A 112,423-nucleotide genomic window follows, 5' to 3' on the forward strand; every position below is an offset into this window, starting at 1 on the left:
GGGTCCGACGGGCGCGCCACGGTGACCCTGCCGGGGACGACCGCGGCGGGCACCCACCAGCTGCGCGCCTCCTTCGTCCCTGCCACGACGACGCAGTCCGGCTCGGACTCGGCGGTCGTCGGCGTGACCGTCGACAAGGCCTCCTCGTCCAGCGCCTTGACCCGCGGGACGACGGCGATCACCAAGAACAAGGCGGCGACGGTCACGGTCACCGTGTCGGCCCCCGGCGTCCCCCGCCCCACCGGCACCGTGACCGTGACCTCGGGCGGCAGGACCGTCGGCACCGCCACCGTCTCGGCCGACGGAGCAGGACGCGTCACCGTGCCGGTGGGGACCTTCACCCGCGGGGGCACGTACGTCCTGTCCGCGTCGTACGCCGGGTCGGGCAACGTGTCCGCCAGCGTCTCGAAGCGGATGATCGTCGTCCTGCGCTGACGCGCGCGGCGCCGAGTCCTCGGCGCCGGGTCCGCGACCCGGGCGCCGGAGCGTCAGGAGGCGCGGGTCGCGACCACAGAGGGGCGGTGCGTCACGGCCCGGGACCGTGACGCACCGCCCGGCCCGACAGGAAGAGCTGTCGGGCGGCCGGGCCTTCTCAGGAGCCCGGCGGCCTGCCGGCGGCTACCGCGGAGTCAGCGTGATCGAGTCGAGCTCGGCGAATCCGGTGCCCCCGGCGAAGTTCGGAGAACCCTTCGCCAGACGGATCACGTTGACCCCGGCCTTGAGCGTGACGGGTGCGGCCGCCGAGGTGGCGAACCGCCCCCAGCCACCCGTCGGTGCGTACGACACCGTCGAGAACGCACCACCGTTGAAGGCGAGGCCCTGCGTCGACGTCGCTGCGCCTCCGTTCGCGTAGCGGGTCGTCAACGAGTAGCTGCCGGCCGTCGGCACCTCGACCACGAAATCGACGAACGAGTTCGACCGGCCGTCACCCAGACCGTCGATGCGACCCACGTAGCCGGAGTTGGACGCCGAGGACGACGACAGGATCGACGCGTTGACCACCGTCGCGTTCTCGGCCTCGTAGGTCTGCTGGTAGCTCGTGGCCGGGCCCGAGGCGGGCGTGACGACCACCTGGTAGGCGCCGAGGTAGTCCTGGTTCGGGATGGGGACGGTGACGGCCCCGTTCACGACGCCGACGGTGGTACTCGACAGCTGGGTCGGTGCAGCGACGTTCGCCATGCGTCCCGAGCGCGGCGTGTAGTTCACCGTCACCCTGACCTGCGACCCGAGACCGGCCAGTCCCTTGACCTGTACGGCGTTGTCACCGAACGTCCCGCCGAACGCGACGTTGACGATCCCGCGGGTCGAGTCGTACGAGGCGAACCCGTCGAGATCGCCCGAGGGCGTCACGTCGACCATGGAGCCTGCCATCTCGCCGTACCACTTGTAGAGCCAGTACGACCCGGTCGGAGCGTTGTTCCACACGAGTCCCCCGACGGTCCCGGATTCGTACCAGTACGCGCGTTCGGCGTCCTTGATGCCGGTGCGCTCGAACTGCGCGATGAAGTGGGCCGCGACGCTGGGGGTGTCGACCTGGTTCGGCGAACCGTATTCGTTGATCGAGATCGGACGCGGGCTGATGCCGAGGTCACGCTCGATCGATCGGTAGTCGGCCACGTGCTCGTCGACGTCGGCCCACCCGCCGTCGTCCAGTTCGTGCCAGACGACGACGTCAGGCAGGGTGCCGTCGGCCTTCGCCCTGGCCATGAACTCGCGCATGCGGTCGGGGTAGTAGCGGCTGTAGCTCGGACCCACGATCGGCGTCACCGTGTCCTGCAGCTTCACCTGGCGGTAGGTCCGGGTCCACCCGTCGAGGAACGGGCCCGCCTTCGCGGTGTCCCAGGTGCCGTCGGGCTCGTTCCACAGCTCCCAGCCGTTGATGTTCGTCGTGCCCGCCGCGGCGACCCGGGCCCCGACCATCGTGTCGATCTTCTGCGTCCAGTCCTGCCAGCTGATCCAGCGGTACGGGAAGTCCGGGTAGACGTCGGGCATGCGGGCGTACGACTGTGCACCGTCGCGGGTGAACGCGTTCGCCGTCTTCAGCACGTCGCCGGTCGGCACGGTGGCACCGTTGCCGAGCTGCTGCACGCCGGGAGCGGGCTGCGTGTGCTGCTTCAGCCGCAACGGCGTCAGCAGACCAGGGGCCGGCGTCGTGTCGGACGCCACGGCGTACAGCCCCCCGGCTCCGACGTGGGTGACGGGCCTGATGCTCGTCGAGGCGTCGACGACGAGCGTGTTGCCCGCCGCTTCTGCGGGTGCCGCCGGTGCGACGAGCGCCGCGAGGACCGCCGTCGCCGCCAGCAGTCCCGTCGTGATCTTCGTTCGGTTCACAGAGAAGCTCCTTTGCTTTCTTCGAGGGATGGAACCGGGTCGCACCGCCCTCACGGGCGGGACGTCAGGAGGCGCGGGTCAGCCCTCGACCCGGGCGACGGGCAGCCAGACCCTCATGGTCGACGGCCCGCGGTTCGCCCAGGTGGCGTAGGGCACGAGGGCGACCGCGCCGAGCGGGCCGGTCGCGTCGCCGGGCTCGCCGTACGGCCAGTCGGCGGTGGCCGCGGCCAGACGTGACACCTCGACCGTGGCACCCCGCTCGGTGGTCACCGGTTCGACCGAGGTGTCGACGACCACGTCGTTGACGTCGCCGTCGGGCAGGTCGGTCGACTCGAGCGCCAGCACGAGCGGGCCGCGCTGAACGGCGACCTGGCCGCGCACCGCGTCGATCCGAGGGTCGGGCAGGCTCCACCGGGCCTGCATCGGCAGGTCGACCGTGACGACGTCGCCCGCCGCGAACCGGCCCCGGACGGTCGTCGAGCGTCCGTCCCGCACGGACGGTGCCTGGCCGGGCGCCTCGATGCGTGCCGAGCCCGCCCACGAGGGAATGCGCAGGTCGAGGTCGACCTCGCGTCGCGTGTCGTCGCGCCAGGTGATGCGGACCGCGCCGTCGTAGGGGTAGCCGCTGCGCACCGACAGGGCGATCGGCGTGCCGTCGGAAAGGGCGGTGTCGACGTCGTACTCGCCGTACTGGTGCACCTGCAGCCCGGCCGGCGTCTTGGTCGCGAAGGTCGACTCGACGCTCGCGAGCGTGCGGGCGACGTTCGTCGGGCAGCACGAGACCTCGAACCAGGGCGCCCGGAGGCTCGACAGGGCGCGGGCGTTCAGCTCGTCCTCGTCGGGGGCGACGCCGTCGGTGCGCTGGTGCAACGTGTTCGTGTAGAAGAAGGCACGCCCGTCCTCGCGGGGCGAGGCCATCACGTTGTTGAACAGCGTGCGTTCGATCAGGTCCGCGTAGCGCGGGTCGCCGTCCTGCAGCAGCAGGCGCCACGACAGCATGTTCGAGGCGATGCCGGCGCAGGTCTCCGAGTAGGCGCGATCCGGCGGAAGCTCGAAGTCGGCACCGTACGCCTCGTCCTGGTGGTGCGAGCCCATCCCGCCGGTGACGTACGTGCGGCGCGCGACGGTCGCCTCCCACTGCCGCCGGACGGCGTCGGCGAGTTCGTCGTCGCCGGTCTCGACGGCCACGTCGAGGGCACCGGCCGCCAGGTACAACGCCCGCACCGCGTGCCCGCGCAGCACCTCGGCCTCCCGCACCGGCACGTCGTCCTGGAAGTACTCCTGGCCGTACTCGATCGGCGCCAGCAGGCCGTGGCCGCGGCGCTCGACGAAGAGGCGCGCGAGCTCGACGTAGCGGGGCTCGTCGAGGGCGCGGCCGAACTCGACGAGCGCGACCTCGATCTCGGGGTGCCCGCAGACCGCCACCCGCCCGTCGGGCCCGAACTCGACCCAGAGGTGGTCGGCCAGGCGGCGGGCGACGTCGACCAGGGCGCTCTCGATGCCGGTCCTCTCGGCCGCGACGGCCGCCTGGACGAGGTGGCCGAAGCTGTAGAGCTCGTGGCCCCATTCGAGGTTCGAGTAGCGGGCGGGCTGCCAGGGACGACCGAAGCTGGTGTGCAGGTAGCCGTCGTCGTCCTGCGCCGAGGCGACCCGGTACACCAGCTGGTCGTAGCGCGACGAGAGGTCGGCGTCGTGCGATCGGCCGAGCTCCCACGCCATGCCCTCGAGCAGCTTGTAGACCTCGCTGTCGACGAACTCGATGCCGGCGTGCACCCAGCCGGCCTGATGGGACGCGGCCCGGTCGAAGTTGCCCGTCCAGCCGATGCGCTCCATCCAGTCCTCGCAGTGGCGCAGCACGACGTCGGCGTTCAGGCGTTGCTTCTCGGCCCAGTACCCGCCGGTCAGGCGGATCTCGGACGAGTCGAGCGGGGTCAGGGTCGACCGGCCGGGCCGGACCGGGCCCGAGAACGGTGCGGTCGAGGTGTGGATGGTGGTCACGGGCGTGCTCCTCGCGGGATGTGTGGTGGTCATGTCGGTTCGGTCCTGTCGGCCAGGCGCTGTCGGCTCGGGGAGGCCGGCTCAGTCCTTGACGGCACCGGCGGTGACGCCGGCGGCGACGTACCGCTGGGCGACGACGAGCAGGACGGTGGCGGGGATCGACGCGACCACGGCGGTCGCCATGATCGAGTTCCACTCCTGGTTGTTGTTGCCGATGTAGCGGTAGATGCCGAGGGTGATGGTCTGGGCCGAGCCGCCGCTGTTGAGCGTCGACGAGAAGACGAAGTCCGACCAGGCCCACAAGAACGCGAACAGCCCGACGGTGACGGCCGAGTTGCGGCTGACCGGAAGCACCACCGAGACGAAGGTCCGCCACGAGCCGGCCCCGTCGAGCTTCGCGGCGCTCAGCAACTCGTCGGGGATGCCGCTCATGAACGCGGTGAAGATCAGCACGCCGAACGGCACCGCGAGCGTCGAGTCGGCGATCACGAGACCCCACCACTCGTTGAGGATGCCGAGGTTGAGGTAGATCGCGTAGAAGCCCATCGCCATGATGACCTGGGGGATCATCTGCGCGACCAGCAGGACGAAGCTGAGCGCGCCTCCCCCCTTGGGCCGCAGCTTGGCGAGCGAGTACGCGGCCGGTGCCGACAGGGCGACCGTCACGACGACGGTGCCGAGCCCGACCAGCAGGCTCGTGCCGAGGTAGGGCAGCTGCTCGGACACGACGGCCGCGTAGCCGTCGAGCGTCGGATTCGTCGGGAACCACGACGGCGGGCTCTGCCGCATCTGCGCCGTCGGCGTCAGCGAGACGTTGATCATCCAGTAGATGGGGAACAACATGATCGCCGTGAAGACGACGCCGAGGACGGTCGTGGCCAGGCTGCGCCGGCCGGCCCGCCGCGAGGAGGCGCGGCGCACGTCCGATCGCGGGGCGGGGGTCCGGGTGATGACGCTCATGACCGACTCTGCTTCCTCTGCACGCGCAGGTAGACGAATCCGCAGATCAGGGCCATCACGATCAGCAGGTTGCCGACGGCGGCCGCGGGGCCGAAGGTCGGGAGGGTCGAGCCGAAGCCCAACTGGTACGACCAGATGGCGAAGGTGGTCGAGGCGTCGCCCGGGCCGCCCCGGGTCATGATCCAGATGATGTCGAAGACCTTCAGCGTGTAGACGAGGCCGAGCAGGATGGTGATGGCCGACACCGGGCGCAGCAGCGGGAACGTGATGCGCCAGAACTTCTGCCAGGCGTTCGCGCCGTCGAGCGCCGCCGCTTCGTAGAGGTCACCCGAGATGTTCTGCAGGCCGCTGTAGAGGATGACCAGGTTGAACGGGATGCCGATCCAGATGTTGGCGACGATCACGCTCGTCAACGCCCACTGCGAAGAGGTGAGCCAGTTGACCTGGCTGCCGCCGAAGGTCTCGATGACCGAGTTGACGACGCCGCTCTCGCTGTTGAGCATCCAGGACCAGGTCGACGCGCTGACGATCAGCGGCAGCAGCCACGGCACGAGGAACAACGCGCGCAACGTCGACGACAGCGGGAACCTCTGGAAGAAGAAGACCGCGAGTGCCATGCCGATCGAGAACTGGAACGCGATCGAGACGCCCGTGAACAGCAGCGTGTTGACGAGGGCGGGGCCGAACGTCGGGCTGGCGAAGACGTCGGTGAAGTTCTCGAGCCCGATGAACGGTGCCGTGCCGTCGATGAACGACCGCACGGTGTAGTCGCGGACCGACAGGTCGACGTTGCGGATCAACGGGTAGGCGTAGAAGACCGCCAGGTAGAGGACGACCGGGGCGATGAAGGCCCAGGCGGTCAGCTGGCCCGCGTCGGGGCGACGGCGACGCCTCGGGCGGCCGGGGCCGGCGGGCGGGACGTGCGTCCCGCCCGACCGTCCGTCGGGCACGGCCTCACGACGTTCGAGGATGTCGGTGCTCATGGTCGCTCGTCCCGGGCGGTCACTTCGTGGCCGACTCGGCGGCCTGCTGGGCCTCGTCGAGGGCGTCCTGGGCCGACGACGACCCGCTGAGGCTGTTCTGGACGGCCTTCCAGAGCTGCTCCGAGATCTTCGGGTACTCGGTGCCGAGGTCGTCGCTCGTGCGCCCCTTGGCATCGCCGACGGCGGTGACCCACGGTTCGAGGTCGGGGTCGGCCTGCACCTGCTGCTCCTGCGCGTCCTTCGTCGGCGCGACGTACGACAGGGTCGTGTCGGTGGCCACGAGGTTGTCGGTGCTCGTCAGGCACGCCCGGATCTTCTCGCTGACGTCGTACCGGGCGTCGTCGCTCTGGACGGGGACCGTCAGGAACTCACCGCCCGTGGGGGCCGGTGCCGCGCCTCCGTCCTTCGCGGGGATCGAGATGATGCCGTAGTCGATGCCCGAGTCCTTGACGCCGGCCAGTTGCCAGGTGCCGTTCTCGCCGAAGGCGTACTCCCCCGTGAGGAACTCCTGCCAGCTCGTGGTCTGCGTGTTGCCGATGACCGAGTTCGGGGCGTAGCCGTCCTCGACCCACCCGGTCCAGAGGTCGAGCGCCGACACGGCGTCGTCGGACGAGAGGTCGGTCAGCTCGGCACCGGACCCCCAGTACCAGGGCAAGAACTGGAAGCTTCCTTCTTCGGTGCCGATGGCCGAGAAGGTGATGCCCTTCCCGCCGGAGGCCGAGACCTTCTCGAGGGCCGAGGTCAGGGTGTCCCAGTCGGTGATCGACGCGGGGTCGACGCCCGCCGCGTCGAGGACGGTCTTGTTGTAGTACAGCGCCAGGGTGTTGGCGCCGATGGGCACCCCGTACGTCGCACCGTCGATCTGTCCGGCCGCGAGGATGTTCTGCTCGATGTCCGAGGTGTCGGCACCGGTCTCGTCGGTGTCGGTCAGCAGGCCCGCCTCGGCCAGCGTCGAGACGACGGGGTTGTCGACGAGCAGCAGGTCGGGCGAGTTGCCCTGCTGGCCGGCGAGGAGGGCCTTGCTCGTCAGGTCGGAGGTGTCGTAGCCGGTGCGTTCGACGGTGACGCCGGCCTCGGTGCCACAGGCCTGCACCAGCTTCGCCCAGTCGGACGAGTCGTCGAACTGCGGGTACGGGTCCCAGAAGGTGTACGTCCCCGACGCGGCCGAGCTGCTGCCGCCGGACGAGCCACCGGCACACCCGGTCAGGGCGAGCGACACGGCGGCCAGACCCACGACGGCGACGGCCGTCTTCTTGCTGCGGATGAACGAGATCACAGGAATTCCTCTCTGAATGCTGCGGGTTCCTCGTTCGGAGAGCGCCGCGCGGTGCAGGGGGATGCCGGTGCGCGACCGTCTCGTCGTCGAGAAGTTGTAACCGAAACCGGTTTCGGGTTGAAAGCTACATTTGGCACAGTTGCTTGTCAACACGTTCGTGAACTATTTTCGCTACATGGGTACGAGCAGCGGTGGTCGAGGGACGGGGGCGCCCGTCACGCTCGCGGATGTGGCCCGGGCCGCCGGCGTCTCGGTGGCGACCGCGTCGAAGGCCCTCAACGGGCGGGCCCAGGTGCGCGAGAGCACGCGCGTCAAGGTGCGAGAGGCCGCCGCCGCCCTCTCGTTCACCCCGAACTTCTTCGCCCAGGCCCTCAACTCCCAGCGCACCGGCACGATCGGCATGGTCACGAGCGACCTCGACAACCGTTTCGTCCTGCCCGTGCTGCTCGGCGCCGAGGACGCCTTCGGCTCGGGGTCGCTCTCGGTGCTGCTGGCCGACGCCCGCGACGACGCCCTGCGCGAGCAGTTGCACCTGCAGAACCTGCTCACCCGACGCGTCGACGGGCTCCTGATCGTGGGCCGCACCACCAACCCCCGCCCCCCGGCTCCCGTCCTCGCCGACGTGCCGGTGGTCTACGTCTACGCGCCGTCGACCGACCCGACCGACGCGTCCTTCACCCCCGACAACGTGCAGGCCGGCCGTCTCGCCGCCGAGCACCTCATCGCCAAGGGTCGGCGGCGCATCGCGCTCGTGAACGGCGAGTCGTCTTACGCCGCCTCACGCGACCGGGCGGCGGGGGTGCTGGCCGCCACGCAGGCCGCCGGGCTCGAGCTCGTCGGCGGTGCCTCGTTGTACGGGCAGTGGGGCGAGGCCTGGGGGCGGGACTGCGCGCGCCTCCTCGTCCGGGGCGACGAGACCGTCGACGCGATCGTCGCGGGCAGCGACCACATCGCCCGCGGCGTGCTCGACGCGCTGCGCGACGAGGGCCGGTCGGTGCCGGGCGACGTCGCCGTCATCGGCTTCGACAACTGGGACGTCCTCGTCCGCGAGTCACGCCCGACGCTGACCAGCGTGGACATGAACCTCGAACAGCTCGGCCGGGCGGCCGCCCAACACCTGGTCGACGCGATCGGGGGCTCGACCTCGGCGGGCGTGACCTACAGAGCCGTGCGCGTGCACGAACGCGAGTCGACCGGCTGACGCGCGGCGCGCCTCCTGCTCTGGCCCTCCGCGCCGGCCCGGTGGCCTCGCTGCCGGCCTGGTGCCGCCCCGGCCTGCAGCGCGACGAAGAACCCGGTTCCGAACGATGCACCCAGAAGCAACGGGGTGCATGGTTCGGAACCGGGTGCGAGGCGGCAGGAGGCGCGGGTCGGCCACCAGCGGAGGTGCGGGCCGGCGACTCACGACGCCCCCGCGCGTGCCTCAGTACTTGGCGGACTGCCCGCCGTCGATCGGCACGACGGCCGCGTTGACGTAGGTGGCGTCGTCCGACAGCAGGAAGGCGACGACCGAGGCGATCTCGTCGGCCTTGCCGTAGCGCTTGGTCGGGTTGATCTGGATGAACTGCTCGGCGGCCTTCTCGGGGTTCTCGGCGTCGATCTGGCGCATCGAGGCCTCGACCATGGGCGTCCAGATGGCGCCGGGGGCGATCGCGTTGACGCGGATGCCGAACTCGCCGTACTCGACGGCCGAGTTGCGGGTCAGGCCGACGACGCCGTGCTTGGCCGCGGCGTAGCCCGACTGGTTGCCGACGCCGCGGATGCCGCCGACGCTCGCGGTGTTGACCACGGCACCGCCGTCGCCCTGCGACCGCATGACGCCGAGCACCTTCTCGAGACCGAGGAACACCCCGCGCAGGTTGATCGAGACGACCTTGTCGAACTCGTCGGCGCCGAACCGCTCGGTGAGGTTCTGCTTGCCCTCGATGCCGGCGTTGTTGAAGAACGCGTCGATGCGCCGGAAGCGCTCGACCGTCGCCGACACGTAGCGCGCGACGTCGTCCTCGCTCGACACGTCGGCGACGACGGTCAGCACCTCGGCCCCGGGGACGGCCTCGAGCACGGCGGCCTGCGAGTCGGCGAGGCCCTTCTCCGAGACGTCGACGAGGGCGAGCTTCGCGCCCTCGCTCGCGACGCGGACGGCGGCGGCCCGGCCGAGGCCCGACCCTCCGCCGGTGATGAGGACGACCTTGTCGGTGAAACGCTCCATGGGACGGGCTCCGGTTCTCTCGTTCGGTGAGGCCCGACACGGCGCCGGGCCAGTCGTCGCGCGACCGTGCGCGACTCGCCGTAAGGCTACACATGTCGCCTTACTGCGCCCTGACCGTGGTCGCCGCCCCGCGCCGCGCCTCCCCACGACGCGACGAACCCCGTTCACGAAGACGAACCACGAGAAATCGGGGTTCATCTTCGTGAACGGGGTTCGGGGCGCAGGAGGCGCGGGCCCGCGACCCGAGGAGGCGCGGGTCAGCGCCCGGCGCGCGTCCCGATCTCGACGCCCACGATCCGCTCGTCGGCGATCGTCACGGGGTACACGTCGCCCGTCAGCCGCACCATCGCCTCGGCCTCCCGCTCGGCGCACGAGCCGCCGACCCACAGCTCGACGTCCCCGGGCTCGACGACCCGTCGGTGCTGCCGGTCGGTCAGCGCCAGACGGGTGGTGGGGACGCGGAAGACGACCCGCGCCTCCTCACCGGGTCCGAGCGCGACGCGCGCGTAGCCGAGCAGCTGCGCGACGGGCCGGGTGACCGAGCCGACGACGTCGTGGGCGTAGAGCTGCACGAGGTCGGTGCCGGGGCGGTCGCCCGTGTTGGCGACCGTCACCGAGGCGACGAACGAGCCACCCGCCGGCACCTCGGCCGAGTCGACGACCAGGTCGGAGCGTCGCCACGAGGTGTACGACAGCCCGTGCCCGAACGGCAGCACGGGCGTGCTGTCGGCGCTCGTCACCTCGGACGGCCCGCCGAGCACCGGGTGCAGGTACGAGAACGGCTGCGCGCCGGCCGACCGCGGCAACGACACGGGCAGGTGCCCGGACGGCTCGACGCTGCCGGTCAGGACGCCGGCGACGGCGGCCCCGCCCTCCTCCCCCGGGAAGAACGCCTGGACGACGGCGGCGGGCGCCCCCGCACCCGACACCGCCCACCCGATGGCGTACGGCCGGCCCGAGAGCACGACCATGACGGTCGGCGTGCCGGTGGCGACGACGGCCTCGACGAGCTCGCGCTGCACCCCGGGCAGCTCGAGGCTCTCGACGTCGTTGCCCTCGCCGACGGTGCCCCGGCCGAAGAGGCCGGCCCGGTCGCCGACCACGACGACCGCGACGGAGGCGGCGCGGGCGGCCTCGACGGCCGCGTCGATGCGTGACCGGTCGTCGCCCTCGACGTCGCAGCCGGCCTCGACGACCACCTCGGCGGTGGGCAGCTCGATGCGGAGGGAGGCGGCGACGGTCGGCAGGTCGATGCCGAGCGGCACGCCGGGGTGGTGCGCCAGCACGTGGTTGACGAACGAGTAGCAGCCCATGAGGGCCTCGGCGCTGTCGCCGTTCGGGCCGACCACCGCGACCGACGCCGGGCCGGTCCCCGCGACGTCGGCACCACCGGTGGCACCCGCCGCCCCCCGCACGAGCGGGAGCACGCCGTCGTTCGTCAGCACGACGACCGACTCGTCGGCCAGCCGCCGCGCGACGGCCCGGTGCTGGGCCGAGTCGAGGTCGATCGCGGTCGGCGGTGGCGTCTCGAACGTCTCGTCGAGCAGCCCGAGCTCCTCCTTCTCGGCGAGCACGCGGATCACCGCCCGGTCGACCAGCGCCTCGTCCACGTCTCCGGCCCGCACCCGCTCGGCCAGGGGCGCGAGGTAGGCGTCACCGGTGGGCAGCTCGACGTCGATGCCGGCCTCGAGGGCCAGCGCGGCGGCCTCGCCCCGGTCGGCCGCGACGGCGTGCATCACCTGCAGGAACGCCACCGAGAAGTAGTCCGACACGACCACGCCGTCGAACCCCCACCTGCGGCGGAGCACCTCGGTCAGGTACGACGGCGTCCCGGCGACCGGCACCCCGTCGATCTCGGCGTACGAGTTCATCACCGACCGCACCCCGCCGTCGAGCACGGCCATCTCGAAGGGCGGCAGCAGCACGTCCTCGACGAACCGCGGTCCGACCTGCGCCGGTGCGTGGTTGCGCCCCGCGGCCGAGGTCGAGTAGCCGACGAAGTGCTTGAGCGTCGCGTGCACGCCGGCCGCCTGCAGCCCCTTCACGTAGGCGGTGCCGATCGTGCCGACGACGTAGGGGTCCTCGGCGATGCACTCGTCGACCCGACCCCAGCGGGTGTCACGGATGACGTCGAGCACGGGCGCGAGACCCTGGTGCACGCCGAGGTCGCGCATGGACCCGCCGATCAGCCGGGCCATCTCCTCGACCAGCTCGGGGTCGAACGACGCGCCCCAGGCGAGCGGCGTCGGGAACGTCGCGGCCTGCCAGGCGGCGAGGCCGGTCAGGCACTCCTCGTGCACCAGCGCGGGGATGCCCAATCGGGTCTCGTCCCGCAGGCGGCGCTGTTCGCGCCACAACCAGGAGGCGCGCTCGACGGGGTCCACCGGCCGCGTCCCGTAGACCCGAGTCAGGTGCCCGAGCCCGTGTCGGGTCGCCTCGACGTAGTCGCCCGACGTCGCCATCTCGCCCTGCATCGGGGCGACGTTCTCGGCCCCCTGGTCGACCCACCAACCGACCAGCTGGGCGAGCTTCTCGTCGAGGGTCATCTCGGCCAGCAGCGACGCCACCCGGTCGGAGGCGCGGGGTTCGCCGACCGTGAGTGCCTGCGGTCGGTGAGCGGTGTCGGTCATGTCGGCTCGCGCCTCCTGGTCTGTGACGGTGTCGGTGGCGGTCATCCCTTGACCGCCCCGGTGAGCCCGCCGACGATGCGGCGTTCGAAGAGGCTGAAGAAGATCAACGCGGGCAGCATCGAGAGCGCCGTGAAGGCGAGCACCCGTGCCGTGTCGACCGAGTACTGCGACGAGAACGCCTGCACGCCGAGCGGCAGGGTGAACGTCGACGGGTCGTTGAGGATGAACAGCGGCAGCAGGTACGAGTTCCAGGCACCGATGAAGGCGAGGATGCCCACCGTGATCACGCCGGGCAACGACAGCCGGACGACCATCCGGAAGAAGAAGCCGAGGCGGCTGCAGCCGTCGATGAACGCGGCCTCCTCGATCTCGTCGGGGATCGCGCGGAGGAACGGCACGAGGATGATGATCGTCGTCGGCAGGGCGAAGGCGATCTGCGGCAGGATGACGCCGGCCAGCGAGTTCGTCAGGCCCAGGTCGCGGATCACGAGGTACAGCGGCGTGATCGCGACGGTCATCGGGAACATCAGGCCCGCCGCGAAGAGCGCGTAGAGCACCCCGCGACCGGCGAACCGGTACCGCGCCAGGACGTAGCTGGCGGCCAGGCCGAGCGCCACCGTGCCGATCGTGGTCGCCCCGGCCGAGATCAGCGAGTTGCCGACCTGTCGCCAGAACGTGCCGCCGGTCAGGACGTCGAGGTAGTTGCCGACCTGCCACGGGCTCGGGAACCCGGACGGGTCGGTCGTGATCTGCGCGTTGGTGCGGAACCCGCCGATCACGATGAACGCGACGGGCGCGAGCATCGCCACGATGACGACCACCGCGACCACGTACGCGACGCCGCGTCCGGGGTCCGCGATGCCGCGCCTCCTGCGGGTCGACGGCCGGGGCGCCGCGGGCGCGGGGGTGCCGCCGCGGGGGCGGGCGGGCAGGGTGCTGGCGGTCATCGTTCTTCTCCTGCGGTGGTGGCGGAGGTCGTGACGGCCCCGGCCGTGTCGCGTCGCAGCACGAAGCGCTGGTAGACGAGGGCGACGACGAGCGAGATGAGGAACAGCACGACCGCGACGGCGTTGCCGTAGCCGTAACTGCCCGAGGTGCGGCCGTTGGCCACCATGTAGGTCGCCATGGTCGACGTGCCGGCGGTGGCCGCGATGTACTGACCCCAGATGATGTAGACGAGGTCGAAGAGCTGCAGCGAGCCGATGATCGACAGGAACGCCCAGATGCGCAGCGTCGGTCCGAGCAGCGGCAGCGTGATGCGGCGCTGGATCTGCCACCAGCTCGCGCCGTCGATGGCCGCGGCCTCGCTGAGCTCCTCGGGCACGCCCTGCAGCCCGGCCAGGAAGAGGATGACGGCGAAGCCGACGTACTTCCAGGTGATGATGACGAGCAGGGTCCAGATCGCGATGCTCGGGTCGGCGAGCCAGTCGGTCGCGAACGAGCCGAGGCCGACCTTGGTGAGCAGGTCGTTGACGGCGCCGCTGCCCTGGAGCATGAGGCTCCAGCCCGTGCCGACGACGACCTCGCTGATGACGTAGGGCACGAAGATCAGCACGCGGATGAGCGACTGACCGCGCAGCTTGCGGTTGAGCAGCAGCGCGAGCCCGATGGCCACCGGGCCCTGCAGCACGAGCGAGAGCACGACGATCGTGGCGTTGTGCCGCAACGCGTCGAGGAACGTCGGGTCCTGGAAGATCGTGACGTAGTTGCGGAACCCGACGAAGTCGGTCGGCGGGCCGAAGCCCGACCAGCTGAAGAAGCCGTAGTAGGCGGCCATCACGATCGGGAAGACCACGAACGCCAGGAACACGACGAGGGCGGGACCGACCAGCAGGGCGATCTCGAGGCCGCGGGCGCCACGCCCCTTCCGGGACACGGCCCGGGAGGCCACCGGGGGCGAGGCGAGTGCCTCGCCCCCGGCGGTGGCGTGAGGCCGCGAGGGTGCGGCGGGCCGCACGGAGGGTTCGCGGAGACTCACGATCCGACCTCTACGCCTTCTTGGCGGCGGCGTCGACGGCGTCGACGAACTGCTGCGGCGTGCCGTCACCCGAGAGCAGGTCGACCACGGCGACGTTCATCGCGTTGCCGACGTTCAGGCCGTAGACGGTGTCGAGCCACTGCGAGACGAAGGGGGCGTCGTTGTAGGCGCTGAGCACGTCCTGCAGGTAGGGCTCGGTGACGGCCTCCTGGGCGACCGTGTTGACGGGAGGCGCGTTGAAGGCCTTGTAGTAGGCCGTCTGCACGTCGGGGGTCGCCAGGTAGTTCAGGAAGTCGACGCACGAGTCGGGCGCACCGGCCGAGCACGAGTACCCGTCGACCCCGCCCATGATGGAGCCGGTCTCGCCGTCGCCGCCGTCGACGGCGGGGAAGGGGAACCAGCCCAGGTCGGACAGCGGCTGCTGGTCGGGCGTGAGCGAGGCGATGACGCCGGGGTTCCAGGCACCCATGAGCTCCATGCCCGCCTGGTGGTTGGCGATCAGGCCGGCCGAGCTGCCGGCGCCCTGCTGGGCCGCCGTGGTGAGGAACCCGTCGTTGAACGGCTCGGTGTCGCGGAAGTCGGCGAGGTCCTCGGCCGCCTCGACCCAGCAGTCGTCGCTGAAGTCACGGTCGGTCGCGGCCTTCTCGAGGACGTCCGAGCTGCACGAGCGCAGCGCGAAGAAGAAGTACCAGTGGGCGGCGGGCCAGGCGTCCTTGCCACCGAGGGCGACGGGCGAGACGCCCGAGCCCTTCAGGGCGGTGACGGCCTGGTCGAGCTCGTCCATCGTCTTCGGGGCCTCGGTGATGCCGGCGGCGTCGAAGAGGTCCTGGCTGTACCAGAAGCCACCGGGGAGCACGGCGACGGGCATCGAGTACACCTTGCCGTCGACCGAGCCCGACCCGAAGGTCCCCTCGCTGATGTCCTGCTTCGCGTCGTCCGAGATGACGTCGGTGAGGTCCTTGACCTGTCCGGCCGAGACCATGGCCTGGAGCTTGCCGCCGCCGCGCTGCAGGAACACGTCCGGGGCGTCGCCCGAGTTGAGGGCGGTCTGCAGCTTGCTGTCGAAGTCCTCGTTCTGCACGGTCTGGACGTCGATCTTCACGTCCGGGTTGGCCTTCTCGAAGTCGGCCGCGGTGGCCGTCCAGAAGTCCTGGCCGGGGCCGGTCGTCGAGTTCTGCCACAGGGTGAGCGTGCCGTCGTCCGACCCGCTTCCGCCCCCGGTGCTGCAGCCGGTCAGCAGTCCCGCTCCGATCAGCAGGGCCGCAGACCCGGCCAGGAGCCGTCGAGATGTGGTCATGGTTCCACCTTTTCCTCTTCGTTGAGCGGCCGTGGTCGGCCGAGCGTGCCGTGCTCCGATGCGCGGCATGGCCTCAGTGTCGAAAACGTCGGGGACGGTGTCAAACGTTTTCGAAAACCATTTCCGTCGGGCTAGGCTGCCGACGTGATGACGGCACGGGTGACGATCCACGACGTGGCACGGGCTGCCGGGGTGTCGGTCGCGACGGTGTCCAAGGCGGTCAACGGCCGCTACGGCGTCTCGGCCCAGGCGATCGAGCGCGTGATGGCGGCGGTCGACGAGCTCGGCTACGAGTCGAGCCTGGTGGCCAGCAGCATGCGGGCCCGCCGCACCGGGGTGATCGGCGTGCTCGTGGCCGACTTCGAGCCGTTCAGCTCGGAGGTGCTCAAGGGGGTCGGGGCAGCCGTCCGGTCGCGGGGCGCCGAGTACGACCTGCTGGCCTACAGCGGGGCGCACCGCGGCGAGAACACCGGGTGGGAGCGTCGCTCGCTCAGCCGGTTGAGCGGCACGCTGATCGACGGCGCGATCCTCGTCACGCCCTCGGTGCTGACCACCGCCGCGAGCATCCCCGTGGTGGCCGTCGACCCGCACACCGGGCGCACCGACCTGCCGTCGGTCGAGGGCGACAGCCGGGGCGGGGCGCTGCTCGCCGTCGAGCACCTGCTCGGCCTGGGGCACCGTCGCATCGGCTTCCTGGCCGGACGCCCCGACCTGCGCTCGGCGTCGTTGCGCGAGGCGGGCTACGTGCAGGCGCTCCGGGCGGCCGGCATCACCCGCGACCCGGCGCTGACCCGCAACGGCGACTTCGAGCTGACGGCCTCGCGCCAGGCGGCCCGCTCGCTGCTGACGAGCCCCGACCGGCCGACGGCCGTCTTCGCCGCCAACGACCTCTCGGCCATCGCCCTGCTGCGCACCGCGCTCGACCTCGGCCTGCGGGTGCCCGACGACCTCAGCATCGTCGGGTTCGACGACATCCCCGAGGCCTCCCGCGAGTCACCTCCTCTGACCACCGTGCAGCAGCCGATGCAGCGGCTCGGCAGCGCGGCGGCGGGCATGCTCTTCACGATGCTCGAGGGCGGCGAACCGGCCGCGCCCGAGGTGCAGCTGCCGACGCGGCTCGTGGTGCGCGGGACGACGGGGCCGCCGCGCGGGTGAGCGCGACCTGCTCCTGCTCTTCCACAATCATTCGCGTTCGCGTACGGTTGTGCACACCATGGCCGAACTGAGCGCGTCCGAATACGCGAGACGTCACGACATCTCGACCCGTCGCGCCCAGGCGGCCGCAGCGGCCGGACTGCTCGACGCCCGGTGGGTCGGCGGACGATGGCTGATCGACGACGCCGTTCCGCATCGACGGCAGCCCGGCCGACCGCTCTCGCGCCGGTCGGCCGACGCCCTGGTGGCTCGGCTGACCGGTGACCCCGACTGGGCCGTCGGATTGTCACCCAGCGAGCGGGGCCGGACGCTCGCCCGGGTCGACGAACTGCGGCGGGGCACGGCGCCGTCCGACCGCCTCGCCCTCTGGCTGCGGACCGCCCACCCCACGGCCCGGGGGTTCGAGGCACCGGCGGCCGACCTCCCCGATCTCCGACTGGACACCAGGCTCACCCCCGGGGGCAGCAGCGACGAACGCTCGGGCATGAGCGACGGCGGCAGACTCGAGGCACACGTGTCCGCCGCCGATCTCGACGACGTGGTCCACGAGTACCTGCTCGTCCCGTCCCGCCGGCCGAACGCCGCCCTGAGGGTCCACGACGGCGCCGCACCGCGCCCGCTGCCACTCGGAACCCTCATCGCGGACCTGGCGACGAGTGCCGGACCACGAGAACGGGCCGCCGCCGACAGGTTGATCCGCGAGGGCTCGCGATGATCGTCGCGCCCACGCTCCGAGCCGCCCAGGCCGACGCCTGGCACGCCCTCTTCGAGGTGCACGAGCGCCTGCCGGCCGGCTGGGCCGTCGTCGGCGGCCAGATGGTCCAGTCCCATTGCTGGGAGCGCGGGTCGACGTCGGCCCGCCCCACGAACGACGCCGACACCGTGCTCGACGTGAGGGCACATCCGACGATGCTGCTGCGCTTCACGACGGTCCTGCGCGACTGCGGATTCGTCGCGGACGGCCAGAGCTTCGAGGGCCATCAGCACCGCTGGGTCCGGGGCGAGGCCCAGATCGACGTCCTCATCCCCCGCTTCCTCGGCGAGCGCGCGTCGTCCCGTCGCGGGATCACCGGCGGGACGACCCTGGCCGCACCCGGTGCCCAGGGCGCCGTCGACCGAGCGCGCGTCGTAAAGGTCCGGGTGAACGGCCGCGACGGTGCCGTCCTGCGGCCGACCCTGCAGGGCGCGCTCCTCGCCAAGGCCGCGGCCGTCGAGATCCCGGGAGACGACCACACGCGACACCTCGTCGACATCGCCACCCTCGGGTCGCTCGTCTCCCGCCGGGATCGAGTGGCGACGGACGTCACCGAGACCGAGCGTCGCCGCATCCGTGCCGCCCTCAGCCTCATCGAGCGCGATCCGCTCATCTGCCGGGTCGCGGACGTCGACCCGATCGTCGTGGACCGGCTGCGCCTGGCCTTCGCCTGACGACCCCGCAGACCCCGGTGTCGCCCTTGACACCAGAGTCCGTGCCGAGAGTTCGGGCTCCCGACCGTGCCGACGGTTCGGGCCGCCGACGGCGTGCCGCGACAGGGTCGGTCGGACACGGGGCACCCCAGGAGGCACCCGGGCATGTCTTCGGAGCGGCACGCCTCCCCCGTTTGGGCGACGTCGCGCGAAAACGGGAACGCAGGAGGCGCGGGTCACGCGACCCGCGCCTCCTGCGTCCTCGGGGCCGTCAGGCCCGGCCGATCAGGCCCGACCGCTCAGGCCCAGAGGAACGGCACCACGAACACCAGCAACGTGACGACCGGTCCGATGACCACCATCGAGAGGCCCCATCGGGTCAGGTGGCGGTAGAGGCGCGGACGATCCTCTTCCACGCCCGAGGCGACGATGGTCGCGCCGGTCGTGCCGAACGGGGCGCAGTCGACGAGCGACGCGGAGATCGCCAGGGCGTAGATGAAGCCGGTCATCTCGAGTCCGCCGCCCGGCACGAGCAGGGGGACGGCGAGCGGGATGAGCGCACCCAGGATGCCGATGGTCGACGCGAAGGCCGACACGAGTCCGGCGATCACGCAGATGACGAACGCGGCGAGCAGCGGCGACGAGACCGACCGGGCGACCTCGCCGAGCTGGTCGATGGCACCGAGCCGCGTCAGCACGCCGACGTAGGTGATGATCCCGCCGAGCAGCAGGATGGTGTTCCAGTCGACGCGCGCCAGCGACGCCCGGCCCACGTCGGGCTTCACGAAGGCGAGGAAGACGGCGAGCGTCAGCGCCACGGCACCGAGGTTCAGGTCGACGTCGAGCAGCGTGATCGTGAAGAAGCCGACGATCAGCACGGGGATGCTCACGAGCACGACGACCTGGTAGGCGCCCAGCCGGGTGGCCGTGGCCGGCTCCGTCAGCACGGCCGTGCCGCCCGCACCGCGCCCCGTACCTGCACCTGCACCTGCACCGCGCCCGGCACCGCGCGTGCCGCCGGTCCCGCCGCCTGCCGTCGTGGCCCGGGCCGCGCCCGCCGCCCGGGTCCGGGCGATCAGCTCGCGACCGCCGAACAGGAAGAACGCGACCAGCACGACGAGCGTGTTGACGCCCACCGAGAGGCCGAACATGAGACCCGGGTTGTAGGGGATGCCCGAGGCCCGCGCCACCGTCATGACCGTGATGCCGTTGATGCTGGTCGGGGCGAGGGCACCGCCGACGATGGCCGAGCTCATGACGATGCCCATCATCGTCGAGTGGATCTTGTGCTTGTGCGCCAGGCTCATCGCGATCGGCACGATCGTGAACGCCGCGTGCGACGTGCCGAGGCAGGCGACCAGCGTGCCGATGACGAACATCGCCCACGGGATCAGCGCCACGCGGTCGCCGATCAGCCCGACCGAGCGGTCGACCAGCCAGTCGACCACCCCGGTCTCGCGGGCTATGCCGAACAGGTAGGTGATGCCGAGCAGGATCAACAGGGCGTCGACCGGGAATCCGCCGAGGACGTCGTCCAGGCTCTCGCCCACGACGAGCACGCCGACGAGGAGGGCCGCGACGAGCGCCAGGGCTCCCATGTGCACGTTGCGGATCGCCGAGAGGGCGAAGACGGCCACGAGGACGATCAGCGCGACGAGCTCGACGCTCACGAGGTCGCCGCCGGGGTGGGTTCGGTCGGGTCGGGGGTGTAGGGCATCGTCGTCGATCTCCTGGTTCGGGGTGTCGCGGGTCGGGAGGGGGAAGGGGGAAAGGTCGAGGAGGCGCGGGTCAGCGACCCAGCGCGAGCCCGGCCCGGTAGGCCGCCAGCGCCGCCTCGGGCACGTCGGCGAGGTCGTCCAGTCGCACCAGGTCGCCGGGGGCCACGTCGGCCACGAGCCGCGCGCCGCCGAGCAGGTAGTAGGGCGCGATGCCGTCGTCGTCGGGGTCGACGATGACGGGGGCGACACCGGCGATCTCGTGGTGGTGGCCCTCGACGCGGAAGGCGGTGCCGGCCGACAGGGCCTCGCGGGCACGGGCCGCGAGGACCGTGTGCTGCCGGGGCTCGGGCAGGCGTGACGTCCCGTCGACGGCGGCGACGATGCTCAGCGGGGTCTCGACGCCCATGAAGTGGTACGGCCAGTAGATGCAGGCGTGACGGCCGTCGCGGCTGACGACGTGCCCCTTGCCGCGCAGCGTCTCCCAGGTGACGGGGTCGCCGGTGCGCACGATCACGAACACGCCGCCGGCGAAGCTGGCCTCACCCGGCAGGCGGAGCATCGAGAAGACGTCGACGACGCCGGTACGGCCGAGCAGACCGCCGTCCTCGCGTGCCGTGTAGAGGTCGGCGAGCTCGTCCGGGCGGGCGACGGGGTAGCGCAGGGCCTCCACGTCGGCGCGGGCGCCGGTGTAGAGCGAGACGACGTTCATCTCGCAGGAGTCGGCGGCCGCCGCCCGCTTGAGGCCGGCGACCGCCGCGGCACGCGCCTCGACCGTCGCCAGGGGGTCGTCGCCCAGGTCGAGCAGCGATGCCAGGGAGGGGGCGTGCACGGTCGTGCCGGCCTGGTCGACGACACCCGTGGCCGGGTCGAACGCGAGGTCGTACTCGCCCGACTTGCCGAGGGCCACGACGTCGAAGCCGCACTCGAGCACCCACGCCACGAGACGCAACAGGTTCGCGGGCTGGTCGCCGTCGCCGGGCAGGTACCGCAGACCGGCCGCACGGGCCTTGGCGCTCAGCGCCACGCCGGCGACGGACTCGACCTCCTTGCTGACCATGACGACGTGCACCCCGCGGTCGAGCGCGGTGTCCGCGTAGCCGTGCCCGGCCTCGATGCGACCGGTGGCCTCGACGAGGACGTCGACACCGTCCCAGTCGACGGCCGAGGCGTCGGCGATCACGGCGATCGAGCCGGCCGAGACCGCCTCGGCGGTCGCCGCCGCCGTCGACGGCGTCGCGACGGACGAGGCGGGTACCCCGAGCTCGTGGAGCATGGCCGTCACCCCGTCGACGTCGGGGTCGACGAGCTGCGTGGCCGTCAGGTCGGGCAGGCGGCGCAGCTGGTCGAGCAGCGTGCGGCCGTAGCCACCGTTCGCGCCGGTGAGGAGGACGCGGACCGGAGTCGCGCGAGACGTCGTCGAGTGGAGGATCACCGTTGTTCCCGTTCGTTCAAGAGGCCAGGAGCGGCCCGGGCGAGCATGGCAACTGTAGCGAGACTTATCAAATTGTCAAACATCGCACCAAATAGTCACATAGACTGTCCTCGCCCACCCGCCGAGACCGAGGCGTCGTGAGCCCGCCCGCCACCGAGAGGTCCCGCATGTTGATAGGTGCCGTCGCCGACGACTTCACCGGAGCCACCGATCTCGCCTCGGGCTTCCGCCGCCGCGGCCTCGAGACGGTCGTCATCGTCGACCCCGCCGCCGTCGAGCCGGCGACGTACGCCGGCGTCGACGCGGTCGTGGTGGCCCTGAAGTCCCGCACGGCCCCGGTCGACGAGGCCGTCGCGCGGTCCACCGCCGCCCTGTCCTGGCTGGTCGAGGCGGGTGCCGAGCGGTTCGCCCTGAAGTACTGCTCGACCTTCGACTCGACCGACGAGGGCAACATCGGGCCCGTCCTCGACGCCTTCCGCGACCGGCTCGGGGTCGAGCGCGTGATCGTCGTCCCCGCGTTCCCCGCCAACGGCCGGACCGTCCGAGAGGGTCGCCTGTTCGTCGGCGACGACCTGCTCGAGGACTCGCCGATGCGTCACCACCCGTTGACGCCCATGACGCGCTCGAGGCTGCGCGACCTGCTCGCGCCGCAGACCCGGGCCACCGTCACCGAGGTCCCCCTGCAGGACGTCCGCGCCGGGGCCGACGCCCTCCGTTCGACCCTCGACGACGCGCCGGCCGGCTATCTCGTCGTCGACGCGGTGGACGACGACGACCTCGTGACCATCGGCCGCGCGACGGCACACCACCGCCTCCTCAGCGGCGGTGCGGGCCTCGCCCTCGGCGTCGGTGCCGACGACGCCCCCGCCCCCGCCCTGCCCGCCGAGTTCTCGCACGTGACCGGGCGCCGCCTGGTGGTCTGCGGTTCGGCGTCCGCCGCCACCCGTGGCCAGATCGCCCACGCGGCGGCCACGCACCCCACGCGCAAGGTCGACCTCGAGGCCGCCACGGCCGGCCCCGCGGCCGAGATCGCCGAGTTGACCGCGTGGGTGCGCGGCCTCGACGCCGACGCGGTCCCCGTCGTCTACTCGGTCGGCGACCCGTCCGACGTCGTGGCGGCCACCGACCGCGCCACGTCCGACGCCACCCCCGACGCGGCGGCCCTGGTCGAGACGGTCCTGTCGACCCTGGTGCACGACCTCGTCGCCGACGGCACCGTGGGGCGGGTCGTCGTCGCCGGTGGTGAGACCAGCGGCGCCGTCGTCACGGCGCTCGGGGCACCCGCCCTGGTCATCGGACCACCGCTCGGCCCCGGCGTCTGCTGGAGCGCCGCGACGACGAGCGGCGGCCGACCGGTCGCCCTCGTCCTGAAGAGCGGCAACTTCGGTGCCGCCGACCTGTTCTCGACCGCCTGGGAGGCCCTCTCGTGACCGCCACGACCACGAAGTCCGCAAAGACCGCGGCCGAACGACTCGTCGACGCCGGCCGCGCCCTCGTCGCCGCCGGTCTGAGCCCCGGCAGCTCGGGCAACGTCAGCGTCCGCGACGGTGAGCAGCTGCTGATGACCGGCACGGGCACCATGCTCGGGTCGCTCACGGTCGACGACCTCTCGGTGCTCGCCCTCGACGGCACGGTGCTCGCCGGCCCCAAGCCGTCGAAGGAGGTCGCCCTGCACCTGGCGCTCTACCTCAAGAACCCCGGGCACCGGGCCGTCGTGCACGTCCACTCCCCGTCCGCGGTCGCCCTGTCCTGCCTCGAGCCCTGGTCCGAGCACTGCGCCGTGCCCCCGCTGACGCCGTACTCGCTCATGCGGGTCGGCCAGGTCCCGCTGCTGCCCTTCGTCGCCCCCGGCGACCCGACCATGGGGTCGTTGGTCACCGACAGTCCGCTGCCGTTCCGCGCCGCACTGCTGTCGAACCACGGCAGCGTCGTGAGCGGCGAGGACGTCGACCGGGCCGTCCTCGGTGCCGTCGAGGTCGAGGAGGCCTGCCGGATCGCCCTGCTGACCCAGGGCGCCGACCGCCGCCTCATCCCCGCCGACCAGGTGGCCGCCATCACCGCGGCGTCGGGCATGCCGTGGACGGGTCCCACCGCACTAGGCTGACCGACGCGAGAAAGGCCGACGTGTCCCCCACAGCCCCCCTCATCCCCGAGCAGCGGCGCGAGAGCATCGTCGAGCACCTGCAGCGCGAGCGTGTCCTGAGCTACCGGCAGCTGACCGACCTCCTCGGCGTCAGCCAGATGACGGTCCGACGCGACGTCGCGACCCTCGAGGACGAGGGGCGCGTCACGGCCACGCCCGGCGGTGCCAAGCTCACCCCGCGACTGCTGGTCGAGGCGAGCCGGGACGTCAAGCAGGACGTCGACGTCGCCCAGAAACGGTCCATCGCCCGCGAGGCCGCGGCGCTCGTGCGCGACCACATGACCGTCTACCTCGACGCCGGCACGACCGTGCAGGCCATGCGCGAGCACCTCGACGACCTCACCGGCCTGACGGTCGTCACGAACGACCTCGCGACCGTCCGGTCGTTCTTCGACCACCCCGACGTCGACCTCATCGTCGTCGGGGGCCGGGTCGACAGCGCGAACCAGTCGACGCTGGGGCGGCTGACCCGGTTGACGCTCACCGAGCTGTCGCTCGACCTCGCCTTCATCTCGTCGAGTTCGTGGGACCTCACGCACGGCGTCACCACGCCGGTCGAGGCCAAGGTCGAGGTCAAGCGGGCCGCGCTCGAGGTCGCCGAACGCTCGGTGCTCGTCGCGGACAGTTCGAAGTACGGGCGCTTCGGCAAGTACCGTGCCCTCCGCCTGGCCGAACTCGACACGATCGTGACCGACGACCGCCTGGGCGACGAGGCGACGGCGGCCCTGGTCGACGCCGGTCTGGACCTCGTGGTCGCCGCCCCGGGCGAGCCCGCCTGACGCGAGTTCCCGGGGACGCAGGAGGCGCGGGTCACGCGACCCGCGCCTCCTGCGTCCCCGGCGGCCCGCCGCTCAGCGGGGGATGACCGAGAACAGGAACTTCTTCTTCACCATCACCCAGAGCAGCAGCACCGAGACCACGTGGACGATCGTGCCGACGACCACATCCGAGCGGTCCAGCCCGGGGATCGACGCGACGGCGAGCACGAAGAAGACCTGCCAGATGAACACGTAGAGGCTGGCCTGCCCGAGGGGGACGTAGAACCAGCCGAGGGCCGCCGAGATCGGCTTCCAGAACACCGTGAGGATCGCGTAGACGCAGACGACCACGAGGGCCACGTCGACCAGCCGGCCCCACTGCATGTCGACCCGCTGGTAGCCGGTCGCGTACAGGGTGTCGTAGAGGCCCGTCGGGATCGGCCCCGGGGCGAACCCGTAGGCGTGCCCGGCCCAGATCAGCGCGAGGAACCCGGCGTAGCCGACGACCCCCACGCCGACCAGCACCTTGCCGAGGCGGGTGGTCAGCGCCGTCACGATCCGACGCCGGTACCAGCCGATGACGAGACCGTGGGTGAAGAGCACCTGCCAGGCGAAGAGCGGGAACACCGGCTCGAACTGCGACGGCAGGAGGTGGACGTCGGGGAAGACCACGCCGACGGCGTAGACCGCCCAGCTGACCAGCAACACGGCCCACCAGGCACGCCGCTTGATCGCCCACATCAGGGCGGGGATCGTCAGGCTCAGCACGACGAACAGGCCCATGATGTTGAACGGCCACGGCCCCATCTCGAGCAGCAGCAGCTGACGGACCGCGTACCACGGCGGCGGGTAGTCGAGCAGGCGGTCGACGTTCGGGTAGAGGTCGTAGACCCGCCCCTCCGCCGAGCCGCCGGTCAGGCCCGTCCCGCGGTCGGTGAAGGTCGTGACCGCGTCCGTGTTCAGGAGCGGCACGAAGCTCAGCGCGAAGACGATCAGGATGACCGCGAGGGTCACGACGTACTGCTTGCGCGCCCGGACGAACGCGCCGATCGCGGCCGCCTTCTCGCCGTACTTCTTGATGCCGAGCGGGTAGACCATGCCGAGCACGATGCCGCTGAGGAACACGAACATCTCTGCGCCCGTGATCGCCCCGACGGCCTTCAGCGTGACGAACGAGAACGGCCCCGCGACCTCGATGTGCGTGATGACGACGGCCAGGATGATGAACCCGCGGAAGAGGTCGATGCGCAGGTCGCGACCGGGTGATCCGTCGTCGGGGTAGCGCCAGCGGGGCAGCAGGCGCCCGACGACGCCGCTCACCAGGAAGACCAGGGCGAGCACCACGGCACAGGCCACGATCCAGCCCATCTCGTCGCCGCCGCCGTCGCGGACCTGCACGGTCGCGGCGTCGCCGTCGGTCGAGGTCACGCGGTCGGTGACCGGCCCGAGGTCGATCCGGTCGGACGCCTCGAGGTCGGTGCGCAGCGCCCCGGCGATGCCCGACTCGGCCGTGGCCCGCCAGTCGACGGGTCGGTCGCCCGCCTCGGCCTCGTCCCGCTCGACCTCGAGCCAGGTGACGCCGGAGATCCGGTCGTGGGTCGGCAGGGCGTCCAGCACCTGACGCCACCAGCCCTGCTTGACGTCGAGCTCGGGGGCACCGTCGAACCCGGCGGCGTAGAGGGCGCCCGTGTCGAGCAGCATGGGTCGGTCGCGCCCCTCGGCGAAGCGCTCGTAGAACGTCGACGGCTGAGCCTCGGTGTAGCCCCAGGTCTCGTCGAAGCGTGCCTCGACCTCGCCCGCCGCCGGGGCCTGGTTCTCGACCAACGGCACCGACGTGCCGGCGGCCGTCGAGGCGCTGCCCTTGGCGAAGAAGAACATGGACTGGCCGACCCAGTCGACCGCGTCGTCGCCGGGGTAGTACGGCCCGTACGGGTCGTCGGCCTCGGTGACCCGCCCGTCGTCGTTCGTGTCGAGCAGGTCGACGTCGCTCGAGGGGGTCTCGGTGAGGCGGCCGACGGCGTCCGAGAACGGATAGCCCGCACCGTAGGACGGAGCCCACACCATGCGGGCCTGCGAGTCCCCGGCGTGCACGACGTCGGCGAGGGCCCGGAACGCCCCGACGAACGCCGTGGGCTGCTGCCCCCAGCGCTGCCAGTTGCCGTTCATCTCGGGCGCGAAGCGCACCAGCTGGAGCGTGCCGTACTGCCGGTCGATCTCGGTCAGCAGGTCGTCGGCCCGGCGCGCGTCCGCGGCGTCCAGGTCGGCGAGCCGCCCGGTGGGCTCCAGGCTGACCACGAGCACGGCGCCCTGGGCGGCCGCGGCACGGGCCGACCGGCGCCACTCCTCGACCGCGCCCTGGTCGAGCGGGTAGTCGATGTTGACGCCGTACAGCGACGGCGTCGCGCCGAGTCGACCGGCGTAGCCGTCGGGTCCGTCCGAGCCCCAGTCGAGGTCCGGGCCGAACCACGTGTCCGAGGGTTCAGGAGGCGCGGCGGCGGCCGACGCGGACGTCGCGTCCCCGAGCACCGCCGGCCCCAGCACCAGCGGCACGAACGCCGCGACGGCGAGCAGGGCCGCGCCGATCCGGTGGGCCGCCCGCCGACGTGGCACCGTCGCCGACGGGTGCCTCAGCGTCGGCACACGAGCGTCCACACGTTGCGGCCGTCCTCGTGGCGGTAGTCGAGGCTCTCGAGGCTGAGGAGCGCCAGGGCCAGGCCGCGACCGTCCTCGTCCTCGAGGTCGGCCATCGAGACGGCGCTGAGGTCGATCTCGCTGGGCATGCCGTTGTCGTGGAAGACGGCCGTCAGCCGGTCGTCGGTGGCGGAGAGCTCGAGGGTGAAGCGGCGACCGCGGTCGGCCTCGGACCGGCGCGAGTGCTCGACGACGTTCGCCGCGATCTCGACGATCGCGGTCTCGAACGAGAAGCGCGTCTCGAGCGAGTCGTCGCCGAGCGAGGTCCACCACGCCTCGAAGGCGTTCTGCACCAGGTCGATGCTCTCGGGTTCGACGGCCACGTCGATGACGACGGGGCCGGGACGCTCAGTCATCGAGGGCGGCCGAGACCGAGGCGCGGGGCTTGAGGATGCGGTCGAGGTTCGTGAGGCGCAGCACCATCGAGACCTGCTCGGTGGGGGCCACCAGCCGTAGGTCTCCCCCGGCCTGGCGTGCCGACTTGAGGCACGACACGAGGGCCCCGAGGCCCGACGAGTCCACGAAGGTCGTGCCCGAGAGGTCGACGATGATGAGGCGGTCGCCGGCCGCGAGACGCGCGGCCACCTCGTCGCGGAGTTGTGGTGTCGAGACCACGGTGAGGCGCCCCTGTGGGGAGAGCACGCAGCCGCCTTCGACGGCCTCGACGGTGACGGTCATCATGATTGTTCCTTGTCGTGGGGTGCCGAGGGCCCCGGGTAGAGAACGGCCCGGACGATGATGCTGAAGATCACCAGGTCGAAGAGCACCCAGGCGATGTTGACGAGCGGCGCGAGGCCCTCGGCCTGCCCGGTGGCGTAGCGGACGCCGACCAGGACGAGTGCGGCGACGAGGCAGGCGACGGCCCAGATCTGCGGTCGGACGAGGTCCCACCGGGGGCCGGTGGCCGCCTGCTTCGTCTTGGGCGTCACCGAGAAGCCGAGCGCGCGGCCGCGGTAGACGTTCTGGAACGCCGTGGTGACCGAGGCGATCCAGACCGGGAAGAGCGCCAGCGAGTACTGCTGCCCCCGCCAGGTCGGCCTGCCCGCCGCGACCACCCAGAAGAGCAGCTGGTTGAAGACCAGGAAGGGGATCAGGCGGGCGAAGAAGTCGACGCTGTAGGCCTGCACCGGCACGACGCCGAACGACAGGCAGAGCACGGGCGCCGCGATGTAGACCACGGCGGCGAAGCCCGAGAGGTAGCTCCACATGGTGGAGAAGTACATGAGGCGCTGACCCCACGACAGGCCCTTCTGCACGAGCGGGTTCTCGCGGAAGAACACCTGCATGGTGCCCTGGGCCCAGCGCAGTCGCTGCGTCATCATGGTCGCGAGGTCCTCGGGCGCGAGCCCGATCGCGAGGGTCTCGTCGTGGTAGACCGACCTCCAGCCCAACCCGTGGAGGCGCATCGCCGTGGCCATGTCCTCGGTGACCGAGATCGTGGCCAGGGGCATGATCGCCTGCGCCTCGGAGCCGCGGTCGACGTCGAGCGCCCCGACGAGCAGCGAGATCGACTCGATGGCGGCGAGCGGGGAGGACGACCGCTGCGCGAGCAGGTCGAGGGCCGCCTCGTCGAGGGCGTCGAACGTGTCGGGGCCGAGCGACATGGCGGCGAGCTCGGCGAGGTCGCCCTTCATGGCCGCGAGGTCGGCGTCGGCGAAACGGAAGGCGATCGTGTCGATGCTGCGCTGGAACCGGTAGGTGACGTCGCCGATGGACTCCCCCGCGGCGAACTCGGCGCGGGCCCGCTCGACCACGGTCTCGGCGTCGTCCAACGCCTCGAGCACGCGGGGCTGGCCGACGGCCTCTTCGCGTGCCCGCACCAGCAGCTTGCGCGACGTGCGGACGGCTCGACGCACGGCCGCCTCGACCTCGGTGACGTACCGCGCGACGCCCAGCTGCATCAGCGCCTCCCGACGGAGTACCGCGTTCGACCCGCAGAAGAAGGCGCTGTTCCAGCCGTCCTTGGACTGTTGGATGGGGCCGTAGAACAGCGGCGCCTGACTGCCCAGGGGGTCGGACTCCGGCACGTTCTCGAACCACTGCGGCGTCTGCACGAGAGCGATCCGCTCGTCCTTGAAGTAACCGAGGGTGCGGTCGAGGATCTCGGGCTTCGGCACCTGGTCGGCGTCGAGGATCAGCAGGAACTCGCCCTCGGTCGACAGGAGGGCGTTGTTGAGGTTGCCGGCCTTCGCGTGGCGCGGCCGGTCGGCCCAGTCGTCCGACCGGGTGATGACGCCGATGCCCGCGGCCTCGGCGGCGGCACGGATCTCGGGGCGACCCCCGTCGTCGAGGATCCACGTCGTGTGCGGGTAGTCGATGCGCTGCGCCGCGAGGGCGGTGCGCATGACGAGCTCGACCTCCTCGTTGTACGTGGTGACGAAGACGTCGACCGTGACCCGCGTCTCGAGGCCGTCGGGGTCGGGCGCGGTCGGCGGCTCGCCACGCTCACGCAGCCGCCAGGCCCCGAGGCCGAACAGCAGCGAGTCGATCACGCTGTACGTCTCGGCGAGGATCAGCGGCACCGCGATCCACCACGACGACCAGTTCACCGACGAGGTCCACCGCCAGACGATGTAGTTCAGGCCTGCGAGCGACGCCAGCAGGACCGCCACCCGGATCGTGACGATGCGGCGACCCGGGGTGGTCTGGTCGAGCAGCCGCTGGTCGCGGCGACTCAGGGTGTCGGTCACGCGCGACGGTCCATGACGACGACGGTGACGTCGTCGCGCGAGAGGCGTCGCTCGGTCAGGGCCGCCATCGATCCGAGCAGGCCGAGGCCGGCGGCGCCGTCGGCACCGCCGGTGGCGGGCCGTGTCGCGAGCCGCCCGACCTCGAGGGCCCAGTCGAACTCGTCGTCGAGGACGTCGAGGACGCCGTCGCTCATGACGATCAGCTGGTCGCCGACGCCGAGGCGGGTCGTCTCGGTGACGTGCTGTTGCTGCTCGTCGAGCCCGAGCGGCAGCCCCGTGCCCGCCAGGTGCTGCACGCTGCCGTCGGCCCGGACGATGATCGACAGCCCCGCCCCGGCGTCGACGAACGAGAGTTCGTCCGTGTCGAGGTCGAGGACGGCGTGGAAGTACGTGACGAACGTCCCGGTGCGCTGCAGGTCGGTCCGCACGGCTCGTTCGATGCGGTCGACCGCGAGGCCGAGTTCGGGTCCGGAGGCGACCTGCGGTGAGGCCGCACGACAGGCCGCCCGGACGGAGGACCCGATGATGGCCGCCCCGACGCCTTTGCCCATCACGTCGCCGACGGCCACGTGCACGAACCGGCCGATGAGTCCGTAGTCGTAGTAGTCGCCCCCGACGCTCAGCGAGGGCAGGCAGACGCCCTCGACACGGACGCCCTCGACCTCGAGGGGCTGGGCCGGCAACAGCGCCTGCTGCGTGGACCGGGCGGCCGAGGCGTCGGCGTCGGCGAGGAGCTCGACCTGGGCCCAGGCGGCCAGGTCGCGGAACTCGGCCATCTCGTCGTCCGAGAGCTGCCGGGGCTCGGCGTCCATGAGGCAGAACGACCCCACGACGTTGCCCGATCCGTCGCGCAGCGGGTGACCGGCGTAGAACCGCAGCCCGTTGTCGTTGAAGGCGCCCAGGTGGGCGAACCGCGGGTCGACGCGGGCGTCGTCGGTGGTGACGATCTCGCCCGAGTCGGTCACGAGGCTGCACGGGGTGTCGGTGCGCCCGGACTCGGGGTCGTCGAAGCCCGCCCGGCCGACGAAGAGCGCGCGCTCGTGGTCCATGACGGTGACCGACGACAGCGGCACCCCGAACACGGCCCGGGCGACGCGGGTCACGCGGTCGAGGCGGGCCTCGTGGCCCGACTCGACGATGCCGAGCGTCTCGACCGCTCGCTGCCGACGTTCTTCGCGGACTTCGTCCCTGATCACACGGCTCCCTCTCGCTGGGCGCGCCTGGTGGGAGCGTGCCGTCTCCGAACCCTGCAACGATGCCACAGAGCCCTCGCCACGTCATGCCCACCATTAGGGGGACACCGAGGAGGCGCGGTGCCGGTCGACGCATGACAAACCTTGCCATCGCGCCTAGGATCGGTCCATGGCCACCATGAACGTCTCGCTGCCCGACGGTCTGAAGCACTTCGTCGAGGCCCAGGTCGACGAGCGCGGTTACGGGACGAGCAGCGAGTTCATCCGCGAGCTGATCCGTCGTGAGCAGGCGCGCGCCCGCCTCCGCGAACTCGTGGTGGACGGCATGGCGTCCGGGGCGGGCTCGGACCTCGACGAGCAGTACCTCGACCGCCTCCGTGACCGCGTGCACCGCGCCGGGGCCGACCGCGCGTGAGCCGCCGCGTCGTGACCTCGCGACGCGCCGACCACGACATCGAGTCGGCCGTCGACCACTACCTCGACGAGGGGGCGCACGCAGCCGCGCTCGACTTCGTCGACGCCATCGACGACGCGCGGTCGCTCATCTCGGCGCATCCCACCCTGGGGTCGGCCCGGTTCGCCGTCGAGACCGGGATCGACGGCCTGCGGAGCCTGGCGCTCCGCCGCTTCCCGTTCGTGGTGCTCTACACCGACGACACGGACGCCATGCGGGTCCACCGGGTGCTGCACACCAGCCGAGACCTCCCGGTCGAGTTCTCCGGAGCCTGACGACCGAGGAGGCGCGGTGCCGGTCGACCGACACCGCGCCTCCTCGAGGCCTCGCGTCAGTCGAGGAAGTCGAAGACGAGATCGAGCGATCGGGCGGGATCGATCGGAGCGGTCGACCCTGCCGGGGCCGCGACGATGACGCTCAGGAGCCCGTGGGGCGTCAGCAGGATCGACCCGCCCCCGACGACCGGCGACCCGTCCTGGGCGGTCGCGACGAAGGCGCGCCCGCCGAAGGCGTCGGCCCGTTCGTCCTCGACCTGCTCGAGCGACAGCCCGTCGACGCCGCCCCCTGCGGGGACCTCGGCGTCCATGCCCGCCTGGTCGAGTTCCTGGACCGTGGCGATGAAGCCGACCCGGGACCCGTCGGCCTCGCTGGTCCACGTGCAGTTCGCCTCGTCGGACCCGATGGTCGAGGTCTCCGCCACGAGGGTCCGCCCCGTCACGAGATCGCCGAGGACGGCCCCCGCCGCCTCGCAGTCGGCCGGCAGGGTGAACTCGCCGGTCGGCTGGTCGGCGGCGTCCGCCGTGGCGGTCGCCTGCCCCGGGGACGACGACCGACCGGCGTCACCGGAGTCGGCACCGCCTCCGGTGCAGCCCGCAAGCAGGAAGGTCACGGCGACGGCTCCGACGACGGTCGAGAGTGCGGGCGTGGTGGTGGTGCGCATGGTGGTCCCCCGGTGGTGCGCCGGACCCCTTCCGACGACCGCCTCAGCCTAGACGGGTCGGTCCACCTCGGGGTGGGTCAGCTGCCGGGCCAGAAGCGGGTGACGAGGTCCTGGATGAACGGGATCAGGTCCTGCACCTGGTCGACGCCGGCGATCGCGACGGCCACGAGGGGCCACAGCGACACCACGAGCGTCGAGATCACGGCCGCCACCCCGAGCACCCAGGCCAGGGCACCGTTGCGCACCTTCACGATGAGCAGCAGCACGACCAAGGCGAGGACGTAACCGATGGCGATCGCCGCGACGATCGAGCCGACGGGCACGTCGAGGGCGCCGGCCGTGCCGCCGTCCGCCGCACCGATCAAGGTGAGCACGGGCAGCAGCACGCCGACGACGATCAGCACGCAGAGGACCACCGAGGTCACCAGGGCCGCCCAGACGGCCCGCGGGCGGGGGCGTCGGGTCGTCATCGTGGTGCGCCGCCCGAACATCACTTCTCCGTCGTGGCGACGTCGTCGCCGTCGACGACGACCTGCGCGTCGCTGTCGGAGTCGACCTCGACCGTGACCGTTCCGCCGTCGACCGTCACGGTGACGTCGGCACCGTCGGCGTCGCGGGCGTCGTGGGCGTCGCCCGAGGAGGCGCGGGTGGCGTCGCCGTCCGAGGCCCGGTTCTCGTCCACCGCGTCGGCCACGCCGTCCACGGCGTCGGCGGCCTTCGCGCGGGCGTCGGCGACGACCTCGGACGTCGTGTCCAGTGCGGCGTCGGTGGCGTCGGCGGTCGTCGAGCGGGCGTCGTCGCCACGGTCCGCCGCGGAGTCGAGGGCGTCGGCAGCAGCGTGCCGCGCCTGGTCGGCCACGTCGCGGGCATCGTCGGCGACGTCGTCCGCCTTGGCGGCCGCCTTCTCGCCGACCTCGCCCGCGGTGGCCTTCGCCTGCTCGGCGACCTCGCCGGCCTTGTCGCCCAGCTCGCGGGCCTTGTCGGACAGGTCGCCCGCGGCCGTCCGAGCCTTGTCGGACAGGTCGCCCGCGGCGGTCGCGGCGCGGTCGCGTGCCTCGCCGGCGGCGGCCTTGGTCTTCTCGCCGGCCTCCTTCGCCCGGTCGCCGGCGTCGGACACGGTCTGCTTCGCCTTGTCCGCGGCGGCGTTCACCTTGTCGGCGGCGTCCTCGTCCGAGTCGAACGGGCCGTGCACGTCCGTGACGGTGACGTTGACCGTGACCTCCTCGCCGTCGAGCTGCCCGACGGCGTGCTTGACCTGCGTGCGGACGGTGTCGGCGAGCGTGGTGACGTTCGTCGGGTACTCGGCGACGACGGCGATGTCGACCACGAGTCCCTCGTCGGTGGTGCCGGCGCGGACGCCGGGGACGGAGCCCGTGCCGATCGCCGTGCGCAGGGCGCCGGCGAGCCGCTGGGACGCGGTGCCGAGGGCGTGGACGCCCGAGACGCCGAGGACGGTGACGCCGATCGTGTGCTCGAGGACCTCTTCGGGTGAGGTGGCCCGGGTGGACGCCGCGGCGTCGATGTCGATGGGGGTGACGTGGTGGGTGGACTCGCTCATGAGACCGGCCTTTCATCGTGGAACGTGGGTGGGGCGACGGACGGCCCCCGTCCTCGGGTCGAGGGCGAGGGCCGTCCGTGCGGTGGGGCGAGGGAGGTCAGTCGAGCCGCGTCGCGGACGACATCTGGCTGCGCAGACCGCCGTTGATCTGGATCACGACGGGCGTCTCGGTCCCGAGGACGCCGTCCCAGTGGGCGACGGCCTGGTCGATGCTCCGGCGGATGTCGGTCGGCGAGACGCCGCGACGCGCGTTGGCGGTGACGCGCAGGACCGACTCGCGCTTGACGCGGAAGGCGGTCACGTCCACCGAGACGATGCCCGGGGTGTCGGCCAGCGCCTCCTCGAGGACCTGTTCGGCGACCTTCGCGTCGACGACCAGGCGACCACCGGTGGTCTGGTCGCGACGCGACCCCTCGTCGACGGTGAGCAACGTGCCGGTCTGGCCGTGTCCCTGTCGCAGGGCGAACCAGGCGAGCAGGACGATCAGCACGAGGCTGGCCGCCGCGACCACCCAGAGGATCCACGGTTGGTCGCCGAGGGCGTCGGTCGCGGGGCCCCTCGCATCGGAGGCACCCTGCGAGACGGTCTCTTGGACGTCGGGCAGAAGAGCCCCGACGGCGACGGCTCCGCCGGCGAGCAGCAGCACGAGGCCGATGACGAAGACGACGATGCGGTTCAGAGCGCGATTGGTGCTGTTCATGACCCGACCGTTCCTTTCTCGGACAGCTTGACCTTGTGACGCAGGGCCGGGCTGAAGTCGTAGGCGCCCAGTTCGTCGCGGACGGCCTCGTCGATGCTGCGGACGTCGGTCTGACGGCCGGAGGTGCGGGTGACCTCGATCAGGGCGCTGCGCTTGCCCACGCTGACGCTGACCTGCGAGGGGTCCACGTCGCCGGCGTAGCTCGCGGTGCGGGCCAGCGAGCGGGCGATGACCCGGTCGTCGACCACTGCCACGGTGCGCTCGGCCTTCGCGCCACGACGGCCACGACGGCCCGGCGCGAGCGACACGACGATCAGGACGAGCCCGATCAGCGCGACGACGACCGCGACGGCGGTCAGCACGCCGACCGGAGCACTCGCGGCGTCCAGGGTCGAACCGACGAGGTCGGTCGGCGCCAGGAGCAGCGGAGCCGTCCCGACGGCGGCGAGGACCGCCTCGGTGCCGATCCACGCCAGGGCGACGATCAGCAGGACGGCGAGGGTGATGGCGATGCCGGCCCGCGACGAGTGCGTCTCACGGCGCACGATGCGCTTGTAGAGCGATGCGGTGCTCATGCGACGCGCTTCCTCTCTCGGATGTCGGCACCGGTGATCTGCAGGTCGACCTTGTCGATGCTCGACCCGGTCAGCTGCAGCACGCGGTCACGGATGGTGGACTGGGCCGCCGTGAGGCGGTCCAGCAGGGTGCCCGAACGACGTTCGGAGACGCCCAGGGGCGAGACCCGGATGGGGGTCTTGGCGATCACGCTCAGAGCGCCGTCGTGGTCGGCCAGCTCGACCGACACCTTCGACGCGGAGACCTCGAGGGCCTCCGCGGTGACGGCCGAGACGACCCGACGCACGGCACGTGACGTGATCTTGTTCCGGCCGTGGAGGGCCCGGTCGGCCGTCACCGCCGCGGTCACGACGACCGCCGCCCGCGGAGTGCGTCGGCGAGGCCGCGGACGTCGAGCTTGCCCTCGACGACACGGCCGACGCCGAACCCGATCGCCATGGCGATCGCGACGAACACGAAGGCCCAGAAGCCGAAGGCCAGGGCGGTCAGCGCCAGGACGGCGCCGACCAGCATGCCGGTGGTCGTGGCGGTCACTTGACGCGGCTGTCGTCGGCGTCGTCGTCGTTGTCCTCGGACGGGATGTACACGTCGGAGACGGTGACGTTCACCTCGGTGACCTCCATGCCGACGACCTGCGAGATGGCGTCGGTGACGGACTTGCGCACGTCGTCGGCGACCTTCTGCAGCTCGACGGGGTACTCGGCGACGATGACGATGTCGGCGGCGACCTGCTTCTCGCCGACCTCGACCGAGACGCCCTGGCCGCGGTCCTGCTGGTTGATCACGTTGCGGATCGCGCCGATGGCACGGGCGGCACCGTTGCCCAGGTCGTGGACGCCGCGCACCTCGCGGGCCGCGATGCCGGCGACCTTCGAGACGACGCCCTCGGCGATGGTGTTCTTGCCGGCGGCGTGGGACTGCGTGGTCTTGGCAGCGGCGGTGCTGGTGGAGGGGGTCACGTTGCTCATGGTTGCTCCTTGCTCTGGACCGGTGGGACCGGTCGGTGTCGGGGTGCCCGTGAAGCGGGTCACATCATTCAGACGCACGGGGCACGGCAGGTGTCATGGTGGGTCAGCCAGCTTTCAGGGAACGATTCACCACCACTCACATTTCGGCCATCACGTCCCCCGATCCGGGCACGGGGTGGTAGTCAAGGGGCATGACGCGGGCCGTCCGGGCCTCGTCCCGGGGTCCCCCCCGCGTCCCGTCCCGCCGGGCCCAGTCCCGCCCGTCCGATCGCAGGAGGTCGTCATCACCACCGACGACCCCCTCCTCGACGCCGCGGACGCGACGTTGGCCGTGCGGGCCCGCGACGGCGACGTCCACGCCTACGAGGTCATCGCGCGCCGACACGGACCGCTGATGCGCGTGTACGCCGCGCGCCTCCTGGGCTCCGACCTCGAGTCGGACGACGTCGTGCAGGACGCCTTCATGACGGCCTGGCGACGCCTGGCCGACCTCGACGACCCGTCGCGGGTGCGCAACTGGCTGATGCGCATCGTCAGCAACAAGGCGGTCGACCGTCTGCGCGTGCGACGCGACCACGACGACGTCGACCGGCTCGAGGTGTCGGCCCCGCGCCACGAGACGCCCGAACGCGTGGTCGAGGCCCGGTTGCAGCTCGACGCCATGTGGTCGGCCCTCGACAAGCTCCCCCTCGACCAGCGACGGTGTTGGCTGTTGCGTGAGACCGCCGACTACTCGTACGCGGACATCGCCGAGGCCCTCGACCTGCCCGTCTCGACGGTCCGGGGCAAGATCGCGCGGGCCCGGGTGTTCCTCATGACCGAGATGGAGGCGTGGCGATGACGACCGACGACCGCTCCCCCCTCGACGTGCCCGAGGACGACGACACGGTGGACGGCATCCCCGCCGACCGCCTCGCGGACTACCTCGACGCCGGACGCATGCCCCGCGACCCGGCCATCGAGGGCTCGGCGGCCTGCCGCCTGTACCTGCAGTCGTTGGCCCGGGTGCACGACCTGTCCCGCGCCTCCCTCGAGCACGAGGCCCGCCGCGAACCCGACCGGGACGGCGCCTGGATCGACGGCCTCCTCGACTCGATCCGTCGAGAGGTCGTCGGCGGCCGGGTGATCCCGATCGGCCACCCCGACCCCGCGGTCCGGTTGAGCGTCACCGAGGCCGCGGCGCGCGGGCTCGTGCGACGGGCGGGCGACGAGCAGTCCGGCGTCGTGCTCGGGTCGACGACCTTCGACGGCGACCTGACGACGGCGGGGGCCGACGTGGTCGTGCGGGTGACCGCCGCGGCCCGGTACGGACTCGACCTCGGCGCCGTCGCGGACGAGCTGCGCACCCGCATCACCGAGACGCTGACGCGGCACACCGGGCTGACCGTCGTCCGGGTCGACGTGCTCGTCGACGACGTCTTCGTGGCGAGAGAGGACGAGCGATGAGCGACGACCTGCTCTCCCGTGACCTGACCGAGGTGCTGCGCGGCGTCGAGGGCGTGGTCGACGTGTTCGACGCGCACCCCGTCGTCGAGGGGGCGGTGCGGGCCGTCGCGGCCGGCCTCGACCTCGCGGGCTCGACCGGCCTCGTCGAGATCTCGCGGGCGGCCGGTTCGGTGTCCGTCACCGCCCACGTGGCGACCGGACTCGACGTCCCGACGCCCGAGACGCTGGCCCGGGCGGCCGACGCGCTGCGGGGACGCCTGGCCGCCTCCGGCGTGACGGGCGACGTCGTGGTGTCGGTCTCGGCCCGTCTGGTCGACGCATCCCGCTGACCGCGGGACGACGAGGAGGCGCGGTGCCGGTCCGACCGACACCGCGCCTCCTGCGCGTCAGCGCTCTCTCGTGAGCCGCTGCGGGTGGTGCTGGTGCTGCTACTTGATGGCGGCGCGGATCTCGGCGGCGGCACCGGCGACGTCGTCGGCCGAGTAGATCGCGGCACCGGCGACGGCGACGTCGGCTCCGGCGTCCTGGACCGAGCCGACCGTGGCGGCCTTGACGCCACCGGCGACCGAGAACGGCACGCCCGAGGCCTTGCCGGCCTCGAGCAGCTTCTCGAAGGTGAAGCCTTCTTCGGCCTGCTCGTCGAGCCCGGCGTGCATCTCGACGAACTCGGCGCCGAGCGCGACGACCTCCTTGGCACGGGCGGCCTTGTCGCCGACGCCGATGAGGTCGACGACGATGCCCTTGCCGTGGGCCTTGGCCGCCTTGACGGCACCAGCGATGGTGCTGTCACCGGCGACGCCGAGCACGGTCACCAGGTCGGCGCCGGCCTTGAACGCCTCGCCCGCCTCGAGCTCGCCCGCATCCATCGTCTTGAGGTCGGCGAAGACGATCTTGTCGGGGTGCGCCTCTTTGATCGCGGTGATGGCGCGGAAGCCCTCGGCCTTGATCAGTGGAGTGCCGAGCTCGATGATGTCGACGCTCGGCGCGGCGGCGGCGGCCAGCTCGAGGGCGGCGTCGGTGGTCAGGGTGTCCATGGCGAACTGCAGCTTCATGTGGTGCTCCTCGTGGGGGCGACGGGGCCCGATCGGGCCTCTGGTACGTCGTCGATCCCGTCGCCTTCGATCCTGGTCCGACGATGCTGTGAGAGCAGCCCCTCGACGGGGGCGTCCCACCCATCCGTTCGGGTAGGGAGGGTGGCGTCGGGTAGGCGGACGCCTAGGGTGGGCGCATGAGCCACACCGTGCACGACGTCCCCGGTCGGGCCGGTTCCGACACCCTGGCCCGGACCCTGGCGTCCGAGCACGCGCGGGCGACCGCCGACCTGGTCGACCGGCATGCGATGACGCTCGAGTCCGTGCTGGCCGCCCTGCGCTCACGACGCCTCGACGACCGGGCGGCACGGGCCGAGGCCATCGACGTCGCGGCGGGGGCCCTGGTCGCCCTCCGGACGGGGTCCGACCGCGACCGCGGGACCACCCTCGAACCGGTCGTCGGGGCCTTCGCGCGCCTCCGGTCCGACCTGCGGCCGCTCGTGCGCTTCGGCGACCTGGACGTCCAGTTCGTCGAGCCTCCGGCGACGGGTCGGGCCCTGCCGGGCGACGTCGCGCACGTGGCCCGGGCCGTCGTCCGGAACGCCGTGCTCGCCTTCGTCGACGCGGGGGACGCACGTCGGGTGCGCATCCAGTGGGACTGCGACGGCCTGAACCTGCTGATCGCGATCCGTGACGACGGCGCGGGCGAGTTGACGGCACACGACGACGCGCTGCGGCCGATCACCGAGCAGGTCTCGGGGGTCGGGGGCGAGCTGACGGTGGCGTCGACCGTGGGGTGGGGCTCGGAGTTGACGGTGCGCCTGCCGCTCGACCCGCCGCCGTCGAACGAGCCGTGGGAGCTGGTCGCGGCCCTGAGCGAGCGGGAACGCGAGGTGCTGCACCGGGTCGCGGCCGGCGACCGGAACCGCGACATCGCGGCGGTGCTCGGCATCAGCGACAACACGGTGAAGTTCCACGTGTCGAACCTGTTGCGCAAGCTCGGGGCCCGCAGCCGCACCGAGCTCGCCGCCCTCGCCTCGTCCCCCTGACCCGGAGGCGGCACTCTGCCCTCTCGCCCCCTGCGCCGATCGAGTGGGCAGAAAACGTCCTTCATCTCGACGGCAAGGACATCTTCTGCCCACTCGGCGCCCGGGGTGCGGAGCCGACCCCCGTGGTGCCCGTGGCGAGCGACGCGGCTGGTGGCGTCAGAGGATCACCTCTCGCCAGCGATCGTGCGGTTACTGTGGCTCTGGCCGTGGCACGCGTCACGTCGTCGCTAGGTCCGCCGCCTCGCCATCACGGCGCGCTGCAGGAGCACGAAGACCAGGAGTATCCCGCCGGTGATGATGGTCGTCGCCTCGGGCGGGATGCCTCCGTCTCGCGTGATGAGCACGTTCATGAGGCCGAGCACGAGCGCTCCCACGACGGACCCGAGCACGAAGCCGACGCCGCCGGTGAGGAGGGTGCCACCGATCACCGTGGCGGCGATCGAATCGAGCTCCCACCCGATGCCGGTGATGTTCTGCGCGCTCCCGAGCCGGGCCGTGTAGATGACCGAGGCGAGCCCTGCCAGCGATCCGCTGATCACGTAGACGGCGAGCTTCGTGCGGCGAACCGGGAGGCCCATGAGGGCGGCCGACTGCTCCGACCCGCCGATCGCGTACACGGTGCGCCCCAGACGCGTGCGGTGCAGCACGAAGAACGCGACGGCGACCACCACGAGCGCCATGAGCACGCCCGGAGTCGTCACGACGTCGTTCACCTTGGGACCGTCCACGACCTTCATGTTCGTCGCGAGCGAGCGGATGGGCGACTCGTCGGCGAGTCGTTCGGGCACCGTGCTGAGGATGGAGGCGAGGCCCCGTCCGAGGAACATCATCGCGAGCGTCGCGATGAACGGCTGCACGTCGAAGAACTGGATCAGCACGCCCGAGACGACGCCGGATGCCGTGCCGATGAGGATCATCAGCACCATCACGACCCAGGGGTTCCAGCCGGCGTTCGCGAGCAGCACGCCCGCGACGCTGCTGACCGCGACGATCGCACCGACGGAGAGGTCGATGCCCCCCGTGAGGATCACGAACGTGAGCCCCACGGCCAGGACGATCACATGGGCGTTGTTGATGAGCAGGTTCGACAGGGTCGCGGCCTGCACGATGCGGCCGTAGGCGATCTCTCCGTAGGCAAGCATGGCGATCAGGATCACCAGGGCGGCGACCGTCGGCAGGGAATCGAGTCGGAGCCGCATGCGGCGACGCGGTTCGAGGGGACCGTTGCCGGGGCCCGGACCGGGGGTCGGCGTGGGGGTGAGGGGCGGGCGGATCGTCGTGGCGCTCATGCGGACACGGTCTCCTTCTCGGTCGGCACGGAGGTCGGCGCCGGGCGGCGGCGCCTCGTGAACAGGGCGCGGACGCGCCGGGACTGCAGAAGCACGATCGCCACGATCACGATCGCCTTGAAGGCGGGCGTCGCCGAGGAGGAGACGCCGAGGAACACGACGGTCTTGTCGAGCGTCGCAATGAGGAGCGCCCCGACCGCGGCTCCGAGCAGGTGGAACTTGCCGCCTGCCAGCGACGTCCCGCCGATGACGACCGCGAGGATGGCGTCGAGCTCGAGTTGGTAACCGGTGCGCGAGACGTCGACCGTCATGACGCTGGACGTGGCGAAGATCCCGGCCACGCCGGCGAGCAGGCCGCTCCCGATGTAGGCGGTGAACAGGAGGGCTCGGCGGTCCAGCCCCGCGAGGCGCGCGGCCTTCGGGTCCATTCCGATCGCTTCGATCATGAGTCCCAGGGCGCTGCGACGCACGAGGGCGGCGACGCCGAGCGTGATCAGCACGGCCAGCAGGAACACGACGGGTAGTCCGACGAGGTAGCCGTTGGCGACCCAGCGGAAGGGCTCGTTGGCCGCGGCCGTGTTCTGGCCTCCCGTGATGACCTTGGCCAGGCCACGGCCGGCGAGCATGATCACGAGCGTGCTGATGAACGGCTGCAGCCCGACGACCGAGACGAGCATGCCGTTGACCGCGCCGAGGACCCCGGCGATGAGGAGCGCCAGGCCCATCGCAGCGAGCGCGACGCCGAGGGAGTCGGAGCCGGCCGCCTTCAGGAACTCCATCGAGACGGCACCGGCGACGACCATGATCGAGCCGACGCTCAGGTCGATGCCACCGGTGGCGACCACGAGGCACATGCCCACCGCGATCATGAGCACGGGGGCAGCGGCCCGGAGGATGTCGACGAGGTTGCCCACGAGGTTGCCCGTGTCCGGGTTGACGGACAGTGCGAGGTAACCGGGGTCCTTCGCGACGTTGATCGCCAGCAGCAGCACGATCGCGACCGTGCCCCAGACCCAGGGCCGGTGCAACAGGTCACCGAGCCCGTGGGCGCCCAGGCGTCTGGTCACGGTGGTCGTCGAGTCACTCATCGGGTTGCCTCCTCGGGCGTGGTGCGGGGGATGGTCTCGAGGGGGATCTCGGAGACGCCCTCCTCGGCGATGGCGGCGACGATGGACTCGGCGGTGACGTCCGGACCCGCCGCGAGCTCGGCGATCTTGCGGTGGTCCTTCAGGACGACGATCCGATCGCTGAGCCGGACGACCTCCTCGAGCTCCGAGGAGATGAACACCACGGCGACTCCCGTGTCGGCGAGGGCGGCGACCTGTTCCTGGATCTCGGCCTTGGCACCGACGTCGATGCCGCGTGTGGGCTCGTCGAGGATCAGCAGCTCCGGCTCGGTCGCCAGCCACCGGCCGAGCAGAACCTTCTGCTGGTTGCCGCCGGAGAGGTTGCTGATGGGTCGATCGGGATCTGCGGGTCGCACGTTGAGCTCGGTGAGGTATTTCGTCACCATGCGGTCCTTCTCCTTGGCCGAGAGCGGGCGGGCCCAGCCCCGTTTCGCCTGCACGGCGAGCACGAGGTTCTCGCGCACGCTCAGGTCGCGGATGATCCCCTCGTCGCGACGGTTCTCGCTCGAGAAGGCGATGCGGTGCTTCAGGGCCTTCGCAGGGGACGAGATCGCCACGGGGACGCCGTCCATGGTCACGGATCCCGAGTCGGGGCGATCGACTCCGTAGAGGAGACGGGCGAGTTCCGTGCGGCCGGAGCCGAGGAGGCCGGCGAGGCCCACGACCTCGCCGCGACGCAGGTCGACGTCCGTCGCGTCGAGCGAGCCCTTGCGGCCGATTCCGGTTGCCCGGTAGACGGGCTCGCCCTCGGCCACCTGGCGGCTCGCCCGGTCCCGGTCGAGGGAGCGGAGGCTCTGCAGGTCCTTGCCGATCATCTCCGAGATGAGGCCGGCACGATCGATGTCTCGCGTGAGGTGCTCAGCCACGAACTTGCCGTTGCGCAGCACGGTGAGTCGGTCGCTGATCGCGAAGACCTGGTCGAGGAAGTGAGAGACGAAGAGGATGGCGACGCCTTCGTCACGAAGGCGTCGCATGACCCGGAAGAGACCTTCGACCTCGTCCGCGTCGAGGCTCGAGGTCGGCTCGTCGAGGATCAGCACCTTCGCCTCGACGACCGTGGCGCGGCTGATCGCGACGAGCTGCTGGAGGGCGAGGCTGAGCGACGAGAGGGGGGTGCGCGCGTCCAGGTGACCGAGTCCCACCCGCGCCAGGACCTCGGAGGCGGCGGCGTGCGTCCCCTTCCAGTCGATGCCGAACCGGCCGCGCTTCTCGTGGCCGAGCATGACGTTCTCACCGATGGTGAGGTTGCTGCACAGGTTGACCTCTTGGTAGACCGTCGAGATCCCCGCAGCCTGCGCGTCCGCGGTGCCCGAGAGGCGACGTTCGACGCCGTCGACGACGACACGTCCGGAGTCGATGGCGTAGACGCCCGTGAGCGCCTTGATGAGCGTCGACTTACCGGCGCCGTTCTCGCCCATGAGCGTGTGGACCTCGCCGGGGTAGAGACGGAGGTCGACCCCGTCGAGGGCTTTGACCCCGGGAAAAGCGATGGTGATGGCTTGCATCTCGACGATGGGGCCGGGTGCCTGCATGCGTGTAACTCCTTGTCTGCCGATGCCCACCCGCCCGCTGCCGTGGCAGCGGGTGGGTGGCGGGGGCGGCGAGGCGGACTCGTCCGCCTCGCCGCCGGGTGTGGCCGTGCGGGCTGGTCAGAACTTCCGGTCGGGCAGTGCCGTGGCGGCTGCCTCGGGCGAGTCGAACGTGGCCGACTCGACGACGATCGACGACTCGACGGTGTCGCCGTCGAGCAGCTTCTGCACTGCCTCGAGGGCCGTGTCGCCGAACAGCGGGTTGTACTCGGCGACGAAGCTGAGCTTGGACTCGGACAACGCCTCGAGGGCGCTCTTCGTGCCGTCGATGGTGGCGATCTTCACGTCCTTGCCGGGCGTGAGGCCCGCCTCCTCGACCGCCTGCACGGCGCCGAGTCCCATCTCGTCGTTCTGGGCGAAGACCATCTGGACGTCGTTGCCGTTCGACTTCAGCACCGTCTCGAAGACGCTCTTGGCCTCTTCGGTCGACCAGTTGGCCGTCTGCGCGCCGATCTTCGTGAATGCGCTGTCTGCGCCGATCACCTCGTCCCAACCTTCGTTGCGTTCGTTCACGACCGAGACGCCCGCCGGGCCCTCGAGGGTGAAGTACTTGCCACCCTCGGGAAGCGCGCCCTTGGCCCACTCGGCGACGGACTCGCTGACGGCGATGTTGTCGGGCGCGATCCGGGTCGCGTAGAGCGAGGTGTCGTCCGGCTCGATGCCACGGTCGATGAGGACGACGGGGATCTCGGCTTCCTTCGCCCGCTCGAGCGAGTCCTCCCAGCCGGAGCCCTCGGTGGCCGAGAGAAGGATCACGTCGACACCCTCGTCCACGAACGACGTGAACGCGTCGATCTGCGACTTCTGGTCGTTGTTGGTCGCCGGGGCGTACTTCAGATCGAACCCGGCGTCTTTCGTGAAGGTGTCCTGGATGTTCGTCTCGTTGGCCTGACGCCAGGCGCCCTCGGGGCCGACCGCGACGAAGCCGACCGTTGCCAGGTCGTCACCGCCGTCCGTCGAACCGGTGCCGGAACTGCAGGCCGCGAGACCGAGGGCAATGGCCCCTGCGGCGGCGATGGTGGCGATGCGCCTCTTCGTGGACATGGATCTCCTCCTTGAGATGACCGGACGTCTTCGTCCGGTCGTGGCCATGGGGCCGGTCGTGCTGCGTGGGCTCGGGTGCTTCCGCGTGCTGGGAATGTTACCGGTAACAGTTTCGCGAGTGCAAGAGTGATCGAGAACATCCGCCCGTCGGGAAGGGATCGACTGCGAGCCTCAGCGGCGTGACGGCGCTGCAGGCGGCAGGAGGGGCCCGCCCTGCCACACCGGCGGGAAGTCGTCGCCCTCGTCGCTCTCGTCGTCCGGTGCGGCGATGAGCTCGACGAGGGTGTCGACCGTGACGCCCGGCCCGTTGCTGAGCTCGCCGATCTTCTCCCGGTCCTTGAGGACGACGATCCGGTCGCTCACCCGCACGAGCTCGTCGAACGCGCTCGAGATGAACACGACGGCGACACCCTCGAGCGCGAGCTGCGCGATGTGCGCCTGGATGTCGACCTTGGCGCCGATGTCGACGCCGCGCGTCGGCTCGTCGAGGATCAGCACGCGGGGCCGGATCGCCAGCCAGCGAGCGAGGAGCACCTTCTGCTGGTTGCCGCCCGAGAGCTCGCCGGCGGGTGTCGCCGGATCGACCGGCGTGATGTCGAAGTGCTCGATGTGCCGCTCGACGAGGTCCTCGCGCTCGGCCTTGGAGAGCGGGTGCGCCCACCCACGCAGAGCCTGCAACGCGAGGACGATGTTCTCCCGCACGCTGAGGTCGTTGATGAGGCCCTCCGCCCCTCGATCCTCGGCAGACAACGCCACCCGCTTCCGCAGTGCGTCCGCAGGGCGGTCGATCACGACGGTCCGACCACCGAGCGTGACCACGCCGCCGTCAGCTCGGTCGGCGCCGGCCAGCAGGCGCGCGAGCTCGGTTCGGCCGGAGCCGCGAAGCCCCGCGATGCCCACGACCTCGCCCGCATGCAGCTCGAAGTCGACCGGCCTCAGCATCCCGCGGCGTCCCACCCCGGCGGCGCGGTACAGCGGCGGGCCGACCGGGTCCACACGATGCGCCCGACGCTCGGAACCGATGCGCTGAAGCTGGGCGATGTCCTTGCCGATCATCCGTGCGACCACATCGGCCCGGCCGATCTGGTGCGACAGGTAGTCGCCCTCCTTCACGCCCCCGCGGAGGATGGTCATGCGGTCGCTCAGCGCCAGCACCTGTTCGAGGAAGTGCGAGACGAAGAGGATGGCCACACCCTGGTCGCGGAGGCGGCGGATCACCTCGAAGAGCTGCGCGACGTCGACGGCATCGAGGCTCGACGTGGGCTCGTCCAGCACGAGCACCCGTGGTCGGTCGACCATGGCGCGGGCGATGGAGACGAGCTGGCGGCTGGCGGGAGTGAGGTCCGCCAGCAGGGCTCGCGGGTCCAGCTCGGCCAGTCCGAGCTCGGCCAGCATCGTGGCGGCGCGTTCATGCGTCGCACGCCAGGAGATGCCGACGCGACCGTGCACCTCGTGGCCCAGCATCACGTTCTCACCGACGCTCAGGTTCTCGACCAGGTGCGATTCCTGGAACGCGGCCTGGATGCCGAGGGCCCGCGCGTCAGCCGGACCGCCGAGACGGACGGGCTCGCCGTCCACGAGGACCTCCCCTGCTTCGATCGGGTACACGCCGAGCAGCGCCTTGATGAGCGTGGACTTCCCCGCTCCGTTCTCGCCGAGGAGAGCGTGCACCTCGCCCGAGTGGAGGTCGAGGTCGACCCTGTCGAGCGCGACGCCGTTCGAGAACGCGACGGTGATCCCCCGCATCTGCACCGTGGGGTGGGCAGGTCCGTCCCGCCGCTCGTCGTGACCGGACCAGGTCGGGCCAGCGGCCTGAGGGCCGATCGGGCGCATCGTCGTCGATGCCCGTACGTGACGCACGTGGTGCTCCTCGGGTCGGAGGCCTTGACGGCCTCGCGCCGGGCGGTGCCCGACGTGCACGACTGTAGCTGTCGTGATGCACGCGGGCGAACGACGACGAGCTGGATTACCTCAGATGGCCATCTCGGTCGAGAGGGCGCGCAGCCGCGCTGGAGTCACGCACCACGAGCTCGGCGGGAATCCGGCTGTTCTGCGGGATCTCGCGGCCCTCGATCGCGGCGATCAGGACGTCCACCACGAGCGACCCGAGCGCCGGGAAGTCCTGCCGCACGGTCGTGAGCGGCGGGAGGAAGTGGCGCGAGACGGGCAGGTCGTCGAAGCCGACGACGCTCAGGTCCTCCGGCACGCGGATGCCGCGGTCGTGGAGGCCGTGGATCACCCCGAGCGCCATCTCGTCATTGGCGACGAACACGGCGGTGTATTCCGGAACTCCGGTCAGTCCGCGTGCGTAGTCGTAGCCGAAGTCGCTCGACCAGTCACCGATGACGATGGGCCGCTCGTGCATGCCCCATGCCCGGGTGCGCGCATGGAAGGCACGCTCGCGAGCGCGGGCGTCGAACCAGTCGAGGGGCCCTGAGAGATGGAGGACGTCGCGGTGACCCAGCGACGCGAGGTGATCCACGGCCAGCTTCGTGCCGGCAGCCTGGTCGACGGAGACCGTGAGGAAGGCCGGGTCCTTCTCGGCCTTGACGACCAGGGTCGGCAGCCCCGTCGTGATGGTCCGGAGCACGGCCACGGACGACGAGCGCGGAGCGACCACGCAGAGTGCGTCGATGCCCTGGCCTGTGAGGTGGCGCACGGCCTCCTCGGGAGTCGCCGAGTCGTCGCGGAGCGCGAACGACGCCACGGAGTACCCGCCGTCGCGCGCCGATCGCTCGATGGCCCGCAAGATGCTCGACGGACCGAACTCGACGGCGCTCTCGATCACCACGCCGATCCGAAGGGCCCGCTGGGTGACGAGCTCGCGCGCAGCACTGTTGGGCCGGAAGTCGAGCTCGGCGACGACCTCGAGCACGCGTTGGCGCGTGGACTCCTTGACCTGCGGGTGACCATTGAGCACGCGTGACACGGTCATGTGCGACACACCAGCACGCTCGGCAACCTCGCGAAGACCGAGACGTTCACCGCCGCCTCTGACGCTCACCCGGGCTCCATCCTGCACGCTCCGCAACGCAGCTTGGCGTCATCTGCGCCGGCGTGGACGTGGCTCCATGGCGCTGGCTCATTGTACGGGGGCCTTGCTCACGTGGCGGTCGGCTTCCGTGACGAACACGACGGGTACCGCCGTCACGGGGCGTAGCGGACGGACATGATGGGACACGAGACACCGACCGAAGGTGAACGGTGTCAAGGTCGCCGCATGGCGCTCATCTGTCTGGTCCTCTCCGGGGCCGCTCTCTTGGTCAACGGCCTCACCCTGCTCGGGCGCGTGCCCGGCCGGGACAGCGGCGTGTTCAACGTCCTGGTCGGCGGTCTGCAGCTCGTCCTCTGCGTGGCCGTGGCCGTGTCAGCCGACGGTTCCCTGCCCATCCTCTTCGGGATCTCGGGCACCTTCTTGTTCGGCATCACGTACCTCTACGTCGGCGTGGACTCCCTCCTCGGCCTCGGCGCCGTGGGCCTGGGCTGGTTCTGCGGCCTGGTCGCCGCTCTCGCCGTCGCCTTCGCGATCGTCCACGTCGCGGACGACCCTTTCCTCGCCGTGCTCTGGACGGGATGGGCGGCGCTCTGGGCGCTGTTCTTCGTCCTGCTCGCCCTCGGCCGATCGGCCATCAGCACCTACACCGGGTGGGCCCTCGTCCTCGCGAGCCAGGTGACCACCACGGTCCCCGCGCTCCTCGGCCTCACCGGGCACTGGCCGACCGGCTCGGTCGCCACGACGGCTGCACTCCTGGCGCTCGTCGGGGTGTTCGGCGGCGCCGTCCTTCTCACCCGCCGAGCCGCCACACGTCCCCAGCCGGAACACACGCCTGCCCCCGCCGCTGCCTGACCCACCAGAACGGAACCGAGACCCATGACCACGACGACCACCACGTCCACCACGTCCGTCACCACGGCGTCACCCACCGACGACGCCCTGTCCGCGCGTTTCCGCCCGCTCTTCGACCGCATCGCCGCCGGTGCCGCGGAACGCGACCGTGAGCACCGCCTCCCCGTGGCCGAGATCCGCGAGCTCGCCGACGCGGGCTTCGGAGCCCTCCGTGTCCCCGTCGAGTTCGGGGGCTCCGGCGCCACCCTCCCGCAGCTGTTCGAGCTGCTCACCGAGCTCGCGGCGGCGGACAGCAACATCCCCCAGGCCTTGCGCGGCCACTTCGCTCTCGTCGAGGACCGCCTCGTCGCCCGGTCCGGACCGCGCGACGTCTGGCTCGAACGGTTCGGCCGCGGCGAGATCGCCGGGAACTCCTGGACCGAAGTGGGCACGGTGCAGGTCGGCGACGTCGCGACGAAGGTCAGCCCGGACCCGGACGGCGGGTTCCGCGTCACCGGGCAGAAGTACTACTCCACCGGGAGCATCTTCGCCGACTGGATCGACACGTACGCCGAACGCACGGACACCGGCGACCGGGTCATCGCGATCGTCGACGCCCGCCAGGAAGGCGTCACCCACACCGACGACTGGGACGGGTTCGGGCAGCGGACGACGGGGTCGGGCACGAGCACCTTCCGAGATGCTCGTGTCGGTGCCGACGACGTCGTGCTCTTCGACGAGCGATTCAAGTACCAGACGGCCTTCTACCAGGCCGTGCTGCTGAGCGTCCTCGCGGGCTCCGTCGTGGCGGCCGAGCGCGAGATCGCGGTCGAGGTGCGGAACCGCACCCGCGTGTTCTCCCACGGCAACGCCGACACCTTCGCCGCCGACCCGCAGATCCTGCAGGTCGTCGGCGAGGTCTCAGCCGCCGGCTTCGCCGCCCGAGCGATCGTCGACCGCGCCGCGCAGGCCCTCCAGGGCGCCTACGAGGGCGCCTTCCTGGACGAGACCGAGGACGAACAGCGGAACGACCGCGCCGAACTCGCCACCGCGCAGGCCCAGGTCGCACTGACATCGCTCGCGACCCAAGCGACCTCGCACCTGTTCGACGCGCTGGCGGCATCGGGCGTGAGCACCACGAAGAACCTGGACCGGCACTGGCGAAACGCCCGGACCGCCGGCAGCCACAACCCGTGGGTGTTCAAAGCACGCATCGTCGGCGACCACGCCGTCAACGACGTCCAGCCGCCACGGGTCTGGGCCATCGGCGCGACCCGCCGCTGATCTCAGCAGACGGGCACCGAGGACGAGGAAAGCCCTGCCGCATAAGGCAGGGCTTTTCGAGTTCGCGTCGAAGGCGCACGCCGCCGGTGGCGGCCAGACAAGCACCGAAGACGAGGAAAGCCCCTGCCGTGTTGGGCAGGGGCTTTCGAGTCTGTGCGCCTGGAGGGACTCGAACCCCCAACCTTCTGATCCGTAGTCAGATGCTCTATCCGTTGAGCTACAGGCGCGTTTCGCTGGCCGATTGGCCAGAGGAAACACTACACGAGGGAGGCGCGGGGCGCGAATCGAGGCCGACCGCGCCTCCTCGGGTCGTGTCAGTAGGTGTGCTTGCCTTCGCCGTCGCCCTTGTAGTCGCCGATCAGCTCGTCGACCTGGCCGGCCTCGGCCTGGCCGGGCTGGCGGGTGGGGACGGCGTCGTCGGCCGGTCCGTCGTCGAGCGAACGGGAGCCGGTGCCGCCGTCGGGGTGGTTCTCGCTGGTGATCTCGACGGGGCGGTCGTCCCGCTCGCCGACGGTGTGGTCGCCGTGACCCTCGCCACTGCTGTTGCCACGACGCTCGAGGTCGGTCTCGTCGGTGCCGTGCGGGTCGTCCGGGGTCTTCGTCATCGGGTTCCTCCTGCGCGCCGGACTGTCCGGCGGTCGTGCTCCGAGCATGCGCCGCGGGTCCGACCTCCGCCCGCGACACCCACCACACTCACGGCTCGAACGGTTGGGCGGCTGGCCCGCCCACGCTCTCGTCGAAAAGCACAACGGCTCTTGCGCAACAGCTCTTGTGCACCTATCGTCGACTTCATGTCCGCCCGAGAGACCTCCCGAAGCACCCTCACCGATGCCGCCTCGATGCGCGTGCTCGCCCACCCGACCCGGTTGCGCCTCCTCGGTCTGCTGCGCGAACGCGGCGCGCAGACGGCCGCCCAGCTCGGCGACGCCGTCGACGAGGCCCCGGGGACGATCAGCTACCACCTCTCGAAACTCGCCTCGATCGACCTGATCGAGGCGGCCGAGCCGCAGACCACCGACCGGCGCGAGCGCTGGTGGCAGGCCACCGCGCAGCTCACCAGTTGGGAGCCCGCCGAGTTGCTCGACGACCCCGACCGCCTCGTCGCCTCGTCCGCGCTGCAGAAGTCGATCGGCCAGGCCTACGCCGCCCGCTTCGGCGAGTACGTCGACGCGATGCCCACCCTGCCTCGCGAGTGGATCGCGGCCGGGGCGAGCGGCGACCGCAGCCTGCGCCTCACCACGACCGAGCTCGCCGCCCTGCGCCGCGACCTCGAGGGCGTCGTCGACCGCTGGCTCGACGTCAGCGCCGCCCACGACCCGGCGGCCGACGACGGCGCCGCGCCGGTCGTGCTCGTCTACCAGGCCTACCGCCGCCCCTGAGGCGCGTCGTGAGCGAGAGCACGCCGGCCGAGGAGGCGCTGGGCACCGACAGCGCCACTCGCGGCGGTCGTCCGGCCCGGCCCCGCGGCGGGCGCACGGGTCACACCGTCCACACCGGGCGCACCGACCGGGTAGCCCTGTCGTCCCTCGTCGCGGCCCACGCGATCTCACAGACCGGCAACGTCGTCACGGCCTTCGCCGTGCCCTTCTACGTCCTGGGTCTCGGCGGGTCGGGGGCCGAGGTCGGGCTCGCGGCGGCGTTCGCGACGGCCCCGGTGATCATCGGCGGCCCGCTCGGGGGCGTCGTCGTCGACCGGGTCGGGCACCGGCGGGCCGCGATCGTCGCCGACCTCGTGAGTGGCGCCTCCGTCCTCGCGATGCCCGTGCTCGCGCTCACCGTCGGGCTGCCGTTCTGGGCCCTGCTCGCGCTCGTCTTCGTCGGCGGCCTGCTCGACAGCCCCGGACAGACGGCGCGCCGGGTGATGCTGCCCGCGCTGACCGAGCGGGCCGGAGTCCGCATCGAACGCAGCGTGGGGCTCCTCGACGGGTCCGAGCGCTTCGCCAAGCTGATCGGGGCGTCGATCGCCGGGCTCCTCGTCGCCGCCGTCGGACCGGTCGCGTCCCTGTTCGTCAACGCCGCCACCTTCGCCGTCTCGGCGGCCCTGACCGGGGCACTCGTCCCGGTGTCGGGTCCGGCACGGACCGGATCACCGAATCCGAGAGACGACCACCCGACCGACGCCACCGACGCGACCGAGCCGACCCGCGCCTCCTACCGGTCCGACCTCGTCGAGGGCGCCCGCTTCGTCGTCCGCGACCCGCTGATGCGGCTGATCGTCGCGCTCGTGCTGGTCACGAACCTGCTCGACGCCGCACGCGGGTCGACCCTGCTGCCCCTCTACGCGAACGACCGACTCGGAGGCGCGGCCGCCCTGGGACTACTCGTCGCCACCATGGGCGGGTGCGCCCTCGCCGGCAACGTCGCCTTCGGTTTCGTCGCCCACCGGGTGCCGCGCCGCCTCACCTTCGTCGCCTGCTTCACCCTCGCCGGCGGGCCGTCGAGCCTGGCGTTCGCCCTCGGCGCCCCGCTGCCGGTGCTGGTCGCCGCGACCGCGCTCTCGGGTCTCGCCGCCGGCGCCCTCAACCCGATCCTCGGCACGGTGCAGCTCGAGCGCACCCCCGAGCACCTCCGCGGGCGGGTCTTCGGACTGGTCACCGCGGGAGCCTGGGCCGGCATCCCGGCCGGCGCCCTGCTCGGCGGGGTCGCGGCCGACACGATCGGGCTGACGGTCGCGTTCGGCATCGTCGCCGTGGTCTACACGACCGTCACGCTCGCCCCGCTCACCGGCGGTCACTGGCGGCTGATGGAGCGTCGGGGCCCGACCGGCGGCCGGCCACCTGCACCCTCGCTGTGAGTCGGGGCGACCCCGGCGCATCGGCAGGTCGGACCGAGCCTGTTTCCAGGCGACGTGTAGTTAGCTCGTCCGGTGACTGCTCACCCGACCCTCTCGACGACGCCTGCCGTCCGTCGACGGGTCACGGGTCGTTGGGTGGTCGCGTCGTCGGCCTCGCTCGTCGTGCTGGCAGGCGTGTACACGATCGCGGTCCTCACCGAGACCGGCCAGTCCATCGAGGACAGCATCCTCCGCTCGGTCGACGGCACCACGTTGTTGCAGTCCGGGGTCGCGCTCGACGCCATCTCTCCCCCGGCCGTGCTGCTGGTCGTCGCCCTCACGATGGTGGTGGCGTTCGTCCGCCGCCGGCCCGGGTCGGCCGTCCAGGCGGGCGTGCTGATCATCGGCGCGACGGTCACCACCCAGGTGCTCAAGCAGCTCGCGCCCCGCCCCGAGCTGACGGGCGAGCTCTACGGCAACAGCTTCCCCAGCGGGCACGTCACGGTCGCCGTCGCCGCGGTCCTGGCGATCATGACCACCTTCGGTCGGCACGCCCGGCCCCTGTTCTACATGGTCGGTGCGGCGTTCGCGGCCGTCGTCGCCGAGCAGACCGTCGCCTTCGGCTGGCACCGCTGCAGCGACGTCGTCGGCGCCTGCGCCGTGGCCCTGCTCTGGCTCGGCCTCGTCCGCATCGCCGCCGCCCGCCTCTCACGTGACCCTCGCGGCCGCGACGACGTGGGCCCCCGGTCGCACGGGGCCACCTCGGTGGTGCTGGGCCTCGCCTTGGTCGTCTGCCTCACCCTGTCGGGCGCGATCTGGAGCATCGGCATCGGCTCCGACATGAGCCTCACGACCTCGACCGGCCAAGGGGTGCTGATGGGCGCGCGCCTCGCCGCGGCCGGCGTCGTCCTCGTCACGTGCTGGATCGCCTGGAAGCTCGACCGCAAGGCCTGACGCGCACGTGGCCCGATCCGCTCAGCCCGCGGCGAGCACGGCCCGCGGCGAGCTCAGCCCGCGGCGCCGGTCCCGAACAACAGCCCCAGCAGGTAGGTCACGGCGGCCGCCCCGAACCCGATGCCGAGCTGGCGCAGCGCCCGCCTGACCGGGCTCGCCCCCGACAGCAATCCGACGACGGCGCCGGTGCCGAGCAGCGCGACGCCGACCAGCGCCGACGCCACGACGACCGCCACGAGCCCGGACAGCCCGAACAGGTAGGGCAGCACGGCGATCACGGCCCCGGACGCGAAGAAGCAGAAGCTCGAGGCGGCAGCGCCGAAGGCCGTGCCGAGGGTCTCGTGGGTGGCGGGCTCGTCGGCCGAGCGCGCCTCCTGGTCCGGGGCGTCCGCCCAGCCGGCCGTGGCGGCGCCCGGCGCGGCCCCCGCAGGAGGCGCGCTCGGCGACGAGGCCCTCGCCCCGCGCCCGCGAGCACCTCCCGCGCGTGGGCCTCGGCCTCGTCGGGCGACATGCCCCGTGCCCGGTAGACCAGCGCCAGCTCGTTCGCGTCGACGTCGAGGTCGGGCAGCACGTGTCGCGCCGTCGGGTCGGGGGTGGAGGCGTCGAGCAGCTCGCGCTGAGACCGCACCGAGACGTACTCGCCCGCCCCCATCGACAACGCCCCGGCGAGCAGACCCGACAGCCCGGTCAGCAGCACCACGTGGTTCGCGACGCCCGAGGCGCTGATGCCGAGCACGAGCGCCAGGTTGCTGACCAGACCGTCGTTCGCCCCGAACACGGCGGCGCGGAACGACCCCGACAGGCGGTTGCGTCCGCGCTCGGCCAGGCCGCGCACGACCTCGCCGTGGATGCGTTCGTCGGCGGCCATCGCGTCGGTGGCGTCGGCGTCGGTCGCGTAGGGCGACCGTGCCTCCGCGCTCTGCACGAGAGCCAGCACGAAGATCGAGCCGAAGCGCCGGGCGAGCACCCCGAGCACGCGGGTGCGCAGGTCGGTGCGGGCTGGACGCCCGACGTCGGCGCCGAGCAGGTCCACCCAGTGCTGTGCGTGGCGGCCCTCGGCGTCGGCCAGGGCGACCAGGATCGCGCGCTCCTCGCCGTCCCGGCGGCGGGCGAGGTCGCGATAGGTCGACTCCTCGGCGCGCTCGTCGGCGAGGTAACGCCGCCAGCGACGCAGGTCGGCGGGGGTGCGGGTGCTCGTGCCGCCGCTGGTGCGGGTGCTGCTCGTGGGCATGGGGACAGTATCGGCCGCGAGTACGGTCGAGCGGTGACCACACCCCGGCCCCGCTACCTCGGCGTCGACCTCGCCTGGCGCGACTCGACGCCCGAGCGCCCCGCGAACGAGACCGGCCTGGCCGTGATCGACGCCGACGGCACGGTGCTCGACGCCGGCTGGGCGCGCGGCGTCGACGAGGTCGAGGCGTGGGTCCGACGCTGGTCGACGCCCGGCTCGGTCGTCGCGGTCGACGCCCCCGTGCTCGTGCCGAACGCCACGGGCATGCGGGCGAGCGAACGCCTCGTGGCGCGTGCCTACGGTCGCTGGCACGTGTCGGCCAACGCGAGCAGCGCCTCCCTGCCCTGGCTCGGCGGGCGCACCCTCGGCGAGCGCCTCGAGCGTGCCGGCGGCGTCTACGACGACGGCGTCGTGCCGGTGGAGGCCGACGCGGTGGGGCACTTCGAGTGCTACCCGTACACGACGCTCGTCGGCATGACCGAGCTCGCCTACGACGACAAGCGTCCCCGCTACAAGCGACCCGACCTCACCCTGCCCAAGGAGGCGCGGCGCGAGGCCCGCGCGGCGGCCTGCGACGAGCTGCTGCGTCGGCTGGGCGGGCTCGCCCGGGCCGAGGTGCCGTTGCGCCTCGACTCGCACCCGGTGTCGGCGGCGCTGCTCGAGGAGCCCTCGCCGCTGGTGGACCGGGCCTACAAACACCGCGAGGACCTGCTCGACGCGCTGGTCTGCGCCTGGACGGCGGCACTCCGCGCGCGGACGCCCGAGCGCCTGCAGGTGCTGGGCGTCGACACCGAGCCGGACGACCGCGGGAGGCGCGCGACGCTGATCTCACCGGCCCGCCCCGAGCAGCGCCTCGGCCCCGCCCCTGTGGCGCGGGTCGGCTGAGGGCCGCACCGCGCCTCCTGACGTGACGACCCCGGGGCGCGGGTCGACGGCGGGACGCGACCCGCGCCTCCTGACGTGACGACGACGGGGCCCGACCCGGCGGTGGGACGCGACCCGCGCCTCCTGCACCCGCCGCGTCCCGCCCGTGTGGCAGGGTGGCGGCATGCCCGCACGACCCGTGACCGTCCGCCGCACGACCGCCGACGACTGGCAGCGCGTCCGCGACCTGCGCCTCGCGATGCTCGCGAACACGCCGATCGCCTACGGCGAGACGCTCGCCGTCGCCCGTCGTCACGCCGAGGCCGAGTGGCGGATGCGCGGGGCCCGGGGCGAGGCCGAGCACGGCACCTCGCTGGTCGCGATCGACGACGGGACGGGCGACTGGGTCGGCGCCATGGGCGGCTTCCTGCAGTCGGCGGGGCAGCCCCTGCTGGTCGGCGTGTACGTCGCCCCGAGCCATCGAGGGCGCTCGGCCGGGGTCACCGACCTGCTGCTCGACGGCGTCGAGACGTGGGCCGCGACCGAGGGCGACACCCTGCGCCTGCACGTCCACGAGCAGAACGAGCGGGCCATCGCGTTCTACCGTCGACGCGGGTACGAACCGACCGGACACACGAACCCCTACGCCCTCGACCCCACCGCGCGCGAGCTCGAGATGCTCGCGCCGCTGCGCTGACCGCCGCACCCGTCCGGTGGCGAGCACGCACGACGTCTTCCTCGAGGGCGCACACGACGAGTCGCGACACCTCGTCGAGCAGACCCTGACCGATCACGGCTTCACCCTGTCGCTCGCGTCGGACGGCAGCACCCGAGCCGTCCGGGGCACGCTGGCCTCCACCCTCGCGCTGCGCGCCTTCGCCGGGCGGGCGCAGTTGCTGACCCTCGGCGTGCAGTGGTTCGTGGACGACCGGGGACGCCTCGTGGTGCGGGTCGTGCACGAGCCGGCCCTGTCGGTGCTCGGCGGCCCGGTCGGCGTCGTCCGGGCGCAGCGGGCCGTCGGCGAGGTGGTCCGGGCACTCGAGGCGGTCGCCCTCGCACGCCGCGCCCCCTGACGGATGCGACCCGCGCGCGTCCTGTCCCCCGAAACACGCGTCTCGACGCCCTGCCTGTGAGGAGCGTCCACGTCTGAACCGCACCATCTCGTGCGGCCTAGCGTTCGTCGAGATGGAGGGCGCGAGCCCTGCATCGGTGTCGTCCGGACCGTGGGTCCCTGCCCGTGAAGCTCTCCCTGCGGCCCGGCGGCGTCACGGAGAGGATGCCGGGCCCGACGGACCCGCCGTCCTCTTCGTGACGCCCGATGCCGACGTCTCGCCTCCGCCCTGCCGGCCCCGGCCAGGCCCGAGCGTGCTCGGAGCGCCTCTGGTCAGCCCGAGATCCCGTCGACGTAGAGCCACCGCCGGTCGACCCGGGCGAACCGGCTGACCTCGTGCTGCGTCCCCACGCCGTCGTCGTCGCGGAAGTGCGCCTCGAACTCCACCGTCCCCTCGTCGTCGAACGGTCCGCCCGCGTGCGTCCGCACGACGTCGAGCCGGAACCAGCGCGTGCCCGGATCGACCTCGAGCGTCGCGGGCCGCGTCGTCGGGTGCCACGTCTCGAGCAGGTAGGAGGCGCGGGCGAGCACGAACGCCGAGTACCGCGAGCGCATCAACCGTTCCGCCGTCGGGGCGGGCGTCGTGCCCCGGTGCAGCGGCCCGCAGCACGATCCGTAGGTCTCGCCGCTGAGGCAGGGGCACCGGGCCGAGTCGTCGAGGTCGCGGCCGGAGCCGGCGGCGGGGGCAGCAGGAAGCATCGGGCCATTCTCCGGCACGTCCCGGCGCCCCGTCCCCGGGCCTCCTCTCGGAGACGCCTGCCGGACCGAGCTACACCGTGGGCGGGCGCCGGGTACACCCGGTCGGCTCCCCAGTCCGGGTCGCACCCCAAGGGGCCGCCCCCGCACTGGGCGTCGCACTCCGGGCCACGACCTGCCACGGTGATGCCGTGACGAACTCGCCGACCTCCACCTCGCACCCCGTCCACGAGCAAGAGCTCGTGTTCGCGCACGTGCGCGCGGTGCTGAGCGCGGGGGAGGCGGGTCTCGTCCTCCCCCGACTGTCCCGGCGCAGGACCGCACGGGCCCTGGCGTCGGCCGGCTTCAGCACCCTGACCGGCGAACCCGTCCGGGCGTCCGCCCTCAAGCACGACGGGACGCAGTTCTTCGACCGCTCCGAGACCGTCCTGGTCGAGTCGCTCAACAGCGGGCGACGGTTCTACGGCCTGTTCGTCGAACCGACCTCCCCGACCCACGAGGACTGGGCGACCGTCACCGACATGTTCGCCGAGCTCGGGCGCCGCGTGCACGGCCGCCTCGCCCCCGCCGACCAGTTCCGCGGCTGAGCCCTCCCGCCACACGCGAGGTCGCACCACGGTTGCGGCGTCGAACCACCCCCGTGCGTGGTTCGACGCCACGTGCGTGGTGCGACCCGACCGCCCGAGCCGCCCGAGCGGCCCCGGCACCCCGGGCCACGCGCACGCGCCGCCCCGCACCCGGTAGCGTCGCGGCATGCACGCCCTGCCGCCCGGAGCCCTCCGCATCGTCCACCTCAGCGATGCCCACCTGCTCGCCGACGGGGCCCTGCACCAGGGTGTCGTCGACACGACCGAGGCCCTCGACCTCGTGCTGGCGGAGGCCGCGCGGGTCGAGGGGGTGCGACTGCTGGTGGGGTCGGGTGACCTGTCGGACGACGGGACCCGCGCCTCCTACCGGCACCTCCTCGAACGCACCGACGCCTGGGCCCGAGCGGCCGGTGCCGAGGTGGTGCTCGTGCCGGGCAACCACGACGTGCGCGAGCCCTTCGCCGAGGTGCTCGGCGGCGACCCGGCGAGGCCGCTCGACCTCGTGCGCGACGTCGACGGCTGGCGGGTGGTCGGGCTCGACACGTCCGTGCCCGGGGCCGGCTACGGACTGCTGCGACCCGAGCAGCTCGCCTGGTTGCGCGACGAGCTCGCGACGCCCGCCGAGCGGGGCACCGTGCTCGTGCTGCACCACCCGCCGATCGCGGCGCCGACGACCCTGCACGAGTCGCTCGCCCTGCAGGACCCGGAGGCGCTGGCCGCGGTCCTCGAGGCGTCGGACGTCCGCGTCGTCCTCGCCGGGCACTACCACCGCCACGTCGTCGGCCACCTCGCGGGCGTCCCCGTGGTGGTCGCGCCCGGGGTGGCGAACGACACGGACGTGCTGGCGACCGTCGGCACGGAACGGGCCGTGCGCGGCTCGGGCTTCGCCGTGGTCGAGGTGGCGGCCGACGGGTCGGTGCGCTCGACCGTCGTGCGCGCGCACGACCCGCGCGACGGCGACGAGGTCTTCGTGCTCGACGAGGCCGCCGTCGCCCGCATCGCCGCCGAGGCCGGACCGTCGCCCAGGGGCCGCGCGTAGGCTCGGGACAGGCCTGCCGCCCACCCGGGGTCGGCGCCTGGCCGATCGTCGAGTCGTGAAAGTGAGACCCCCATGCGCGTGGTCGTCGTCGGAGCCACGGGCAACCTGGGCACCGCCCTGCTCACCCGTCTGCAGGCCGAACCCGAGGTGACCTCCCTCGTCGGCGTCGCCCGCCGGGGGCCGCGCATGGCGACGCCGCCGTACGGCGAGGTGACCTGGTTCTCGATCGACGTCGGGGCCGACGACTCACCCGTGGCCCTCGAGCGGGCGTTCGCCGGGGCCGACGCCGTCGTGCACCTCGGCTGGGCCCTGCAGCCGAGCCACCGCAAGGCCGTCATGTACCGCACGAACGTGCTCGGCACCTCGCACGTCCTCGACGCCGCCGCCCGGGCCGGCGTGCCGCACGTGCTCGTCGCGTCGTCGGTCGGCGCCTACTCGCGGGGCCCCAAGGGTCGACGCGTCGACGAGACCTACAAGACCAAGGGCGTCCGCCGCTCCAGCTACTCGAAGCACAAGTCGATCAACGAGCGCGTCATGGACGCCTTCGTCGAGCAGCACCCCGAGGTCACGCTGACCCGCATGCGCCCGGGCCTCGTGTTCCAGGCCTCCGCGGCGAGCGAGATCGTCGGACTCTTCGCCGGTCGCTGGGTGCCCACCCGCTGGATGCAGCGCGTGCGCCCCCCGTTCATCCCGCTCGCCCCGCGCTTCGTGTCGCAGGTCGTGCACGCGAGCGACGTCGCGGACGCGTTCTGGCGGGCCATCGACCGCCGCGCCGGTGGGGCCTTCAACCTCGCCGCCGAACCCGTGGTCGACCCCGACCGCATCGCCCGGGCCTTCGGCTCCCGCCTGCTGCCCGTGCCCTACCGCCTGTTGCGCGCCGTCGTCCAGCTCACCTGGCTGGCCCGCCTGCAGCCGACCGAGCCGGGCTGGCTCGACATCGCGGCCAAGATCCCGGTCATGTCGACCGAGAAGGCCCGGGACGTCCTCGGTTGGACGCCCCGTCACACCTCGGACGAGACCCTGCGCGAGTTCGCCCACGCCCTCGCCCACCGGACCAACCACGAGGGGTCGCACCCGCTGCACGGCTGAGCGGCGGGCCCCAGCTCGAACCGCGAGGCCGGGCCCGCGCCCGCGCCCGCGCGAGCCGCGCGCCCGTGCCACCTGCCAGCCCGCGCGAGCTGCAGCCCCTACGGCAGCGTGAGCTCGAGCAGCCCGTCGGCCCGCACGGTCACCGACACGTCCTCGTACCCGGCGACGCGCGGCAGCCCGTCGGCGGCCGGACCGTCGTGGTCGCCCACGACCACGACCGAGGCTCCGGAGGCGCGGGCGGCCTCGAGCCCCGCCGCTGCGTCCTCGAAGACGACGACCTCGCCCGGGTCGACGCCGAGCAGCTCGGCAGCCAGCAGGTAACCGTCCGGGGCCGGCTTGCCCACCGCCACCTGCTCGGACGCCAGCACGACCGCGGGCCAGGGCACGCCCGCCTCGGCCATCCTCGACCGCGCCAGCTCGTGGTTCGCGCTCGTCACGAGGGCCACCCGGTCACCCGGCAGGCTCGCCACGAAGGCGGCGGCGCCCGGGATCTCGACGGTCCCGTCCCGGGTGCCCGCCTCGACCGCCTGCAGCCCGTCGGTGAGGGACCGTGCCTCGTCCTCGGGCAGCCGGGGCAGGAACCGGGTGACGGTGTCGTGGGTCTGCCGGCCGTGGGCGAACGCCAGCAACTCGACGACGTCGAGCTCGTGTTCGGCCGCGAAGTCGCCCCAGATGCGTTCGACCAGGGCGGTCGAGTCGACGAGAGTGCCGTCCATGTCGAACACGATCGCGCGGCAGGTGAGGGTCGTCATGGCCACAGTCTGCCCCGGCGCACATGCGGCACGCACCCCCACGGCGTACCGTGCCCGCATGCACGAAGACGAGCAGGACACGAAGACCGGCACCACCACGGGCGACGCCACGACGGCCACGGACGGCGTCGGCTACGCAGGCACCGCCGAGACCGCACCGGACCGTCGCGACGCCGACGACCCGACCGCGGACTTCCCGCGGAGCGAGGCGACCACCGCCGAGATGCAGCGGTCGGCGACGGAGGACTCCCCCGCCGTGGACTCCGACACCGACCTGGACGCGGTCCAGGCCCTGCCCGGTGAGGGCGGGCCGGACGACGGCGGCGACATCGAGGTCGACCCCGACGACCTCAACCTCTCGGGCGACTCGATCCCCGGCCACCCGAAGCCCGGCGAGCCCGATCCCGCCGACGCGCCCTCGGGTGACGGCGCCGCGCCGTCGCACCCGAAGCCCGGGCCGCCCCGGCCCCGCGGCTGACGCCTCCCGGACCGACCACGAAGGGCCGCACCGTCTCGACGGTGCGGCCCTTCGACGTGCGCGCAGTGGCGCGGGTGGTCCTACGCGTGTGGTGTGGTGCCGGGCGGGCCGCCCCGTGAAGAAGCTCCCGGCCCACCGGGCACCACGCGCCCACCGTGGGCGGGCTCGCTCACGGTACCGCTGCAGTCTGGGCGGGCAAAGAGCACCCTGCCAGGAAAACGCCTGTTCAGCGCCCCGAATTAGCTAGACGTGCTAGTGACTTAAGAGACAGGGTGCCCGATGCGCACCTCCGAGCAGCCGTCGGGCCGATCGAGATCCCGTGGACGTCTAACCTCTCGACGACGAGTGATTCTCCACAGCCTGTCCACAAAGCGAAAACCCGCGCCCGAGGTACGGTCGAGGGCGTGACCGACCTCGCCGCAGACGCCTCCCCCACGACCGACACCGCGCCTCCTGCCCCCGTGCTCGTGGTGATCGACCGGGCCCGGGCCGGCGCCCGAGGCGACGGTCCCGGGTGGCACCTCGCCGACGCGGCGGAGCCGACCGTGAACGTCGTCGACCTGGGCGTGACCCGCGGCGACGGCATCTTCGAGGCGTTCGGCGTCGTCGACGGAGCCGTGCAGGCGCTCGAGCCGCACCTGACCCGCCTGGCACGGTCGGCGGCCCTGCTCGACCTGCCCGTCCTCGACCTCGACCTGATCCGCGAGGCGGTGCTCGCCTCGGCCGCCGCCCACGCGCCCGTCCCGTTCGCGTTGACCAAGCTCATCGTGACGCGCGGCCTCGAGGGCGTGCCCGACAGCGAGCCGACCGCGTGGGCCCGGACCGAGGTCTACGAGGACCACGCCGTCGAGCGCCGCGACGGCATCCGCGTCGTGGCGCTCGACCGCGGCTACCGGCACGACGTCGCGACGACCTCGCCGTGGCTGCTGCAGGGCGCCAAGACGCTCTCGTACGCCGTGAACAAGAGCGTGCTGCGCGAGGCCGCCCGTCGGGGCGCCGACGACGTCCTCTTCGTCAGCAGCGACGGGTACGCGCTCGAGGGGCCGTCGGCCTCGCTCGTCGCGCGTTTCGGCGACCGCTTCGTCACCCCGCGCACCGACCAGGGCATCCTCGAGGGCACGACGCAGGCGGCCGTGTTCGACGCCCTGGCGGACCTCGGCCACGAGACCGCGTACGAGCTGCTGCCGCTCACCCGCGTGCACGAGGCGGACGCCCTGTGGCTGCTGTCCAGCGGACGTCAGATCGCTCCCGTGTCGGACCTCGACGGCCGGCCGTTCGCCATCGACCACGAGCTGACGACGTCGCTGGTCGAGGCGCTCTGGGCCCGTCGCACCTGAGCCCCCGCCGTTCGAACAGATGTCCACCTTGCGAACGATGTGTCGGGCGATGGTGGCGATCACCCGGTGACCTGCGAGAGTCGGGAACGCGTCGATTCACGGCGACGCGACCCGCACCACCCCGTTCCGCACGCGGTCGCAGGGCCGCAGAGATGAGCTGAACACATGAACATCGTCCACGCCTCCGGGCACCACCCCCTCGCGCACGACCTGGCTCCCACCGAGCCGATCGACATCAGCGCACTCCTCCTGGCCGAGGCCGCGGCATGAGCGCCGCCGACCTCGCCCGCCTCAGCCACGACCAGCTCGTGGCGCACGTCCGTCGCTCCGTCGACGTGACCGGCCACTACGCCGCCGACCAGCGGGTGCCCGCCGCTCGCATCGAGGTCTACCCCAAGCGTCGACCCGCCGGTCGAGCCCACCGGTCGCCGGTCGACCCCGGGCCCGTCGTCTGCGGCACCGTCGTCGACATCACGCCGGGACCGAGCTACGCCGACTTCTTCGCCCCCGAGGCGCAGCAGCTCGCCTCCGCCTGATCCCCGTTCGGCCTCGGCCGACTAACACGACGACCGTCGTCCCCTCGGGGCGGCGGTCTTTCGCATGCCCGGGGGAAGCAGGAGGCGCGGCTCCGATCCCGAGAACCGGCACCGCGCCTCCTGCGCTCGCCCCTCCGCCTAGGAGGCGCGGCTCCGCAGCAGCGTGAAGCTCGCGTCGCGCACGAGCAGCGTCGTGACGGCGCCCTCGACCTGCTGGCCGGGGTCGCTCGACGCGGCGAGCTCCCACTCGCCGTGGGGCGCGTCGGGCACGTTGAACTCGACGACCGCCGTCGACCCGTTGACGAGGTAGGCGAACGCGTCGGCGTCCTTGTGGGTCAGCACGAAGGTGATCGCCTTGTTCTCGCCCTGCTGCCAGTCACCGCTCGAGAACGAGTGGTCGTCGGCACGGCGCACCTGCACGTGGTCGTCGCTCTCGACCTCGGGGGCGTACCGGAACCAGTCGGGCCGCAGCGCCGGGTTCTCGCGACGCAGCGTGATCAGCTCGGTCGTGAAGGCGAGCAGGTCGCGGTCGGCGCGCTCCCAGTCGAACCACGAGATCTCGCTGTCCTGGCAGTAGGCGTTGTTGTTGCCGCCCTGGCTGCGGGCGATCTCGTCGCCGCCGAGGATCATCGGCACGCCCGCGCTGAGCAGCAGCGTGCCGAGGAAGTTGCGACGCTGGCGGTCGCGGTACTCGTTGACCGCGGGGTCGTCGGTCGGGCCCTCGGCGCCGCCGTTGAACGACTTGTTGTCGCTCTCGCCGTCCTGGCTGTCCTCGCCGTTCTCCTCGTTGTGCTTCTCGGCGTAGCTCGTCAGGTCGGCGAGGGTGAAGCCGTCGTGCGCGGTGACGAAGTTGACGCTCGACAGCGGCGAGCGGCGGTCACCCTCGTAGACGTCGGGGCTGCCGAGCACGCGGTCCGAGAACGTCGAGAGGACGCCGGGCTCGCCGTTCCAGAACTCGCGCACGTCGTCGCGGAACTTGCCGTTCCACTCCGACCAGTCGGCCGGGAAGCCGCCGACCTGGTAGCCGGCGGTGTCCCAGGGCTCGGCGATCATCTTGACGCTCTGCAGCACCGGGTCCTGGTGGATCAGCGTGAGGAACGCGCTGTGCTCGCTGGCCTCGCCGCCCTGACGGGTGAGCGTCGTGGCGAGGTCGAAGCGGAAGCCGTCGACGTGCATCTCGGTGACCCAGTAGCGCAGGCTGTCCATGATCAGGCCGAGCGCCGCCGGGTGGCTGACGTTCAGGCTGTTGCCGGTGCCGGTCGTGTCGAAGTAGTTGCCCTCGTCGCCCTCGACCAGTCGGTAGTAGGCGGCGTTGTCGATGCCCTTGAACGAGATCGTCGGGCCCATGTGGTTGCCCTCGGCCGTGTGGTTGTAGACGACGTCCATCCACACCTCGAGGCCGGCGGCGTGGAGGTCCTTGACCATCTGCTTGAACTCGGCGACCTGGCCGCCGGCCGTGCCCGCGGCCTTCGAGGCGTACTCGTCGTGCGGGGCGAAGAAGCCGATCGAGTTGTAGCCCCAGTAGTTGCGGAGGCCCTTCTCCTCGAGGTGGCTGTCCTGCACGAACTGGTGCGTCGGCAGCAGCTCGACGGCGGTCACGCCCAGGTCGGTGAAGTGCTTGATCGCGGCGGGGTGCCCCATGCCGGCGTAGGTGCCCCGGATGTCCTCGGGGACGTCGGGGTGCGTCTGCGTGAAGCCCTTGACGTGCACCTCGTAGACGACCGTGTCCTCCATCGGCGTGAGCGGACGCTGGTCGTCGCCCCAGTCGAAGTCGCGGTCGGCGATGACGTTGCGGGGCATGGCCGCGGCGGAGTCGGACTCGTCCATCGTCTCGGGCTCGTCCATGTCGTGCCCGAAGACGGCCTGACCCCAGTCGAACGTGCCGTCGAGGGCCGTCGCGTACGGGTCGAGCAGCAGCTTGTGCTCGTTGTGGCGGAGGCCGGCGGCCGGGTTCCAGGGGCCTGCGACACGGAGGCCGTAGCGGGAGCCGACCCGCGCCTCCTCGACCACGGCGTGGAAGACGTGGCCGGTGCGGTTCGTCAGCTCGAAGCGGCGCTCGGTGCCGCCGTCGGCCTCGTCGTCGAACAGGCAGAACCAGACGTGGTCGGCGGTCTCGGAGTACACCGCGACGTGGGCGCCGCCGTCGGGCAGGGGCGTCACGCCGAGGGGGTAGGGCAGGGAGCGGGAGTCGTTCATGCTCCCAGCAGTACAGGAGGAGCGCCGCCGGCGGCCAAGCTGAGCGCCGTACCCCGCCGAACCGTCCCGCCCGCCCCGCCCGCGCCTCCCCCGCCTGCCCGGCCCTCCCCGCCACGAACCCCGTTCACGAAGATGAACCCCGTTTCCGCGTGGTTCAACTTCGTGAACGGGGTTCATGGCCTCGTGTCGAGGACGACCACGCCTCCCCCACACGCCGGGAGGGAGCTCCCACCGCCCCCAGGCGAGGAGGCGCGGATCACGCTGGTCGGGCGCCGCCCGTCACGCTCGCCCCATGACCAGCACCGCGCCCCACCTCTGCCCGCTCGTCTTCACCTCGACCCACGGGGGCACGACACGCGAGGCGCGACGCCTGCAGCTCGAGGCGCGGCGGGGATCGCTGGTCCGCGTCCATCGGGGCACCTACGCCGCCGCCGCCGACTGGGACGACCTCGACGCGCGAGGGCGGCACGTCGTCCTGACCAGGGCGGTCACCCGAGGGCTGGACCGACGGTGCACGGTCTCCCACGACTCGGCCGCGGCCCTGTGGGGTCTGCCGCGGGTCCACGACGCCTACGCGGACGTGGTGACCGTCATCGATCCTCGGCGGACGACCACGAGGCGTTCGACCGACCTCCTGCGCCGCCCCGGCTCGGTTCAGGCGGCCGACCGCGACGAACTCCACGGAGTGTGGCTCACGAGCCTCGAGCGGACCGCCGTCGACGTGGCTCGGAGCGCCTCGTTCGGCGATGCCGTGCTGTGTGTCGACGCCGTCCTGCGCCGCCTGGTCCTGCCCGACGGACACCGGACGGGCGCTGCCGTCGAGGCCGAGTTCCTCCGCCGACGCACTCGACTCATGTCCCGACTGGGCCCGTCCTCACACCCGGGCGGACGGATGGCCCGTCGCGCCGTCGAGTTCTCGTCCGCGTGGGCCGAGAACGGAGGCGAATCCCTCCTGCGTGTCGTGCTGTTCGAACTGGGCTTGTCGTCGGTCGAGTTGCAGAAGACCTTCATCCTCGGCGACCGGTTCCTCGGACGCTGCGACGTCTTCCTCCGGACCTTCGGCGTCGCGGTCGAGTTCGACGGGCACATCAAGCTCACCGACCCCGAGATCCTCGCCGGACGGACTCCCGCGGAGGCCATCAGGCTTCGGGGACGTCGCGACCGCCGCCTCCTGCGCCATCCCGAGATCCGTCACGTGGTGCACTGCGAATACGCCGATCTGGTGTTCCCGGAGAGGCTGGTCGAACTCCTCCGGGCGGCCGACGTCCTCATCGATCCACGTCGGGTGACGCACGCTGCACGGGTCGCTCGACGGCGCTTCGTCGGGGCGTCCGGATGAACCCCGTTCACGAAGATGAACCCCGTTCAATCGGGGTTCATCTTCGCAAACGGGGTTCGCGCGCGTGCAGAAGGTTGGGGCAGGAGCGGCTAGCTGACGTGCACGTCGGGGCGGCGGCTGCGCGAGGGCTCGGCCCGGCGCAGCACCTCGCGGGTCACCGGTGCGACCTCGCCCACCCCGGTCAGGAAGAACCGCCCCATGTTGGACAGCGGGTTGCCCTCGGTCCACTCGAAGTAGATGTCGGGCACGACGCCGGTCTCGTCGCGGACCGCCAGCAGCACGCTGGCCACGGCGTTCGGCACCGCGCCGCTCGTCGTGCGCAGCACGCGGTAGCCGTGCAGCGCGTGCCCGGTCACGACGAGGTCCTCCTCGAAGTTCGACGAGTCCCCCTTGTGCACCTCGAGGAAGATGACCGGTGAGCGCTGCGGGATGCCGCTGTACTTCCGCTCGGCCGTCAGCTTCTTCTTGTAGATCTCGGCGACCTCGCGCCCCGGCTCGTGGGCGATGACGCGGATCGTGCCGTACTCGTCGGCGTCCTCGCGCACGTATGCGAGCGCGGTGTCGTCCAGGGTGACCGAGGTCGCCCGCAGCTGGAACGACCGCTGCACGCGCGAGACGAGCGACACCGCGATGATCCCGATGATGAAGATCGCGGCGATGCGCACGCCGTCGGGACGCTCGACGACGTTGGTGATGGTCGTGTAGACGAACACGAGGGCGACGACGCCGAAGCCGATCGTGCGCTTCCGCTGGCGCGCGCGTCGCGCCGACAGCGTCACGGCCACGGAGGCGCTGGTGATCAACACGAGGACCCCCGTCGCGTAGGCCCCGCCCTGGGCGTCGACGTCCGCCTCGAACACGATGGTGATGACGAAGGCGATCACCGTGAAGACCAGCACGAGGGGACGGACGGCCCGGGCCCACTGCGGTGCCATGCCGTAGCGCGGCAGGTAGCGCGGCACGAGGTTGAGCAGCCCGGCCATGGCCGACGCCCCGGCGAACCACAGGATGCAGATGGTGCTGACGTCGTACAGCGTGCCGAAGCCGTCGCCGAGGTACTGGTGCGCCAGGAACGCCAGGGCTCGGCCGTTGGCCGACCCGCCGGCCTGGAACTCGGCCTGGGGGATCAAGAGCGTGGTGACGAAGCTCGACAGGATCAGGAACGAGCTCATGATGATCGCGGCCGTGGCGAGCAGGCGACGGGCCCCGCGGATGCGTCCCACCGGCTTGGCCGGGGTGTCGGTCGGGTCGCCGGTGATCTGGGGCATGACGGCCACCCCGGTCTCGAAGCCCGACAGGCCGAGGGCCAGCTTCGGGAAGACGATCAGGGCGATGCCGACCATGACGAACGGGTTGCCGTGCTGCACGGTCAGCGCTTCCCACCAGTTGCCGATGACCACCGGGTTCTCGCCGATGTGGAAGAGCGACACGGCGATGACGACGAGGTTGAGCGTCAGGAAGATCGCGACGAGCACGACCGCGATGCCGATCGCCTCGCGGAAGCCCCGCAGGAAGACGGCGGCGAGCAACGCGACCAACACCAGCGTCAGCGGCACCTCGGCCCCGTGGAACCACGACGGGGCGAACGGGTTCTCGACGGCGTGCGCCGTGGCGTCGGCCGCCGACAGGGTGATGGTGATCATGAAGTCCGTGGCGGCGAAGCCGAGCAGGACGAGGACGAACAGCTTGCCGCCCCACCAGGGCAGCAGGCGCTCGAGCATCGCGATCGAGCCCTCGCCGCGCGGGCTCTCGCGGGCGACGCGGCGGTAGACGGGGAGCGCGCCGAACAGCGTCAGCAGCACCAGCACGATGGTCGCGAGGGGCGAGAGCAGCCCCGCCGCGACGGCCGCGATGGCCGGTTGGTACCCGAGGGTCGAGAAGTAGTCGACGCCGGTCAGGCACATCACCCGCCACCACGAGTGCGTCTTCTCCGGGGTCTCGGCGTGCGGACCCTGGTGCGTCCCCGCGGTCTCGGTGAGGCCGTGCAGCAGCCAGCTCCGCATCCGTCGCGTGGTCGGGTGCGGGGTCGGCGGTGCGACCCTGGCGGGTGACTCGGGCTGCGCGGACACGGGTTCCTCTCGGACGTGCGGGGCGCACCGACCGGGAGGCGGGCACGCGCCCTGCAACGTTAGGCCTCGTGCGCCTCCCGGTGGTGACGTCCGGCGTTAGGAAACCGTGAGGATCCCGACGGCGACCGCGGTCACGCCTCCTCGACGACCTCTGCCCCGGCGTCGGGCACGAAGCGGTAGCCCATGCCGAGCACCGTGACGAGGTGTCGCGGTGCGGCCGGCACGGGTTCGAGCTTCTTGCGGAGTTGCGCGAAGTAGAGCCTCAGGTAGCCGGTGTCCTTCGCGTGGAAGGGGCCCCAGACCTCGGTCAGGATGGTCTCGCGCGTGATCAGCTTGTCGGGGCTGTGCAGCAACAGCTCGAGGATCTTCCACTCGGTCGGCGTCAGCCGGACGGCCGTGCCGCCGCTGCCCGCGCCGCCGCCCGCACCCGCGCCGCCGCGCGCACCCGCGCCGCCGCCCGCGCCGCCGCCCGGACGACGGACCACGGTCTTCGCCGCGAGGTCGACCTGTACGTCGCCGAACGTGACCACGGGCTGCTCGTCGTCGGTGCCCGAGGGCAACCGGCGGGTCTGCGCCCGGATGCGGGCGAGCAGCTCGTCCATCGAGAAGGGCTTCGTGACGTAGTCGTCGGCGCCCGCGTCCAACGCCTCGACCTTGTCGGCGGCGTCGGTGCGGCCCGACACGACGAGGATGGGCACGGTCGACCAGCCGCGCAGACCGGTGATCACCTCGACCCCGTCGAGATGGGGCATGCCGAGGTCGAGCATGACGAGGTCGGGGTGCCGGCTCGCCGCGAGGTCGAGCGCCTCCCGCCCGTCGGCGGCCGTGAAGACGTCGTAGCCGCGCGCGCCGAGGGTCACCTTGAGCGCCCGCAGGATCTGCGGGTCGTCGTCGGCGATCAGGATCTTCACGGCGCTCACGTGGCCGACCGTACCCGATCGGCCTCGCCTGCCCCGCCCGGCCCGGCCTCGCCTGCCCCGCCCGGCCCGGGCACCACCGGCAGCCCGACCACCATGGTCAACCCGCCGCCGGGGGTGTCGTCGAGTGCGAGCGTGCCGCCCATCGCCTCGACGAAGCCCTTGCTGAGCGCCAGCCCGAGCCCGAGGCCCGTGCCGTTGTCGGTGTCGCCCAGCCGCTGGAACGCGACGAGGATCTCGTCCCGCCGTTCGACCGGGACCCCGGGGCCGCGGTCCACGACCCGCAGCTCGACCCGGTCGCCGAAGGCGCTCGTCGAGATGCGGACGCTCGCGTCCGGCGGCGAGTGGCGCAGGGCGTTGTCGAGCAGGTTGACGACCACGCGCTGCAACAGCACGGCGTCGGCCCGCACGGGCGGCACCGTCGCCCGCAGCGCGAGCTCGACGTCGGCCGGCCCGAGGCCGAGCTCGTCGAGGGCGCCGAGCACGACCTCGTCGACGTCGACGTCCGCGGGCGTCACGGCGAGGGCCCCGGCCTGCACGCGGCTGACGTCGAGCAGGTCGGTGACCAGGGTCGAGAGCGAGTCGAGGCTCTCGTGGGCGGTGGACAGCAGCTCGTCCCGGTCGGAGTCGCTCCAGGCGACGTCGGTCTGCCGCAGTCCGCTGACGGCGGCCGTCGCGGCGGCCAGCGGACGACGCAGGTCGTGACCGACGGCGGCGAGCAGGGCGCTGCGCATGCGGTCGACCTCGGCGAGCGGGGCGACCTGGCCTGCGGCCCGGCTCAGCTCGGAATGAGCGAGGGCCGCCTCGACCTGCGCCGCGACGACGTCCAGGAGGCGCCGGTCGGCCGCCTGCAGTTCGGGTCCGGTCAGCTCGAGGGTCGCGTCGGCGCCCGCGGCGATCGACGTGGTGGTCCCGGCCGGGGACCCGGCTCCGGGACGGCCGTCGTCGGCGAGCCGCGCCTCCCCGATCTCGACCCCGCCCTGGACGACGCGCACCCGGGTCATGCCCAGGGCCTCGCGGGTGCGGCCGATCAGGGCCTGCAGGGCGTCCTGGCCGCGCAGCACGCTCCCCGCGACCGTGGCGAGCAGCTCGGTCTCGGCGAGCGCCCGGGCGGCGGCACGGCTGCGTCGTGCGGCCTGGTCGACCACGTAGCTGACGATCGCGGCGTTGAGCACGTACAGCACGAGTGCCGCCAGGTGCAGCGGCTCGGCGATGGTCAGCTGGTAGATCGGCGCGATGAAGAACAGGTCGAGCGTCACGCCCGAGAGCAGCGCCGCGAGCAGGGCCGGCCAGATGCCGCCCGTGACGGCGACCACCACGACCAGCAGCTGGAAGACCAGCACGGTGCCCGCGATGCCGTCCTCCGAGCGGTGCCCGGCCAGCAGCCCGGTGAGCAGCGGCCCGGCCACGAGGGCGAGCACGAACCCGGCGATCACGCGGCGTCGCGACAGGGCCCCGCCGAGTCGCGGCAGCACCCGGTCGCGTCCGGCCGAGGAGTGGGTGACGATGTGCACGTCGATGCGTCCCGACTCGCGGATCACCGTCGAGCCGATGCCGGGCCCGGTCAACGCCGCGGCCAGGCGCCCCCGCCGGCTGACGCCGATGACGAGCTGCGAGGCGTTGACCCCGCGGGCGAAGGCGACGAGCGCGCGGGGCACGTCCGAGCCGACGACCTGGTGGTACGTGCCGCCGAGCTTCTCGACCAGGGCCCGCTGCGCCGCCAGGGCACCCGGCGCTCCCTGCCGGAGACCGTCCTGCGCACTGACGTGCACGGCGACGAGTTCCCCTCCGGAGGACCGGGCGGCGATGCGGGCGCCCCGCCTGATCAGCGTCTCGCCCTCGGGGCCGCCGGTCAGGGCGACGACGACGCGCTCCCGGGCCTCCCAGGTGCTGTCGATGCCGTGCTCGTCGCGGTACGCCTTCAGCGCGCTGTCCACCTCGTCGGCCAGCCAGAGCAGCGCCAGCTCGCGGAGGGCCGTCAGGTTGCCGAGGCGGAAGAAGTTCGAGAGCGCCGCGTCGACCCGGTCGGCCGGGTAGACGACGCCCTCGGCCAGTCGGTCCCGGAGGGCCTGAGGGGCGAGGTCGACGAGCTCCACCTGGTCGGCCGCCCGCAGCACGGCGTCGGGCACCGTCTCGCGCTGCGTCGCCCCGGTGATGCGCTCGACCACGTCGGTGAGCGAGTCGACGTGCTGGACGTTGACGGTCGAGACGACGTCGATGCCGGCGACGAGCAGGGCCTCGACGTCCTGCCACCGCTTCTCGTGGGTGGAGCCGGGGGCGTTCGTGTGGGCGAGCTCGTCGACCAGCGCGAGCTGCGGTGCCCGCGCGAGCACCGCCTCCAGGTCGAGTTCGTCCAGCGCGACGCCGCGGTGGACGACCGCCCGGCGGGGCACGACCTCGAGGTCGCCGACCAGCGCCGAGGTCGCCCGCCGCCCGTGAGTCTCGACGACGGCCACAACGACGTCGACCCCTTCGGATCGCAACCGTGCCCCTTCTTCGAGCATCGTGTACGTCTTGCCCACGCCGGGCGCCGCCCCCAGCACCACCCGCAACTGCCCTCGCTTCATGGGCTCAGCCTGTCACCCCTGCGGACCCGAGCGTGCCGGACGGGGACCACCCGCCGGGCACACGGGAACGCCCCGTGACCACGGGGGCCACGAGGCGTATGTCTCGAGGGGACCTGGCCCCCTCCGTGGTTCAGCTGGAGGGTCGCACCCGACGCGACCCTGCGCGATCTCACAGGGGGTTGTGTGCCTGGTGCCTCTCGAGGCCGTCCGACCCGAATCGGACTCTTGCAGGATACGCGATCCGGAGGCTCCGTTGCCCATTGGGCATGGAAATTCCCAGGAAGCCCCGGCACGATGGTCCGATGCAGCAGACTCCGGCGCGTGGGGACCTCACCCGATTCGGCACGGAAGCGGTCGGCGGGCGCGACGAGAAGCGTCGGGCGACGAGCCGTGGGCTCGCCGACGCGGCCTTCCGACTGGCGACCGAGAAGGGCTTCGACGGCTTCGTCGTCGAGGACGTCACCGCCCTGGCCGGTTACTCGAGGCGCACCTTCGCGAACCACTACTCGTGCAAAGAGGACGCCGTGGCCTCGGTGCTCCTGAACAAGGCGGGCGCGGCGGTGGACGCCTCCGACCTGTCGATGCTGGCGTCCTTCCAGGGCACCGACATCGACCTGCTCGAGCTGCTGCTGCTGTCGGCCGTCGACACCCAGCTCGTGGACTACATGATCAGCCTCCGCCACCTGCTGCGGACGCACGAACCCCTGCTGCCCTACGTGCTCGCGGTCGGCGTCCCCATGACCGAACGCGTCGGCGACGTGATCGGCCTGGCCGTCGGCCCCTCGCGGGACGACCTGACCACGTCCTTGCTGATCCACTCGACCTGGGGTGCCGTCATCGCCGTGCTGCGCGGCGTCTACGACCCCTGGGCCGACACGACCACCGACGACGAACGCGTCGACGCCCTCCGCGCCTACTGGGCGACGACGTTCGAGCGCTTCCGCACGGGCTTCGGCCCCGTGGCCTGAGCCGGTCCGCACCGCACCGCACCGCACGGCACCGCACGGCACCGCGTTTCGTGCACGGCACCGGGTAGAGACGCGGTGCCGTGCACGAAACGCGGTGCGACACGCTGGGCTCGGGACGAGGAGGCGCGGTGCCGGCCTCGTCAGGCCAGCAGGTCCACGGCGAGGTAGCCGGCGTAGCCGCCCGACGTACGTCCGTCACGCCGTCCCGAGGTCAGCACCTCGCCGACGTCCGAGGCGACGAGCGTCGCCCCGGCGTCACGCAGCCGGTCGACGAGGACGTTGTCCTCGTGCAGGTCGACGGGCGCGAACCCGCCGACGGACCGGTACGACGACGCCCGCACCCCGAGGTTGGCCCCGTGCACGTGGCCGTTCGGCCGTCCGGGCGTGTGCCGGGCCGTCCAGGCCGCGATCTGCCGCGGCGAGAGGTCGGCGAAGTCCGGGCGCACGGTCCCGATCACGACGTCGGCGCCCGAGGCGGCCCGGTCGAGCTGGTCGTCGATCCAGCCCGGCGGCACGACCGAGTCGGCGTCGGTGCAGGCGAGCCACACCGCGTCGAGCGGCAGGTCGTCCGAGGGCGCGCCGAGTTCGTCCAGGGCGACGTCGACGCCGACGGCCCGTGCGACGCCGACCCCGCGGGCCTCGATCTCGACGACGGTCACGCGGGCGTGCGCACGAGCAGCCGCCACCGTCCCGTCGGTGCAGGCGTCGGCCACGAGGACGACGACGACCCGCACCTCCGGATGGGTCCTGGCCGTGTGCCGCCGCGCGACGTCGACGCCGTCGAGGGCGCGCGAGACGAGTTCCTCCTCGTCGTGCGCGGGGACGACGACCGCGACGGCCCGCACGGGGCCGGCCGGGGTCGGGCGGGCGGGCGCGTCGCTCATCGCAGGCCCGTCCGCTGGGCGACCGACCGGGGGTCGCGCGAGAAGACGTCGAGCACGAAGTCGCCCTCGACGTGGTGCGAGACCCGGTGGAGGCGCGGGTCGGCGCCCAGCCGGGCGTGGACGTCGTCCGCGCCCTGCCGGAAGTCCCCCTCGGGCTGGGTCCAGTGGCAGGCCAGGACGTCGCCGTCGTCGGCCAGACCGTCGACGATCGAGTCCACCAGCCGCCCGAACGCCTCCGGGGCCAGGTAGTAGCCGACCTCGCTGAGCACGACGAGGTCGAAGGTGCCCGACGGGTAGTCGGCGGCGGCGTCGGCCTGCTCGACCGTGACGTGCGGCAGGTTCGCGAGCCGCTCGCGAGCGGCTTGCACGGCGACCGACGACACGTCGAGGGCCAGCAGGCGGTCCGCCGCGGGGGCCAGGTCGCCCGTCAGCACGCCGATCGAGCAGCCCACCTCGAGCACGCGGCCGTAGCGCTCACGAGGCAGCGACGCCACGGTGAGGGCGCGCTTGCGGCGCTCGTACCAGCGCGTCGTGACCCGCCACGGGTCGGCGCGGCGGGCGTGCGTCCGGTCGAACGTCGCCTCGGTCGCCGGGACCGACGCCGCGGCGCCCCCGCCCTGGCCGTCCGCGTCCTGGCCGTCCGCCTGCGACCCGGCCACGACGAAGACCTCGCGCCCGCGGGTGAAGTGCCGCTCGAACACCGGGTGCAGCACGGGTGCATCCTCGGGCGCGCTCGAGAGGGGTCGGCGCTGCGAGACGTACGCCGCGAGGGCCGAGCGCTTCGCGGCGTCGGCGACGGCGTCCAGGGACGACAGCCGCAGCGACGGCCAGGGCACGTCGGGGTGGTCGGGCGACCCCCAGTGCCACAGCCAGATCGGGTACTCGAGCAGCGTCGTGCCGGCCTGGTCCCCCTCGGCCACCAGCTCGGCGGCGATCTCGCCGAGCACGCGGTGGTCCCGGTGGCCGTCCCCGCGCCAGGGCGCCACGACCAGGCCACCCGGACCGGGCAGCAGGGGCCGCAGCCGCTCGGTGATCTCGGCACGGGCCTCGCGGACCGCCCCGTCGGCGATGCTCCACTGCACCAGCTCGACGTCGTGACCCAGCAGGTGGACCGCGACCCGCGCCTCCTCGGCCCTCGTCGCGACGAGGTCCTCGGCGCTCGTGCTCGAGCCGGGGTGCGAGGCGGCGCCGTCGGTGACCACGACGACCGTGACCGGGACGCCGCGGGCGGCCGCGTCGGCGATCAGCCCGCCGGCGCCGAGGGTCTCGTCGTCGGGGTGGGCGGCCAGCACGACGAGGCGCGACGCCGCGGACGGGTCGACGGCGCCGTCGAGCGGCGGCAGGTCGAGGAGGCGCGGGTCGGCCTCCCAGGTCTCCACCGGGGTCCCCGGCGCGCGACCGTCGAAGCTCACCACGTGGGACGTCCGTCGGCCACGGCCCGACGCAGGACCGTCTGGCCGAGCGACGCGTCGTCGCGTTCGCCGTGGTGCTGGCGGAGGTAGAGCTCGAGGTCGGCGACGCGCTTGGCGTGGGCCGCGTCGGTGGCGAGCGGGGCCGGGCCGAGGGCACGGGACGCCCGCGCGAGCACGTCGTCGCAGGCGTGGGCGACCGTCCCGCGGACGCGCTTGGCCAGCAGCCGCCCGGCGTCACCGGTCGCCTCACCGGCGTCGACGAGGTCGGCGGCCTCGACCAGCGCCCGGCGGGCGTCGGCCAGTCGCGTGTCGACGAGGCCGAGGGCCTGCAGGAGGTGCGGGTCGGCAGGGCGCTCCGGCGTGCGCGACGAGGCGGTCACCGCCGCGGCCAGCAGCGTGCGGGCCACGCCGACCGCGCCGCCGTACCAGCACGCCGCGACTCCGATCCCGCCCCACGAGAAGCCGGGACGCTCGAGGTACCACCCGGGGGCACCGACCTCGTAGGCCTCGACGTCGTCGAAGTCGACCGGGCCGGAGGGGATCTCGACGAGGCCCCTGGCGTGCCAGGCGTCCGCCGTCACGGTCACGCCCGCCTGGCGGAGGTCGACCGAGAACAGCCGACGCTCGTCGCCGACCCAGGCGGTGACGAGCGCGCCGTCGAGGGTGCCCGCCAGGGAGCACCAGGGCTTCGTGCCGGCCAGTGACCACGGACCCGACCCGTCCGGGCCCCGGGTCGCCGTCAGACGGACGCCGGGCCCCTCGGCGGCGAACACGCCCCAGGTGAACGGGTCGGCGGTCCGAGCGCGCGGGGGGACGGAGGAGCGGTCGCCGTCGTCCTCGTCGGACAGGATCTCGGTGGCGGTCGCGGCGCCGACCTCGGCGTGCTGGTCGAGGATGGCGAGGGCGTCGAGGTGCGGTTCGGCCGCTCGGGCCGCACCGAGATCGTGGGCGGCGAGCGTCGCCAGGGCCTGCCAGAGGTCGGCCGTCGAGCCGAGTCCGGGCAGGGCCCCGTGTCGACCGAGCTCGACGGCGAGGTCGAGTGCGTCGCCCACCGAGGGCGCCGGACGGGATCGCAGCCCCTCGACGACGAGAGCGGTGGCCGTCCCGACGACCGGACCCGCGCCTCCCAGGGTGACCGGCTCGATCGGGTCGGTCGAGCGCGCGGGCGCGGAGGGACTCATGGTCTCGACGCTAGTCGGTCGTCCGATCGAGCGTGGGGGTTGACAACGGGGTGGACGACAGGCGTCGGGCAGTGCGTGAGGCTCAGAACTCGTCGCTGTCGAGCGGGATGCGCTCGGCCGCTTCGGCGGTCTGGGGCTCGATTCCGCGGAGGCGGCCGATGCGCCCCTCGATGTCGTCGACCAGGGCGTCGTCGTCGATCTCGGCCTCGTCGGTCTGCTCTTCGGAGACCAGCATCTGGCTGGCGGGACCGAGCAGCACCTGGAACCGCTGGTGCACCCCGCCACGATCCATGCCGGGCAGGTCGACCATGTCGGACTTGTTCTGCATCGCCAGCGCTCGCGCGTACTCGACGACGGCCGCCGCGATCGCGTCGCCGGTGACCAGGTACTCGTCGGTGTAGTGGATGCGTTTCACCCGTGGTTCTCCCTGCAGTCGAGACGACTCGTCGTCACCGATCACGCTACGCGCGACGGGGCGGGAAGGCCCCGTGCCGGGCGACGTCGGTGGGCCCTCGAGCGGGCAGAAGAAAAGCCACCCCGGAACATCTCTGGCGAGAGAGAGAACCGACGTGGCTTTCCGCGGAGCCGGTGGGATTTGAACCCACGGTTCCCACAAAGGGAACTCCACCTTAGCAGGGTGGTGCACTAGGCCGAACTATGCGACGGCTCCATGCGGCTCGCGAGCGAACGCGCAGGGACAAGCATAGCGGCCCGGAGGCCAGATGCCGAACCGGGGCCCGGCGCCGGTCGGACGTCCGGCCGGGACGGGCGTGGACAGAACCACCCGTGCCCCACCCGCTCTGGGGGGCGTGATCGGCTTGTCGGCATTTGTGCCGACACATAGAGTACCCCTGACGCCGACGACGGCCGAGGGGCCGGGCCCCGACAGCACGGGCCCGTTCACCCTTGCCGAACACGCCCCCCGACGGTCGCCGCGTCACGTGCCCCACCATCGAGCGCCGCACCCGAACGGCTGCGCCCGAGGGGCTCGCCGCCGGCACCGACGCCGGCCTCCACACCCCCCACGGTGCCGCACCCCTGATCCCGGCATCGCGGGGTTCTCATGCGTGCCGGTTCGGGCCGCCGCTTGAGGTCACCGGTCGTCCCGGCGAGCTGGTTACTCGCCGGGGCGACTTCTCGGCGGAGCGCCTAGTTCGAGCCGAACGCCACCGAGCAGGTCTGGTCGGCCGCCGTCTGGCCGGTGAGGCCCTCGATGACCTCGGTCGTCGGCGGCGTGGTCGACGCCCCCGCGCCCGGATCGGTGGGTGCCGCCGTGTCGGCCGGAGCAGCGGTCTGGGCCGGAGCAGCTGTCTCGACCGGAGCGGCCGGGGCCTGGGTCGCCGCCGCACCGTCACCCGTGGCGGTGTTCTCGGAGCCGATGCCGGTGCTGCCCTCGGGGATCGAGAACGGGACGTCGTTCGCGATCGCGTCGAAGAGCTGGGTCGCCACGGCCTCGTCGGGCTGCACCTTGTTCTCGTAGACGCCCGAGCCTCCGGTCGTGCCGGGGTACTGGACGAAGTTGACGGCGTCGAGCGGCAGGTCCCGGAGCGCGAGACCGATCTGCACCATGGTGTCGATCTTGGTCAGCTGGTCGGACAGGGTCATGTTGCTCGCCGCGGCGCGGGCCAACGAGTAGAGCTTCGTGGGGTTGCTGAGGGTGTCGGCGCTCTTCACCGTCCGCAACAGTGACGAGAGGTAGACCTGCTGGCTGCTGATGCGGCCGAGGTCGGACCCGTCGCCGACGCCGTGGCGGGTGCGCAGGAAGGCCAGGGCGTCGGCACCCGAGAGCACGGTCTCGCCGGCCGGGATGTCGAGACCCGTGTAGCGGTCCTTGATGGGGGTGGCGGCACAGACGGGGACGCCGCCGATGGCGTTCGACATCTCGATGACGCCGTTGAACGAGATCATGCCCGCGAAGGGGATGTCGAGACCGGTCAGGCTCGAGACGGTCGAGGCGACGCAGCTCAGCCCGCCGTACGAGTAGGCCTCGTTGATGGGTCGGGCCGACATCGCCGAGTAGTACCCCGAGCCGTCCTCCTTCGCGCACGACGGGATCGGCACGACCATGTCGCGGGGGATGCTGACGGCGGTCGCGTTGGTGTGGTCGGCCGACACGTGGAGCAGGATGTTGACGTCGTTCAGGGTCGCGTCCCGCTCGCCGAACGCCCCCTGGTCCTGGCTGGCGTCGTTGTCGGTCCCGACGACGAGGATGTTGAACCCGCCTTCGTACTCGCTGATCGACGGGGGCGCGGGCTTGGTGGTCTCGCCCTGGGCCGCCTGCAGCTCGACCCCGTCACCGAGGTCGCTGCGCACCTGGTACGCCGCGATGGCGCCGACCGAGGCTCCGCTCACGAGCAGGACGGCCACCGAGGCGGCCACCACCTTCGTGACGGCCCGCACGGCGCCTCCGCTCTTGAGCCGGCCGTGTCGGGCGACTCCCGTCGTCGCGGGGGCGGAACGGCGTCCGGAGGCGGTCGCCTCGGGTCGGGCAGCTCGTCGGCCACGGCCGGATCGGTCGCGAAGGTCGCTCACGCGGTGTCCTCTCGGTCATCGAGGGCGACCCTCGCTCGCGCGGCCTCGGGATCGTTCGAGGATCGAGCGGGCAGAAGGGCACCGTTCGGTGTACGGGCAGATGGAGATACTACCCAGGCGGTCCTGGGCCGCTGCCGGGACTCAGCCGGTCGCACGGTTCGCGACGAGCTGGACGGCGTACGAGGCGTGCCACTTGCCGGCGGCCGGTCCCCCGTTGCACTCGCCGTCGCTCGCTCCAGGCGTCTTGATCCAGAGCAGGGCGTCGAGCTTCGTCGTGCCGGTCTGCACCGAGGGCACGACCCCCAGGCCGGCCCCGGGCGCGTTGCACCACGTGCCCTTCCAGCCGCGACCGTTGCGCGACGTGTCGATCACGTACCGTGCGCCTCCCGTCGCCTGCGACACCTTCTCGGCGTAGGCACGCTCGGATTCAACCGGGTAGTAGTTCGACACGTTGGTCGCGAAGCCGCGGGCACGGTCGACACCGGCCGCCTTGAGGCGCGCGGCCATGGTCTGCGGCGGCACCCAGTTCGAGTTGCCGGCGTCGAGGTAGGCGGGGACGCCCGCGTCCGCCAGGGTCGCGACCGCGGAGGCGATGGTGGCCTCCCGCCCGCTCGTCTGCTCGGGGCAGTTGCTGATGAGCGTGAGGGCGTCGGGCTCGACGACCACGACGACCCGGTGGCCCGCCAGCCGCGAGGCGACGAGGGAGTTCCAGCGCAGGTACGCCGCGTTGTCGGCCGACCCGCCCGCCGAGTGGCTGCCACAGTCGCGGTTCGGGATGTTGTACGTGACGAACAGGGGGGTCGCGCCGACCTTCTCGGCGGCGGCGACGGTGCCGTCGATCTTCTTCACGAGCTGGGCGTCGGTCAGCCAGCTGCCGAGCCAGGTCGCCACCGGCTGCTTCGAGATCGTGCGGGCCGCCGCGGCCTCGGCGGTCCGGCCCTCGGACGTCAGCGTGGTCGCGGCGCGCGCCGCCTCACCGGCGGGGTCGACGTACAGACCGCCCCGGAACAGCGTCGTGGTGGGCGTGGTGCGGATGGTCAGCGGGACCGCGGCGGGCGTCGTCACCGTGGGGACCGACGTCGAGGCCGGGTCGGGCGACACGGGCGCCCCGGTCGACCCGCGCTCCCCGCGCGAGGTGAAGGCGGCGATGGCGCGCTCGGCCGACTTGGACGACCGTGCGGGCGGGCTCGACGCCGTGGTCGGCGAGGCGGCGACCGAGGTCGACGAGGGGTCGACGGGGGCCGCGTGCGCTCGCGCAGGAGCGACCGCGAGGCCAGCCGTCAGGGCGACGGCGACGCCGAGGACGACGGCGGCGCGGGTCGTCGGGGTCATGTGGGTCATGGCTGGGGTCCTGGTGTCGAGGGGCCCGGGCGGTGTTCGGCCCACCCGGGGTGCCGACCGGTGCGGGACCGCAACGGGGGGCCCGATCAGTGCAACACGGGGGTGCGTCGGCGTTCAGTCCCTGTTCGGGGGGACGGAGCGTTCCACTTCGGGGGCCACGAGGGTTGCAGAAGGCCTCAGGCGGGGTTCCGGGCACGGCACCCGAGGAGGTCGTCGCGGCGGCCCTCGCGGCGGCCGACCTGGGAGACTGGACGGGCGGTCGCGGACGCTCCCGCGCGCGCACCAGGCCCGGGAGGACCACATGAACGGCGAGACCAACCGAGACGCGTGGCGGGACTCCGTCGAGACCTGGCTCAAGGGCGACGAGCGCAACGACGTCTTCGACGGCTACCTCGACTGGTACCGCGCGCCGGTGATGGCCGACACCGACGACTGGACCCGCGACTTCTTCGTGCTGCCGGCCGTCGGCTCGGACGTGCTGCACAAGCACGCGGGCTTCGTCGACGGCGACGCCGCCGTCTCGGTCGACGACACCACCTGGCGCGATCTCAGCACCCTGATCGGCGAGGCCTTCGCGACCTACGCCGCCGCCAAGGCCTAGGAGGCGCGGGTCGCGTCATCTGCGGAACGCGCGACCCGACTGGCGGAGGGCGTGGGATTCGAACCCACGAGACATCTCTGCCCACTTGTTTTCAAGACAAGCTCCATCGGCCGCTCGGACAGCCCTCCCGGTGGCCGGACGAGCTACGCCGCTACGATGTGATCACTGCGCCACTTTTAACCGTGGCGTCGTGTTCATGTCGTGGCGGGATGCACGCATCGGGCAACCGGGGCCGAGTCTACCGACTCAGAGCGTCGCGAGCACCTCGGCGAGCCCGTCGTCCAGGTCGCTCGACGTCTGCTCGCTGGCCACCGCGGCGACGTCGTCGGGCGCCTGACCCATGGCCACCCCGCGACCCTCGGCCGCGGCCCAGCGCAGCATGTCGATGTCGTTGCGTCCGTCGCCGGCGGCCAGGACCTGCGACCGCGGCACGTCGAGCCACTGCCGCACGCGCTCGAGGGCGGTCGCCTTCGTGACGCCGTCCGGGGCGATGTCGAGCCAGGCCGTCCAGCCGACGTTGTAGTTCACGTGCTGGAGGCCCATGCGCTCGACGGCCGTGAGGAAGTCCTCGGTGTCGTGGTCGGGCGAGACGACGACCACGCGGGTCGCCGGCCGGCCGACGAGGTCGTCGAACTCGACCTTCTCGGCGTTCAGTGCCGCCGCCGCCGCGGGGAACGACCCGCAGTACCGCAGCAGCCCCTCTTGGTCTTCGACGGCGTACCCGGCCCCCGCGTCGGCCAGGGCCTCGCGGATCGTCGACAGCACCTGGGTCGGGTCGAACTCCTCGACGTGCACGCGGCGGTACCCCGTCGGGGCCGACTCGTCACGGCCCAGGGTGATCGCACCGTTCGCGCAGACGACGTAGTCCGAGACGAGACCGAGACGCTCCATGACGGGCAGCGTCATCGACACCGAGCGTCCGGTCGCGATCATGACCTGGTGGCCCTGGTCGTGGAGGCGCGTGATCTCGCCGAGGACGGCCTCGGAGATGGAGCCGTCCTCGGGCATGATCGTGCCGTCGACGTCGAGCGCGACCAGCCAGCGGTCGGCGGCGGCCACGGGCTCGTCGCCGGGCCGGGGTGCGGCGGCGGCCTGGCTCACGCGACCGGCTCGATGACCTCGAGGCCACCGAGGTAGCCGCGCAGCGCCTCGGGCACGACCACCGAGCCGTCGGCCTGCTGGTGCGTCTCGAGGATCGCGACGAGCCACCGCGTGGTCGCGAGGGTGCCGTTGAGCGTCGCGACGGGAGCCGTCTTGCCGCTCTCGGTGCGGTAGCGGGTGTCGAGGCGGCGGGCCTGGAAGGTGGTGCAGTTCGACGTGCTGCTCAGCTCGCGGTAGGTGCCCTGCGTCGGCACCCAGGCCTCGATGTCGAACTTGCGTGCGGCGCTCGAACCGAGGTCGCCGGCGGCGACGTCGATGACGCGGTAGGTGAGGCCGAGGGCCTGCAGCATGCTCTCCTGGAACCCGACGAGGGCGTCGTGCTCGGCCTCTGCCTGGTCGGGGTGCACGTAGCTGAACATCTCGAGCTTGTTGAACTGGTGCACGCGGAGGATGCCCCGGTTGTCCTTGCCGGCGGCCCCGGCCTCACGGCGGTAGCAGGTCGACCAGCCGGCGTAGCGGATCGGGCCCGCCTCGACGTCGAGGATCTCGTCGGAGTGGTACCCGGCGAGCGCGACCTCGCTCGTGCCGGTCAGGTAGAGGTCGTCGGCGGGCAGGTGGTAGACCTCGTCGGCGTGGGAGCCCAGGAACCCGGTGCCGGCCATGACCTCGGGTCGCACCAGCGTCGGGGTGATCAGCGGCGTGAAGTCGTTCTTCAGGGCGAGGTCGAGGGCCATGTTCATCAGGCCGAGCTCGAGGCGCGCACCGATGCCGCGCAGGAAGTAGAAGCGCGAGCCCGAGACCTTGGTGCCGCGCTTGATGTCGATCGCGCCGAGCTTCTCGCCGAGGTCGGCGTGGTCGAGGGCTTCGAAGTCGAAGGAGGGGCGGGTGCCGTGCTCACGGAGCGTCACGAAGTTCTCTTCGCCGCCCGAGGGCACGCCGTCGATGATCAGGTTGCCGATGCCGCGCGCGGCCGCGTCGAAGACCGCATCGGCCTCGTTCGAAGCGGCCTGCGCCTCCTTCACGCGGGCGGCGAGCTGCTGCGCCTGCGCGACCAGGGCCTTCTTCTCGTCTTTCGGCGCCTTGGCGACGGTCTTGCCGAAGGCGTTCTGCTCGGCGCGCAGGTCTTCGAAGGCGGCGATCGCCGCGCGGCGGGCCTGGTCGGCCGCCACCGCATCGTCGACCAGCGACTCGGAGTCGCCCCGGGCCCGCTGGCTCTGCTTGACGAGGTCGGGGGATTCACGAAGCAACTGGGGATCGATCACCCGCCCATCCTAGGCAACGGCACCCGCGCGGCCGACGTTCTGCACAGAGCCTTCGCCTTCCCGTTACCTCACGGGGGTGCGTCCAATACGCTCGCCCCATGACCGCCACCTCCCCCTCCCCCGCCGAGCACGCCTCGGCATCCGAGCCCGAGACGGCTCGCCAGACCGCCGCGGTCGTCTACAACCCGATCAAGGTCGACCTCGACGCCATCAAGACGGCCGTCGGGCGCCACGAGTTCTCGAACGGCTGGGCCCCCACGACGTTCTACGAGACCAGCAAGGAAGACCCGGGCGGCGAGGTGACGAAGAAGGCCCTCGCCGAGGGCGTCGACATGGTGATCGCCGCGGGGGGCGACGGCACGGTGCGTGCCGTGGCCGAGGCCCTGCAGGGCACCGACGCGTCCCTCGCCCTGCTGCCCTCGGGCACGGGCAACCTGTTGGCCCGCAACCTCGAGCTCTCGCTCGACAACCTCGACGACTCGATCGCGACGGCGTTCAGCGGTCGCGACCGTGACATCGACCTCGGCGTCGTCGACGTCGAGCGTGAGGACGGCTCGCGCGAGACCAAGGCGTTCGTCGTCATGGCCGGCGTCGGCCTCGACGCGAAGATGCTCGCGAACACCAACGACGAGCTGAAGAAGCGCGTCGGGTGGCTCGCCTACGTCGACGCCATCGCCCGCGCGCTCCGCGACGACAACAAGATCGACGTCCGGTACGAGCTCGACGACCAGGGCCGCAAGTCGATGCGCGCCCACACGATCATCGTCGGCAACTGCGGCCTGCTGCCCGCCAACATCATGCTGCTGCCCGACGCGGCGATCGACGACGGCATCTTCGACATCGTCGCCCTGCGCCCCGAGGGCTTCTTCGGCTGGGTGCAGATCTGGGTCAAGATCGTGTGGGAGAACGGCGTCATGCGCCGCACCCAGGTCGGCCGCCGCATCCTCGCCGCCAACAGCCGCGAGGTGCGCACCCTGCGCTACAACAAGGGCAAGAAGCTCGTGGTCCGCCTCGACTCCCCCCAGGACTTCGAGATCGACGGCGACTCCGTCGGCAAGGTCGTCGCCCTGCGTGCGGTCGTCGACCCGGGCGGCCTGACCGTCCGCGTGCCGGCCGACGCCTGATCGGCACGGGCGGCCGGCCGAGCGAGGCCGGTCGTCAGCGCAGGCCGCTGATCAGCGCAGGCCGCTGATCAGCCCGCGCAGCCAGTCGCGGGCGTCGACGAAGGCCTCGTCGTCGTACCGCGGCGAGACCTCGGCCGGGGCGCCGTCGGCACGAGGGTACGACCCGAGGAACATCACGCTCGGGCTGAAGCGCTTCAGCCCGAGCAGGGCGTCGGCCACGCGTTCGTCGAGCACGTGCCCCTCGAGGTCGATGACGAACCGGTAGCGCCCGAGGGCGTCGCCGATCGGCCGCGACTGGATGAGGCTGAGGTTGATGCCGCGGGTCGCGAACTGCTCGAGCATGTCGACCAGGGCCCCCGAGCCGTCGGCCGGCAGCTCGACGATCAGGCTGGTCTTGTCGGCACCGGTCGCGGGCGGCACGGGCACCGTCCGGCTGACCAGCACGAAGCGCGTGACGGCCTGGTCGTTGTCGCCGATCTCGCGGGCGAGCACCTCGAGGTCGTGGTGGTCGGTGATGCCGGGAGGCGCGACCGCGGCGTCCGCGGAGCCCCCGGCGCCGCCCGGCTCGAGCAGCGAGGCGGCGGCGGCCACGTTCGACGAGGCCGGCAGGTGACCGTGGCCGGGCAGGTTGCGTTCGAGCCAGCGGTGGGTCTGCGCGTAGGCGACCGGGTGCGCGTTGACGACCCGCACCTCCTCGATGCGGGTGCCCGGCCGGGCGACGAGCACGAAGTTGACGCGCACCAGGTACTCGCCGACGATGCGGAGGCCCGGCACGGTGGCGAGGGCGTCCTGCGTCGCACTGACCCCGCCCTCGACGCTGTTCTCGATCGCGATCATCGCGGCCGTGCTGACGCCCGAGACGACGTCGGCCAGGGCCTCGCCGACGTTGTTGACGCTCTTCCAGGTGGCACCGACGGCCTCGGGCACCTGCTTGAGCGCCGCCTCGGTGAACGTGCCCGCGGGCCCGAGGTAGCTGTAGGTCGTCGAGGAGGCGCGGGTCGGCATGACGAGGAGCCTACTGAGAGCCGCCCGGGCACCGCGACGAAGGTCGGCGGCGGGTGCCAGGATGTCCCCATGACCGACCGTGCCGGAACCCCCGCAGAAGCCAGCGACCTGATCGACCCCGAAGAGGTCACGGCCGCGTACTACGAACTCGTCCCCGACGTCGGCGAGGTCGAGCAGAAGGTCGTCTTCGGCACCTCGGGCCACCGCGGGTCCTCGCTCGACGCCGCCTTCAACGAGACCCACATCGCGGCCATCACGCAGGCGATCGTCGAGTACCGCGCGGGCCAGGGCATCACCGGCCCGCTGTTCATCGGGCGCGACACGCACATCCTGAGCGGCCCCGCCGAGCGGACCGCGGTCGAGGTGCTCACCGGCAACGACGTGAAGGTGCTGGCCGACGCCGAGGGCGGCTACGTGCCGACGCCCGCGCTCAGCCACGCGATCCTGGTCTACAACAACGACCCCGCGAACACCGACAAGGCCGACGGCATCGTCGTCACCCCCAGCCACAACCCGCCCCGCGACGGCGGCTTCAAGTACAACCCGCCCCACGGCGGGCCGGCCGACAGCGACGCCACGAACTGGATCGCGAACCGCGCCAACGAGATCATCGCCGCCGGCAACGTCGACGTGAAGCGCGGCGTCGGCACGCCCGGCCGCCACGACTTCCTCCGCGGCTACGTGGGCGACCTCGTCAACATCATCGACATCGACGCCATCAAGAAGGCCGGCGTGAAGATCGGCGCCGACCCGCTCGGTGGCGCGAGCGTCGAGTACTGGGGCGCGATCCGCGACGTCTACGGCCTCGACCTCACCGTCACGAACCCGGGCGTCGACCCCACCTGGCGCTTCATGACGCTCGACTGGGACGGCAAGATCCGCATGGACCCGTCGAGCCCCTCGGCGATGGCCAGCGTCGTGCGCCGCAAGGACGAGTTCGACGTCCTGACCGGCAACGACGCCGACGCCGACCGGCACGGCATCGTCACGCCCGACGGCGGCCTGATGAACCCGAACCACTACCTCGCGGTCGCCATCGACTACCTCTACACGCACCGCCCCGAGTGGCGCGACGACGCGGCCATCGGCAAGACCCTCGTCTCGTCGAGCATCATCGACAAGGTCGCCGAGTCGCACGGTCGTCGCCTGTGGGAGGTCCCGGTCGGGTTCAAGTGGTTCGTCCCCGGGCTGGTGGACGGCTCGGTCGCCTTCGGTGGCGAAGAGAGCGCCGGCGCGTCCTTCCTGCGCAAGGACGGCACCGTCTGGACGACCGACAAGGACGGCATCCTGCTCGCCCTGCTCGCGAGCGAGATCATCGCCGTCACCGGCAAGACCCCCTCGCAGCTCTACGCCGAACTGGTCGAGAAGTACGGCGACCCGGTCTACCAGCGGGTCGACGCGGCGGCGACGAAAGAGCAGAAGACCCGTCTGGGCAAGCTCGACGGCGACGCCATCGAGGCGACCGAGCTCGCGGGCGACCGCATCACGGCCAAGCTCAGCAAGGCTCCGGGCAACGACGCGGCCGTCGGCGGCGTCAAGGTCGTCACCGACAAGGCCTGGTTCGCGGCCCGCCCGAGCGGCACCGAGGACGTCTACAAGATCTACGCCGAGTCGTTCGAGGGCCCCGAGCACCTCGCCCGCGTCCAGGCCGAGGCGAAGACCATCGTCGACGCCGCGCTCGGCGCCTGACCCGCGCCTCCCGCACCGCCCGACGGGCGTGTTCGTGACGGACGGGCGACTTCGGTCGCCCTCGTCCGACGAACACGCCCGTCGCGCGGTTCGCGGGGTGCGCGGCGGGCAGGCGGCAGGGTCAGCCCGCGTAGTCGGGGGCGGCCGGTAGGCCGAAGAACTCCTCGAGCGTGGTGACGCCCGTGTCGTGCATCTCGGTGGCGAGGGGCACGCCCACGTACCGGAAATGCCACGGCTCGAAGGTGAAGCCGGTCACGGCGACCTTGTCGGCCGGGTAGCGCAGCAAGAACCCGAAGCGCCACGCGTTGGCCGCGAGCCACTGCCCCTGGGGCGTGTCGCCGAAGCAGGCCTGCAGCGCGCAACTGAGCGGCACGGGGCTGATGTCGAGGGCGAGCCCGGTCTGGTGCTCACTGAATCCCGGACGGGCGCTCTGTGCATCGGCCTGTGCCTGCCCGAGACGCTGGACCCAGCCGGCGTAGACGCTCACCTGGGTGTCGTACGAGCGGTAGGCGCTCTGCACCTGGAACGCCCCGGCCCCCTCGGCCTCGCCCGCCCGGAACATCTCGACGACCGCGGCAGCCGCCTCGGCGCCGAGGGTCGGCGGGTTCTGGTGCGCCACGTCGGGCGTGACGAGATCGCCGGGGACGTAGTCGACCGGGTCGAGCGCGCGCAGCTTGTCGCTGACGACCCAGAGGCTGGCGGGGTCGTCGACCGACCGGGCCGCCTTGTCGAACGCGGGTGTCGTGGGGGACGTGGGAGGCGCCTCCTCGGTCGGGGTCGGGGACGGGGTCGGGGTGAGCGTCGGCGAGACGGTCGCGGCCGACGTGCTCGGGCTCGGCTCGGGCGCGCCCCCGAGCACGCGGCCAGCAGGCCGGCCGAGAGGACGACGGCCAGGACGGTGGCCGCGGGGTGCGGCAGGGAGGGGCGGCGTGACATCGCGTCGAGCCTAGTCACGAGGAGCGGACCGACACGGACGGACGTCGCCGCCGCCGACCACGACCACGACCACGACCACGACCGCGACCGCGACCGCGACGGACGATTCCTCTTGTTGTCGGATGCTTGCCCGTGAAGTAACTTTGCGTACTGCGCAATTCCTCGTCGCGCCTCCCCCTTCCAGACAGAAGAGACACCATGTCGAGCGCCGCCTCCGCACCCACGACCACGGCCCCCGCCGAGCGCCAGGGCCTGATGACCCACCGCCAGATCCTGTACGTCATCTTCGGCCTGATGGCCGGCATGTTCCTCTCGGCCCTCGACCAGACGATCGTCGGCACCTCGATGCGGACGATCGCGGACGACCTCGACGGGCTCAGCCTGCAGGCCTGGGTGACCACCGCCTACCTGATCGTGTCGACCATCTCGACGCCCATCTACGGCAAGCTCAGCGACATCTTCGGAAGGCGACCGCTCTTCCTGATCGCCATCACGATCTTCTTGCTGGGGTCCGTCGCGGCCGGCTTCTCCGAGAGCATGTACCAGCTCGCCATCTTCCGGGCGATCCAGGGCATGGGCGCCGGCGGCCTCATGGCCCTGCCGCTGACGATCATGGGCGACATCCTGGCCCCGCGTGAGCGCGCGAAGTACCAGGGCTACTTCCTCGCCGTGTTCGGCATCTCGAGCGTCATCGGCCCGCTCGTCGGCGGACTCTTCGCCGGAGCCGACCAGATCCTCTTCGTCACCGGCTGGCGCTGGGTGTTCCTGATCAACGTGCCGATCGGCATCGTGGCGCTGTTCATCGTCGTGCGGTTCTTGCACATCCCGGGCCAGAAGCGTCGCGAGAACGTCCGCATCGACTGGTTCGGCGCCGCCGCCGTCATCGTGGCCGCCGTGCCGTTGCTGCTGGTGGCCGAGCAGGGCCGCACCTGGGGCTGGAGCTCGCCCGGGGCCTTCGCCTGCTACGTCATCGGGGCCGTCGGCATCGTCGCGTTCGTCGTGATCGAGCGATCGATGGGCGACGACGCACTCATCCCGCTGAAGCTGTTCCGCAACCCCACCTTCTCGATGGCGACCGTGCTCGGCGTGCTCGTCGGGTTCGGCATGTTCGGCGCCCTGCTGACGGTTCCGCTGTACCTGCAGCTCGTGAACGGGGCGACCCCGACCGAGAGCGGCTTCCAGATGCTGCCGATGATCGCCGGCCTGATGATCTCGTCGATCGTCGCCGGCCAGCTCATCTCACGGACGGGCAAGTACAAGATCTTCCCGATCACGGGCACGGCGTTCATGGCGGCCGGGTTCTTCTGGTTCACGAACCTCTCGTTCGACAAGCCGTACTGGTTCATGATGGTCGGCATGCTGTTGGTCGGCCTGGGACTCGGACAGCTGATGCAGACCCTGACCATCGCCTCGCAGAACTCGGTCGGGGCCCGCGACATCGGCGTGGCCACGTCGGCGTCGACGTTCTTCCGACAGATCGGCGGGACGCTCGGCACGGCCGTGCTGTTCTCCGTGCTCTTCAGCCGCATCCCCCGGACGATCGCGGACGCCTTCGCCGACTCGAGCCTGCAGGGCCGTGCCCAGGCCGCCCTCGCCGACCAGTCGGTGCTGAGCGACCCGGCGAACGCCGCGATCCTCAAGCTCTACCAGGCGGCCGGAGGCGGCGACACGTCGCAGGTCGGCGGCGCACTCGACGGCAACACGTCGTTCCTCAACACGGCCGACCGCCGTCTCGCCGCGCCGTTCCTCGACGGCTTCGCGAACGCGGCCGTGACGGTCTTCTGGGTCGCCCTGGTGGTGGTGCTCGTGGCCTTCGTGCTGAGCTTCTTCCTCAAGGCCACGCCGCTGCGCCAGAAGTCGGCCATCGACGAGGCAGCCGACGAAGCGCGGGCCGCCGTGGCCGCCGACGCCGCACTCGCGGCGCAGGCCGCCGCCGCGCAGACCAGTTCGCTGGTCGCCCCCGACACGGGTTCGATCGACGTCGTGCCCACGGAAGAACGGCGCGGCGACACCTCGTCTCGGCGCTGATCGGGTGCCCGGCGCGACGTTCGCCCGGCACCCGATCCGCTCGAGCTGGTGTCGCGACACGGCAAGTGTCGGGTAGCGTTCCCTCGACGGCGCTTCGGTGCCGAACGGTTCGTCCCGCGTCCGGCGTTCCCTGCCCGTGAAGCTCACGCGGGAGGCGAGACGACCGAAGGCCGCACACCCACGGGGTGTGCGGCCTTTCTCCGTCATGGGACGCCCCACCGAATCGATTCCCTGCGTGAAGCTCTGGTCGACACGGCGGGACGCCTCTGCCCACTCGAGGCGGACATGTCGAGCCTAGGACGGCCACGAGCCGCAGCACAGGGGTTGACAACGAGAAAAACCTGGTCAGCGATGACTTTTTGCTAGACGGACTAGCGACGGGGCTAGACTCCCCCTCATGCCCGATCAGCACGCCACCGCCGCGCCCTTCGACGCGTCCGGCTATTGGTACAGCAGCAGCACCGAAGAGCGCGGCGTCACGGTGTTGAACACCCTCCGCGCCTACCGTGCCGCCGAGGTCGCGATGCGGGCCCGCACCCGCAAGTCGATGAAGATGAACGACACCGACCTCGCGGCCCTGCGGTTCCTGCTCCGGGCCCAGCGGCTCGGCGACCCCGTCAGCGCGAAAGAACTGGCCGCCCAGCTGAAGATCACCTCGGCGTCGACGTCGGTGTTGATCAACCGCCTCGTCGCGAGCGGGCACATGCTGCGCCACCCCCACCCGACCGACAAGCGCGGGGTCCTGCTGACCGCCACGGGCGACTCGAACACCGAGGTGCGCGACACCATGGCGGCGATGCACGCCCGCATGATCTCGACGGCCGAGTCGCTCGACGCCGACGAGGCGGCCGTGGTCGTGGGCTTCCTGCAGCGCATGACGGCCGCGATCGAGATCGACGACCACCACGTCGACGGCGATCCGGCCGACCGGGCCGGCACGGGCACGGGCACGGGCACGGGCACGGGCACGGGCACGGGTCACCATCCGTCCTAGCCGTTGAGCGAACAACTGGTGAACTGACTAGATCGACTAACCATCGACGTGACAGTCTGACCGCGCGACACCGATTCACGGCGGTGTCGTGACCGTCCGAAGTCCCACCGTTCCGCCAGGCATCGCAGGGGTGCCAGAGACGAGCCGAACATGACCACGATCGACGTCGCTCGCAGCGACCGCACCACCGCCCGCAGCACCTTCTCCGAGGTGCGCGACACCGCCCGCCAGCGAACGCTGGCCGTCATCGCGACGGCTGCCACCGGCGCGAGCGTCAGTCTCGTCGCCGCCCTGCTCCTCGCGCTCGGCGTCGTGCGATGACGTGCCCGTCGGGCTTCTCCGCCCAGCAGATGCAGGGTCTGACCCACGAGCAACTCGTGTCGTTCGTCCGCGGCTCGGTCACGACGGCCGTCTCGGCCGCCGACCTGCACGCCGTCAGACCGACTCGACCTGCGCCGACGGGAGCCGTCTGCGCATGACGGCCACCGCCTCCTCGTTGCTGTCGACGAGCAGGTAACGACGACCGAGGGCATCCGCCACCGCCCCGGTGGTGCCGCTGCCGGCGAAGAAGTCGAGCACCCAGTCGCCTTCGCGGCTGGAGGCCTGCACGATGCGACGCAACACGCCCTCGGGCTTCTGCGTCGGGTAGCCGGTCTTCTCGCGACCGGTCGGCGACACGATGGTGTGCCACCACACGTCGGTCGGCAGCTTGCCCCGGGCGACCTTCTCGGGTGTGACGAGCCCCGGGGCCATGTACGGCTCGCGGTCGACGCTCGTCGAGTCGAAGTGGTACTTCGTGGGGTCTTTGACGTAGACCAGGATCGTGTCGTGCTTGGTCGGCCACCGGGTGCGACTCTTGGCGCCGTAGTCGTAGGCCCAGATGATCTCGTTCAGGAAGCAGTCCCGCCCGAACAGGGCGTCGAGCAGCACCTTCGCGTAGTGCGCCTCGCGGTAGTCCAGGTGCAGGTAGAGGGTGCCGTCGGGGGCCAGCAGCCGCCAGGCCTCGGCCAGGCGCGGTTCGAGGAACGACCAGTAGTCCTCGAAGCGGTCGTCGTAGCCCATCAGGTCGCCCCGGATGCGCTCGTACCGCACGCCCTTGAAGCCCGCCACCGAGGTGGTCGAGTCCTCGGCGCTGCGCACGGACGTCGTCGACCGGCGACGCTGCTGCCGTCCGGTGTTGAACGGGGGGTCGAGGTAGACGATCGTGAACCCGCCGTCGGGCAGCTGCGCCGTGACGTCGAGGGCGTCGCCGTGGACCACGAGGCTCGGGGAGGCGGTGGTCCAGTCGAGGGGCATCCGACCATTCTGCTGCCTGGCGGGCACCGACACGCGCCCGACTCCCGGCCCGGGGCGCGTAGCGTGTCGGGATGACCACCGAGGTAGAGAACCGCCCCACCCAGAACCAGTACGCCCTCGTCGAGGACGGCGAGACGATCGGCTTCGCGGCCTACGACGTCGCCGGCCACGAGATCCGCTTCACCCACACCGAGATCGACCCCAGCCGACGATCCGCCGGCCTCGGGGCCCGGCTCGTCCAGGGCGCCCTCGACGACGTGCGCGCGAACACCGACCTGCGCGTCGTGCCGGTCTGCCCGTTCGTGGTCGACTTCGTCGAGGACCACGTCGACTACCGCGAGCTGCTCGACCGCTGACCGCGGTGCGGCCGCCGAGGCGACCACGGCGAGACCGCCGAGCCGTACCCCCGGCAGGAGGCGCGGGTCGCCTCGACGGCGCCCCTCACGTGCTCAGGGCACGCGCGCCAGCCACTCGGGCGTCGCGAACTTGGAGGTGACGAGCTGCTCGGCCTTCTCGAGCTCGGCCTCGGTGACGTGCCCTTCGGTCGCCCCGTAGAGGCCGGTGAAGGTCTGCTTGAGCCGCTCGATGATCTCGGCGCGGGACAATCCCGTCTGGCTCCGGAGGGGGTCGACGCGCTTGGCGGCGCTGGTGGTGCCCTTGTCGCTCATCTTCTCGCGGCCGATGCGCAGGACCTTGACCATCTTGTCGCCGTCCATGTCGTACGACATGGTGGCGTGGTGCAGCAGGGCCCCGTTGCCCAGGCGCTTCTGCGCGGCCCCGCCGATCTTGCCCTTGGCGCTGGTGATGTCGTTGAGCGGTTGGTAGAAGGCGTCGATGCCGAGCGACTTGAGCGCCGTGATGACCCACTCGTCGAGGTACGCGTACGAGTCGGCGAAGCTCATGCCCTGCACGAGCTCGCCCGGGGCGTAGAGCGAGTAGGTCACGATCGACTGGGCGTCCATGAACATCGCACCGCCGCCGCTGATGCGGCGCACGACCTCGAAGCCATGGGTCGAGGCGGCGTCGAGGTCGACCTCGTTCTTCAACGACTGGAAGCTGCCGATGACCACGGCGGGCTGGTCCCACTCCCAGAAGCGGAGCGTGGGCCCGCGGCGGCCCGCTCCGACCTCTTCGGTGAGCACCTGGTCGAGGGCGAGGTGCACGTTGGGCGACACCGGGGCGTCGTGGATGATCTGCCAGTCGTAGTCGCGCCAGTCGGTCGCCTTCGAGAGGCTGCGGCGGATCGCCACGGCGATCGCCTCGGGCGAGAAGCCGAGCAGCACCGCGTCGGCCGGCAGCCCCTGCTTGATCGTCGCCGCGATCGTCGCCGCGTCGGATTCGACCGGCAGGCCGTTCACCGCCCGGTCGACGGCGTCGAGCGCCGTGTCGGGCTCGAGGAAGAAGTCACCGGCGAGACGGAACCCGGCGATGCGCCCCTCTCTGACGTCGAGGTCGACGACCACGAGCTTTCCGCCTGGGACCTTGTACTCACCGTGCATGGTCGCAGCCTATGCCTGGTGCCCCACGCGGTCGTCGAGCCACCGCACCAGGTCGGCGACGACCTCGTCGCGGTTGGTCTCGCGGAACACCTCGTGCCGGGCGCCCTGGTAGACCACGAGCTCGACGTCGCTGAGCCGACTGCGGTTGACGTACGCATCGGCGAGCTTGCGGGCGCTGGCCTCGCCGCCGAGCGGGTCGTCGTCGCCGACGAGGACGAGCACGGGGAGGTCGCTCGCGAGCCGGGTCGAGGGGCGACCCATCAGCCGCAGCGTGTCGGCCGTGCCGAACAGCTGTCGGGCCGTCGCCTGCACCGACAGGGGGTCGGCCGCCATGGCGTCGACCACGGCCTGGTCCCGGCTGAGCCACTCGTAGCCGGTGTCGCCGAGGTGGGCGTGCCGGGCGTTCAGGTCGCCCGCGTTCATGCTGCCGGGCATGCGATAGGCCGTGCCGCTCAGCACGACGGCGTCGAACCGGTCGGAGCCCTCGTCGACGAGCTTCTGCGCCATCAACGAGCCCCACGAGTGCCCGAGCAGCACGAGCGGCGAGCCGGGGTTCTCGGAGCGCGCGATGCCCGTCAACCGGACCACCGCCTCCATGGCCCCGCGCAGCCCCGACGGGCCCAGGCGGCCGAGCTTCGTGTGGTCACCGCCCCACTGGCCGAGGCCGGTCTCGCCGTGACCGAGGTGGTCGTTCGCGTAGACCGTGTAGCCGGCCCGCACGAGGTCCTGCGCGAGGTCCTCGTAGCGCAGGGCGTACTCGCCGAGGCCGTGGGCGAGCTGCACCACGGCCTTGGGCGACGCCGCCTTCCAGACGTAGTAGTGCACGGTCACGCCGTGGGCATCGGTGAACTCGTAGTCGCCTCGGGCGGCGGAGAAGGTGGGCACGGAGCCAGTCTCCCATCACGGAGCCCCGCGGGCCGGGCCGGTCCGGCCCGGGCCCGCCGGGCCCTGTCCCGTCAGCGCCGGGCGTCGACGTCCGTGCGCACCACGCCGAACGCCTGGTCGAGGTCGACGTCGACCTCGGTGCCGTCGTCGAGGCGCACGTCGACCTCGTAGGCCACGCCGGTGTCGTCGCTGCGGTCGGCATCGGTCACCGTGCCCCCACCGGCGGCGGCGAGGGCGGCGGCCGCGGCCCGGTCGTAGTCCGCGCCGGTCAGGTCGTCGTCACGGGCCGAGTCGTCGCGGGTCGAGTCGTCGCGCCCCGAACCGGCGACGGGCGTCGGGGTGGCGTCCGACCCGAGCGAGTCGTCGTCGCGGTCCTCGCCGGCGACGGGCGTCGGGGTGGCGCCGGACCCGCGCGAGTCGTCGTCGTCGACGCGGCTCGAGGTGACGGAGTAGTCGTCGTCGAGCAGCACCGTCGCCTCGCGACCGTCGGGCAGGACGACCTCGACCTCGTAGCCGACGAGTCCGTCGTCGAGGGTGTCGACCTCGGTCACGGTGCCGCCGCCGGTCTCGGCGAGCGCCGCCTCCTGGGCCCGGTCGCGGGTCTGCGCGGACACGCCGTCGTCGAGGCCCGAGGCGAGGGCCACGCCGCCGCCGCCCAGCACGAGGACGCCCGCGATTCCGCCGGCGATCAGCAGGGACTTCTTCTTGGTGAGGGTGTTCTTCAGCATGGTTCGCTCCGTTCGTGGGGCCGCCGGGCGGCCGGGTCTGTCGCTCTCTCGAGCCGATGGACCCCACTCTCGCGAGAGGGCACTGAAGCGGTCCTGAAGCGACCTGAAGATCCGTTCAGGAGGCGCGGGTCGCGTCACCGGAGCGGGCGGGTCCACGTGCCCCTCGGCGGGTCGGCGCGCACCCGCCCCGCAGGGCGGGAACCCGCCGACCACCCGGTGGGGCGCTCGGGTCAGGCGGGACCGGCGGGGAGGTGGACCACGAACCGGGCACCTCCGAGAGGCGAGGCCGTGACCGACACCGCGCCTCCGTGGACCCGGACGATCTCGCGCACGATGGCGAGCCCCAGTCCGCTGCCGCCCGCGTCGCGGGCGCGGGCCTCGTCGAGGCGCACGAACCGGTCGAACACCCGCTCGCGGTCCGCCTCGGCCACCCCGGCGCCGTCGTCGTCCACGGTGAGGACCACGCCTCCGTCGCGCTCGACGAGGGCCACGGCGACGCGGGCGTCGGCGTGCCGGGCCGCGTTCGCGACGAGGTTGTGCACGACCTGGCCGAGCAACCCCTCGTCGCCGTCGACGCGAGCCGGGCCGACGGCCGTGGCGTCGACGGTGAGGGGCCCCCGACCGTCGGCACGGGCGACCCCGCGCAGGCGGGCGGTCTCCGATAACACGAGGTCGTCGAGGTCGACCGGGCGGCGCGTCACGCCCAGGGCGCCCTCGTCCGCCCTGGCGAGGACCAACAGGCCCTGCACGAGCGCCGTCAACCGCGCCTCCTCGCCGAGCACGGTGCCGGCCAGGGCCGCACCGTCGATGCTGCCGGGGTGGAGCAAGGCCACCTCGGCGTGCTGCCGGATGGTGGCGAGCGGCGTCTTCAGCTCGTGCGAGGCGTCGCCGACGAAGCGCCGCTGGGCCGTCGCCGACGAGTCGAGCCGGTCGAGCATCCCGTTCAGCGTGCGGGCGAGGCGGGCGATCTCGTCGCCGCCGCCCGGGTCGGGCAACCGATGCGACAGGCTCTGGGCCGTGACCGTGTCGACCTCGCGGCGCATCGACTCGACCGGGCGCAGGGCACGGCCCACGACGAGCCAGGTGGTGACGCCGAGCACGAGCAGGGCCACCGGGATCGCCACGCCGAGCGTGACGAGACTGGCCGAGGAGGCGGCGCTCGCCTCCTCGAGGGAGCGCGCGGCCACGACGCCGTACCCGGTCGTGACGACCCGGGTGGGGACGGGGGTGGCGACGTCGGTGGAGGACGTGGCGTCGTCGTCCGCCTCGCCGTCGTCGGGGCGCGAGCCGCCCGACCCGGAGTCGGCGTCGGCGTCGTCGTCGTCGTCATCCGTGGGGGTCGGCGTCGGGGTCGGGGTCGACGCGGCCGGCGTCGGCGTCGCGGTGCTCTCGACCCCGACGTCCTCGCGTTCGACGACGAACGCGTCGCCGTCGAGCGAGACCCGGTCCCCCGAACCGGACGACGCGATCGACGAGGCGACGTCGGCGAAGTCGTCGTCGCCTCCCACGGCGAGCACGCGCCCGGACGCGTCGGTCACGACGACCAGGGACCCGTCCGTCTCGCCCGCGACGGCCACGCTCGGCGTCGAACCGATCGCGAGGGCCGACACGGCGCGGTCCACGTCGGCCGAGGCGGCCTGGCGCGGGGCGTCGGCGAGCACGGCCTGTTGCACGAGCGCGAAGACGAGGGCGAACACCCCGAGGGTCAGCGCCACGGCGAGCACGGCGGCCACGGTGATGCGCGACCGCAGCGACGCCCGTCGCACCCGCCGCGGCCCGGTGCCGGCGGACGGCCCGGGCCCTGGAGCCGGGCGGCGAGGGGCCCGCTCAGCCACCCCGCGCCTCCAGACGGTAGCCCGCCCCCCGGAGCGTGACGATGGCTTCTCGGCCGAACGGCCGGTCGACCTTGTTGCGCAGGTGACGCACGTACACCTCGACGATGTTGGGGTCGCCCTCGAAGTCGTCGTTCCAGACCCCGTCGAGCACCTCGCGCTTGGTGACGACGCTGCCGGCGTGACGCATGAGGAACTCGAGCACCGCGAACTCGCGGCTCGTGAGCTCGACCTCGACGTCGCCACGGTGGACGGTCCGCGAGGCGGGGTCGACGCGGAGGTCGCCGGCCTCGAGCACCACGGGGCGTTCACGGGCACCGCGGCGGACGAGGGCGCGCAGCCGGGCGAGCAGGACGGCGAACGAGAACGGCTTGGTGAGGTAGTCGTCGGCGCCGGTGTCGAGGGCCTCGACCTGGTCCCACTCGCCGTCCTTGGCGGTCAACACGATGACGGGGGTCCAGTCGCCTCCCTCGCGCATCGCCCGGCACACGGCGTAGCCGCTCATGCCGGGCAGCATGATGTCGAGGACGACCACGTCGTAGCTGCCCTCACGGGTCCGCCAGAGCCCGTCGGTGCCGGTCGCCGCGACGTCGACCGCGATCCCCTCGGCCTCGAGCCCGAGCCGCAGACCCTCGGCCAGGGTCGCCTGGTCCTCGACGACGAGCACGCGCACGGGGCCTCCCTCGGTCGCGCCGGGTGCGCGTCGTGCCCATCATGGCGGGAGCGCGCTGAAGCCGGGCTGAAGCGGACCGGCAGCGGAGGCGCGGCGCAGGACTCCCCGCACCGCGCCTCCTGAGGGACCGTCGTCAGTGCGCCGAGTAGCCGCCGTCGACGAGGTGGTAGCTGCCCGTGACGAACGACGCCTCGTCGCTCAGCAGGAAGAGGACGAGCGCCGAGACCTCGGCGTCGGTCCCGAGGCGACCGGTCGCGTGCTGCGACTCGAGGTACGAGAGCGCGTCGCCCTCGAGCGAGGCGCGGACGAGGGGCGTGTCGATGAAGCCGGGGCCGACCGCGTTGGTGCGGACGCCGCGCTTCGAGTACTCGAGCGCGGCGACCTTGGTCAGGCCGACCAGGGCGTGCTTGCTCGCGACGTAGGCGGCGTTCTGGGCGATGCCGACCGAGCCGAGCACCGAGCTCATGTTGACGATCGACCCGCCGCCCGCCTCGACCATCGCGGGCAGCTGGTAACGCAGGCCGTAGAAGACGCCGTCGAGGTCGACCGAGCGGACGCGGTCCCAGGCGGCGATGTCGTACTCGCCGATGTCGGCGGCGGGGGCGCCGATGCCCGCGTTGTTGACCGCGAGGTGGAGGGCACCGTAGGTCGTCTTCGCGAACTCGACGGCCGCCTCGGACTGCTCGGGCTTCGCGGTGTTCTGCTCGAACGCCACGGCCGTGCCGCCCGCGGCGACGATCTGGTCGACGACGCCCTGCGCCGCGTCGAGCTTGATGTCGGTGACGACCACCGATGCCCCCTCGGCCGCCAGGGAGCGCGAGATCGCGGCGCCGATGCCGCTGCCTCCGCCGGTGACGAGTGCCGTCTTGTCGCTGAACCGTGCCATGGTGCGTGCCTTCCTCGTTCGTGGGCCGACCGTCGGGGCCGGTCGGGCTCGTCGACGAGCCCGTCTGCGAACGTACGCCCGCAGGCACCCATGAGCAACAGGTGTCGTCTTGATCCGGGCCGATCTCGTGCAGTCCGTGCACCTTCGCTCGTTCGGGGGCAGGGTGGCGGGATGACCTCCCCCACGTCCTCCCCTCCGTCCACCGCCGTCCTCTTCGACATCGACGGCACCCTGGTGGACTCGAACTTCGCGCACGTCGACGCCTGGTCGCGGGCCTTCACCGACGTCGGCCACCCCGTCGACAGCTGGCGCATCCACCGGTCGATCGGCAAGGACTCGTCCCTGCTGGTCGAGGGGCTGGTCGGGAAGGACGCCGCCACGCGCCTCCTCGACGACGCCAAGGACGCGCACTCACGCCATTACGCCGAACACCTCGGCGAGCGGGGCGACCTGCACGTCTTCGGGCGGGCGACCGACCTGCTCGCCGAGCTCGCTCGCCGGGGGCACGGCGTCGTGCTCGCCACGAGCGCGCCCGAGGAGGAGCTGAAGGCGCTGCGCGACCTGCTCGACGTCGAGGACGCCCTCTGGGCCGTCACCTCGAGCGAGGACGTCGAGACCGCGAAACCCGACCCGGGCATCGTCGAGGTCGCCCTCGACAAGGCGGACGTGCCGGCCGAACGCGCCGTCATGGTCGGCGACGCCGTGTGGGACGTCGAGGCCGCGCACCGGGCGGGCGTGACCTGCATCGGCGTGCTGAGCGGCGGCTTCTCCCGGGCGGAGCTGGTCGAGGCGGGGGCCGAGGAGGTCTACGACGACGTGGCCGACCTGCTCGCCCGACTCGACGAGAGCGTGATCGGTCGGCTCGGACGCGACTGAGGCGGGGCGGGCCTGGCAGGCAGGGCGGGCGGGGCGACCTCGGCGACCGCCACCGCGCCTCCTCGTCCGTCGGGCGTGCCCCGGCTCAGGCCGCGGTGCCGGCTCAGGCCGCGGTGCCGACTCAGGCCGCGGTGCCGCCGACGTTGACCATCCAGTGCTGGCCGAAGCGGTCGTCGAGCATGCCGAACGAGTCGCCCCACGGCGCCTGCGACAGGGCCTCGTGCACGGTGCCGCCCTCGGCGAGCGCGTCGAACCATCCAGTCAGCGTCTCGGCGTCGTCGGGTCCGCCGAAGAGCGAGAGCGACACGCTGCTCGCCTCCTCGAGCGGGTACGAGTCGGGGCGGTCCGCCCCCATCAGCAGCAGGCCCGACGGCGTGGCCAGCTGGGCGTGCATGACCTTCTCGGCCTCGTCGGGGGTGCCGACGCCGAACTCGCCGAAGGTGCTGAAGGTGGGGCTGCCGCCGAAGACGGAGGCGTAGAAGTCGAACGCCTCCCTCGCCTCGGAGCGGAACGCCAGGTACGGGGTGAGCTGCACGGTCACGGGGGCCTCCTCGGGTCACGGCGCCGGATGGCGTCGAGCCCAGGGTGGCACCACCCGGGCCGGCGCACCAGCCCCGGATCGACGGCAGGAGGCGCGGGTCGGGCCCCCGGGGTCAGGTCGCCGAGGTGCCGCCTCGCGACGACGCCCACAGCTGCACGGCCAGACCGGCGGCGATGAACCCGAGCATCAGCGCGCCCATGACCACGGCCGTGCCGCCGAGTGCCCCGGCGAGCGGGGTAGCGGCACCGCCGAGCCCGAACTGCAGGCCGCCCGCGAGCGCGGCGGCCGTACCGGGCGCGCGGTGCCCGAGCGCCTGCGTCAGGGTGATCGACCCGGGGATGACCCAGCCCCAGCCCGCCGTCACGAGGGCGAGCGCGGGCCAGATCAGTGCCGGGCCGACGCCGGTCAGCGCACCGACGAGCACGAGGGCCGACCCCACGGTGCAGGTGACGAGCCCCACGGTGAAGAGGTGGTCCTCGGCGAAGCGCCCGACGAGGCGGCGGAACACCAGGGTCGAGGCGATCATGCACGACGCGTTCGAGGCGAAGACGAGCGTGTAGAGGCCCTCGCCGAAGCCGTACTGCTCCTGGAAGACGAACGACGACGTCGCGATGTACGAGAAGAACCCGATCGTCGCGGCGCACCCTGTCACGAGGTACCACCGGAAGCGCGGCATCGCGAGCAGCGTGCCCATCCGTCGCAGCGAGGCGACCAGCGAGCCCGCACCCGGCTCGGGGTCGACGAGCGTCTCGGGCAGACGGCGCGCGGCCGCCCAGGTCAGGGCGGCCCCGAGCACCGCGAGCACGACGAACGTCGCCCTCCAGCTCGACACCGAGAGCACGACACCGCCCACGAGCGGGGCGACGACCGGGCCGACGGCGTTGATCGCGGCGAGCGTCGCGAAGAGCCTGCTGCGCACGAGGCCCGTCGTCGCGTCGCCCACCATGGCCCGGGCGGCCACCGAGCCCGCCGCGCCGCCGAGGCCCTGCGCGACGCGCGCGACGACGAGGGTGGCCGCGTCGGGAGCCACGGCGCAGGCGAGGGAGGCGAGGGCGAACAGGACGGTCCCGCCCAGCAGGATGCGCCTCCTGCCCCGACCGTCGCTGATCGGCCCGATCACGATCTGCCCGACCGCGAACGCGACGAGGAACGCCGTCAGGCTGAGCTGCACCTCGGCCGTCGACGCCCCGAGGTCGCGCGCGATGGCCGGCAGCGCGGGGATGTACATGTCGGTCGCGAAGGGCGAGATGCCCACGACGATCGCCACCGTCAGCACGGCACCCCTCGCGGACAACCAGGAGGGGCGGCTCGGCTCGGCCGGGACGTCGTCGTCTCTCATCGGCACGAGCCTAGGCGCGGGGCGCCCCGAGGGGTCGCGTCGCACGCGGACCGCGACCAGACGTTTACTTAGCCGAACTAAACGAGTATCGTGGCCCGGCGATGACCGACTCCGCGCCTCCCGCCCCCTCCGCCACCCGGGCCGTGCCGCACGCCCACCTCGCGACCGACGTGCGCGGCGCCGTGCTGCGGCTCGCCCGCCGCCTGCGCCAGCAGAAGGCCGACGCCGACGTCACCGACGCCCAGATGGCCGCCCTCGGCTACGTCGTGCAGAACCAACCGCTGACGATCGGGGCGCTGACCGCCCACGAGGGCGTCACTCCCCCGTCGATGAACCGGACCGTCGGCAAGCTCGTCGACGCCGGGCTGCTGCGTCGCACGGTCGACGACGACGACAAGCGCCGCGTGCTGCTCGAGACGACCGAGGCCGGCGCCGCCTTCGTCTTCGAGACGCGTCGACGTCGGGACGAGTGGCTCGTGCCCCGCCTCTCGGCCCTCACCGCGGACGAGCGCCGCACCCTGGCCGACGCCACCGAGATCCTGCGGAAGCTGACCCGCTCGTGAGCGCCATGTTCCGCAGCCTGTCGCTGTTCAACTACCGCCTCTGGTTCGCGGGGGCGCTCGTGTCCAACATCGGCACCTGGATGCAGCGCACGGCACAGGACTGGCTCGTGCTCACCGACCTGACCGACAACGACGCCACGGCCCTCGGCATCACCATGGCGCTGCAGTTCGCCCCGCCGATCCTGATGGTGCCGATCACGGGGCTGATCGCCGACCGGTTCGACCGGCGGCGACTGCTGATGGTCACGCAGCTGAGCATGGGCCTGCTCGGGCTCGGCCTGGGCGTGCTCGTCCTCACCGACAGCGTGCAGCTCTGGATGGTCTACCTCTTCGCCCTCCTGCTCGGCGTCGCAGCCGCGATCGACGCCCCGGTGCGGCAGAGCTTCGTGTCCGAACTCGTGCCCCCCGGCCACCTGACGAACGCCGTCAGCCTGAACTCGGCGTCGTTCAACGGCGCACGCCTGGTCGGCCCCGCGGTCGCCGGCGTGCTGATCGCGACGATCGGCACGGGGTGGGTGTTCCTGATCAACGCCGGCTCGTTCGCGGCCGTGCTGCTGTCGTTGCGGTTCATCCGGGTGGCCCAGCTCGAGCTGAAGCCGGCCGTGTCGCGGGCCAAGGGCCAGATCCGCGAGGGGTTCCGGTACGTGCGCGAGAGGCCCGACCTCGTCGTCGTCTTCGTCATGGTCTTCGTCATCGGCACCTTCGGCCTGAACTTCGCCATCTTCACCTCGACCATGGCCAGCGTCGAGTTCGGTGTCGACGCGAGCGGGTTCGGCCTGCTGTCGTCGGCGATCGCGGTGGGGTCGCTGGTCGGCGCCCTGCTCTCGGCCCGACGTGAGAAGCCCCGCTGGCGCGTGCTCGTCACGGCGGCCCTGGCCTTCGGCGTGACCTGCCTCGTCGCCGCCGTCATGCCGACCTACTGGAGCTTCGCGGCCGTGCTCGTCACCGTCGGACTCGCCTCGATCACCCTGATGACGACGGCGAACGCCACCGTGCAGCTGACCACGGCACCCCGCATGCGCGGGCGCGTCATGGCGCTCTACATGGCCGTCTTCACCGGCGGCACGCCCCTCGGCGCACCGATGGTCGGCTGGGTCGCGAACGTCGCCGGACCGCGCTGGGCCATCGGCGTCGCGGCGGCGTCGGGCTTCGTGGCGGCCGGCGTCGCGATCGTCTGGCTCGTCCGCGGGCAACACCTGCGGGTGCGCCGCGTCCGTGGGGGCGAGCCCGAGCCCGTGACCGGAGCGCTGCCCGTGCTCGGGGCGGGCCGGTTCCACTACCGCCTGCAGCACGACGGCGACGCGGCCGCCGCCCGGGCGCGCGACGAGACCGCGGCCGAGTTCGCCGTCGACGAGGGCACGGCGACGCGACCGTCCTGACCGGGAGGCGCGGTGCCGGCGGGTCAGAGGCGCGCGTAGACCAGCAGGGACGCCAGCAGCACGACGAACGGCGCGATCAGCAGCACGTTGAGCAGCTTGTGCTCGACCATCACGGCGACCCACTCGCGCAGGAAGGCGCTCGGCACGTAGTACGCGGCGGTGGGCGCCCCGACCACGTCGGCGCTGCTGCCGGCGTCCCGCGCCAGCAGCGCGGCGCGCAGGACGTGGTAGTTGTTCGTCACGACCAGGGTCGACCCGGTCCGACCGGCGTCGGCGAGCACCTTCCCCGACAGCACGAGGTTCTCGCGGGTCGAGCGCGACTCGGTCTCGGGCAGCACGTCGGCCGGGTCGGCCCCCTGGGCGATCAGGTACTCGGCCATGGCCTCGCCCTCGGGACGCGGTTCGTCGGCCCCCTGACCGCCCGACGGGACGAGCACCGGCCGCCTCACGCCCTCGGGGGTCGCGCGGTAGATCGCCAGCGCCCGGTCGAGTCGGCTGCGCAGCAGCGGCGGCACCTCGCCGCGGATCAGCCCGGAGCCGAGCACGATCAGGGCGTCGGGCTGCTCGCGCACCCGGGGTCGGGCGTAGACGAGCGACCACAGGGTGAACGCGGCGAACGTGAGCGCGGCGTAGCCGGTGACGAAGACCACGACGATGCCGAGCCCCACGGCTGCGTCCTGGAGGGCCGCGACGTCCGACCGGCGACCGGCCTCGACGATCACGACGACGAGCAACGGCACGCCGATCAGCGCGATGCCGACCAGCAACGACAGCAGGTTGCCGAGGCTGCGCCCTTCGGACCGCAGCATGGTGACGCCGTTCGCGATCGCGAAGACGGCGAGCGCGAGGACGAGCAGGGGCACGAGCGCCACGGCGACGAGGAACACGAAGACGAGCGGCGGGAACGCCGCGACGAGGACGTTCGCGGCGGCGACGACCCCGAAGCCCCCGGCCATCAAGAGGAACACCCCGTTGCGGAACCGGCGGGCGTCCCGCCGACGCGACGCGGCGAAGAGCAGCAGGAAGACGACGGCGATGCCGGCCGAGATCGCGGTCATGAGCAGAGGCTACCCGCAGGGCGCAATGCAACCCGGAGGGCGGCAGGGAGAGAATTTCAGCGCGAAATAAGGGAGCTTGTGACCGCGTGCCGAAAATCTCGGAGGAGCCGGTGGCGTAGCCACTTGAACGGAGTCTCGGAGGTGGCTACGAGGGAGAGCAGCGACCGAGCCGCCGAAGGCTTCACGGCAAAAAGACGTGCCCGAAGGGCATTGAGCGCCGCGTAGCGGCTCCCTGGGAGCGCAGCGACTCCCCCGGACCGCAAAGCGGGCCGTTCGCTACTGTCGACCCGTGATGATGCGAGTCGTGATCCTCCTAGGCGTCGGCCTCATGGTGGTCATCGCCGTGGTCGCGATGGTGCTCATGGTGAAAGACATTCGCGCCAACCGCCCCGCGTCTCGGCGCGCAATCATGACGCTCTGCGCGGCCGGCATCGTCGCGGCCGCGACCATCGCCTACGCCGTCATCTGACACGAGCGCGCGTCGGCCGGCACAGGACTCGAGAACGGTCGGAGTGCACGAAGAAGCCCCCGCCCGGCTGGGAGAGCCGGAATGCGGGGGCTGCTACTGCCTAGCGGGTTAGGGACCGCCCGGCAGCTCTCGGCCAGCTCGGGGGGAAGCTGACCGGAGCCAAGCTACGCGCAGCCCACTGACGGCTCTCTCGGGCTCAGTAGGGAGCGACTGAGGTCACGATGCGATCCTCGGGCAGCGTGGCGCGCACCTGGTCGATCGCGGCGGCCGGTGTCGGGGCGTTGACCTCGACGGCCATGGCCTCGGCGATCGTGTCAGCCTTGGGGCGGTGCCTGACGAACCAGCTCATGACCGGGCGCTACCCGGGGTCACGACGGCCACTCGTCCGGCTCAGGGTGCAGCCGGCCCGTGAGGGCCGACAGCTCGGCCTCGTGCTGGATCATCCATGCGACGGCGCTGTTCAGGCTCCCCTCTCGGCGCAGCCAGGGCCGGCCGCCGGCATCGTCTCGGCCGTGGGCGTAGCAGTGGTAAACGATGCCGCCCAGCTCGGGGCGCGAGAGGACATAGCCAAGGGGCGCGGCACGGTCCCGGCGTACCTGCCAGACACCGAAGTGTCCCGGTGCTGGCGGCACTGCGAACGGGTGCGTTGGGATCGGCCGGCGCAGAATTTTGGCCACTGCTTCACCTGATCCTCGAACTCCCACGGCGGGAGCGTAGGGCGAGCCTCCGTCAGTGCAGTTCGGCGGGCCTGTTTCGGCTGTCCCAGAGGTCGAGAGCTATCTCGATCATGTCGAGCGCGGCATCGAAGTAGCCGGCTAGGGCAAGCAGGCTGGGCGTCATCATGAAGTCGGCCCCGCCGTGCTCGGACGGACCGACTTGCTCGCGGTCAAGCATGAGAAGAATCATCGAGCCGTTCGCGTGAGCCATGCCACTAGAGGTCTGCCAGAGAGTCAACGGCGACTGGAACAACGACGGCAGTAGTGGGCCTAGCTCTTTAAGACGATTCGTCACCCTCTCAACGTCTCGAAGGTCGACGCCAACAAGTCCGGGCCGCGCGTCCCGGTTCCTTTCGAGGGCGGCAAGAGTTCGCGCCCACCCTGGGTCGTCTCGTTCCAAATGCTGCATGGCGACGTGAACCAGACGGCGGTTCTCGCGCGCGAGTTTCAATGACCGAAGCACTCGGTCGTCGCGGGACGACGGGTGCAGGAGCCACAGGGCCGTACCCGCGGCCTCGTAGGCGCTTCTCACAAGCGTGAACATGGCAAAGGGGAGGACGGCTCCGCCGTCCGTAACGATGATCTTGAACGCGTGCAGGTGGTCAAGGGCAACGCCGAGGCCAGCGCGTAGCTGGTCAGGGGCCGAGCTGTACGGGGTCGCGCTTCGGTCCCCCGCGAGTGATGAGCCTGCCTTCACAGCCAGCGCCTCGGCACGGGCCGCAAGCGTGTCGTAGCGCGCGAAGCTGCGCGCCAGTGCGCGTCTCCCCAGCTCCTCGTGCTCGGGAGCTTCCTGCCGGTCATGCTGGCCCCGCTCGCCGTCACCTACTGCTGTCATGCAGCAATCTTGGAGGCCTTGGTTGACGTCCGATAGCCGGTGGCGGTTTCAGGGGGTCGTTGCAACGGGTGGTTGTTTCGGGTCCGAGAGTAGCTCCTGGAACGCTTCTGCCGGTGTCCGGAAGTCGAGGGTTTTGCGGGGTCTGCCGTTGAGTTCTGTGGCGACTTCGAGGAGTCGTTCCGGGCTGTGAACAGTGAGGTCGGTGGACTTCGGGAAGTACTGCCGGAGAAGCCCATTGGTGTTCTCGTTCGAGCCGCGCTGCCAGGGCTTGTGGGGGTCGCAGAAGTAGATAGCGAGGTCAGTGGCGAGGGTGATGTCTTTGTGCCGGGCAAGCTCCGTGCCCTGGTCCCAGGTCAACGACCGGCGCAGGTGTTCGGGCAGGGTCTTGATCGTGGGGATCATGGCGTCGCGGACGGCGTCGGCGCTGTGCCCGTCTGGCAGGTGCAGCAGCATCACGTAACGGGTGGTCCGCTCAACCAACGTTCCGATGGCGCTCCGGGCGTTCGTGCCGACGATGAGGTCTCCTTCCCAGTGCCCGGGAACGGCGCGGTCTTCCACCTCGGCAGGGCGTTCGCTGATCAGGACCATGTCGCGGATCTTCGACCACGACGCCCGCCTGGCCTCGCCCCGGTGTCGGCGGATCGCCCTGCCGGTGCGGAGGTGTTTATGCAGGTCAGCGCGCAGGTGCCCGCGCCCCTGGACGAACAGGGTTTGGTAGATCGTCTCGTGGGACACGTGCATCTCCGGCCGGTCAGGGAAGGACCTGACCAGGTCATCACGGATCTGCTCCGGGGACCAGTTCCGCACCAGCCGAAGCTCGACCTGCAGGGCAAGCTCGACCCGGTCCAGCTTCCGGGGCTTCGGGCGCCGCGCCCGTTCCCGGGATCGCTTCTGGGCGGCGTAGGGGCGGTAAGCGCCGCCGCGTGAGCTGTTCCGGGTGAGCTCCCTACTGATCGTCGAGGGCGCCCGACCGAGCTCGGCCGCGATCCGGCGGACGCCTGCGCCGCCGAGGTGGAGGTCAGCGATCTTGAGCCGTTCCTCCTCGCTCAAGTACCGGCCCGACCGGGCGGCGCGCTCGAACGGATTCTTCCCTTGAGCGGCTTTGAACCATCGGTAGCCCTGACGCGGATGCACGCCGACAGCATCGCAAGCAGCCGGCCTGCTCAAGCCCTGTCCGAGTAGCTCCCAGAACCAAGCCTCCCGGGCACGTTGTTCCAGCCTCGATCCCATCTGCAGCACTCCGATTCACGGTGGTGTTGCAACGACCACCTGAACCCAAGGGTGGTCGACCGGACAGGGCGGTCAGGCCGCCGATCGGGCGCCGGCCGCGGCGATGGTCTCGCGGTACGCCTCGATCTTCCGTTCCAGCGCCGCAAGGTGCCGTTGCACCTCCGCCTGCCGAGCGAGAACAGACGCGTGGTGCTGTTCGAGAAGAACGAGACGTCGAGAGTCGTCAGCACCGGCCCTGTACGCGGCCGCGTACTCGCGCATTTCCTGGACGTTCATCCCCGTGCCGCGGAGCATCACCGTTCCCGCGAGCCAACTCAACGCAGCAGTGTCGTACCGACGCCACCCGTCTGAGCCTCGTCCTGGTGCCGGCGCGATGCCTTCTTTCTCGTAGTAGCGGATCGTGTCAACGGTGACGCCGAGCAGATCCGCCGCGACGCTGATCGTCACGGGCTCGTCAACATTGACCTCGGGAAGCAGCATGGGCACAAGTCTCCCACTTGACATGGTCTGCACACCAGGGTCGAGAGTCAAAGCGTCCGGGTCGACCCGGCGGTGAACGGAGAACTTCCATGCAGCAGATTCCTCTCGGCTCTCAAGGCCTCGCCACATCCCCACTCGGGCTCGGGTGCATGGGCATGAGCGCCTTCTACGGCGGCGCGACTGAAACAGGCTCCGCCGAGACCATCCGGCAGGCTCTCGACCTCGGCATCACCCTTTTCGACACGGCGGAGGCTTACGGGCCGTTCGAGAACGAAAAGCTGCTCGGCCGGGTCCTTGGCGCTGACCGGGACCGGGTGGCGGTCGCGTCAAAGTTCGCTACCAATTTCGCCGATGACGGCGCACCGATCGGCCTTGACGGCTCCCCGGAACACGCGCGGCGCGCTATCGACAGATCCCTGAGCCACCTCGGAACCGACCACGTCGACCTCTGGTACCTCCACCGTGTCGACCCGAACGTGCCGATCGAGGACACCATCGGCGCCATGAGCGAGGCCGTCAGCGCCGGTAAAGCCCGCTACATCGGGGTCTCAGAGACCTCCGCTGAAACCCTCCGCAGGGCCCACACAACATTCCCGATCACTGCAATCCAGTCCGAATACAGCCTGTTCGAGCGTGATGCCGAACACAACGGAGTTCTCGACACCGCGCGGGAACTCGGCATCGGATTCGTGCCGTTCTCCCCTCTCGGTCGCGGATTCCTTTCCGGCACCGTCACCCGCAAGGACGACCTACCCGAGGGTGATGCACGTCGAAACCTTCCCCGGTTCTCCGACGAAGCGATCGATGCGAACCTCCGCGTCGTCGACGCACTCAAGGTGATCGCCGACGAGAAGAACGTCAGTACCGCGCAGCTCGCCCTTGCATGGCTGATCCGGGCCGGCACGGTCCCTATCCCCGGCACCACGAAAGCATCCCGCGTCAAGGAGAACGTCGCCGCAGCAGACGTCGTGCTCACTACGAGCGACCTCGAGCGGATCGAGGCTGCCTCCCCGCACGGCGTGGCCGTCGGGACCCGCAATACCGAGGCTGGCATGGCTCGAGACCGCGGTTAGCACGCAAGATTTGCACCCCTCCATGTGCCGGGCGCACGAGGGGCAAGGCAAGACCACTCAGTGCCCGAACGCAACCCAGTGGTGACCCTCCCTCGCTAGAGGCCTTACTAGTTGCTGGGCGGGGTGCCGCCGTCGCTCGGGGCGCCGCCCGCGGGTGCACCACCGCCCATGCCGCCGGTTGCCGCCTGCTGCTCGACGCTGTTTGCGTAGTCGTCGGTCGGGTCGCGGTAGATCGTGTGGACGTGGCCCCAGCCGGAGGTGGAGACACCTTCGACGTCGGCGCCGGCGGAGCCCTGCTGTGCCTGGAATCCGACGTAGACGTTCGGCCCGGAGATGGAGAAGTTGATGCCGTCGCCCTGGGTCATGTCGTAGGTGGTCTCGCCCGACCAGGCGATGACGGTGTCGTCGAGGGTCGCCTCGATCTCGGCGCGGGTGGTGGCGGCGCTCTCCTCGTCGGCCATGCCCGACCAGTTGGCGACCAGGTCGAGCAGGAGCTCGCGCTGCTCATCGGTGAGGTCGGCGCCGGTCAGGCCGGCACCGGTGGTGAAGTCGCAGGTGTCGCCGGGGGCGCACATGGTGACGTCTCCGGAGGTGAGGGTCGCCTGCTGCTCGGCCGTGAGGGAGTCGTAGAACGCGAACGCGTCGGTGTAGATCCCATCGAAGGCCTGCACCTCGGTGCCGTCGTCCGTGGTCCAGTCCGCGGGCTGCACGCCGAGGTGTGTCGGGGCGAAGGTGATCGCGTCGGCGGTGCCGTCGAGGGTGGCGTTGATGCCGAGGTGGTGGCCGCCGAACTGGACTTCGTAGGCGCTGGTGTCGGAGGCGTCGCCGAAGAACGCGATGTAGTACTGCCCGAGGACATCGGCATCGGTGGAGCTGGAATTGTCCGCGAGGTACTGGTCGCTGGCGATGATGTTCGAGACGGTCTCGTAGGCGTCGTCGCTGAGGAGTGCCTCGATTACCTGGAGGGCGGCGACTTGCTGCTCTTCCGTGAGGTCGGCGACGTCCAGCCCGGCCCGGTCGACGAAGGTGATGGGGAAGTTCGACCACGAGGTGGTCTTGGTCTCGTCGCCGTAGTCGTAGGTGACCGCTTCCTTCTGCTCGTCGGTGAGCGTGGCGAGGAACGCCTGAACGGCTGCGGTGGTGTTCGTGATGGTCTCGGCGGTGGTGCTCGAGTCCGATTCCGTGACCTCGGTCGCTGCCTCGGCGACGGTGAGGTCGCCGGTGGCGCTGCTCGAGGTGGTGGTGCCGGAGCCGGTCGTGCTGGAGGAGCTGGTGGTGCCGGCGGCGCAGCCGCTGAGCAGGAGGCCCCCGACCAGGAACACGGTCGTTCCGAGGAGGAGCTGGTGGCGGCGCGGGCGCTTGTTCGTGTCCGTGGTCTTCGTCATGGGGCAAAGCTAAAGAGCCCGGCTTGGTCAATTCAATGAGAAATCTATGAGCCGGTCATGAGAGCCGGATCGGTTTCAGGCGTCGTGAAACCGTCCGATAGACGATCCCCTATCAAGACAACGACAGTCTGCGGAAGCCGAGGCGCATCGTCTCCATCTACGAAGATGCGCAAACACCTCCCTGCGGCATTAGACAGCGTTGACGAAAGACCTGTAGACCAAGTAGATGCGCATTGATGACGGGCGGCCTGTCCGGGTCGATCTTGACCCTCGCCCCCGCTTCATCTGGTGGGGTCAGGATGTCGACGACGAAACGCGAGATGCCGTCGCAACCCGAGCCACGCTTGTCCAGACCTTCCCCACGGAAGACGCGGCACGTCGCCATGCGGAGCAGCAGTCCTGGCCGAGCGGCCCGCCGGAGGCCCTGAGCATCGTCGACGCGCGTGGGGTCAAGGACTACCTCGACCGCAAGGTGAACAAGCTTGATGAGGAGGCGGCCCTCACCTGTATCAACTTGGCCGACGATGTCCGTCACTCACTGCGCCTCCCCCCGCCGCGATCTGGAGCCGCGCAAGCCGTCTACGACAAACTGGTCCAACGACAGTTCAATTACCTCACCGACGACAGCCGTGTTAACGCGCTGAGCAGGTGGAGCTTGCGGGAACTAGGCCAGCTCCAGAAGATGCTGCGTTCGTCGCTGCGCTGTCTAGAAGCAGGCCTTGTCGAGCCCCGATAAGCGATCGGCTATCGGGCAACACCCCGTTTTATCTTCTGGCCCGACTTCAGAGACAGCCATGCCCTTCTACGTCAACGCTCTTGGCGGTGTATCAACGAGAATGGTTCATATGGCGCACACGGACACTGGCCCGGTTGGCACTTTGATGACCGTCATCGGCCAGCTGCTTGATCCACAGGTATCTCGCAAGTTCCACGGGCACATCATCGTCTCCAGCGGTGGAGACGAAACCCGTTACGAGGTGTGGGCTGATCCCGAGACGGGCTGCTGGGAAAGCGTCGACCACGCCGCTGGCATACGAGACGTTTACAACCCCATCGACGGACTGCTACTGACCTCCCCTGGGCAACGCGATGAAGAGGACGTCGATCGAGGCACCGTTGAAAACATGCCAGCTCACCTGGGTCTTTTCTTCCCCCTAAGGATGGGTATCTGGTCAAGGTCCCGGGACCGCTGGCGCATGACGGGCGCGACAACGGGCGCAGATGGTCGCACGGTTGTCGGCTTACAGGCCTTGGATGACAACTCACAGGGAAGCCTGACCGTGACCACCGACGGCGTTCCGGTCCTCTTCCGTGAGCCCGAACAGGACATCGTCTTGGAGATGCACGAAGCTTTCGG

At 71.7% G+C, this 112,423-nt stretch carries 109 protein-coding genes, 3 tRNA genes and 1 pseudogene (2 of these 113 cut by a window edge); 44 read left to right on the plus strand and 69 right to left on the minus strand.

Translation table 11 applies throughout. From position 1 onward, the window contains the following. A protein-coding gene (locus OVA02_RS16875; protein WP_267658889.1) for an Ig-like domain-containing protein crosses the window boundary here: on the plus strand, window positions 1–435 show its 3' portion. It extends 219 nt beyond the left edge of the window; 435 of the gene's 654 nt are visible here — the last part of the coding sequence; the start codon falls outside the window, past its left edge; it ends in the stop codon at window positions 433–435. Between the two features lie 183 nt (window positions 436–618). Here OVA02_RS16875 and OVA02_RS16880 read toward each other — a convergent pair whose 3' ends face one another. The 5 genes from OVA02_RS16880 to OVA02_RS16900 all read right to left on the minus strand — a co-directional run bounded on the left by OVA02_RS16880 (window position 619) and on the right by OVA02_RS16900 (window position 7,548). Further along, on the minus strand, window positions 619–2,331 hold the full coding sequence (locus OVA02_RS16880) for a CBM35 domain-containing protein (protein WP_267658890.1): 1,713 nt from the start codon (window positions 2,329–2,331) through the stop codon (window positions 619–621). A gap of 78 nt (window positions 2,332–2,409) precedes the next feature. Continuing rightward, complete coding sequence (locus tag OVA02_RS16885; protein ID WP_200412461.1) at window positions 2,410–4,362, minus strand: glycoside hydrolase family 127 protein; 1,953 nt, start codon at window positions 4,360–4,362, stop codon at window positions 2,410–2,412. Window positions 4,363–4,410: 48 nt separating this feature from the next. Beyond that, entirely contained in the window at window positions 4,411–5,172 is a 762-nt protein-coding gene (locus OVA02_RS16890; protein WP_055978139.1) for a carbohydrate ABC transporter permease, read from the minus strand. 113 nt (window positions 5,173–5,285) lie between these two features. Continuing rightward, window positions 5,286–6,272 carry a carbohydrate ABC transporter permease gene (locus tag OVA02_RS16895; protein WP_200412462.1) on the minus strand — a complete coding sequence of 329 codons (987 nt, stop codon included), beginning with the start codon at window positions 6,270–6,272 and terminating at the stop codon, window positions 5,286–5,288. Between the two features lie 19 nt (window positions 6,273–6,291). Then, window positions 6,292–7,548, minus strand: a complete 1,257-nt coding sequence (locus OVA02_RS16900; RefSeq protein ID WP_235452694.1) for a sugar ABC transporter substrate-binding protein — start codon at window positions 7,546–7,548, stop codon at window positions 6,292–6,294. A gap of 175 nt (window positions 7,549–7,723) precedes the next feature. Here OVA02_RS16900 and OVA02_RS16905 point away from each other — a divergent pair, with 175 nt between their 5' ends. Beyond that, window positions 7,724–8,749, plus strand: a complete 1,026-nt coding sequence (locus OVA02_RS16905; RefSeq protein WP_267658892.1) for a LacI family DNA-binding transcriptional regulator — start codon at window positions 7,724–7,726, stop codon at window positions 8,747–8,749. Window positions 8,750–8,971: 222 nt separating this feature from the next. Here the strand turns inward: OVA02_RS16905 and OVA02_RS16910 are convergent, their stop codons facing one another. The 5 genes from OVA02_RS16910 to OVA02_RS16930 all read right to left on the minus strand — a co-directional run bounded on the left by OVA02_RS16910 (window position 8,972) and on the right by OVA02_RS16930 (window position 15,662). Beyond that, window positions 8,972–9,757: an SDR family oxidoreductase gene (locus OVA02_RS16910; protein WP_267658893.1), complete on the minus strand. Its 786-nt coding sequence runs from the start codon at window positions 9,755–9,757 to the stop codon at window positions 8,972–8,974. A 257-nt stretch (window positions 9,758–10,014) separates the two neighbouring features. Then, a complete protein-coding gene (locus tag OVA02_RS16915; protein ID WP_267658894.1) occupies window positions 10,015–12,387 on the minus strand; it encodes a glycoside hydrolase family 3 N-terminal domain-containing protein in 2,373 nt (790 codons plus the stop codon). 41 nt (window positions 12,388–12,428) lie between these two features. Then, a complete protein-coding gene (locus tag OVA02_RS16920) occupies window positions 12,429–13,334 on the minus strand; it encodes a carbohydrate ABC transporter permease (protein WP_056047129.1) in 906 nt (301 codons plus the stop codon). After that, window positions 13,331–14,365 (minus strand): carbohydrate ABC transporter permease, encoded by a 1,035-nt coding sequence (locus OVA02_RS16925; RefSeq protein WP_371740385.1) that lies wholly within the window; start codon window positions 14,363–14,365, stop codon window positions 13,331–13,333. Before OVA02_RS16925 ends, OVA02_RS16920 begins: the two co-directional genes overlap by 4 nt. A gap of 10 nt (window positions 14,366–14,375) precedes the next feature. Beyond that, the gene (locus tag OVA02_RS16930; RefSeq protein ID WP_267658895.1) at window positions 14,376–15,662 is read right to left on the minus strand and encodes an ABC transporter substrate-binding protein; all 1,287 of its coding nucleotides are present in this window, start codon (window positions 15,660–15,662) and stop codon (window positions 14,376–14,378) included. A 147-nt stretch (window positions 15,663–15,809) separates the two neighbouring features. On the opposite strand from OVA02_RS16930, the gene OVA02_RS16935 reads away from it, so the two are divergent. Genes OVA02_RS16935 through OVA02_RS16945 form a run of 3 tightly spaced genes read left to right on the plus strand, consistent with a single transcriptional unit; the run spans window position 15,810 to window position 18,245 of the window. Beyond that, window positions 15,810–16,817, plus strand: a complete 1,008-nt coding sequence (locus OVA02_RS16935) for a LacI family DNA-binding transcriptional regulator (RefSeq protein WP_123571912.1) — start codon at window positions 15,810–15,812, stop codon at window positions 16,815–16,817. Between the two features lie 58 nt (window positions 16,818–16,875). Further along, window positions 16,876–17,532 carry a hypothetical protein gene (locus tag OVA02_RS16940; protein WP_267658896.1) on the plus strand — a complete coding sequence of 219 codons (657 nt, stop codon included), beginning with the start codon at window positions 16,876–16,878 and terminating at the stop codon, window positions 17,530–17,532. Next, window positions 17,529–18,245: a hypothetical protein gene (locus OVA02_RS16945; protein ID WP_267658897.1), complete on the plus strand. Its 717-nt coding sequence runs from the start codon at window positions 17,529–17,531 to the stop codon at window positions 18,243–18,245. The genes OVA02_RS16940 and OVA02_RS16945 overlap by 4 nt, the downstream gene beginning before the upstream one ends. A gap of 278 nt (window positions 18,246–18,523) precedes the next feature. Here OVA02_RS16945 and OVA02_RS16950 read toward each other — a convergent pair whose 3' ends face one another. Both OVA02_RS16950 and OVA02_RS16955 read right to left on the minus strand, forming a co-directional pair. Further along, complete coding sequence (locus OVA02_RS16950) at window positions 18,524–19,894, minus strand: SLC13 family permease (RefSeq protein ID WP_123571915.1); 1,371 nt, start codon at window positions 19,892–19,894, stop codon at window positions 18,524–18,526. A gap of 118 nt (window positions 19,895–20,012) precedes the next feature. Continuing rightward, on the minus strand, window positions 20,013–21,374 hold the full coding sequence (locus OVA02_RS16955) for a homoserine dehydrogenase (RefSeq protein WP_267658898.1): 1,362 nt from the start codon (window positions 21,372–21,374) through the stop codon (window positions 20,013–20,015). Window positions 21,375–21,511: 137 nt separating this feature from the next. Between OVA02_RS16955 and otnK the strand changes: the two genes are divergently transcribed. From otnK to OVA02_RS16970, 3 genes are read left to right on the plus strand one after another with little or no spacing between them, the layout of a single operon-like run. After that, window positions 21,512–22,804, plus strand: coding sequence for a 3-oxo-tetronate kinase (otnK, locus tag OVA02_RS16960; RefSeq protein ID WP_267658899.1), 1,293 nt, complete (start codon window positions 21,512–21,514; stop codon window positions 22,802–22,804). Then, window positions 22,801–23,478: a class II aldolase/adducin family protein gene (locus tag OVA02_RS16965; protein WP_159825724.1), complete on the plus strand. Its 678-nt coding sequence runs from the start codon at window positions 22,801–22,803 to the stop codon at window positions 23,476–23,478. Before otnK ends, OVA02_RS16965 begins: the two co-directional genes overlap by 4 nt. Window positions 23,479–23,498: 20 nt before the next feature. Continuing rightward, window positions 23,499–24,296 carry a DeoR/GlpR family DNA-binding transcription regulator gene (locus OVA02_RS16970; protein ID WP_056047159.1) on the plus strand — a complete coding sequence of 266 codons (798 nt, stop codon included), beginning with the start codon at window positions 23,499–23,501 and terminating at the stop codon, window positions 24,294–24,296. Window positions 24,297–24,368: 72 nt separating this feature from the next. Here the strand turns inward: OVA02_RS16970 and opgC are convergent, their stop codons facing one another. Genes opgC through OVA02_RS16995 form a run of 5 tightly spaced genes read right to left on the minus strand, consistent with a single transcriptional unit; the run spans window position 24,369 to window position 30,852 of the window. Next, window positions 24,369–26,915 (minus strand): OpgC domain-containing protein, encoded by a 2,547-nt coding sequence (gene opgC / locus OVA02_RS16975; protein WP_267658900.1) that lies wholly within the window; start codon window positions 26,913–26,915, stop codon window positions 24,369–24,371. Beyond that, window positions 26,903–27,322, minus strand: a complete 420-nt coding sequence (locus tag OVA02_RS16980; RefSeq protein ID WP_082460371.1) for an ATP-binding protein — start codon at window positions 27,320–27,322, stop codon at window positions 26,903–26,905. Before OVA02_RS16980 ends, opgC begins: the two co-directional genes overlap by 13 nt. Next, window positions 27,315–27,647: an STAS domain-containing protein gene (locus tag OVA02_RS16985; RefSeq protein ID WP_056047165.1), complete on the minus strand. Its 333-nt coding sequence runs from the start codon at window positions 27,645–27,647 to the stop codon at window positions 27,315–27,317. Before OVA02_RS16985 ends, OVA02_RS16980 begins: the two co-directional genes overlap by 8 nt. Beyond that, window positions 27,644–29,593, minus strand: a complete 1,950-nt coding sequence (locus OVA02_RS16990; protein ID WP_267659719.1) for a glycosyltransferase — start codon at window positions 29,591–29,593, stop codon at window positions 27,644–27,646. The genes OVA02_RS16985 and OVA02_RS16990 overlap by 4 nt, the downstream gene beginning before the upstream one ends. Window positions 29,594–29,652: 59 nt before the next feature. Then, window positions 29,653–30,852 carry a GAF domain-containing SpoIIE family protein phosphatase gene (locus tag OVA02_RS16995; protein WP_267658901.1) on the minus strand — a complete coding sequence of 400 codons (1,200 nt, stop codon included), beginning with the start codon at window positions 30,850–30,852 and terminating at the stop codon, window positions 29,653–29,655. A gap of 166 nt (window positions 30,853–31,018) precedes the next feature. Between OVA02_RS16995 and OVA02_RS17000 the strand changes: the two genes are divergently transcribed. Both OVA02_RS17000 and OVA02_RS17005 read left to right on the plus strand, forming a co-directional pair. Next, window positions 31,019–31,264 carry a ribbon-helix-helix domain-containing protein gene (locus tag OVA02_RS17000; protein WP_056047170.1) on the plus strand — a complete coding sequence of 82 codons (246 nt, stop codon included), beginning with the start codon at window positions 31,019–31,021 and terminating at the stop codon, window positions 31,262–31,264. Between the two features lie 11 nt (window positions 31,265–31,275). After that, a complete protein-coding gene (locus OVA02_RS17005; protein ID WP_235452697.1) occupies window positions 31,276–31,578 on the plus strand; it encodes a type II toxin-antitoxin system RelE/ParE family toxin in 303 nt (100 codons plus the stop codon). A 56-nt stretch (window positions 31,579–31,634) separates the two neighbouring features. Here the strand turns inward: OVA02_RS17005 and OVA02_RS17010 are convergent, their stop codons facing one another. The 8 genes from OVA02_RS17010 to OVA02_RS17045 all read right to left on the minus strand — a co-directional run bounded on the left by OVA02_RS17010 (window position 31,635) and on the right by OVA02_RS17045 (window position 36,045). Next, window positions 31,635–32,243, minus strand: a complete 609-nt coding sequence (locus tag OVA02_RS17010) for a hypothetical protein (RefSeq protein ID WP_267658902.1) — start codon at window positions 32,241–32,243, stop codon at window positions 31,635–31,637. A 77-nt stretch (window positions 32,244–32,320) separates the two neighbouring features. Then, window positions 32,321–32,713: a hypothetical protein gene (locus OVA02_RS17015; RefSeq protein WP_267658903.1), complete on the minus strand. Its 393-nt coding sequence runs from the start codon at window positions 32,711–32,713 to the stop codon at window positions 32,321–32,323. 20 nt (window positions 32,714–32,733) lie between these two features. Continuing rightward, window positions 32,734–33,801: an Asp23/Gls24 family envelope stress response protein gene (locus OVA02_RS17020; RefSeq protein WP_267658904.1), complete on the minus strand. Its 1,068-nt coding sequence runs from the start codon at window positions 33,799–33,801 to the stop codon at window positions 32,734–32,736. 97 nt (window positions 33,802–33,898) lie between these two features. Continuing rightward, the gene (locus OVA02_RS17025; RefSeq protein ID WP_159825710.1) at window positions 33,899–34,501 is read right to left on the minus strand and encodes a hypothetical protein; all 603 of its coding nucleotides are present in this window, start codon (window positions 34,499–34,501) and stop codon (window positions 33,899–33,901) included. Continuing rightward, window positions 34,498–35,076: a DUF6286 domain-containing protein gene (locus tag OVA02_RS17030; RefSeq protein ID WP_056047190.1), complete on the minus strand. Its 579-nt coding sequence runs from the start codon at window positions 35,074–35,076 to the stop codon at window positions 34,498–34,500. The genes OVA02_RS17025 and OVA02_RS17030 overlap by 4 nt, the downstream gene beginning before the upstream one ends. Beyond that, window positions 35,073–35,426, minus strand: coding sequence for a hypothetical protein (locus tag OVA02_RS17035; protein ID WP_043597627.1), 354 nt, complete (start codon window positions 35,424–35,426; stop codon window positions 35,073–35,075). The genes OVA02_RS17030 and OVA02_RS17035 overlap by 4 nt, the downstream gene beginning before the upstream one ends. After that, a complete protein-coding gene (locus OVA02_RS17040) occupies window positions 35,423–35,611 on the minus strand; it encodes a DUF2273 domain-containing protein (protein ID WP_043597628.1) in 189 nt (62 codons plus the stop codon). Before OVA02_RS17040 ends, OVA02_RS17035 begins: the two co-directional genes overlap by 4 nt. Next, window positions 35,608–36,045 carry an Asp23/Gls24 family envelope stress response protein gene (locus OVA02_RS17045; protein WP_056047193.1) on the minus strand — a complete coding sequence of 146 codons (438 nt, stop codon included), beginning with the start codon at window positions 36,043–36,045 and terminating at the stop codon, window positions 35,608–35,610. The genes OVA02_RS17040 and OVA02_RS17045 overlap by 4 nt, the downstream gene beginning before the upstream one ends. 331 nt (window positions 36,046–36,376) lie before the next feature. On the opposite strand from OVA02_RS17045, the gene OVA02_RS17050 reads away from it, so the two are divergent. From OVA02_RS17050 to OVA02_RS17060, 3 genes are read left to right on the plus strand one after another with little or no spacing between them, the layout of a single operon-like run. Further along, complete coding sequence (locus OVA02_RS17050; protein ID WP_324289782.1) at window positions 36,377–36,886, plus strand: RNA polymerase sigma factor; 510 nt, start codon at window positions 36,377–36,379, stop codon at window positions 36,884–36,886. Beyond that, window positions 36,883–37,491, plus strand: coding sequence for an Asp23/Gls24 family envelope stress response protein (locus OVA02_RS17055; protein ID WP_267658905.1), 609 nt, complete (start codon window positions 36,883–36,885; stop codon window positions 37,489–37,491). The genes OVA02_RS17050 and OVA02_RS17055 overlap by 4 nt, the downstream gene beginning before the upstream one ends. Beyond that, complete coding sequence (locus OVA02_RS17060; protein ID WP_056047198.1) at window positions 37,488–37,820, plus strand: hypothetical protein; 333 nt, start codon at window positions 37,488–37,490, stop codon at window positions 37,818–37,820. The genes OVA02_RS17055 and OVA02_RS17060 overlap by 4 nt, the downstream gene beginning before the upstream one ends. 99 nt (window positions 37,821–37,919) lie before the next feature. Here the strand turns inward: OVA02_RS17060 and hxlA are convergent, their stop codons facing one another. Further along, window positions 37,920–38,543 carry a 3-hexulose-6-phosphate synthase gene (gene hxlA / locus OVA02_RS17065; RefSeq protein ID WP_043597635.1) on the minus strand — a complete coding sequence of 208 codons (624 nt, stop codon included), beginning with the start codon at window positions 38,541–38,543 and terminating at the stop codon, window positions 37,920–37,922. Between the two features lie 176 nt (window positions 38,544–38,719). On the opposite strand from hxlA, the gene OVA02_RS17070 reads away from it, so the two are divergent. After that, complete coding sequence (locus OVA02_RS17070; protein WP_249408455.1) at window positions 38,720–39,571, plus strand: helix-turn-helix transcriptional regulator; 852 nt, start codon at window positions 38,720–38,722, stop codon at window positions 39,569–39,571. Between the two features lie 227 nt (window positions 39,572–39,798). Here the strand turns inward: OVA02_RS17070 and OVA02_RS17075 are convergent, their stop codons facing one another. The 6 genes from OVA02_RS17075 to OVA02_RS17100 form a co-directional block, all read right to left on the minus strand. Further along, window positions 39,799–40,860, minus strand: a complete 1,062-nt coding sequence (locus OVA02_RS17075) for an ABC transporter permease (RefSeq protein ID WP_158612938.1) — start codon at window positions 40,858–40,860, stop codon at window positions 39,799–39,801. After that, entirely contained in the window at window positions 40,857–41,948 is a 1,092-nt protein-coding gene (locus OVA02_RS17080; protein ID WP_123571927.1) for an ABC transporter permease, read from the minus strand. Before OVA02_RS17080 ends, OVA02_RS17075 begins: the two co-directional genes overlap by 4 nt. Then, on the minus strand, window positions 41,945–43,519 hold the full coding sequence (locus OVA02_RS17085) for a sugar ABC transporter ATP-binding protein (RefSeq protein ID WP_056047208.1): 1,575 nt from the start codon (window positions 43,517–43,519) through the stop codon (window positions 41,945–41,947). The genes OVA02_RS17080 and OVA02_RS17085 overlap by 4 nt, the downstream gene beginning before the upstream one ends. Before the next feature lie 117 nt (window positions 43,520–43,636). Continuing rightward, complete coding sequence (locus tag OVA02_RS17090; RefSeq protein ID WP_267658906.1) at window positions 43,637–44,620, minus strand: ABC transporter substrate-binding protein; 984 nt, start codon at window positions 44,618–44,620, stop codon at window positions 43,637–43,639. 171 nt (window positions 44,621–44,791) lie between these two features. After that, window positions 44,792–46,480, minus strand: coding sequence for a sugar ABC transporter ATP-binding protein (locus OVA02_RS17095; protein WP_267658907.1), 1,689 nt, complete (start codon window positions 46,478–46,480; stop codon window positions 44,792–44,794). A gap of 106 nt (window positions 46,481–46,586) precedes the next feature. Beyond that, complete coding sequence (locus OVA02_RS17100; RefSeq protein WP_324289758.1) at window positions 46,587–47,642, minus strand: LacI family DNA-binding transcriptional regulator; 1,056 nt, start codon at window positions 47,640–47,642, stop codon at window positions 46,587–46,589. A gap of 198 nt (window positions 47,643–47,840) precedes the next feature. Here OVA02_RS17100 and OVA02_RS17105 point away from each other — a divergent pair, with 198 nt between their 5' ends. Both OVA02_RS17105 and OVA02_RS17110 read left to right on the plus strand, forming a co-directional pair. Next, window positions 47,841–48,467 carry an AmiS/UreI family transporter gene (locus tag OVA02_RS17105; RefSeq protein ID WP_159825113.1) on the plus strand — a complete coding sequence of 209 codons (627 nt, stop codon included), beginning with the start codon at window positions 47,841–47,843 and terminating at the stop codon, window positions 48,465–48,467. Between the two features lie 24 nt (window positions 48,468–48,491). Next, a complete protein-coding gene (locus OVA02_RS17110; protein WP_267658909.1) occupies window positions 48,492–49,730 on the plus strand; it encodes an acyl-CoA dehydrogenase family protein in 1,239 nt (412 codons plus the stop codon). A gap of 154 nt (window positions 49,731–49,884) precedes the next feature. Here OVA02_RS17110 and OVA02_RS17115 read toward each other — a convergent pair. Further along, window positions 49,885–49,957, minus strand: a tRNA-Arg gene (locus OVA02_RS17115). Window positions 49,958–50,044: 87 nt separating this feature from the next. Next, the gene (locus tag OVA02_RS17120; protein ID WP_056047225.1) at window positions 50,045–50,335 is read right to left on the minus strand and encodes a hypothetical protein; all 291 of its coding nucleotides are present in this window, start codon (window positions 50,333–50,335) and stop codon (window positions 50,045–50,047) included. 186 nt (window positions 50,336–50,521) lie between these two features. On the opposite strand from OVA02_RS17120, the gene OVA02_RS17125 reads away from it, so the two are divergent. The 3 genes from OVA02_RS17125 to OVA02_RS17135 all read left to right on the plus strand — a co-directional run bounded on the left by OVA02_RS17125 (window position 50,522) and on the right by OVA02_RS17135 (window position 53,457). Next, complete coding sequence (locus OVA02_RS17125; protein WP_267658910.1) at window positions 50,522–51,109, plus strand: helix-turn-helix domain-containing protein; 588 nt, start codon at window positions 50,522–50,524, stop codon at window positions 51,107–51,109. Window positions 51,110–51,117: 8 nt separating this feature from the next. Continuing rightward, window positions 51,118–52,524 carry an MFS transporter gene (locus OVA02_RS17130; RefSeq protein ID WP_267658911.1) on the plus strand — a complete coding sequence of 469 codons (1,407 nt, stop codon included), beginning with the start codon at window positions 51,118–51,120 and terminating at the stop codon, window positions 52,522–52,524. A gap of 72 nt (window positions 52,525–52,596) precedes the next feature. Further along, complete coding sequence (locus tag OVA02_RS17135; RefSeq protein ID WP_267658912.1) at window positions 52,597–53,457, plus strand: phosphatase PAP2 family protein; 861 nt, start codon at window positions 52,597–52,599, stop codon at window positions 53,455–53,457. A gap of 53 nt (window positions 53,458–53,510) precedes the next feature. Here the strand turns inward: OVA02_RS17135 and OVA02_RS17145 are convergent. After that, window positions 53,511–54,688, minus strand: a pseudogene (locus OVA02_RS17145) (VIT1/CCC1 transporter family protein). A gap of 33 nt (window positions 54,689–54,721) precedes the next feature. Here OVA02_RS17145 and OVA02_RS17150 point away from each other — a divergent pair. From OVA02_RS17150 to OVA02_RS17160, 3 genes are all read left to right on the plus strand, one after another. Continuing rightward, window positions 54,722–55,573, plus strand: a complete 852-nt coding sequence (locus tag OVA02_RS17150; protein ID WP_267658914.1) for a DUF429 domain-containing protein — start codon at window positions 54,722–54,724, stop codon at window positions 55,571–55,573. 163 nt (window positions 55,574–55,736) lie between these two features. Further along, a complete protein-coding gene (locus OVA02_RS17155) occupies window positions 55,737–56,249 on the plus strand; it encodes a GNAT family N-acetyltransferase (RefSeq protein WP_267658915.1) in 513 nt (170 codons plus the stop codon). A gap of 16 nt (window positions 56,250–56,265) precedes the next feature. After that, window positions 56,266–56,625 (plus strand): hypothetical protein, encoded by a 360-nt coding sequence (locus OVA02_RS17160; RefSeq protein ID WP_267658916.1) that lies wholly within the window; start codon window positions 56,266–56,268, stop codon window positions 56,623–56,625. Between the two features lie 311 nt (window positions 56,626–56,936). On the opposite strand, the gene OVA02_RS17165 is transcribed toward OVA02_RS17160, so the two are convergent. Then, window positions 56,937–57,362: a YchJ family protein gene (locus OVA02_RS17165; protein ID WP_267658917.1), complete on the minus strand. Its 426-nt coding sequence runs from the start codon at window positions 57,360–57,362 to the stop codon at window positions 56,937–56,939. A gap of 188 nt (window positions 57,363–57,550) precedes the next feature. Here OVA02_RS17165 and OVA02_RS17170 point away from each other — a divergent pair, with 188 nt between their 5' ends. From OVA02_RS17170 to OVA02_RS17180, 3 genes are all read left to right on the plus strand, one after another. Continuing rightward, window positions 57,551–57,946 carry a hypothetical protein gene (locus tag OVA02_RS17170; RefSeq protein ID WP_267658918.1) on the plus strand — a complete coding sequence of 132 codons (396 nt, stop codon included), beginning with the start codon at window positions 57,551–57,553 and terminating at the stop codon, window positions 57,944–57,946. A gap of 166 nt (window positions 57,947–58,112) precedes the next feature. After that, on the plus strand, window positions 58,113–58,985 hold the full coding sequence (locus tag OVA02_RS17175) for a metallophosphoesterase family protein (protein ID WP_267658919.1): 873 nt from the start codon (window positions 58,113–58,115) through the stop codon (window positions 58,983–58,985). 72 nt (window positions 58,986–59,057) lie between these two features. Then, window positions 59,058–60,074, plus strand: a complete 1,017-nt coding sequence (locus OVA02_RS17180) for an NAD-dependent epimerase/dehydratase family protein (RefSeq protein WP_267658920.1) — start codon at window positions 59,058–59,060, stop codon at window positions 60,072–60,074. A gap of 98 nt (window positions 60,075–60,172) precedes the next feature. Here the strand turns inward: OVA02_RS17180 and OVA02_RS17185 are convergent, their stop codons facing one another. After that, on the minus strand, window positions 60,173–60,826 hold the full coding sequence (locus tag OVA02_RS17185) for an HAD-IA family hydrolase (protein WP_267658921.1): 654 nt from the start codon (window positions 60,824–60,826) through the stop codon (window positions 60,173–60,175). 58 nt (window positions 60,827–60,884) lie between these two features. Between OVA02_RS17185 and OVA02_RS17190 the strand changes: the two genes are divergently transcribed. From OVA02_RS17190 to OVA02_RS17200, 3 genes are all read left to right on the plus strand, one after another. Next, complete coding sequence (locus OVA02_RS17190) at window positions 60,885–61,304, plus strand: hypothetical protein (RefSeq protein WP_148053722.1); 420 nt, start codon at window positions 60,885–60,887, stop codon at window positions 61,302–61,304. A gap of 404 nt (window positions 61,305–61,708) precedes the next feature. Beyond that, window positions 61,709–62,641: an aminodeoxychorismate lyase gene (locus OVA02_RS17195; RefSeq protein WP_235452702.1), complete on the plus strand. Its 933-nt coding sequence runs from the start codon at window positions 61,709–61,711 to the stop codon at window positions 62,639–62,641. Window positions 62,642–62,907: 266 nt separating this feature from the next. Continuing rightward, on the plus strand, window positions 62,908–63,177 hold the full coding sequence (locus tag OVA02_RS17200) for a hypothetical protein (RefSeq protein WP_056047262.1): 270 nt from the start codon (window positions 62,908–62,910) through the stop codon (window positions 63,175–63,177). A gap of 138 nt (window positions 63,178–63,315) precedes the next feature. On the opposite strand, the gene glgX is transcribed toward OVA02_RS17200, so the two are convergent. Next, on the minus strand, window positions 63,316–65,373 hold the full coding sequence (glgX, locus tag OVA02_RS17205) for a glycogen debranching protein GlgX (RefSeq protein WP_267658922.1): 2,058 nt from the start codon (window positions 65,371–65,373) through the stop codon (window positions 63,316–63,318). Between the two features lie 292 nt (window positions 65,374–65,665). On the opposite strand from glgX, the gene OVA02_RS17210 reads away from it, so the two are divergent. Further along, on the plus strand, window positions 65,666–66,712 hold the full coding sequence (locus tag OVA02_RS17210) for a hypothetical protein (RefSeq protein ID WP_056047265.1): 1,047 nt from the start codon (window positions 65,666–65,668) through the stop codon (window positions 66,710–66,712). Window positions 66,713–66,801: 89 nt separating this feature from the next. Here OVA02_RS17210 and OVA02_RS17215 read toward each other — a convergent pair whose 3' ends face one another. The 3 genes from OVA02_RS17215 to OVA02_RS17225 all read right to left on the minus strand — a co-directional run bounded on the left by OVA02_RS17215 (window position 66,802) and on the right by OVA02_RS17225 (window position 72,265). Further along, window positions 66,802–68,715, minus strand: coding sequence for an amino acid transporter (locus OVA02_RS17215; RefSeq protein ID WP_267659720.1), 1,914 nt, complete (start codon window positions 68,713–68,715; stop codon window positions 66,802–66,804). Window positions 68,716–68,912: 197 nt separating this feature from the next. Next, entirely contained in the window at window positions 68,913–69,692 is a 780-nt protein-coding gene (locus OVA02_RS17220) for a response regulator (RefSeq protein WP_056048013.1), read from the minus strand. A gap of 5 nt (window positions 69,693–69,697) precedes the next feature. Then, window positions 69,698–72,265: an ATP-binding protein gene (locus OVA02_RS17225; protein ID WP_267658923.1), complete on the minus strand. Its 2,568-nt coding sequence runs from the start codon at window positions 72,263–72,265 to the stop codon at window positions 69,698–69,700. Window positions 72,266–72,567: 302 nt separating this feature from the next. Between OVA02_RS17225 and OVA02_RS17230 the strand changes: the two genes are divergently transcribed. Beyond that, a complete protein-coding gene (locus OVA02_RS17230) occupies window positions 72,568–73,233 on the plus strand; it encodes a TetR family transcriptional regulator (protein ID WP_159825087.1) in 666 nt (221 codons plus the stop codon). Between the two features lie 140 nt (window positions 73,234–73,373). Here OVA02_RS17230 and OVA02_RS17235 read toward each other — a convergent pair whose 3' ends face one another. The 7 genes from OVA02_RS17235 to OVA02_RS17265 form a co-directional block, all read right to left on the minus strand. Further along, window positions 73,374–74,117 carry a glycosyltransferase gene (locus OVA02_RS17235; protein WP_267658924.1) on the minus strand — a complete coding sequence of 248 codons (744 nt, stop codon included), beginning with the start codon at window positions 74,115–74,117 and terminating at the stop codon, window positions 73,374–73,376. Continuing rightward, complete coding sequence (locus tag OVA02_RS17240) at window positions 74,114–75,496, minus strand: PIG-L family deacetylase (protein WP_267658925.1); 1,383 nt, start codon at window positions 75,494–75,496, stop codon at window positions 74,114–74,116. The genes OVA02_RS17235 and OVA02_RS17240 overlap by 4 nt, the downstream gene beginning before the upstream one ends. A 29-nt stretch (window positions 75,497–75,525) precedes the next feature. Continuing rightward, on the minus strand, window positions 75,526–76,710 hold the full coding sequence (locus OVA02_RS17245; RefSeq protein WP_267658926.1) for an acyl-CoA dehydrogenase family protein: 1,185 nt from the start codon (window positions 76,708–76,710) through the stop codon (window positions 75,526–75,528). Window positions 76,711–76,792: 82 nt separating this feature from the next. Beyond that, window positions 76,793–77,125, minus strand: a complete 333-nt coding sequence (locus OVA02_RS17250; RefSeq protein WP_159825077.1) for a hypothetical protein — start codon at window positions 77,123–77,125, stop codon at window positions 76,793–76,795. Between the two features lie 165 nt (window positions 77,126–77,290). Further along, window positions 77,291–77,380, minus strand: a tRNA-Ser gene (locus OVA02_RS17255). Between the two features lie 479 nt (window positions 77,381–77,859). Next, complete coding sequence (locus OVA02_RS17260; protein WP_267658927.1) at window positions 77,860–79,242, minus strand: LCP family protein; 1,383 nt, start codon at window positions 79,240–79,242, stop codon at window positions 77,860–77,862. 141 nt (window positions 79,243–79,383) lie between these two features. Next, window positions 79,384–80,583 (minus strand): glycoside hydrolase family 6 protein, encoded by a 1,200-nt coding sequence (locus tag OVA02_RS17265; protein ID WP_267658928.1) that lies wholly within the window; start codon window positions 80,581–80,583, stop codon window positions 79,384–79,386. Between the two features lie 301 nt (window positions 80,584–80,884). Here OVA02_RS17265 and OVA02_RS17270 point away from each other — a divergent pair, with 301 nt between their 5' ends. Further along, window positions 80,885–81,184 carry a hypothetical protein gene (locus OVA02_RS17270; RefSeq protein ID WP_056047292.1) on the plus strand — a complete coding sequence of 100 codons (300 nt, stop codon included), beginning with the start codon at window positions 80,885–80,887 and terminating at the stop codon, window positions 81,182–81,184. Window positions 81,185–81,224: 40 nt separating this feature from the next. On the opposite strand, the gene OVA02_RS17275 is transcribed toward OVA02_RS17270, so the two are convergent. From OVA02_RS17275 to serS, 3 genes are all read right to left on the minus strand, one after another. Beyond that, window positions 81,225–81,312 (minus strand) — tRNA-Ser (locus OVA02_RS17275). 118 nt (window positions 81,313–81,430) lie between these two features. Next, window positions 81,431–82,285 carry an HAD family hydrolase gene (locus tag OVA02_RS17280; protein ID WP_235452704.1) on the minus strand — a complete coding sequence of 285 codons (855 nt, stop codon included), beginning with the start codon at window positions 82,283–82,285 and terminating at the stop codon, window positions 81,431–81,433. After that, window positions 82,282–83,547 (minus strand): serine--tRNA ligase, encoded by a 1,266-nt coding sequence (gene serS, locus OVA02_RS17285; protein ID WP_056047295.1) that lies wholly within the window; start codon window positions 83,545–83,547, stop codon window positions 82,282–82,284. Before serS ends, OVA02_RS17280 begins: the two co-directional genes overlap by 4 nt. A 98-nt stretch (window positions 83,548–83,645) precedes the next feature. On the opposite strand from serS, the gene OVA02_RS17290 reads away from it, so the two are divergent. Further along, a complete protein-coding gene (locus OVA02_RS17290; RefSeq protein WP_056047299.1) occupies window positions 83,646–84,671 on the plus strand; it encodes a diacylglycerol/lipid kinase family protein in 1,026 nt (341 codons plus the stop codon). A gap of 51 nt (window positions 84,672–84,722) precedes the next feature. On the opposite strand, the gene pheA is transcribed toward OVA02_RS17290, so the two are convergent. Then, window positions 84,723–85,676 (minus strand): prephenate dehydratase, encoded by a 954-nt coding sequence (gene pheA / locus OVA02_RS17295; RefSeq protein ID WP_056047302.1) that lies wholly within the window; start codon window positions 85,674–85,676, stop codon window positions 84,723–84,725. A gap of 69 nt (window positions 85,677–85,745) precedes the next feature. On the opposite strand from pheA, the gene pgm reads away from it, so the two are divergent. Beyond that, the gene (pgm, locus tag OVA02_RS17300) at window positions 85,746–87,365 is read left to right on the plus strand and encodes a phosphoglucomutase (alpha-D-glucose-1,6-bisphosphate-dependent) (protein WP_056047304.1); all 1,620 of its coding nucleotides are present in this window, start codon (window positions 85,746–85,748) and stop codon (window positions 87,363–87,365) included. Window positions 87,366–87,486: 121 nt separating this feature from the next. On the opposite strand, the gene OVA02_RS17305 is transcribed toward pgm, so the two are convergent. Then, on the minus strand, window positions 87,487–88,224 hold the full coding sequence (locus OVA02_RS17305; protein WP_267658929.1) for a M15 family metallopeptidase: 738 nt from the start codon (window positions 88,222–88,224) through the stop codon (window positions 87,487–87,489). Window positions 88,225–88,499: 275 nt separating this feature from the next. Here OVA02_RS17305 and OVA02_RS17310 point away from each other — a divergent pair, with 275 nt between their 5' ends. The 3 genes from OVA02_RS17310 to OVA02_RS17320 all read left to right on the plus strand — a co-directional run bounded on the left by OVA02_RS17310 (window position 88,500) and on the right by OVA02_RS17320 (window position 91,644). After that, window positions 88,500–90,329: an MDR family MFS transporter gene (locus tag OVA02_RS17310; RefSeq protein ID WP_267658930.1), complete on the plus strand. Its 1,830-nt coding sequence runs from the start codon at window positions 88,500–88,502 to the stop codon at window positions 90,327–90,329. 397 nt (window positions 90,330–90,726) lie between these two features. After that, complete coding sequence (locus OVA02_RS17315) at window positions 90,727–91,323, plus strand: MarR family winged helix-turn-helix transcriptional regulator (protein WP_200412817.1); 597 nt, start codon at window positions 90,727–90,729, stop codon at window positions 91,321–91,323. Between the two features lie 150 nt (window positions 91,324–91,473). Further along, window positions 91,474–91,644 (plus strand): hypothetical protein, encoded by a 171-nt coding sequence (locus OVA02_RS17320; protein ID WP_157485415.1) that lies wholly within the window; start codon window positions 91,474–91,476, stop codon window positions 91,642–91,644. A gap of 114 nt (window positions 91,645–91,758) precedes the next feature. Here OVA02_RS17320 and OVA02_RS17325 read toward each other — a convergent pair whose 3' ends face one another. Beyond that, on the minus strand, window positions 91,759–92,619 hold the full coding sequence (locus OVA02_RS17325) for a DNA-methyltransferase (protein WP_159825869.1): 861 nt from the start codon (window positions 92,617–92,619) through the stop codon (window positions 91,759–91,761). Between the two features lie 71 nt (window positions 92,620–92,690). Here OVA02_RS17325 and OVA02_RS17330 point away from each other — a divergent pair, with 71 nt between their 5' ends. Then, complete coding sequence (locus OVA02_RS17330; RefSeq protein ID WP_056047314.1) at window positions 92,691–92,975, plus strand: GNAT family N-acetyltransferase; 285 nt, start codon at window positions 92,691–92,693, stop codon at window positions 92,973–92,975. Between the two features lie 93 nt (window positions 92,976–93,068). Here OVA02_RS17330 and OVA02_RS17335 read toward each other — a convergent pair whose 3' ends face one another. The 6 genes from OVA02_RS17335 to OVA02_RS17360 form a co-directional block, all read right to left on the minus strand. Then, entirely contained in the window at window positions 93,069–94,118 is a 1,050-nt protein-coding gene (locus OVA02_RS17335; protein ID WP_056047318.1) for a lipoate--protein ligase family protein, read from the minus strand. A gap of 9 nt (window positions 94,119–94,127) precedes the next feature. Continuing rightward, window positions 94,128–95,003: an alpha/beta fold hydrolase gene (locus tag OVA02_RS17340; RefSeq protein ID WP_056047320.1), complete on the minus strand. Its 876-nt coding sequence runs from the start codon at window positions 95,001–95,003 to the stop codon at window positions 94,128–94,130. Between the two features lie 71 nt (window positions 95,004–95,074). Beyond that, window positions 95,075–95,731 (minus strand): PepSY domain-containing protein, encoded by a 657-nt coding sequence (locus tag OVA02_RS17345; protein ID WP_056047323.1) that lies wholly within the window; start codon window positions 95,729–95,731, stop codon window positions 95,075–95,077. A 230-nt stretch (window positions 95,732–95,961) separates the two neighbouring features. After that, window positions 95,962–97,566, minus strand: a complete 1,605-nt coding sequence (locus OVA02_RS17350; protein ID WP_267658931.1) for a sensor histidine kinase — start codon at window positions 97,564–97,566, stop codon at window positions 95,962–95,964. After that, the gene (locus OVA02_RS17355; RefSeq protein WP_200413617.1) at window positions 97,559–98,236 is read right to left on the minus strand and encodes a response regulator transcription factor; all 678 of its coding nucleotides are present in this window, start codon (window positions 98,234–98,236) and stop codon (window positions 97,559–97,561) included. The genes OVA02_RS17350 and OVA02_RS17355 overlap by 8 nt, the downstream gene beginning before the upstream one ends. A gap of 133 nt (window positions 98,237–98,369) precedes the next feature. Next, window positions 98,370–99,122 (minus strand): SDR family NAD(P)-dependent oxidoreductase, encoded by a 753-nt coding sequence (locus OVA02_RS17360; RefSeq protein ID WP_056047333.1) that lies wholly within the window; start codon window positions 99,120–99,122, stop codon window positions 98,370–98,372. Window positions 99,123–99,293: 171 nt separating this feature from the next. Here OVA02_RS17360 and OVA02_RS17365 point away from each other — a divergent pair, with 171 nt between their 5' ends. After that, window positions 99,294–99,998, plus strand: a complete 705-nt coding sequence (locus OVA02_RS17365; RefSeq protein ID WP_173151914.1) for an HAD family hydrolase — start codon at window positions 99,294–99,296, stop codon at window positions 99,996–99,998. Window positions 99,999–100,119: 121 nt separating this feature from the next. Here OVA02_RS17365 and OVA02_RS17370 read toward each other — a convergent pair whose 3' ends face one another. Both OVA02_RS17370 and OVA02_RS17375 read right to left on the minus strand, forming a co-directional pair. Then, window positions 100,120–100,539, minus strand: a complete 420-nt coding sequence (locus tag OVA02_RS17370; RefSeq protein WP_056047339.1) for a VOC family protein — start codon at window positions 100,537–100,539, stop codon at window positions 100,120–100,122. Window positions 100,540–100,651: 112 nt separating this feature from the next. Further along, window positions 100,652–101,878 (minus strand): multidrug effflux MFS transporter, encoded by a 1,227-nt coding sequence (locus OVA02_RS17375; protein WP_192124160.1) that lies wholly within the window; start codon window positions 101,876–101,878, stop codon window positions 100,652–100,654. A 101-nt stretch (window positions 101,879–101,979) separates the two neighbouring features. On the opposite strand from OVA02_RS17375, the gene OVA02_RS17380 reads away from it, so the two are divergent. Together OVA02_RS17380 and OVA02_RS17385 are read left to right on the plus strand one after the other, a co-directional pair. Then, window positions 101,980–102,441: a MarR family winged helix-turn-helix transcriptional regulator gene (locus tag OVA02_RS17380; protein WP_055978010.1), complete on the plus strand. Its 462-nt coding sequence runs from the start codon at window positions 101,980–101,982 to the stop codon at window positions 102,439–102,441. After that, window positions 102,438–103,820 (plus strand): MFS transporter, encoded by a 1,383-nt coding sequence (locus OVA02_RS17385; RefSeq protein ID WP_056047345.1) that lies wholly within the window; start codon window positions 102,438–102,440, stop codon window positions 103,818–103,820. Before OVA02_RS17380 ends, OVA02_RS17385 begins: the two co-directional genes overlap by 4 nt. Window positions 103,821–103,843: 23 nt before the next feature. On the opposite strand, the gene OVA02_RS17390 is transcribed toward OVA02_RS17385, so the two are convergent. After that, the gene (locus OVA02_RS17390; RefSeq protein ID WP_056047348.1) at window positions 103,844–104,878 is read right to left on the minus strand and encodes a YdcF family protein; all 1,035 of its coding nucleotides are present in this window, start codon (window positions 104,876–104,878) and stop codon (window positions 103,844–103,846) included. Between the two features lie 304 nt (window positions 104,879–105,182). Between OVA02_RS17390 and OVA02_RS17395 the strand changes: the two genes are divergently transcribed. After that, a complete protein-coding gene (locus OVA02_RS17395; RefSeq protein WP_157485420.1) occupies window positions 105,183–105,347 on the plus strand; it encodes a hypothetical protein in 165 nt (54 codons plus the stop codon). A 196-nt stretch (window positions 105,348–105,543) separates the two neighbouring features. Here the strand turns inward: OVA02_RS17395 and OVA02_RS17400 are convergent, their stop codons facing one another. The 5 genes from OVA02_RS17400 to OVA02_RS17420 form a co-directional block, all read right to left on the minus strand. Next, on the minus strand, window positions 105,544–105,696 hold the full coding sequence (locus tag OVA02_RS17400; RefSeq protein ID WP_157485422.1) for a hypothetical protein: 153 nt from the start codon (window positions 105,694–105,696) through the stop codon (window positions 105,544–105,546). Between the two features lie 19 nt (window positions 105,697–105,715). Further along, complete coding sequence (locus OVA02_RS17405) at window positions 105,716–106,024, minus strand: hypothetical protein (RefSeq protein ID WP_157485424.1); 309 nt, start codon at window positions 106,022–106,024, stop codon at window positions 105,716–105,718. 52 nt (window positions 106,025–106,076) lie between these two features. Continuing rightward, window positions 106,077–106,898: a hypothetical protein gene (locus OVA02_RS17410; RefSeq protein ID WP_056047356.1), complete on the minus strand. Its 822-nt coding sequence runs from the start codon at window positions 106,896–106,898 to the stop codon at window positions 106,077–106,079. A gap of 48 nt (window positions 106,899–106,946) precedes the next feature. Then, the gene (locus OVA02_RS17415) at window positions 106,947–108,128 is read right to left on the minus strand and encodes an IS30 family transposase (RefSeq protein WP_056050004.1); all 1,182 of its coding nucleotides are present in this window, start codon (window positions 108,126–108,128) and stop codon (window positions 106,947–106,949) included. Between the two features lie 72 nt (window positions 108,129–108,200). After that, entirely contained in the window at window positions 108,201–108,608 is a 408-nt protein-coding gene (locus tag OVA02_RS17420; RefSeq protein WP_162234592.1) for a MerR family transcriptional regulator, read from the minus strand. 89 nt (window positions 108,609–108,697) lie between these two features. Here OVA02_RS17420 and OVA02_RS17425 point away from each other — a divergent pair, with 89 nt between their 5' ends. Then, entirely contained in the window at window positions 108,698–109,681 is a 984-nt protein-coding gene (locus tag OVA02_RS17425; protein WP_056044644.1) for an aldo/keto reductase, read from the plus strand. A gap of 107 nt (window positions 109,682–109,788) precedes the next feature. On the opposite strand, the gene OVA02_RS17430 is transcribed toward OVA02_RS17425, so the two are convergent. After that, window positions 109,789–111,066, minus strand: a complete 1,278-nt coding sequence (locus OVA02_RS17430; protein WP_056044645.1) for a DUF3500 domain-containing protein — start codon at window positions 111,064–111,066, stop codon at window positions 109,789–109,791. A 226-nt stretch (window positions 111,067–111,292) separates the two neighbouring features. On the opposite strand from OVA02_RS17430, the gene OVA02_RS17435 reads away from it, so the two are divergent. After that, window positions 111,293–111,802: a hypothetical protein gene (locus tag OVA02_RS17435; protein ID WP_056044647.1), complete on the plus strand. Its 510-nt coding sequence runs from the start codon at window positions 111,293–111,295 to the stop codon at window positions 111,800–111,802. Between the two features lie 58 nt (window positions 111,803–111,860). Next, window positions 111,861–112,423: the 5' portion of a hypothetical protein gene (locus tag OVA02_RS17440; RefSeq protein WP_157485248.1), read on the plus strand. The gene runs 31 nt beyond the window's last position; only the first 563 of its 594 coding nucleotides appear in the window; its start codon is at window positions 111,861–111,863; the stop codon falls past the right edge of the window.

Source organism: Frigoribacterium sp. SL97 (assembly GCF_026625765.1).
In the GTDB taxonomy this organism is placed as follows: Bacteria; Actinomycetota; Actinomycetes; order Actinomycetales; family Microbacteriaceae; genus Frigoribacterium.

Bases quoted from the DNA above. Each gene is read 5' to 3' on its own strand.
- OVA02_RS17200 (WP_056047262.1), top strand. From the start codon at position 62,908: ATGAGCGCCGCCGACCTCGCCCGCCTCAGCCACGACCAGCTCGTGGCG.
- OVA02_RS16895 (WP_200412462.1), bottom strand. From the start codon at position 6,272: ATGAGCACCGACATCCTCGAACGTCGTGAGGCCGTGCCCGACGGACGG.
- OVA02_RS17315 (WP_200412817.1), top strand. From the start codon at position 90,727: ATGCCCGATCAGCACGCCACCGCCGCGCCCTTCGACGCGTCCGGCTAT.
- OVA02_RS17430 (WP_056044645.1), bottom strand. From the start codon at position 111,066: ATGACGAAGACCACGGACACGAACAAGCGCCCGCGCCGCCACCAGCTC.
- OVA02_RS17410 (WP_056047356.1), bottom strand. From the start codon at position 106,898: ATGACAGCAGTAGGTGACGGCGAGCGGGGCCAGCATGACCGGCAGGAA.
- OVA02_RS17210 (WP_056047265.1), top strand. From the start codon at position 65,666: ATGACCAGCACCGCGCCCCACCTCTGCCCGCTCGTCTTCACCTCGACC.
- pgm (WP_056047304.1), top strand. From the start codon at position 85,746: ATGACCGACCGTGCCGGAACCCCCGCAGAAGCCAGCGACCTGATCGAC.
- OVA02_RS17085 (WP_056047208.1), bottom strand. From the start codon at position 43,519: ATGCAGGCACCCGGCCCCATCGTCGAGATGCAAGCCATCACCATCGCT.
- OVA02_RS16890 (WP_055978139.1), bottom strand. From the start codon at position 5,172: ATGTTGTTCCCCATCTACTGGATGATCAACGTCTCGCTGACGCCGACG.
- OVA02_RS17075 (WP_158612938.1), bottom strand. From the start codon at position 40,860: ATGAGCGCCACGACGATCCGCCCGCCCCTCACCCCCACGCCGACCCCC.
- OVA02_RS16945 (WP_267658897.1), top strand. From the start codon at position 17,529: ATGATCGTCGCGCCCACGCTCCGAGCCGCCCAGGCCGACGCCTGGCAC.
- OVA02_RS16885 (WP_200412461.1), bottom strand. From the start codon at position 4,362: ATGACCACCACACATCCCGCGAGGAGCACGCCCGTGACCACCATCCAC.
- OVA02_RS17070 (WP_249408455.1), top strand. From the start codon at position 38,720: ATGAGCCACACCGTGCACGACGTCCCCGGTCGGGCCGGTTCCGACACC.
- OVA02_RS17235 (WP_267658924.1), bottom strand. From the start codon at position 74,117: ATGAGCGACGCGCCCGCCCGCCCGACCCCGGCCGGCCCCGTGCGGGCC.
- OVA02_RS16920 (WP_056047129.1), bottom strand. From the start codon at position 13,334: ATGACCGCCAGCACCCTGCCCGCCCGCCCCCGCGGCGGCACCCCCGCG.
- OVA02_RS17415 (WP_056050004.1), bottom strand. From the start codon at position 108,128: ATGGGATCGAGGCTGGAACAACGTGCCCGGGAGGCTTGGTTCTGGGAG.
- OVA02_RS17390 (WP_056047348.1), bottom strand. From the start codon at position 104,878: ATGACCGCGATCTCGGCCGGCATCGCCGTCGTCTTCCTGCTGCTCTTC.
- OVA02_RS16910 (WP_267658893.1), bottom strand. From the start codon at position 9,757: ATGGAGCGTTTCACCGACAAGGTCGTCCTCATCACCGGCGGAGGGTCG.
- OVA02_RS17360 (WP_056047333.1), bottom strand. From the start codon at position 99,122: ATGGCACGGTTCAGCGACAAGACGGCACTCGTCACCGGCGGAGGCAGC.
- OVA02_RS17180 (WP_267658920.1), top strand. From the start codon at position 59,058: ATGCGCGTGGTCGTCGTCGGAGCCACGGGCAACCTGGGCACCGCCCTG.
- OVA02_RS17365 (WP_173151914.1), top strand. From the start codon at position 99,294: ATGACCTCCCCCACGTCCTCCCCTCCGTCCACCGCCGTCCTCTTCGAC.
- OVA02_RS17120 (WP_056047225.1), bottom strand. From the start codon at position 50,335: ATGACGAAGACCCCGGACGACCCGCACGGCACCGACGAGACCGACCTC.
- OVA02_RS16980 (WP_082460371.1), bottom strand. From the start codon at position 27,322: ATGACTGAGCGTCCCGGCCCCGTCGTCATCGACGTGGCCGTCGAACCC.
- OVA02_RS17020 (WP_267658904.1), bottom strand. From the start codon at position 33,801: ATGAGCGAGTCCACCCACCACGTCACCCCCATCGACATCGACGCCGCG.
- OVA02_RS17215 (WP_267659720.1), bottom strand. From the start codon at position 68,715: ATGCGGAGCTGGCTGCTGCACGGCCTCACCGAGACCGCGGGGACGCAC.
- OVA02_RS17030 (WP_056047190.1), bottom strand. From the start codon at position 35,076: ATGAGCACCGCATCGCTCTACAAGCGCATCGTGCGCCGTGAGACGCAC.
- OVA02_RS17335 (WP_056047318.1), bottom strand. From the start codon at position 94,118: ATGCACGGTGAGTACAAGGTCCCAGGCGGAAAGCTCGTGGTCGTCGAC.
- OVA02_RS17270 (WP_056047292.1), top strand. From the start codon at position 80,885: ATGAACGGCGAGACCAACCGAGACGCGTGGCGGGACTCCGTCGAGACC.
- hxlA (WP_043597635.1), bottom strand. From the start codon at position 38,543: ATGAAGCTGCAGTTCGCCATGGACACCCTGACCACCGACGCCGCCCTC.
- OVA02_RS17080 (WP_123571927.1), bottom strand. From the start codon at position 41,948: ATGAGTGACTCGACGACCACCGTGACCAGACGCCTGGGCGCCCACGGG.
- OVA02_RS17375 (WP_192124160.1), bottom strand. From the start codon at position 101,878: ATGAGAGACGACGACGTCCCGGCCGAGCCGAGCCGCCCCTCCTGGTTG.
- OVA02_RS17420 (WP_162234592.1), bottom strand. From the start codon at position 108,608: ATGCTGCTTCCCGAGGTCAATGTTGACGAGCCCGTGACGATCAGCGTC.
- OVA02_RS17330 (WP_056047314.1), top strand. From the start codon at position 92,691: ATGACCACCGAGGTAGAGAACCGCCCCACCCAGAACCAGTACGCCCTC.
- OVA02_RS17105 (WP_159825113.1), top strand. From the start codon at position 47,841: ATGGCGCTCATCTGTCTGGTCCTCTCCGGGGCCGCTCTCTTGGTCAAC.
- OVA02_RS17010 (WP_267658902.1), bottom strand. From the start codon at position 32,243: ATGCGCACCACCACCACGCCCGCACTCTCGACCGTCGTCGGAGCCGTC.
- OVA02_RS17380 (WP_055978010.1), top strand. From the start codon at position 101,980: ATGACCGACTCCGCGCCTCCCGCCCCCTCCGCCACCCGGGCCGTGCCG.
- OVA02_RS16915 (WP_267658894.1), bottom strand. From the start codon at position 12,387: ATGACCGACACCGCTCACCGACCGCAGGCACTCACGGTCGGCGAACCC.
- OVA02_RS17015 (WP_267658903.1), bottom strand. From the start codon at position 32,713: ATGACGACCCGACGCCCCCGCCCGCGGGCCGTCTGGGCGGCCCTGGTG.
- OVA02_RS17025 (WP_159825710.1), bottom strand. From the start codon at position 34,501: ATGAACAGCACCAATCGCGCTCTGAACCGCATCGTCGTCTTCGTCATC.
- OVA02_RS16930 (WP_267658895.1), bottom strand. From the start codon at position 15,662: ATGACCACATCTCGACGGCTCCTGGCCGGGTCTGCGGCCCTGCTGATC.
- OVA02_RS17055 (WP_267658905.1), top strand. From the start codon at position 36,883: ATGACGACCGACGACCGCTCCCCCCTCGACGTGCCCGAGGACGACGAC.
- OVA02_RS17155 (WP_267658915.1), top strand. From the start codon at position 55,737: ATGCCCGCACGACCCGTGACCGTCCGCCGCACGACCGCCGACGACTGG.
- OVA02_RS17230 (WP_159825087.1), top strand. From the start codon at position 72,568: ATGCAGCAGACTCCGGCGCGTGGGGACCTCACCCGATTCGGCACGGAA.
- OVA02_RS17265 (WP_267658928.1), bottom strand. From the start codon at position 80,583: ATGACCCACATGACCCCGACGACCCGCGCCGCCGTCGTCCTCGGCGTC.
- OVA02_RS16985 (WP_056047165.1), bottom strand. From the start codon at position 27,647: ATGATGACCGTCACCGTCGAGGCCGTCGAAGGCGGCTGCGTGCTCTCC.
- OVA02_RS17245 (WP_267658926.1), bottom strand. From the start codon at position 76,710: ATGAGTCCCTCCGCGCCCGCGCGCTCGACCGACCCGATCGAGCCGGTC.
- glgX (WP_267658922.1), bottom strand. From the start codon at position 65,373: ATGAACGACTCCCGCTCCCTGCCCTACCCCCTCGGCGTGACGCCCCTG.
- OVA02_RS17425 (WP_056044644.1), top strand. From the start codon at position 108,698: ATGCAGCAGATTCCTCTCGGCTCTCAAGGCCTCGCCACATCCCCACTC.
- OVA02_RS17090 (WP_267658906.1), bottom strand. From the start codon at position 44,620: ATGTCCACGAAGAGGCGCATCGCCACCATCGCCGCCGCAGGGGCCATT.
- OVA02_RS17045 (WP_056047193.1), bottom strand. From the start codon at position 36,045: ATGAGCAACGTGACCCCCTCCACCAGCACCGCCGCTGCCAAGACCACG.
- pheA (WP_056047302.1), bottom strand. From the start codon at position 85,676: ATGCCGACCCGCGCCTCCTCGACGACCTACAGCTACCTCGGGCCCGCG.
- OVA02_RS17175 (WP_267658919.1), top strand. From the start codon at position 58,113: ATGCACGCCCTGCCGCCCGGAGCCCTCCGCATCGTCCACCTCAGCGAT.
- OVA02_RS17435 (WP_056044647.1), top strand. From the start codon at position 111,293: ATGCGCATTGATGACGGGCGGCCTGTCCGGGTCGATCTTGACCCTCGC.
- OVA02_RS17325 (WP_159825869.1), bottom strand. From the start codon at position 92,619: ATGCCCCTCGACTGGACCACCGCCTCCCCGAGCCTCGTGGTCCACGGC.
- OVA02_RS17345 (WP_056047323.1), bottom strand. From the start codon at position 95,731: ATGCTGAAGAACACCCTCACCAAGAAGAAGTCCCTGCTGATCGCCGGC.
- OVA02_RS17310 (WP_267658930.1), top strand. From the start codon at position 88,500: ATGTCGAGCGCCGCCTCCGCACCCACGACCACGGCCCCCGCCGAGCGC.
- OVA02_RS17185 (WP_267658921.1), bottom strand. From the start codon at position 60,826: ATGACGACCCTCACCTGCCGCGCGATCGTGTTCGACATGGACGGCACT.
- OVA02_RS17320 (WP_157485415.1), top strand. From the start codon at position 91,474: ATGACCACGATCGACGTCGCTCGCAGCGACCGCACCACCGCCCGCAGC.
- OVA02_RS16905 (WP_267658892.1), top strand. From the start codon at position 7,724: ATGGGTACGAGCAGCGGTGGTCGAGGGACGGGGGCGCCCGTCACGCTC.
- OVA02_RS17060 (WP_056047198.1), top strand. From the start codon at position 37,488: ATGAGCGACGACCTGCTCTCCCGTGACCTGACCGAGGTGCTGCGCGGC.
- OVA02_RS16935 (WP_123571912.1), top strand. From the start codon at position 15,810: ATGACGGCACGGGTGACGATCCACGACGTGGCACGGGCTGCCGGGGTG.
- OVA02_RS17125 (WP_267658910.1), top strand. From the start codon at position 50,522: ATGTCCGCCCGAGAGACCTCCCGAAGCACCCTCACCGATGCCGCCTCG.
- OVA02_RS17000 (WP_056047170.1), top strand. From the start codon at position 31,019: ATGGCCACCATGAACGTCTCGCTGCCCGACGGTCTGAAGCACTTCGTC.
- OVA02_RS17225 (WP_267658923.1), bottom strand. From the start codon at position 72,265: ATGAAGCGAGGGCAGTTGCGGGTGGTGCTGGGGGCGGCGCCCGGCGTG.
- OVA02_RS16940 (WP_267658896.1), top strand. From the start codon at position 16,876: ATGGCCGAACTGAGCGCGTCCGAATACGCGAGACGTCACGACATCTCG.
- OVA02_RS17400 (WP_157485422.1), bottom strand. From the start codon at position 105,696: ATGAGCTGGTTCGTCAGGCACCGCCCCAAGGCTGACACGATCGCCGAG.
- OVA02_RS17110 (WP_267658909.1), top strand. From the start codon at position 48,492: ATGACCACGACGACCACCACGTCCACCACGTCCGTCACCACGGCGTCA.
- OVA02_RS17290 (WP_056047299.1), top strand. From the start codon at position 83,646: ATGACCGCCACCTCCCCCTCCCCCGCCGAGCACGCCTCGGCATCCGAG.
- OVA02_RS17165 (WP_267658917.1), bottom strand. From the start codon at position 57,362: ATGCTTCCTGCTGCCCCCGCCGCCGGCTCCGGCCGCGACCTCGACGAC.
- OVA02_RS17190 (WP_148053722.1), top strand. From the start codon at position 60,885: ATGCACGAAGACGAGCAGGACACGAAGACCGGCACCACCACGGGCGAC.